Here is a 100,978-nt window from a genome sequence, read left to right as displayed (position 1 = left end):
TCGGACTCCCAGATTTCCAAGGGGTCGGCAAAACTCATCGCGGCATCATTGGATACGACGTCGGCGTGTTCGAAAGAGGTTCCGGCGGTTTGGATCTCTTCGAACATCGCGATGTCGGAGTCGGAAGAGAATTTATCCATCATGGTCATTGTCGTTCTCCCAAAAAACTGCGGCTCCGGCATCAGCACGAAAGAGCCTTCAATTCTTGGTCGTCGCTCATGCGTTCAAGGTTCACCCGCTGTATTCTTTCGGTTGGGCTATGCGTGCGAATTCACACACGCAGACATGACAAAGGCGGGCATCACGCCCGTCTTTATCTTTACGTCTCGTCTTATTCAGTGCCTGCGATCAGTATCCTTGTGCAACCGGCCTTTGCACAGGCACGGCGGCAGCTTCATTCGTGCATATGTCCTTGAACACGACATTGCCATCTTGGGTATATTCTTTCGTCAGGCAGTTGCAGTTGGGCGCAGCAGATGCGACCGCTTGTGTCGCAACGGCTTGTGTCGCGATCGCCGGTGCCGGCGCGCTGGCAACAACGGCCGCGGGAGCTGGCTGCTCGACGACCACCTGCTGCCGCGGAACATAGACCGGTGCCGGAGGCTGCTCGACAACCACTTGCTGTCGCGGGACATAGACAGGCGGGGGCGGAGCGACGACCACCTGCTGCCGCGGAACGTAAACCGGCGGCGGAGGAGTGACGACCACCTGCGGGCGTGGAATATAGACCGGCGTCTGCTGCACGACCGGCGGATAGGGCCGAATATAGGGGCGGCAGACATAGGCTGGGCAATTGCCGTTTGCGTAATGACCGCCATAGCCGCCCATTCCGTAATGGCCGCCATAGCCGCCGCTCCAACCGTGACCGCCCATTCCGATCATGCCCGGACGGCCGCCATAGCCGCCGCCCCAACCGTGACCGCCCATTCCGATCATGCCCGGACGGCCGCCATAGCCGCCGCCCCAACCGTGACCGCCCATTCCGATCATGCCCGGATGGCCGCCATAGCCGCCCCAATGTCCGGCATTCGGCGTGGTGCCATAACCGCCGCCCCAGCCATTTGCTTGAGCATGGTGCGTGTGAGCGAGCAGGCCGCAGGTCAAAGCGCCCGCTACTATCGAGGTCGTGAAAACCTTCTTCGCAATTGTCTTGAACATGTCAGATCTCCGAGGTTTTTCTTGAGAGGCGTTTGATCCGGCCCCCATGTTCATCAGTCGCGAAAACTGGATAAGAGGTTCATCGACAGAAGTTTTTTTATTGATGTAGGAAACCCAAAAGCAAAAACCCCGCCTGAGACAGGCGGGATTTTTCGTTCTGCTTGAGGAGAGAGAAAGCAGAAGAGTGATGAAGCGACGTTATGCGTCGCGCTGGGCTTAGTGGAACTTCCAGCGGATGTGAGCGATCCGTCCGTCCTGGCCCATGACGATGCCCCAAATCATAGAGGCGTCGGCGAAGCGGACGTCATAGATTTCCGTTCCGTTTTGAATGCCGGCAAACGAGACGGACTGCAATCCGCCGAAACCTTGGAGGCGCATGGTCAGCGCCGGAATCATGCCCTGCTGCTGCAAAAGGTTGAGCCGCGTCATCGGCGCAATCTCGGCGAAATCGGTCTTGCCTTGAAGAAGCTGGTCGAGCACGCCCTGCAACGCGGCTTGGCCTTTTGGCTGCATTGCGGCCGGGGCAATCGCGACGGTGGCTGTGGCGCCCGGCACTACGGTCTGCGCGTCGTCTGCAAAAGCCGAACCGGTGAAAGCGGAAGCGGTCAGAGCTGCGAGGGCGCTAAGCGAAAGAAGGGTCTTGCGAAACATTGATGATCTCCGAGAGTTGTTAGGGCAGTCCTGGCGGCCCCGTAACTCTTGGTCGTCGCGGTTCAGAATAAGGTTCAAGTGTTTGAAAGTTTTTTGAGCTTTTAAAAATGGGTGACTGCTTTGTGCGCTAGCGCACATTATGACGACAAGAACCGAGCATCGGCCTTGATCTTTGAGCGGGGCGCGGATGAGGCAATTATGGTTTGGACGAAAGTGACACTTGATAAGTGCGCGGCCGAAACCTTGTCGGGTCTTTTGCGCGGCATCTGCATCCAGGTGCAGATTCGCAAAATTACCTGCCGACCAAATAGTTCGGAGTCTCGGTCAAGGACAGGTTCGGCCGATCATTGTTCTGCTTCACGGCGACCAATTGCGGCGCGTTCGGCGCTTTCGCGAGCAAGGCATCGATCCGGTCTTTCTCGCGTTTGAATTGCGCCAGCATAGGCCCGTCGAATTCGCGGGTGCGCGCCAGTTTCACTTTCATCGGATCGACGAAATGGCCGTTGACGAGCACTTCGTAATGGAGATGCGGGCCGGTCGCGAGGCCGGTCTGGCCGAGATAGCCGATGACCTGGCCTTGCCGTACGCGTACGCCTTCGCCTGTGCCACGGGCGAAGCCCGACATATGATTATAGGTGGTCACATAGCCATTGGCATGCTGGATCTCGATGCGGCGGCCGTAGCCTGAATCCCAGCCCTCGCTGATGATCGTGCCATTGCCGGCGGCGAAGATCGGCGTCCCGATAGGCGCCGCCCAATCGACGCCCGTATGCGGCCGCGTATAGCCGAGAATCGGGTGGAAGCGCATGCCGAAGCCGGATGTGATCTTGCCCGCCACGATCGGCACGCGGACCAGGAATTTGCGCGTCGAACGGCCGTTCTGGTCGTAATAATCGACGATGGAATCGTCCGGCGTCTGATAGCGATAATAATGATAGGTTTCGCCGCGCGCCGTGATCGAGGCATAGAGAAGTTCTGGATGACCGTCGCTTTCGTCGCTTTCATCATAGAAGGCGTCGAAGGAATCGCCGCCCCGGACGGCGCGCTGGAAATCGACGTCATTTGCGAAAATGCGAACGAGATTGTCGATGACGGATTGCGGGATCTCCTGTTTCAGCGCGGTCTCGTAAAGCGAATCGTAAAGACGCATGGCGCCGGAATCGTCGTCATCTTCCTCGTCGGTGCTCGCGGCATCCGTCGGCTTGCGCGGTGCTGTCGGGGCCGTCGCGACACGCAGATACTCGCCCTTGTCGGTAATGGCGATCGTGGCTTCCAGCGTTTCGCCAGCGTAAACGGAGAGGCGCGCGAGCGTTTCCTGCTTATTCGTGCCGTCGAGATCGGCAAATAGCAATTTGAGGCGGCGGCCTTCCGCGACGACGGGATCGCCACGTTTTGCGTTGAAGGCAGCGACGATTTTGGCGATCTGGTCCGCTGGAACTTTCTGCGCCCGCAAGACGTCTTCGAGCGTTTCGCCGTGGTTGACGGTAACGAGGCGCTCCTGCATCTGGGTTGCTTGCTGCGATGTGTCGTCGGCGCGCGGAATGATCGAGACGTTTTCCGGCACCATCCTGACTTCGATCGAAGAAAACGGGCTCGATACGAGTTCGTTCGGATTGGCATAAGCGAGCGCCGGGCCGAGATTGGCGCGGCTCGTGCGCGTCAGCAAAAGTTGCGGCGGCAGGCTCACCGCCTGGTTTTGGCTGCCGGCAGCGAGCGTATTCTTGATGTGTTCGGCGACCTGAGCGCGAACTTCGTCGATCGACAAGGCAACTGCGGGCGAGACATTTTGCGGCATGAAATCGCGCGTCGCCCAGGAGACTTCGGCGTCATCCTGGACTGGCTCTGGCGGCACATCGATCGGATTGCGGGCGTCGGCCAGGAGCTTGAGCGGGTTGAAGGCCGGAACTTCGTCGGCAAATCCGACCGTCGTCAGCGACAATGTTGTTTTGACATGCGTGAAGGAGTGGATCTTGACGACTTCCTTGTCGCCCACCTTGATGGGAACGGGGGCGCGGAAATTCTGCTTGGCGGCGATGATGTCGACGGATTTGACGAGACGATCGGCCTTGCGGGGGTTTGTCCCGACGTCCGCCGTATCACGTCTTGGGGGAGCGGCGGGCGACGGCGCTTCGGCGAAATAGGATTGGTGGTCGAGCGCCGCATAGGCGGCGGCGCCGATCAGGCCAGCGCCAGACAGGCCGGTGAGGATCGTTCCGGCGAGCCAGCGGGTGGAAACGCGTTTGCGGTCGAAGGCTGTATGCCGCCTGCCATCGGCTTCGATGGCGGGTTCAAGTCCAAGATCGATCACGCCGCTGAAACGGTCCGATCGAGCGCTGGCGCTGACCATTTGCATTCGCACCTGCGAGTCCATGGTGATGGCGGTCAATTAACCTTATCCTTACCCTTGGCGGGTTGCCAATGGCCGAGCTTACCGGCCCTGGTTTTTCGTCTTGGAGGCAGAGATTCGCACGCGCATAAGCTGCGGAAACAAGCCGGTGAAGGTGGCTCAAATGGGGCAGGCCGAGCCCAAGGCGGCAATTGGCGCTCAAAAAGCGGATTATTTTCAAACCTCTACGTAACTATACAAAGCCCCGGTGGCGTGCGCGCGCCATGCTTTGGAGTTGACAGTCAAGCCCTGACTCTGTAGGTCCGAGGATGTTCACGCGGCGGCATCGGCCGCTTTTTTCGTTTGTTCTGTTTTCGTGCCGGTAAACGCTCTGCTTGGCGGACGCGGCGGCCGCGATCCAAGCCCAAACGGCGTGAAACACCGGATTTCTAACAAAACCGGGCTGATCAAGTTAAAGCGGTTCAACTGCAAAAAGCCGGCCGCCGCGGATGTCCGCGGAAGAGCCGGATCGAACACACGAGGAAAATGATGTTCGCAGTCATTAAAACCGGCGGTAAGCAATATAGCGTTACTGCCGAAGATACGATTACCGTGATGGCGCTGGCCGGAAATCCTGGCGACGCGATCACGTTCGACAATGTGCTCATGATCGCGGGCGAGGGCGAGCCGACGTTCGGCGCGCCTTTCGTGGCAGGTGCCACCGTCGCCGCCGAAATCGTCGAGCAGAAGCGCGGACCGAAGGTTCTGTCCTTCAAGAAGCGCCGGCGCCAGAATTCGAAGCGCAAGCGCGGTCACCGGCAGGATCTGACCCTGGTCAAGATCACTGGCGTCAAGACCGCCTAAAATATCGGGCCTGTCAAAGGCCCTTTAAGCGCCTTGAAATTTCGCGTATGAGATAAATAGATTCTCCTTTCAACGCCCTTGCTGGCAGCGAAAGGTTTTGGAGCACGGGTTATGGCACATAAGAAAGCTGGCGGTTCCTCCCGCAACGGGCGCGACTCGAAGGGCCGCCGCCTCGGCGTCAAGAAATTCGGCGGCGAGTTCGTCATCGGCGGCAATATTATTGTGCGCCAACGCGGCACGACATGGCATCCCGGCGCCAATGTCGGCCTTGGTGTGGACCATACGCTCTTTGCCCTTACGGCGGGCCAAGTCTTCTTCCAAACCAAAGGCAATGGCCGAGCCTACGTATCGGTCATCCCGGCACCGCAAGCCGCGGCCGCAGAATAACGGTGGAGTTTTAGAAGACCTCCACCGGCTCCCACAGACCCGGTGGACTTGGTTCTTCTCCGCGAAGAGCACATTCAGGACAGCCTGAAAAGTCCGAGAGGCCCGCAAGGGTTTCACAAAGGGGAGGTGGGAACACCGCCCCTTTTTTCGTTTCCGAACTTTGCATAAGTTCAGCCGATCGGAGTCCAGGTCATGTTCCCGGATTTAACCTCTGACGATATATTCCGCATCGAGACCAAGCGTCTGTGGCTGCGTTGGCCGCGTGCGACCGATGCCGCGGCGATCAAAGCCTTCGCGAGCCTTGCCGATGTGGCGCAGATGACCGCCGAAATCCCACATCCCTATCCGGCGGGCGAGGCCGAGCGTTTCGTGTTCCAGGCCCGTGCCGACAATGCCTGCGGCCGCGGCCTCGTGCTCGCGATCACGCAGAAAAGCGCGGGGCGCAATGTGATCGGCCTCGTCGCCGCGCATGGGGATCAGACGCTCAATGTCGAGATCGGCTATGCCATCGCACCGGCATTCTGGGGCAAGGGGATCGCCACCGAAGCGGTGAAAGCGCTGGTCGATACGGTGTTCCGTCTGACCAAGGCGGAGCGCGTCGTCGCCAATTCGCGGGTCATCAATCCGGCCTCGCGACGCGTGCTCGAAAAATGCGGCTTTGCCTATCTCGACACCGGCCTCGACAATTTGCCGGCACGCGGCGGGTTGCATCCGTGCGACCGTTTCGACCTCGACCGGAAAAGCTGGATGAAGCGCTTGGCACCGCGCTTGCTGCCGTCCATGCTGCATCAGGTGCGTGGACGCGACACGCCGCCCTCTGAAGCCGAAACGGCCGCGCAATGAGATTTCTCGATCAAGCCAAGATCTATATTCGTTCAGGTAATGGCGGCGCCGGAAGTGTCTCCTTCCGGCGCGAGAAATATATCGAGTTCGGTGGCCCGGATGGCGGTGATGGCGGCAAGGGCGGCGATGTCATCGCCGTTTGCGTCGACGGGCTCAATACGTTGATCGATTACCGCTACCAGCAGCATTTCAAGGCCAAGACCGGCATGCACGGCATGGGCAAGCAGCGCGCCGGCGGCAAGGGAGCGGACTGCATTCTCAAAGTGCCGGTCGGCACCCAGATTTTCGAGGAAGATGGCGAAGAGCCGATCGCCGATCTGACCCAGGTCGGCCAGGAGGTACGGCTCGCGCGCGGCGGCAATGGCGGCTTCGGCAATGCCTATTTCAAAACCTCGACCAATCAGGCGCCACGCCGCGCCAATCCGGGCCAGGACGGCGAAGAGCGTACGCTTTGGCTGCGCCTGAAACTCATCGCGGATGCGGGCCTCGTCGGCCTGCCCAATGCCGGCAAATCGACCTTTCTCGCAACCGTTTCGGCGGCGCGGCCGAAGATCGCCGATTATCCTTTCACGACTCTGCATCCGCAGCTCGGCGTCGTCGGCATAGACGAGCGCGAATTCGTGCTCGCCGATATTCCGGGCCTCATCGAAGGCGCGCATGAAGGCCATGGGCTCGGCGATCGCTTCCTGGGCCATGTCGAGCGCTGCCGCGTGATCCTGCATCTTGTCGATGCCGGCACAGAGCACGCGGGCAAAGCCTATAAGCTGATCCGCAAGGAGTTGGAGGCCTATGGCGGCGGCCTGACCGAAAAGCCCGAGATCGTGGCGCTTTCGAAGGTCGATACGGTCGATGCGGAGACCTTGAAGCAGCAGATCGCGCGGCTGAAGCGCGCCTGCAAACATACGCCGATCAAGCTCTCTTCCGCGACAAGGCTCAATGTCACCGAGACCTTGCGTGCCTTGATGTCTGTGATCGATGACAGCCATGCGGCCGAAGCCGTCACGGAGCGCGTCGCGGAGTGGCATCCGTGAACGCGCGCGCCGTCAACAAACAGCAGACGGCGAAACCCGCGGCCGTCCCCAAGCTCGATCAATTCCGCCGCATCACGATCAAGGTCGGTTCGTCGCTCCTCGTCGATCACGAGAAGGGTTGTGTGCGGCGCGATTGGCTGGCAGCGCTCGCCGACGATATCGCGAGCCTGCATGGCGAGGGCAGGGATATTCTGATCGTGTCCTCGGGCTCCGTCGCGCTTGGCCGCACCGTGCTCGGCCTGCCGAAAGGCGCCTTGCGGCTGGAGGACAGCCAGGCGGCGGCGGCGGTCGGCCAGATCGCGCTGGCGCGGCTTTGGGCGGAAGTGCTCGGCGACCGCATGGTCACGGCCGGGCAAATCCTCGTCACCTTCGGCGATACGGAAGAGCGCCAGCGTTATCTCAATGCGCGCGAAACCATCGGGCGCCTGCTCGATCTGCGCGCGATCCCCGTCATCAACGAAAACGACACCGTGGCGACCGCCGAGATCCGCTATGGCGATAATGATCGCCTCGCGGCCCGCGTCGCGACCATGGCTTCCGCCGACCTTCTCATCCTTCTGTCGGATGTGGCCGGCCTTTACACGGCGCCGCCCGGCACCGATCCCGAAGCGAAGCTGATCCCCGTCGTGCCGCGCGTGACGGCCGAGATCGAGGCCATGGCCGGAGGTGCGGCTTCGGCCTTCTCGCGCGGCGGCATGCGGACCAAGCTTGAGGCCGCGAAGATCGCGACGACAGGCGGCACGCATATGCTGATCGCCGATGGGCGCGTCGCGCATCCGGTGCAGCGCATAAGAGAAGCCGCGCTCTGCACCTGGTTTCTGACGCCTTCGAACCCGGTCACCGCGCGGAAAAAATGGATCGGGGGCTCGCTCGAGCCGCGCGGCACGGTTCATGTCGATGACGGCGCGGTCAAAGCGATCTTCGGTGGCGCCAGTCTGTTGCCCGCTGGCGTCAAGCGTGTCGAAGGCAATTTCGCGCGCGGCGATTGCGTCGTGATCCGCGACGGGCAGGGCGCCGAGATCGGCCGCGGCCTTGTGGCTTATGATGCGATCGAGGCGGCGCAGATCGCCGGGCGCAATTCGCGCGAGATTGAAAAAGTGCTGGGCATTCCCGGCCGCGCCGAAATCATCCATCGCGACGACATGGTGGTGGGTGGAGAATAGCTGAGACATAAACGGTTTGAAGGCACCATCAGGCGGTAACAACCGATGAGGCGCTGGATCAAAAAGGAGCGGGACATTGGACGCGGAATTTACTCACGGCACGGTGGCCATCGATAATAACGGGGTTTTGACCGACACGCTGCTTTGCGGCGAAGCCAAGGTCAAAGTGACCGTCGTCATTCCGCAGGGTGCGCTTGGCGACTATACGTCTTTCGATCACCAGAAGCTCTGGCAAGCCTATCGCGCCGCGCAAAGCCGCGTCGAAGCGCTCGTCAAAGAAAAATGCTCGGGCCTGCCGACCGAGGCCTGCACGATCACGCTCGAAAAGGCTGATTTGCAGACGCATTAGGATTCAGAAACAGATCCCTCACCCTGAGGTGCGAAGCATCAAGCCATTGTGGCTTGATGCGAGCCTCGAAGGGCGAGGGATCGATGTCGCCTTGCTAACCTCAAACCCTCGTCCTTCGAGACGCCGCATTTCAAGTCGCGCTTGCGCGACTTGAAACATTAGAATGCCCATTTCGGGTAAACCCAAAATGGGTGCGGCTCCTCAGGATGAGGGTTTGGGATCGCCGCCTCAAAAGCGCTCGCCGACCCATTCCTCGCTTTTTGTCCAAAGCGCTTCTGCATGGACGGGATCGAGCGCATAGGCGCGTACGCCCTCGCTCACCACGCTGATCTCCTGATCGTCGGGCATGATTTGGCCGACACGGCAGTTCTCGCAATAGCGGCCGCCGATCTCATCGGCTTGCGCCGTGACGCCGGTCCATATCGATGTGGCGGCGCCCTGCGGCACCGTCTTGAATTGGAACGGCGGCTTGCCATCGGCGGCAAGCTGTTCGTTGATCTTGTTGATCCGCTCGAGCATGGCATCATACGAGCTCTTGTCCATATAGCGCCCGAGTTCGGTCTGGATGCCGCCCGGATGAACGGCGGCGGCCCGGACGCCGCGCGCCTTATGGCGCCTGTCGAAGGCGACGGAAAAGAGGATATTCGCGGTCTTCGAGCGGCCATAAGCGACGAAAGGCTCGTAGGGCTTATGTTCGAAATTCGGATCTTCGAGATCGACGTCGCTGAAGCGATGTCCGGCTGAGGACAGGTTCACGAGCCGCGCGCCGTCGCGCATCAAGGGCGCGAGCCGGTTGACGAACAGGAAGTGGCCGAGATGGTTCGTGCCGAACTGCGTCTCGAAGCCATCGGCTGTATGACCATAGGGCGTCGCCATCACGCCGGCATTGGCGATGATGAGATCGAAGGGTTCGCCCTTCGCGGCAAGACCATCCGCGCAAGCCCGCACGCTTGCGAGCGAGGCGAGATCGAGTTCGACAAGCTCGAATCCGCCGCCGCTCTTCCGCGCCGCCTCGAAGACCTCGGCGGTTGCCCGTTTGCCCTTGGCGAGGTCGCGCGCGGCGCCAACGACATAGGCGCCATGGGCGGCGAGGGCTCGCGCGGTTTCGACGCCGAGGCCCGCCGAAACCCCCGTCACAAGCGCGCGTTTGCCCTTTAAATCGATGCCTTGAAGGACATCTTCGGTTGTCGAGGTTGCGCCGAATGCGTCTGTCACATCACGTCTCCCATAGGCTTGCGTCAGGGCGCGAGCATCCATCCGCGGTCAGCTACTTGCCGGCCGCGCCAGTTTTCAGATAAACGGAGGATAGCTCCGAAAAGTAATATACGGAGGAATCCTCCGTTTACAAGGGGGCGCTATGATTGGCCGAGCCGAAGAGGCGAAAGCTAAAGCGGAAAAAGCGCGGAAGCCCCGCGCCGATGCGCAGCGCAATCGCGACAGCCTTTTGAAAGTCGCCAAAGCCGCCTTCACGCGGGGAGGCGCCGACATCAATCTCGACGATCTCGCCAAGGAGGCGGGAGTCGGCGTGGGGACGCTCTATCGTCATTTCCCGACGCGCGACGCTTTGATCGAGGCCGTCTATCGCGCCGAGGTCAAGGAACTCGCGGATACGGCGGCGCGGCTCTCAGCGGCGCGGCCCCCGCTCGAAGCGCTGCGCGAATGGATGAAGGTTTTCGTCGATTATATCGCGGCGAAACATTTGATCGCGCCGGCGCTCAACTCGATGGTCGGCGGCCCGTCGCAACTCTTCGCGGAATCGGGCGCGCAGATCAAAGCGGCGATCGAGTCTCTTGTCGCGCGCGCGGTTGCGTCCGGCGACATAAGAGCCGACCTCGATCCTTTCGATCTTTTGCGCGCGCTTGTCGGCGTCGCCAATGTCGCCGCGAGCCCCGATTGGGAGGCAAGCGCGAAGCGATTGGTCGATATTCTCGTGGCCGGGTCGCGGCCTGTGATCTAACGAGGCCGTGCCGTTTGCTTCAACTCCGCCAGCAGCGCGGCGCGATCGGCGCCCAGCTCCGGCGCGGGCGCGCGCACCGAGGATTCCGTGCTCGCATAGGGCTCGATCTTGATCGGATTGCCGATCATCTCGACGGTGCCTGTCACCGGGTCTTCGGTCTTCACGATCATATGCCTTGCTTCGACTTGCGGATGTTCGAGCGCATCGGCGATCGTGTTGATCGGGCCGGCAGGCACGCCGGCCTTTTCCAAAAGTGCGATCCAATAGGCGGCAGGTGACGCGATCAGCGCCTTCTCAATTCCACTTTTCAATTCGTCGAAATTGGCGCAGCGAAGCGCATTGGTCGTAAAGCGCGGATCATCCGCAAGGCCGTGCAGGTTCAAGGCCGCCGCCAGCTTGCGAAACAGCGTGTCGTTTCCGGCCGCGATGATCATCGGCTCGTCGGCCGTTTGAAAGATCGCGAAAGGCGAGATGGTGGCATGCCGTCCGCCCAGCTTTTGCGGCACCTCATGCGTCGCGAGAAAACGCATGGCGGGGTTTTCCATGAGCGAGAGCTGGCAGTCGAACATGGAAATATCGATCTTGGTCGCTTCGCCCGTCTTCTCGCGATGGAAGAGCGCGGCATTGATGCCGATCGCGGTATAGAGGCCAGCCGAAAGATCGCCGATCGAAATGCCGATGCGCGCCGGTTCCGCATCCTTGTGGCCGGTGACGGAGATGATGCCGCCCATGCCTTGCACGATAATGTCATAGGCGGGGCGGGGCGCCCACGGGCCCGTATGGCCGAAGCCGGAGGTCGCCGCATAGATCAGATGCGGATGGCGCTTATGGAGCTCGTCCCAGCCAAAGCCGAGCTTCTCCATCGTGCCGGGGCGGAAATTTTCGACGATCACATCGGCGAGCCCCATGAGCTCGTCGAGGATCGCACGGTCTTGCGCATCTTTAAGGTCGAGCGCGATCGATTCCTTGCCGCGATTGACCGCCGCGAAATAAAGCGAGGCACCGTTGCGGAACGGCCCATAGCGGCGGGAATCGTCGCCTTCGGGCGGCTCGACCTTGATGACTCTCGCCCCAAGCTCGGCCAGCAGCAAAGTGCAATAAGGCCCAGCCAGAACCCGCGACAGATCCAGGATCACGACGCCGTTCAGAGGACCCGGCAGGACGGAAGTGCGTGGCTTCTCATGCGGGGCGAGGTCATCGGCCTCGCCTTTCGTCCGGCTTTCCATCCCTTACACCCTTGTTTAATTTATGCGCAGATTTCTACAGATCGCCGCGGTGAAGCGGCAATATATTCGGCCTAGAAAAGGCTGTGACGGGTTGATGCTAAGCATATAGCGCTCCAAATACATACTATGCTTATGGTCCTAAGAGGCTCTCATGGCGGGCACTAAAGGAACTGCACGCTTGTCGTGGCTGGATCGCATCTGGTCCACTGTGAGTGAGCGCGGACGCGAGCTCATCAGGCTTCCCAATCCCCAGACTCCGCCCTTGGAGCGAACATTCCGTCTCGCCGAGGCTTTGGTGTCCGAGCGCGGCGAGGCGTCCGGCGCGGCGCTCGCGCGCGAGCTTCAAAGCTCCTATGCGGCGCTCGACGAAGCCGACCGGCTGGCTTTCCTTTCCTTCGTCGCGGGACATTTCAGCCCCGACGAGACGCGCCTGATGTCGGCGGCCAAGGCCTATCTCGAAAACCCCAATTCGCAATTGGCGATGGAATTGACGGCCGCCGCCGAACCGCCGCGCCAGGAATTGCTGCGCCGGATGAACATGGCGCCGGGCGGCACGGCCACTTTGATCGATATCCGCAAGGACCTGCTCCGCGCGGTCAAGGAACAGCCGGAGCTGAAGCCGCTCGAATCCGATCTGCATCATCTCTTTTCGTCCTGGTTCAATCGCGGCTTTCTCGAATTGCGGCGGATCGATTGGAATACGCCAGCCGTCATCCTCGAAAAGCTGATCACGCATGAAGCCGTGCATGAAATTCAAGGATGGGACGATCTGCGCCGCCGCCTTGGTCCCGGCCGGCGCTGCTTCGGTTTCTTTCATCCGACGCTGCCCGGCGAGCCTTTGATCTTTGTCGAAGTCGCGCTCGTCAAAGGGCTGGCATCCGCAATTGGCCCGCTGCTTGAGCGCAACGAGGCCGAGAAAGGCGCGAACCAGCCGGATACGGCGATCTTCTATTCCATTTCGAATTGCCAGGAGGGTTTGCGCGGCATTTCTTTCGGCAATTTTCTCATCAAGCAGGTCGTCGAGGAATTGAAGGCGGAGTTGCCGAGCCTCAAGCATTTCGCGACCTTGTCGCCGGTGCCTGGTTTCTCGAAATGGCTGATGAAGCAATTCGATCATGACGGGACAGACGCCGCCGCCTTGCTGCATCCGGGCGAGGAGCAGGCCTTGCTCGCCGCCGTGACGGCGACGCAACCGGCGGAGGCGCTGAAAGCCATCGTGCAGCAAGAGGGCTGGTGGAGCGAACCGGCGCTTGCCTCCGTGTTGCAGCCTATCCTGACGCGGCTTTGCGCCGTCTATCTCACGGCCGCGCGCGACGGCAAAGGCCCAACTGACTATGTCGCCCGCTTCCATCTCGGCAATGGCGCCAGATTGGAGCGCGTCAACTGGCTCGGCAACACGGCGCCCAAGGGCATCGCCGAATCCTTCGGGATCATGGTCAATTATCTCTATGATCCGGATCTGATCGAGATCAATCACGAGATTTTCGTCAAGAAAGGCCTGGTGGTGCGGTCGCCCGAAGTCGAGGCGCTGCTGCATCACGTCCCGCACGCGCCCGCGGCGAAATCGGCACCGGCTCATGCGATCGCCAGCATTGTGGCGCGGCGGCAAAAGCCGAAGCCTGCCGCTGATGTGGCGGCGGGGTAGGGTGTGAACATGATGATCTGATCCCTCACCCTGAGGAGGTGCCGGAGGCACCGTCTCGAAGGGCGAGGGATCGGCATCCCGTTGTACCTATTCCAAACCCTCTCCTTCGAGACGCTTGCTACGCAAGCTCCTCAGGATGAGGGTTTGGATTGGGCGTGATCAGATTCCTAAGCTTGCGGCAGCCCCAGGCGATAGACGCCCTTGAACGTATCGGGGTCAGCCGGCACGCCCTTGCGATAGATCACGATCTTGCCTTCGCGGGCGAGTTTGACGGCATTGTCGCGCACCGGCAGGAGATAGCCTTCCCAGGTCACGATATTCTGGCTCGGGACCAGTTTGGTGAAGGTTTTGGCGATCTCTTCCGGATCGACGGTGCCGTCAGGCGCCGCCTTGGTGCAAAGATCCAGGATCACATCGGCCAGTTTCGGCGGCTCACTCATCGCGGCTCCTGCGGCATTATGCTTGGCCCCTTGTCTCTCAGAGCCGATAGATCGCTTTTGGTGCTTATTGTCAAAGCAAGGCCCTTGCCAAAAAATCGGCAGCGTCAGGCTCGCGCTCGCATTAAACCTTCGCTATCTTAGATATTTAGGCTGAATGAGGCGTCCAGGTCGTCGGTAATGGAAAATCTGAAACTTGTCCCGATCCCCGAAGAGGGCGATGTCTTAGCCCTGATGGCGGATTTCGGGCGTCTGGCGCGGCAAACCGCGCAGGTTCTGGCGCTGGCCTCGACCAAAGCGAAGAATCAGGCGCTTCAACTCGCAGCTTGCTCCATCCGGGCGCGGGCCGGCGAGATCCTTGACGCCAATGCGCAGGACATGGCGCAGGCCAAGGCGAATGGCGTCACCGGCGCCTTTCTGGATCGGCTCTATCTCGATGAAAAACGCATCGATGCCATGGCGCAGGGCCTCGCCGAAGTCGCGGCTTTGCCCGATCCCGTCGGCCGGGTGCTTGCCGTTTTCGAACGGCCGAACGGGCTCGTGATCGAACGCGTGGCTGTGCCGCTCGGCGTCATCGGCATTATTTACGAGAGCCGCCCGGCGGTGACGGCGGATGCCGGCGCGCTTTGCCTCAAATCCGGAAATGTCGCGATTTTGCGCGGCGGTTCGGAGAGCACTTTATCCTCCGCCGCGATCCATAGCTGCCTGGTCGAAGGACTGGCCGGTGCCGGTCTGCCGGAGACGAGCATTTTGCGCGTGCCAGTGAAGGACCGCGCCGCGGTCGGCGCCATGCTGGCTGGTCTCGACGGCAATCTCGACGTGATCGTGCCGCGCGGCGGCAAGAGCCTTGTCGCACGCGTACAGGCCGATGCCCGCGTGCCGGTCTTCGCGCATCTCGAAGGGCTCGTGCATATTTTCGTGCACGCCGACGCCGATCTCGCCAAGGCCGAGACCATCGTGCTCAATTCGAAGATGCGGCGCACCGGCGTCTGCGGCGCGGCGGAGACGCTGCTCGTCGATCGCGCCTGCGCCGAGACGCATCTGGCGCCTTTGGTGAAGATGCTCATCGACGCCGGATGCGAAGTGCGCGGCGACGCGGAAACGCTGGAAGCCGATGCACGCGTGGTGCCGGCGACGGAAGCCGATTGGCACACCGAATATCTCGACGCCATCGTCAGCGTCGCCGTCGTCGATGGGGTCAATGGCGCGATCCATCATATCGAGACCTATGGCTCGCATCATACCGATTGCATCATCACCGAAAACCATTGGGCGGCCGAACGCTTTCTGGCCGAGGTCGATTCCGCTATCGTGCTGCACAATGCCTCGACGCAATTCGCCGATGGCGGCGAATTCGGCTTCGGCGCCGAGATCGGCATCGCGACGGGCCGGATGCATGCGCGGGGTCCGATAGGTCTGGAACAATTGACCACATTCAAATATCGGGTGCATGGCACGGGGCAGATCCGTCCGTGACAGCGCTCTCGTGACGAGTGTTGGGCCGGTCCGGCTGCCGCCTCATGCGCCGGGTCAGAAGATCGGCCTCTTCGGCGGCAGTTTCGATCCGCCGCATGAGGGCCACCGTGCGGCAAGCCTCTTGGCCTTGAAGCGCTTGGGGCTCGACCGCGTCTGGTGGCTCGTCTCGCCCGGAAACCCGCTAAAGGACACGCGCCATCTCGCGCCGCTCGAAGAGCGTGTCGCGGCGGCGCGCAAGCTCGCGCATCATCCGAAGATCGCGGTGAGCGATGTCGAGGCCAGGATCGGCACGCGCTACACCTATGATACGATCGCTTATCTCAAACGCCGCGCGCCCACCTGCCATTTCGTCTGGCTGATGGGCGCGGATAATTTCATTGGTTTCCATCATTGGAAACGCTGGCGCGACATCGCCGATCTCGTGCCCCTCGCGATCATCGATAGGCCGGGTTCGACCTTGAAGGCCGCGCATTCGCAAGCCGCGAAAGCATTTGAAGGCTGCCGTTTGGAGGAAAGCGACGCGGCGCTTCTGCCTTTGGCCTCGCCACCGACCTTCGTGTTTTTGCACGGGCCGCGCTCGCCGCTGTCATCGACCGCGTTAAGGGAAGGCGGGAAGTAGCTTCACCAGCCTGACGGGTAGGTCAGATTGGTCAAAAGCGCATTCATCTCTTTCAGCATTTCGCCTTCTTGGACGGGCTTGGAGATAAAGCGCGCTTCGCTCGGCAATTCCGCATAATGGGGATGAAGCCGGCCCGACGTCGTTAACAGGGAAACATGCGGCCAGCGCAGATGCACGATCCGCAGCAGATCGAGCCCGTCGATCTCGCCTGCCAATTGAATATCGGTAAAAAGCAATTGAATTTCGGGATGCGTCTCAATCTGCTTGATTGCCTCAAGCGCATTGGCTGCCTGAAGCACCCGCATGCCTTGGTCTTCCAGCATATCGGTCAGAAAAAAGCGCTGCAGCCCATCGTCTTCGACGATCAAGACAGTCTTTGGGCGCGAGGGAGGCAGTGGGAGAGGTGTTTCCATACAGCCTCAACCGTTTCGTACTAGTTCGGTTCCGAATGGACAGCGAACTCTAACTCGTCGACGCCCAGATCGCCCTGTGGCCGTGGCCGACGCCGAGCTGGCGGCGGCGCCACATGGTCTCGTAAAGATCTTCGATCGCCCGCGTGTAGGCGGCGACATCGAAGAGCGGCGCGGTTAGGCGGGTGCCTCCGAGTCTCGCCTTCAGCTTGGCCAGCCGTTCGGGCTCGTGCGCCAGCACGGAAGCGATGGTCACATAATCTTCCGTATTGGCGGCGATCAGTTCCGAAAGGCCGACCGCGTGCAACAGGCTGCCTGCGACGCGCGACGGAAAGGTGTCACCCGCGCAGGTCACGACCGGCACGCCGGCCCAGAGCGCATCGCTCGCCGTCGTATGCGCGCCATAGGGCGCGGTATCGAGCACGAGATCGGCGAGCTGCAGGCGGCCGAGATGTGCGGTTTGGCCCATGTCGGGCGCGAAGATGAGACGCTCGGCGCCAATGCCGCGCGCGAAGGCCTCGGCGCGCAGATTGCCTTCCGCGTGTTTGGCGTGCAGCAGCCACAAGACGCTGCCAGGCGTCTCTTCAAGCAGACGGCACCAGAGATCGAAGACCGGCGGCGTGATCTTGAAGGCTTGATTGAAACAGCAGAAGACGAAGCCCGTTTCGGGCAGGCCCACTTCAGCGCGCGTCGGCTTATTGCCGATCTCGCCGGTTCGCCCGTGCGGCTGATAGGAATGCGGCATATAGGCGAAGGATTCCGAATAATCCGCGGCGGTGGCGATCGGCGTCACATAGGAGTCTGTGATGATATAGTCGCAAATATCGCCACCGAGCGTGCCGGGATATCCGAGGTAGTTCACTTGAACGGGCGCTGGATGCAGCATCATGACATTCGTGCGCGCACCGGCCGTATAGCCTTTGAGATCGATCAGTATATCGATGCCGGCATCATGGATGGCATGGGCCGTCTCGATATCGCTCAAAGCCGAAACATCGTGAAACGTGTGGAACGTGTCCTCAAGCCTGCGGCGCATTTTCGAGGTATCGTCGCCGCCAAAGGAAAAGGCATGCGGCTCGAAACGCGTCCGATCATGCGCTTCGAACATCTCGATCAGCAGCATGGATGTGGCGTGCGTCTGGAAATCATTCGAAAGATAGGCGATGCGGATCTTGTCGCGGGGCGCGAGATCGAAATCGAAGGCAAGCGCATCGCGCTCGGCCACGCTCGCGGCGTGGCGGTCCTGCATCCAAAGCTCCGAGCAGGTGCGCTGCTCTTTCGAGGTGACGCCGGGCTCGGACAGAAACATGAAAGGCGGCAGCTGACCCGCAATATCCTTGAGCAAGGCGCGCATGCGCGGCGCCGCCTTTGCGAAATCGGCCCATTCGCACATGGCCCGGGCGCGATGCAAAGCTTTCATCATCGCGAAAGCCACGTCGAAGCTTGCACCCGAACGACAGCTTCAGGTGATCTCGCCGGAAAAGGTCGTTCAAGCCCATGATTGGCGCGAAAGCGCACTGAAACCGCCTGGAATGTGAGATGTGGCGCCGTTGCAACAATTAACAGCAATTCTTGCGCCAGCGGTACCGCAGGCCGCCGTAGGCTTCACAATCTTCCCTGCTGGGCTTCGCGCCGTTTGAAATTTTCGCCAATTCACGCTATGTTTCATCCGTACCGGTCCGCATGACCGGCGCGTCAAGAGGATCGACACCCTGTTACCCACGACCTCACGTGAAGCTGCCTTGGTGCCGCTTCAACCGGGCCCTGGTCCGATTGGATCTGATGGCCTTTCCCTCGTGCAGGCGGTGCAAACGAGTCTCGACGATTCCAAAGCCGAAGACATCGTTTCTATCGATCTGCACGGCAAAACCAGCCTCGCCGATACTATGATCATCGCGACAGGCCGTTCCAACGTGCATGTGGCGGCGATCGCCGACCGCGTCATCAAGGCTTTCAAAGCCGAGGCGACGCAGACGCCGCGCGTCGAAGGGTTGCCGCATGGCGACTGGGTTCTGATCGATGGGGGCGATATCATCGTCCACATCTTCCGCCCGGAAGTGCGACAATTCTACAATCTTGAGAAGATGTGGGGCATGGACCGGCCGGGCGAACGCCTCGTCGGTTAAGCATGACCCCGAAAAGTTGCAGACTTTTCGGATCAAGGTCATGCGTTGAAAAGCGATGACCCCGAAAAGTTGCAGACTTTTCGGATCAAGGCCATGCGTAATGATCATGCTCTAAGGCTTTTGGCCTGATGCGTCTTCTGCTTGTAAGTGTCGGACGGCTGAAGGCTGGTCCGGAGCGTGATCTTGCTGCGCGCTATTTGGAGCGTGCCGGAGCCGCTGGCCGGCCGCTCGGCTTCAGCACGATCGATCTGCGCGAAATCGAGGAAAGCCGCGCGCGCCGCCCCGAAGACCGCAAGACCGAGGAAGCCAAGCTTCTGCGCGCGCAAATGCCTGCTTCAACCAAGATGATTCTTTTCGACGAGCGGGGCAGCGCGTCGAGCAGCACCGATTTCGCCGCGCTTCTCGGCACCCTTCGCGATGAAGGCGCACCCGCCATCGGCCTCGTCATCGGCGGTCCGGACGGATTGGCGCCGGAGCTGCGGGCCGAGGCCACGCGCTCTATCGCTTTCGGCGCCATGACCTGGCCGCATCAACTGGTGCGCATCATGGCCGCCGAACAAATCTATCGCGCCATGACCATTCTCGCCGGCCACCCGTATCATCGGGAATAATCTGCCCCTTTCGCTTTCATGCTGCTAATCTGATTCGGCGATTCAGACGGCAGGACGGATGAGCTTTTTCGGCACAGCTTTGAAAAGCGCCCGGCTGGCGGCGCTGCCTTTATGTATCGCCTCGACGCTCGCGGCCGATCCTGTATTGCGCGGCACCGAACTGCCCGGCGGTGTTCCGCCGCCCGACGCGAATGCTCAAGAAGCTCATTCGCAAGGCGCGCCGGCAAAGGATCTGGGCGCGCGCCAGCTCGAACTGCACGGTATCGAAGACACGCTTGGCGCCTCCGAAGAGCAGCGCCGGAAAATCGAAGCCGATATCGAGTCGATGCGCAACGATCGTGCGCGGCTTTCGGCGGCGCTTCTCGATACCACACAAAAGGCCGCGGCCGGCGAGCAGAAGATGAGTGATGCCGAAGCCCGCATCGCGACTCTGGCCGGCAGCGAGGATGCCATTCGGCGGTCGCTCGAAAGCCGGCGTTCCGTGATAGCAGAGGTGCTCGCCTCGCTTCAGCGCATGGGGCGGCGTCCGCCGCCGGCTTTGCTGGTCGCGCCGGAAGATATGCTGCAAGCGATCCGCACCTCGATGCTGCTCGGCGCGGTTTTACCGGAAATGCGGGCCGAGACCGAGGCCTTGGCCTCGGACCTGTCGGATCTCGTGAAATTGCGGGCGTCGATTGCGGCTGAACGCGAGGGCTTGGCGCAGGAAGCGAAATCGCTGAAAGGCGAGCATGAGCGCCTCGCCGCTTTGATCGATGCGCGTCAAAAGGCGCTCTCCACGGCCGAGCAGACGCTTGGCGCCGAGCGCGACCGCGCTCAGGAGCTCGCCAAGCAGGCCGCCAGTCTCAAAGATTTGATCGCAAAAATGGAGAGCGAGGATGCCGCCGCGGCGCGTGCGGCGGAAGCGGCCCGGGCCGCCGATGAGGCGCGCAAAAAAACCGCCGAACTCGAACCCGGGAAACAAAAATTAGAGGGTTCGCCTTTCAAGGACCCGGCGCGCCTTACTCCTGCCATAGCTTTTGCTGATGCAAAAGGAATGCTTCCTCTCCCCGCTGCGGGCAATCCGATTAAGAGTTTCGGTGCGCCGGACGGGTTCGGGGGGACGGAAAAGGGTCTCTTTTTAGGGACTCGCGCCCAAGCTGTCGTTGCTTCCCCTTGCGATGGTTGGATTGCCTATGCCGGTTCCTACCGGACTTATGGACAACTCTTGATCGTCAATGCGGGACAAGGTTATTATATTGTTCTTGCCGGCATGGATCGGATAAACGTGAATGTCGGGCAATTTATCTTGGCTGGAGAGCCTGTTGCGGTGATGGGTGACGGTTCGGCCAAGACGGCCGCCGCTATTGCGATTGGCGCGGCACAACCCATTCTCTATGTCGAGTTTCGGAAAGACGGGACGGCAATTGATCCGGGCCCATGGTGGGCTAAGTCGGATATGCAAAGGGTTCGCGGATGATGCGCAAGGTTTCACTTGTTGTGCTCGGTGCCGTCATGGGCGCGTCGATCGTCATGGTCGGCACGCAGACGAAGGTTTTTTCCGAAGGTTCGGCGCGGGCGGCTGCCTCGGACACGTATCGGAGTCTCAATCTTTTCGGCGATGTGTTCGAAAAAATCCGTTCCGACTATGTCGAGAAGCCGGATGAGCAAAAGCTCGTCGAGGCGGCGATCAACGGCATGCTCTCCTCGCTCGATCCGCATTCGAGCTATATGGACTCGAAAAACTTCCGCGACATGCAGGTGCAGACCCGCGGCGAGTTCGGCGGCCTCGGCATTGAAGTCACGCAGGAAGACGGCCTCATCAAGGTCGTAGCCCCCATCGACGACACCCCGGCCTCGAAGGCTGGCATTCTCTCCGGCGATATCATCAGCGCGATCGACGATGAAAGCGTTCAGGGCCTCACCTTGAACCAGGCTGTCGACAAGATGCGCGGCGCGGTGAACACCTCGGTGAAGCTCAAGATCTTGCGCGGCGACAAGGACAAGAAAGAGCCGCAGGACATCACGCTGACCCGCGCGATCATCCAGATCAAATCGGTGCGCGAGCATCAAGAAGGCGACGATATCGGCTATATCCGCATCACGCAGTTCAACGAGCAGACGTTCGAAGGCGTGCGCAACGCGATCCTGAAGTTCCAGAGCGATATCCCGGCCGACAAGTTCAAGGGCTATATCCTCGATCTGCGTAACAATCCCGGCGGTCTGCTTGACCAGTCGATCGCCGTGTCGAACGCCTTCCTCGATCATGGCGAGATCGTCTCGACGCGCGGTCGCAATGCCGACGAGACGCAGCGCTATAATGCGCGGCCGGGCGATCTTTCGAAGGGCAAGCCGCTCGTCATTCTCATCAATGGCGGTTCGGCCTCGGCCTCGGAAATCGTGGCTGGCGCCCTGCAGGATCATAAGCGCGCGACGATCATCGGCACGCGGAGCTTCGGCAAAGGCTCGGTGCAGACGATCATCCCGCTCGGCCAGAACAATGGCGCGGTGCGGCTGACGACGGCGCGCTATTACACGCCGTCCGGCCGGTCGATCCAGGCGAAGGGCATCGAGCCCGATCAGGTGGTGCTCGAAGATGTGCCGGACGATCTGAAGGGCAAGGACGACACGAAGGGCGAAGCCTCGCTCAAGGGTCACCTCAAGAACGGCGACGAAGAAGAGCATGGCTCGCAGGCCTATGTGCCGCCGGATCCGAAGAACGACAAGCAGCTCATCGCGGCCGAGGATCTGCTGCGCGGCGTGGTCAACAAGGCCTCCAACACGACGCCGACCCCTGCGCCTTCGAGCGAGCCGGTGAAGGTGCCGAACTAAGCTCCGGCGTCATAGGAAATCAAAAGGGCGGTCTCAGCAATGAGGCCGCCCCTTCTGCTTTATGGAGTAGTGTCGCACCTGCCTAAACGGTTGCGCTCGGCTGATTTTCGGCCATGGTTGGGCCTGACGTTCAGTTCCTTTTGCTGTTGCCGGTTCCTTTGCAGATGACACCGTCGATTTCCAAAGCCGCCCATGCCAGCCGACCTTGAGGCATTCATCCGACGCTGGTCTGCCGGAGACGGGGGACAAGAGCGGGCGAATTACGCGCTTTTCCTCGCCGAGCTTTGCGATGTTTTGGGCGTGCCGCGCCCGGATCAGGCCTCCTATGATTCAAGCCTGAATGCTTATGCGTTCGAGCGCGCCGTCACCTTTCGCAAAACAGATGGAACGACCTCGCTCGGCCGGATCGACCTCTATAGGCGCGGCTCCTTCGTGCTTGAAGCCAAGCAAAGCCGGCGGCCGGGCACTACGAAAGCCGAGCAGAGCAATCTTTTCGAAGCCGAGGTTCAAGAGACGACGCCACGTGGCCGGCGCGCTCCGTCCCGCGCCTGGGACGTGCTGATGCTCAATGCCCGGCAACAGGCGGAGGACTACGCCAAGGCTCTTCCAACGTCCGAGGGATGGCCGCCTTTTCTCATCGTTTGCGATGTTGGCCATTGTTTCGAGATTTTCGCGGATTTTTCCGGGCAGGGAAAAAACTACGCGCAATTTCCGGATCGACGCGGCTTTCGCATCTATCTCGAGGAGCTCCGCCAGGACGAGATCCGCGATAGATTGCGCCTGATCTGGCTCGATCCGCATAAGCTTGATCCGACCAAGATCGCGGCCAAGGCCACCCGCGAAGTGGCGGAGCGCCTTGCCAAGGTTTCGAAACATCTCGAAGAGGTGAAGGGCGCGGACGGCAAGAAACTTTACGACCCGGAGACCGTCGCGCTGTTTCTCATGCGCTGTCTCTTCACGATGTTTGCCGAAGATGTCGAGCTTCTGCCAGCGGGCAGCTTCCAAGAGCTATTAGGAAAATGCATCGCCAAGCCAGAGTTGTTCCCGCGTCTTGTCGGACAGCTCTGGGAGGCGATGGACACCGGCGGCTTCTCCTATGCGCTCGAAGCCAATGTGAAGAGGTTCAACGGCTACCTCTTCAAGGATCGCCGTGTTCTGCCGCTTCCGCGCGAGGAAATCGGTGAGCTTTTCGAGGCTGCGAAAGCGAATTGGAAACAGGTCGAGCCGGCCATTTTTGGTACCTTGCTCGAACAGGCCCTGGACCCCGCGGAGCGGCGTAAGCTTGGCGCACATTATACGCCGCGTGCCTATGTTGAACGGCTTGTGACGGCGACCGTGCTCGAACCTCTCAAGGCCGAATGGACGAATGTTCAAGCTGCAGCCGAGGCCAAGCGCAACGAAGGCGACAAGAAGGGTGCCATTGCGCTTGTACAGGCGTTTGACGCGAAGCTTTGCGACCTTCGCATCCTCGACCCCGCCTGCGGCACAGGCAACTTCCTTTACGTATCGCTGGAACTGTTGAAGCGCCTTGAAGGAGAGGTTCTCGAAGCGCTCGCTGGCCTGCAATTTCAGGAGCAGGAGGCTCTACGTTGGCTGCAAGGTCACAATATCGATCCGCACCAGTTTCTGGGGCTTGAGGTTAATCCTCGCGCGGCGGCCATCACCGAATTGGTGCTTTGGATTGGCTATCTGCAATGGCATTTCCGCACGCGGGAAGGCGCGCCGGAAGAACCGATCCTAAGCGATTTCAAGACGATCAAGGTTACCGATGCGGTGCTGGCCTGGAGCTCCAAGGAGCTCGCGCGGGATGAGCACGCCAAGCCTTTGTCGCGCAAGGATGCCGAGGGCAAAGACGTACCCATCTGGCGTTATAAGAATCCGAAACAGCCGGAATGGCCGGAGGCGGATTATATCGTCGGCAATCCGCCGTTCATCGGCGCAAAATATTTGAGGGAGCGTCTTGGTGATGAATATGTTGAAGCGCTTTGGATGGCGCATCGGCAGATGAACGAAAGCGCCGATTTCGTCATGTATTGGTGGGATCATGCAGCCGAAATTCTGACGCGCAAGGGAACGCGTTTGAAGCGATTTGGATTTGTCACGACAAATTCCATTACGCAGGTTTTCCAACGCCGCGTCATGGAAAGACATTTCAAAGCAAAGAAACCAATCTCTTTGCTGATGGCTGTTCCTGACCACCCTTGGACGAAGGCGACACGAGATGCGGCTGCAGTGCGCATAGCAATGACCGTCGTTGCAGCGGGACTGCACCAAGGCATTCTTCTTAAAGTAACGAAGGAATCAGATTTAGATTCCGATTTACCGACCGTAGAGACGCAACAAGTCAATGGGGATATCAATTCGGATTTGACGATCGGTAGCGACTTAACAAGAGCAGTTTCGCTTCAGTCAAATGCGTCGATTTGCTCGACAGGCGTAAAACTACACGGAACGGGTTTTATCATTACCGAAAACGAGGCTAAGTTACTTGGACTTGGAAAAAGAACAAATCTTGCCAATCACATCAAAGCATATCGGAACGGAAAAGATATTATTGCTAGGCCACGACAGGCCATGGTTATCGACCTTCTCGGTCTTCATGCAGAAGAGGTTCGTACGCGATACCCAGAAATCTATCAGCATCTTCTAGCTAATGTGAAACCAGAACGCGACAAAAATAACCGCGAATCTTATCGGCAGAATTGGTGGATTTTTGGAGAGCCACGTAAGGAATTCAGACCTGCACTCAATGGCATTTGTAGATATATAGTTTCTGCAGTGATTGCAAAACATCGATTATTCCAATTTTTGGATAGTTCAATAATTCCTGATGTTCGACTTGTATGTTTTGCGTTGGAAGACAGTTTCTTTCTGGCAGTCCTTTCTTCCAGAATACACCTTCGCTGGGCAGCTGCGACAGGGGCAACATTGGAGGATCGGCCCACTTACATTACCTCGCGTTGTTTTGATCCCTTTCCCTTCCCGGATACACCCGAAAGCCTCAAAATCCGCATTCGTGAAACGGCGGAAGAACTAGACGCGCTACGCAAACAAGTCCAAGCCGAGCATCCAGGTCTTACCCTCACGCAGATCTATAATGTTCTCGAAAAACTGCGCGCTAGTCAGCCGCTGAATGCCGAGGATGAAGAGATCAAAGCCAAAGGCCTCGTGCTCATCCTGCGCGAATTGCATGACAGGATCGATCACCTCGTCGCCGAGGCCTATGGCTGGCCCGCTAATCTTTCCGACGATGAGATTCTGGCAAAGCTCGTCGCCTTGAATGCCGAGCGGGCGGCGGAGGAAAAGCGCGGTCTCATCCGCTGGCTGCGGCCGGAGTATCAAATCCCCCGCGCGGGTCTGCCCGCGCAACAAGCCGCCGCTGAAGAGCAGCTTGAGGCGCCGCTCGTCGCCGCGGCGGAAAAACTTCAAAAACCGTCGTTCCCGGCCAACGATTTGGAGCGCGCGGCGACCGTCTTCGCGGCCCTCATGGAGGCGAACGAGCCGCTTGATGCCCGTGCCATCGCAAGAACCTTCAAGCAAGGCGCCAAGGCCGAGCCCGCGATCACGCGCGTTTTGGCCTCGCTCGCGCGCCTCGGCCATGTGCAGAGCGGCGAAGGCGGGACTTTCGCGCTGCGCCGCTCGATTTAGAATTTGAAAGCAAGAGCCGGAGTGCGAGATCCATTTGCTGTGGCTATCCCTTTGCCCTCACCCTGAGGAGCCGCGAAGCGGCGTCTCGAAGGGCGAGGGCAGCCAGCCAATTGCAATGTAACAACATTGAATGTCCCCTCGTGCTTCGAGACGCCCTAAAGGGCTCCTCAGCATGAGGGGACATTCACCGGAGGCCCTGATGAGCTTCGATATGAAAACGCCGGTGGCGAGCAAGACGGGTTACGGATCGGCAACCGTGCACGATCCGCGCTGGGCGGCGCTTGTTGGTCGCGATACTTCCTTTGACGGCGCCTTTGTCTATGCGGTCGCCACGACCGGCATTTATTGCCGCCCAGGCTGTCCGTCGAAATTGGCGAAGCCTGAAAATGTCAGCTTCTTCGCCACATGCGAGGAAGCGGAAACGGCGGGTTTTCGACCCTGCCAGCGGTGCCGTCCGAACGAGGCATCACCCGCCGCGCGCCATGCGGCCACGATCGCCGGGGCGTGCCGGCTGATCGAAGCTGCCGAAGAGCCGCCAAGCCTCGATGCGCTTGCCGAGGCGATCGGCATGAGTCCTTTTCATTTCCATCGTCTGTTCAAGAAGGCCACCGGGACAACGCCGAAGGCCTATGCCGCGGCGCATCGCATCAAGCGTGCGCGGGATCAACTGATTTCTGGCCGAGGCACGGTGACAGAAGCGATCTATGGTGCGGGCTTCAATTCGGGCAGCCGTTTCTATGAAACATCGAATGAGGTTTTGGGCATGACGCCTTCGGCCTTTCGCGCAGGCGGCGCCGGCGCGACAATCACCTTCGCCATCGGCCAATCGCAGCTCGGCGCTATCCTCGTCGCCTGCAGCGCAAAAGGCGTTTGTGCGATCTTCCTTGGCGACGATCCGGACGTCCTTTTGCGCGAGTTGCAGGATCGCTTTCCCAAAGCCGATCTCGTCGGCGGCGATGCCGGGTTCGACTCTCTGGTCGCCAAAGTGGTCGGCTTCGTCGAGGCGCCCAAACAGGGTCTCGATCTGCCGCTCGATGTGCAGGGCACGGCCTTTCAGCAGCGCGTCTGGCAGGCGCTGCGTGAGATCCCGCTTGGCACGACGGCGAGCTATACCGAAATCGCGCAGCGTATCGGCGCGCCGAAATCGGTGCGGGCCGTGGCAGGCGCTTGCGCCGCGAATAAGATAGCACTGGCAATCCCTTGCCATCGCGTCGTGAAGAACGATGGAGCTCTGTCCGGCTATCGCTGGGGCGTCGAGCGCAAGCGCGCTTTGCTGAAGAAAGAATCCGACGTTTAAGGATTCCCGGACGCTGCCCCATTCAGAACTCCGGCGGCAAAGTCCGCGGCGCGAACACCAGGGTCAGGCGATTAATGCCGCCGGCATATTCGTAACGCATCTCGCTCGCGAGCTTTCGGATGAGGGGAATGCCCTGGCCGCCGGGGACCGCGTCATCGAGCGAAGCCGGCGGCGGCGGCGGCGGAACTTGAGTCGGATCGAACGGCTCGCCATTATCTTCGATGCGGATCGTCACGGCAGGCACGGCATTCATCAGAGTGACCGTGATCCGCTTATCGGGATGGCTTCCGCCATGCGTGATGATATTGACGACGGCTTCTTCGAGACAAAGTTCGAGCGCGAAAATCCGATCGGCAGCGAGCCCAGTTTCATCGCCGATCTCGCGCGTGAAGTTGGTAAGCCGGTCGAGTTCGCCGAGGGCATTCTCCAACACGATCTGGCGCATGCAGGCGGATCTGCCGGCCTCCGCCGCCACGCTAGGCGGCGACGGCCGCGATCGCGGCGGTGCGTTCCGGAAAGATCGGAATCAGCGTCTCCATGCCAGCCGTCTTGAGGACCATAAGCACATTGCCTTCCGGTGCGACGAGCGCGAGCTTGCCGCCTTTGCGCTGGACAGCTTTGGCGCTGGTCAAAAGCACACGGATTCCGAGCGAGGCGAGGAAATCCACTTCCGACAGATCGACGATGACCGCCCGCTTCGCGCCGGCGATGACGCTGAAGGGCATATCGATGGTTTGCGCGCCAGTCGTATCGAGGCGTCCGCGCAAGGCCACGTTCGTGATGCCGCCGTCGAGTTCGTCGACAACCATATCCATGGATTATTCCTTCCTACCCAAGCGCACCGGTCGGCAGGCGCCAGGCGCCATTTTAGCCGCGACGAGTTTATGGCTGCGCGGCGAATGCTCAAGTCAAAACGCCGATAGGCGGGGTGTTTACGGCCGGTGATTGTGGACAGGCTTAAAATATTCGGCAATTCTATTAAATAGTGCGATCTCATGGGTCGCGTCAGGGCCCGACTTTGGCCGAACATCTATTTGCCGAGATTGATAATGACATCGCCGAGATCGAGCGCGTGACGGCGCTGATCGAGACTTTCGGTGAGTGTCATAAATTGCCGGAAGCCATTGTCTTCCATATGAAACTCGCTTTCGACGAGTTATTGACGAATATCATCTCCTATGGATTTGTAGAGGGTACGCGGCACAAGATCATGGTGTCGATTCGGCTTGACGGCGACAGGCTCGAAGCGGAGATCATTGACGACGGGGCCGCTTTCGATCCTCTCTCGGCACCGCCTCCGGATCTCGACCTGCCGGTGGAGGAACGCGACATTGGCGGGCTTGGCATTCACTTCATCCGCAGCGTGATGGACCATGTGGACTATCGCCGGTCGGAGGGACGAAATCACTTCAAGATGGTCAAGAAAGTGCCGGGCGAGCTGGCAAAATAGGGACAAAATCCATGGCACACCGCGTCCTGATCGTCGATGATTCCGGCTTTATGCGCAATATCATCAAGCAGATTCTGGTTGTGGATGACGAGCTTGAGGTCGCGGGCGAAGCGGAAGACGGGCAGGTGGCCGTCGAGAAGGAAAAAGAATTAAAGCCGGAGGTCATCCTGCTCGATATCGAAATGCCGCGCCTCGATGGGCTCGGCGCGCTCAAACGGTTCAAGCTGACCAGCAAGGCCAAGGTCGTGATCCTCTCCTCCGTGGCGCAGCTTGGCTCGCCGGCCGCGCTCGAGGCGCGCCGGCTTGGCGCCTTCGACGTCATCGCCAAACCTTCAGGCGCGATCAGCCTCGATCTGAAAGCCAAGCGCGGGCATGAAATCCTCAAAGTGGTTCGCGCCGCCATCGGATTGCCGCCGCTCGACCTCGCGGCCGTGGCGCATAAAGCGCAGGCGCGTCGGGAAAGCTAATCCTTCACAGGCGGGCTCATGAACAGCGCGGACCAGATACGCCAGCTCGGCACAGGCTTGGCCAAGCTCCTCGACGGGACCGAGAGCGGGCCTTCGCTCCGCGCGTTCGAAAAGGCCGGCGGCGACCTCGATGGCTTGGTGGCGCTGGTCGATCTTTTGCACGCGCGCGAGGCGCAACGCGACGCGCTCATCTGCGAGCGCACCTTTCAGCTCGAACTGGCGCTCGATATTTTGCGCACGCGCGACAAGGTGGCGGCCGAGCAGGCCGAATGGGATTTCGCGACCGATTTGCAACTCGCGGGCCTGCCGCAGGATTTTCCGCCTTTTCCGGACCGCACCGATTTCGATCTTCATGCCGGCATGGTGACGGCCAAGGAAGTCGGCGGCGATCTTTACGATTTCTTTCTGCTCGCGCCGAACCGCCTGGGCTTTGTCGTCGCCGACGCGGCGGGCAAGGGCCTGCCGGCGGCGATCTTCATCACTTTGACGCGCACTCTGTTGCGCGCGGCGGCGCAACGCCTCGATCAGCCGGGCGATTGCCTGACCGCGGCCAATGCCATGCTCTGCATCGACAATCCGACGATCATGTTCACCACGGCCTTTTATGGTGTGCTCGACACGGAGACAGGCGAAGTGCTCTACGCCAACGCGGGTCATAATCCGCCCTATGTTTTGCGCGGCGACGGGCGCGTGGACATGTTGACGGGCTTGGGCGGCATGGCGCTCGGCGTCATGGAGGAGATGCGCTACAAGACGCAACAGATCCGCCTGGCGCCGGGCGAAAGCATCGTCTGCTTTAGCGACGGCGTGACGGAGGCGACCAATGCCGATGGTGCCTTGTTCGGAGAGGAGCGCTTGGTCGCGCTCTTCGATGGCCAGACGAAAACCCATCCGACCGAGTTGCTCGGCACGATCATCGTCGAAGTCGACACCTATATGGCGCTTGCGCCCATGGCCGACGACGTGACGCTTTTGGTCCTGCGCTATAATGGGGTGGCTTGAACCTAAGACAGGTTCAACTGACGCCGCAGCCGTAGGGGATGCGTACCTTCAACCTCGCGGCAGCAGGCCGCGTCGAACAGATCGCGGGCAAAGCCGAAGACTTGCGGCAAAGCGAAAAACTCGGTTTCGGGTATGGTCGCCATCCCGCCGACGGCGTCTATGATCAGCACCGCAATCGTCTCGCCCGTCTCGAAGGCGATGGCGACGCCAGGTTCCTCATCGGTGCCGCCCAATAAGAGCCGCAGATCGATGGGCTCCGCAGGATAGGCCGGTGCCGCGGCATCCATCCGCCAGACCCGCTTGATGGCTTGTGTGCGGATCGAGAGATGCGTGCGCCCGGCACGGCCGAGCAGATAGCGATCGGCGATCATGGCTTCATCGCGACGGGCGAGGCAACGCCGTCGCTTGCCGGGCTAAGTCCGACGAGGCCTCGCGCGTCGAGGACCAGAACCGGGCGCCCGTCGCCCAAGACGGATGCGCCTGCGATCACCGGCACCGCGGCAAGCATCGGATGCAATTCCTTCAGGAACAGGTCCTGGAATCGCAACACCCGATCGACGGCGAGGCCAAACATCCGCGTGCCGGTGGTGACGATCGCAATATGTGTGAGATCTGGCTTTGAAAGATCTGGCTTGGCTTCGACCTCGTCGAACCCAAGCGCCGCCCCAAGCCGATGTACCGGCACCGCCGTGCCACGGTAGATGATGATCTGGCGGCCTTGCACCTCGTCGATCTCGTCGCGCGCGCGTTCCATCAAACTCACGACCTGACGTTCCGGCAAAGCGAAGATCTGCGTGCCGACCTCGACCAGCAAAGCCCGGAGCAAAGCCGCCGAGACTGGCAGCTTCAAAGTGAATCTTGTGCCCGCGCCGAGCGAGGATTCGACATCGATAACGCCGCCGAGCCGCTGGAGAGCCGCCGCCACCACATCCATTCCGACACCGCGGCCCGAAATCTCGGTCACGGCATCGGCGGTTGAAAAGCCCGGCTGGAAGATCAGCGCATTGATCTCGCGATCCGCCATTTGCTCGGCCTGATGCGGCGCGATCATGCCGAGGCTGATCGCTTTCGCCAGGATCCTGCTGCGATCGAGGCCGCGCCCGTCATCCGCGATGACGATATCGACACTATTGCCGCGCTCGGAAGCCGAGATCGAGAGGGTCGCCCGCGCTGACTTAGCCGCCGCGCGGCGCTGCTCCGGGGTTTCGACGCCGTGATCGATGGCGTTGCGGACCATATGCATCAGCGGGTCGATCAAGAGATCGACCATGCTTTTATCGATCCGCACTTCGCGGCCTTCGATCACGACATCGATATTCTTGCCGAGCTTCTGCGCAAGATCGCGCGCCGCGCGGGAGAGACGCCCGAAGAGGCCATCGACCGGAATGACGCGAAGCTGCAAACCGGCGCTCCAGATCCGCCGGTGCGCGGCTTCGAGCGTATGTTCCAGCGCTTTGAGATCGCGCAAATCGCCGTCCATCGCGTCGAGATGTGTGCGCGCGTCCTGGTCATGCTTTGCTACATCCTGACTATTACGGCGTGCATCGCGCAGGGCCGTCGCGATCCGCCCATGTTGGACGAGGTCGGCAAGGCTCGCCAAGGCGGTCCGCATTTCGCCGACTTCAGCCATCAATTCGTCGATGGTCTCGCTCTGCACCCGGATCAGCGGCGCGCGGATCGTGGCGGGACTTGCGGCGACCTGAGGCGACGCGATCGCGGCCTGCGCTTGGCCCTGCTCGATGCCGCGCAGGCAGGACTGCTCGGGATCGAGCGCCGCGAGCTGTGCATTTATCCAATCCGCTGGATGTTCGGAGACGATCAGAAATTCGAAACAATTGGCGCCGTCGCGATAGACCGTGCGGCTGGTGATGGTTTCGACCGCAGATGAAAGCCATGCGATGAAATCGCCCGCGATATCTGGATGCGTTTCGAGATCGAGCAGGATTTGATAGGCGTGACGGCCATCGGCAAGCGCCGTCTCCAGCCTTGCTTCCTGTTCGGCCGACAGAGTCGCGAGCACGTCGGGCCGCAGCCAGCGGCTGGCGGAGGCCTCGGTGAGAGACAGCGACGCCGGCGTGCGGAAGCTTGCTTCCCATTGGCGGCCAATCGCATCGGCGACATTCGGCTCGATATCGGTTGTCGCATCGGCGGTCTGCCGGAGGACTTCGATGGCATCCTGGGCAAGGTCGCGAAACAGGAGCAGCACGGTCGGATCGAGCGGATCGACATTGCGAAACCGTTCTTCGATGAGAACAAGAAGCCGGGCGGCGCGCTCAAGACCGAGGCAGCTCGCGGCCGCGCGCAAGGCCCCGCCGGCATTCACCACGCAGCCGGCATCGGCGGCATCTTCATCGATGCGCGACACCGCCGCGGCGAGCGCATCGAGGCTGGCGGCATAGTCGGGTGTCAGTTGCGCCGCGAGGGCGGCGCCGAGCGAAACCGCGCCGGATGAAACGCCGGTTATGTCCTCGATGATTTGAACCTGCTCGCGAAGTTCGCCGAAATGCAGGATGAGATTTTGTCGGGTTTGGTCGCCAGCGCCTGTTGCCTCTTCGGCAATGGTTTGCAATTGCTCGGCGAGCGCGTCGAATCCCATCATCTCGGCGCCATAGGCAAGTTCGCCCGCCGTCTCGGCGGCTCCGGTGCGCGCGCTTGCCTTGGCGGAGAGTGCGAGCGCCACGGACGGCAGCCGCTGATCCAGAAGCTCGCTATAGATTGCGAGCATTTCCGGATCGTCGCTGAGCGGCATGTCGGCCGGGATCGCGGCTGCGGGTTCACTCGCGGCGGTGCTCTGCGGCCCGCAATGGCCCTCAAGCTCACGCAGAATGTCGGCGGCTGGCCTCGCGTCCTTCTGACTTGCGATCACATCCTCACGCATGCCTTTGAGGCAATCGACGGCGCGCAGCAGCAGCGTAGCAAGCTCGCCATCGAGGAGCGTGCGTCCCTCGCGCACGAGGCTTAGAATATCTTCGCAATGATGGGCGACGGCCTCGACATTGGAAAAGCCCATGGCCAGGAAAGTGCCCTTGAGCGAATGGAAATAGCGAAAGAGCGCGCCAATCTCGTCGCGCGTCCAATTGGCGCCGCGCCGGTCCGATAACAGACGCTCGAGCGCATCGAGATGCTCTTCGGTCTCGGCGGCGAATTCGGCCCATAAGGCATCGAGTTGCGAACTCATGTCGCGCTGGCTCCAAGATCAACGGGCAGCGACCATGCGGCGAGCCGTGCTGCGATCTGCTCGATCGTCAGGATCTCGCAGCCGGGTGCCGCCGCGAAGGCGGCCTGCGGCATGCCGCCGACGATGCAGGTCTCCGGGTCCTGCACGAGAACAGGCACGCCTTTGCGGCGCAACGCGGCGGCGCCCTTCGCGCCGTCTTCGCCCATGCCGGTCAGCACGACGCCGACGGGCGTTGAGGCGACGAGTGCCGCCGATTCAAACAGCGCATCGGCCGAGGGATGAACGCTCGCCTCGACCTTAATCACGCGAAGCTCATAGCCCGGGCGTGCGGGCGCGATCACGCCGTCGCGGGCGCCGGGAACCACCGTGACGCTGTAAGGCGCCAGCGCGTAGCGATGGGCGCCTTCGTGGACTTCGCAACCCGTATCCTGTGTCAGCGCCTGTGCCAGACTGGCTGTAAAGAATTCGGGCATGTGCTGCGCGATGACGATCGGCGGACGGATCGGGCCGAGCGCGGCGAGCAGTTTTGTCAGCGCTTGCGGACCGCCGGTCGAGGCGGCGATGACGATGAGATCGGGATGCCACGAACGTGCGTGATCGGCCGCTGTCGTCCGAGCACTTGCCGGCATGACCGGCCGGCGCTTCGCCCAGGCGCGCAGCTTCGGCGGCAGTTCGGAATCGATATGGGCGAGATCGGTCTTAGCGAAGACCGAGGATTTCGAAACGAAATCGACCGCCCCCAGACGCAGGGCCTGGACCGCAGCCTCGGCGCCAAGCTGCGTATGCGCGCTCACCATGATGATCGCCGGACGCGGGATCACCTCGCTCATGATGCGCGTGCAAGCCTCAAGCCCGTCCATCTCGGGCATTTCGACATCGAGCGTGATCGCATCGGGCTTCAGCTCGCGCGCCAGCGTCAGGGCTTCGACGCCGTTTCGCGCTTCGCCGACAACGCGTATATCGCCCTCGGCTTCGAGGATCTGCCGAAGGGCGATGCGCATGAAGCTCTGGTCGTCCACGACGAGCACGCGAATCGGCGTGACATGACCCATCGGATTGCCCTGTTTCGGATCAGGCGGCATCGCGCCTCCATCCGCCTTCCTCGGCGATCAGGGACGCATCCAAAATCCATACGAGGCTTGTGCCCTGCCGCGCCATGGCATTGATTGCGCCGGCCTCGGGCGGCGGGATCAGAGCATCGTTCGAAATGGTGACGATCCCGGCGACGCGGGCGACCGCGACCAGAAACGGCCCAGTCTGCTGCGATCTGAGTTCGATGAAATGCGTCATCGTTTGCGCCGCGGCAAGGCCGAGCAAAGCTGCGAGGTCGAGCACCGGCAGAACGCGTCCGCCGATCGCCGTCACCTCGATCGCTGCGCTTCCCGCGATGGCAGGCGCCGGAACCACGCGGCAGCCGGCGTGAATATGGGCGACCGACGTCAGCGCGAAAGCGCAATTTTGCCCGGCCAATTCGACCAGCAGATAACGGGTCTCCTCGGAGTTGGCTTGTGCTTCTTGGCTTTGCGTGGCCAAAGACATGGAGGATGCGCTGCCGGACTCCGCATCCGGCAGCAGCTTTTGAAGCAATTGCCGCAGATCGACGAGGCTCTCCGACTCCGCATCAGGCACGAGACCGATCACGGATTTGACGGCGAGCGCGCAAGAGTGCCCATCGGCATCGACGATGACATATGCGCTTCGCGCTCGCGGCTCTGCCGGCGCGCGTCCAAGCAGCGCATCGAGACAGACGACGGGCAAGAGCCTGTCGCGAAAGAAAGCCGCGCCGGCAAAGACCGGCGAAGGGTCCGGCACAGCGGCGACGGGCAGACTCTCGCTGAGTTCGGTCACGAGATCGAGCGGCAAAAATTCATAGGAACTCGCGGTCTCCACGGCGAGCGCCGCGCCGCGGACGCCGAGCATCGTCGTTTGCTGTCGCGCAGCGGGAGGATTAGCGGCCGGGCTTCGGCTGGGCGACTCATGGCTCGCAGCATCGAGGCGCGCCGTATCGAAGCTTGCGAAGCCCATGAGCGCGCTATCGTTTGCACGCAAATGCTGCTCGATGAGGTCGTCGAGATCGATGCGATGTACGGGCTTGTCATGCCAACGATCGGCCGCTGCCGCGATCTGCAAAACGCGTTCGACGTGAAGCGCATAAGTCTCGGCGCCTATCGCAACGAGCACCAATTCGGCTTCAGCGGGCTCAGGCTCATGCAAGCCGAGCATTGTCTTGAGATCGAGGACAGGCACAACCTTGCCGCCGATGGCTATGACGCCCGAAACCTCCGGCGGAAGAAATGGTACATGAGTCATGGCTTGTGTCGGAATGACCTTGACCGCGCGCTCGGCCGGAATGGCCCAGCATCGGCCGCTCTGCCAAAACAAGAGGTCTCTTGCGCCGCCGTCTTTTGCGAAGGTCTCCGCCTCAGGCATCGTCTTTCCTCCGCCGGTAAATGACGGCGCCCGGCGCCCATAGCGCCTCGAAAGCCTCCGTTTCGATCAGCGTATCGGTCGGGCCAAGCAGGAGATAGCCGCCGGGCCGCACGGCGCGGCGCAGCGTTTCCTGGGCGTGCTTGCGGGCACGCGCGCTGAAGTAGATCAGAACATTGCGACAGAACACGGTATCGAAGGGCTCGGCCGGCATCGGATCGTCGATAATATTGAAATGGCTGAACGAGACTGTGGCTTTGAGATCCGGCGAAGCGGAACGCCGCGCGACGCTGTTGGCGCCGATCGCCGGGACCGATGGGAAATGCCGCAGCGTAGGTTCTGATTCATCGCGAAACGAAGACAAGGGTCCCGTGTCGTAAATGCCGGCTTGGGCCTGGGTGAGAGCGAGCCGCGAGATATCCGAGCCGACGATCTCGATCTGCCATGGCGCGACAAGGTTTGCGCCAGTCTCCGTCACAACGGCGTTGCCGCTCGCGACCATGGCATCGAGCGTCAAAGCCGCGATCGAATAGGCTTCCTCGCCCGTCGCGCAGCCGACCGACCAGAAGCGCAGAAGATAGAATTTCGACGCAGCGGCCTCGGCGATCAAAGCGGGCAATTGCGCCGCGAAAAACGCAAGCTGCGAAGGATCGCGCATGACATAGGTCTCATGCACGGTCAGGCTTTCGATCAGCGACAGCCATTCGGGATGACTCGCCGGCAAGGTGTCGAGCTTGGCGGCCCAGGCCTCAAGTTCGCCGATGTCGATTGCGGCGAGGAGCCGCAAAAGCTTTTCGGCGGCCGGCTGCGAAACCTCAATGCCAGCGCGCATCTCGACGCCGGTCAAAAGCCGCAGCACCAGTTGGGCGCGAAGGTCCCGCGGCTCTGCGACAGGCTGAGACGGTTCGGTGGAGGGACCGCGCGCCAAGGCTTGCTGATGCGCGATCATCGCATCCTGTAGAAGCGCAAGCGTGTTTTCGATCGGATGCGCCATCGGCCTCTGTCTGAGTTCTAAGATCCGAACCCCATGACCTTATCCCTCACCCTGAGGAGCGCGCCAAAAGGCGCGCGTCTCGAAGGGCGAGGGATCGGTGTTACCTTGCTCGCCTTCAAACCCTCGTCCTTCAAACTCTCGTCCTTCGAGACGCGTTCCTGTCGGAACGCTCCTCAGGATGAGGGTTTGGAGGTGTTTGCGGCATTCTTTAAGTCCAAATTTCCTTGAATTTATCGAACTCGCCGCGAGAGTGCTCCGCAAGCTTGCTCAAGTCCAGCATGGTCGCGGTAATTTCCTCCGCCGCGGTCGCGTTCGATTGGCCGATCCGCGTCAGCTCGTCGAGGCTCGCATTGATCTGGGTGATGGCCGCCTGCTGTTCGGCCATGGCGGTGGCGATCGAGCCGACGAGCTTGTCGCTCTGGCGCACTGTCTCGGATATGCGCCGCATCTTGTCGCTGACCTCGCCCGCCATGGCGACGCCCTCGCCGGCCTGAGCGGTCGAGCGGCTGACGAGTTCGGCGATCTCTTGCGCGAGGGAGGCGGAATTTTCGGCGAGCTTGCGCACTTCCTCGGCGACGACGGCAAATCCCTTGCCGTGCTCGCCCGCGCGGGCAGCCTCGATGGCGGCGTTCAGTGAAAGCATATTCGTTTGGCTTGCGATGCGGGAAATCGCGTCGGCGATATAGCGCACCTTGCTGCTGCTTTCGGCGATCGCATTGACGACATTCACCATGTCGGACATGCGCGACATACCGTCCGTCACCAGAGTCGCGGCGGCGGCGGCGTGCTCGCTGGCAAGATGCGTATTCCTGGCGACGTCGGAAATGGCAAGCGTGCTTTGGCTGACGGCGCTCGAGGTCTTCTTGAGCGAGTTGAGCTGAAGGTTCGAGCCATCCGACACTTGGCTCACGGCGCTGCTCGCCTGACCCGCGGCGAGCGCGATCCGGCCGACATCCTCGGTCACGCGCTCGGTCAGCGCGTCGGAGGCTAACGCCTGTTTCTGAAAGGTGCGGATCACCTTGGCGATATCGCCGATCTCGTCGCCGCGCTCGACCGGAACCACGCCGGTCGTGTGGCCGCTCGCGAGGGCCTGCAAGGCTTTCGTAATGTCGGTCAGCGGATGCGTGATGAATCGCGTGACAAAGAGAATGGATAGGACGGCGCCGGCGATAGCGCCGGCAATGGCGATGATGGCCAAGAACCAGAGCCGCGTTTGATAGAACGCGGTGAGCTCCTGGTTCAGACGCGTGATGCGGGCATTGTTGGCCGCGACAAGCGCGTCGATCTCCTCGTTCAGTTTGGCGCGGTTGATGCGATTGGCATCATTGTCGCCGTAGGCGCGGGCTTCCGGCAGCGAAGCCTGACGCGAAAGACGAACGAGCTCGGTGCGGAACTTGATGAACTGGTCGATCGCCGCGTTGGCGCGGTCCATGGCGGCCCTGTCTTCAGGCTCGTCCATCGCCGTCCATTCTTTCATCAAGCGACCGATACGCTCCAGATTTTGCAAGACGAGGGGAGCGAATTTCTCCGATTCGGCCGGGGTCGCCGCCATGTAAATGCCGCGTGAGTCCATCACGGCGGCATAGATCAGCCCGTTGATCTTTTCGCCGATGACGGCGCGGGCAGAGGCGCGCTCGATCTCGTGAACTTTCTGGTTATAGGTGCGCATCGCATCGACGCCGAGGGCGCCGATAAACACCGTGATCAGCGCCAAGGCGGCCACGACGAGATAGATTTTAGGCGCCATTTTCCAGCGGTTAAAGCTCATCCCCGGTCTCCCTCGCGCAATTTTATCATAAAGGCCGGCGACCGGGGCCGCCAGACGGCACGCCGGGGCACGCACATTATCCTTAAGACCTATAGGGACGGGCTGGCTTACCCTGTGGCGGCGGCAAGCGCTTCTTCGGGCGCGGCGGCCTCGACACTCATCAGGGCACCATAGCGGCGGAGCATCCACACGGCCAGTTCGAACTGGCTGGTGATGGTGTAGAGGGTCTGCTGGTCGCGCGCCGAAAGCATCTTATCCGCTGCGATGACCCGGCGCCGGAGCTGGTCCACGAGGCTGTCGCGGTCGGCGGTGAGCTGCCGCAAGATGGCGAGGTCGTCGGCATCGCCGGATTTCACAGCCTCGTCGGCTGCCAGCAGAAGCGCTGCGAGCCCTTCCGACAGATTGGTGCTGAGCGACTGCATCGCCGGCGATTCGAAGGGCGTCGAAAGGGCGGCTCCAAGGTCGTGCAGCGACTCGTGGATCGATTGCAGCAGGTTGTTGCGGGCTTGACGGTTGGCGATGAGTTCGAGCACGTCGCGGCTGGCGCCCGTGTCAGCCAAATCATGGAGAAAGCGGCTTATGGTCTCGTCCAATGTCGTCGCCACCGAAAGCACCGTGCCGCGCTCCGGGAAGGCCTCGCCGCCATCCAGATGATCCGCCACGCCAAGGTGCAGAGGCAGAAAACCGAAAACACGCTCCTGCTCGCGATCGACGAGCGCGAGCGCGGTTTCCGGTTCGCTCAGCGCCTGGTCGTAGAGATAGCGCGGCTTCGACACGGATTCTTCGGCCGAAGGCGGTGCCAGCCATCGCAGCAGCGGGAGCAAGGGCTTGTCGAATATGCCCTGCACCGCGACCGCCGCGATCTGGCAGGCCAAATAGACCAGCGCCACCTGCTTGCTTGGATCATTGGTGATGAAGCGAATGGCGTGGGCCAGCAGCGGCACGCCGAACGCGCGTTCGACGATGAACAAAGGCAAGAGGGCCGCTATGCCGAGGACCTTGACGATGACTTGCAGGATCGCGAGCTGGCGCGACGCACCGGTCATGGAGGAGGCCACCATATAGGTGCTGATTCCCGATCCGACGCTCGCGCCGAAGACCGTCATCATGCATTGCTCGAGGCTCAGCAAATGCGCCGAGGCCATGGCAATGACGATCACCGTGACGGTGGCCGAGGATTGCGCCAGAACCGCCAGCCCGCAGCCAACCAGAAAGGCCGAAACGCTCCACTGAGCGGCGAGCATCAAGGATTCGCGAACCCAGTCGATATCGCGCAGCTCATGAGCACCGTTGCGCATCAGCTCGAGGCCCAGAAACAACAGGCTGATCGCGAAAATCGCGGCGACGATCGGACGCCAGCGCGGCGAGCGATCGAGATTCAAATAATAGCAAAAGCCGGCTATTGCCGTGATCGCCAGAACGAAGAGGTGAATGTCGATCGCGACCAGCAGGACGAGCGCCGCGGTGCCGACATTGGCCCAGACCAGAATCGGTGCGGCCTGGGGCAGGGTGATGAGGTCCGCCTTTGCCAGGCTCATCAAGATGACGGTGATGGCATTGGTGCTCTGGGTCAAAGCCCCGGCTGCCATGCCGATCAATGCGCTCAAAAGATAGCTATCGGTCGAGCGCGAGACCCATTGGCGCAGGCTCCGCCCAGCCAATTGGCTGAGATTGGCGGCGATCGACTTGATTCCGATGAAAAAGAGCCCGAGCCCGGCAAGGATCGAGGCGAACACGTCGGCGTGCATGATCATGAGCCGGAGTATCGCTCAGGACATGACAGTATCACGACGACTGAATGACGCCTGCGGCGGCCACCACAGGAAAACACATCCGATGTCGCGTTTTTGATCAGGTGGTTAAGGTCGCCAAGGCCGCGTCGCGCGAGGGGTGGATGTCGAGGATGCGGGCAAAGCCGCTGATCTCGAAGACTTCCGAGATTTGCGGGTTCAGCGAGCACAAGGCCAGCTTTCCGCCGGCTGTCTTCATCTTCTTGGCGGCGAGCAGCACGATGCGCAGACCGGCGCTGCTGATATATTGAAGGTCGCCGAAATCGAGCAGCAGACAGCGTTGGCCGCCGTCGATCTTCGCCAGCACATCCTTTTCGAAGGCCGGCCCCGTGGCGCTGTCAATACGCCCCTGGGGCCGCATCTCGAACACCTCATCCGCCATCGTTTTCAAGCTCGATCATTTGAGTTTCAAGAACCATAGTCCGGTCGCATGATCGCGGCAAGGCTGCGCCCATGCGGCACAGATTATAGACTCGATCCGTTCACAATTTGGATCGAGTCAATTTAAAATCGTCGTGATCTAGAGCGCCGCTTCGAGAGGCGTTCCGCCCGCGAGCGGCGACAGCGGCTCATCCATTTCGAGCGGTTTCTCCGGATGCATCAGGAAAGCCGCGGCCATGCCGATCAGCATCAGAAGAATCGTCATGATGAAAGGCAGATACCAATTGCCGGTCATGTCGATCATGACGCCGCCGGCGAGCGGCGAAACGATCAGGGCGAAAGCCGAGCCGGAATTCATCAGGCCCGCGGCCGTTCCGGAAAATTTCGGCGCTATATCCATCGGGATCGACCACATGGGCCCGATCACGAGTTCGGCGAAGAAAAATCCGCATGCGAGGCAAATCGCGACGATCGTGATGTCATGCACGAAGATGATCGGCAGCAAGGAAAGCAGCGCGCCGAAAAAGCCCACGAGGACGATGCTCAGCCGGGCGAGTCGCACATTGCCGGTCGCATGCAGGATGCGATCCGACAGAAGGCCGCCAACCGTGTCGCCGATCGCGCCCAGGATGAAAACGCCGGATGCGAAGAAGGCCGATTTCATGAGATCGAGTTGATAGTTCTCCTTAAAAAAGGAAGGCAGCCAATTGAGGTAGAGCCAAAGACACCAAGCGTAGCAGAAATAAGTGAGTGTGACCGGCCACATGCGCCGGATCAAAGCGCCCCAAGGCGCCTGCGGTCTTGGCCCTTCACGCGGGGTGGGCAAAATCTTCAATTCCTCTTCCGTGATGTCAGGGTGCTTTTTGGGCTCGTTGCGGTAATAGACGACCCAGATGAGACCCCAGATCAAACTCGCGAAGCCGAGCAGAATGAACGACCCCCGCCACGAATAATAAGTGACGAGCGCCGCGACGAGCGGCGGCGTGACGGCATTGCCGATCCGTGAAAAGGCATGCGTGAGGCCTTGGGCAAAACCGCGTTTTCCAAACGGAGTCCAATGCTGCATGGCGCATGTCGCCGAGGGAAAGGTCGCACCTTCGCCGAAGCCGAGAAGAATGCGGGCGAGAAACAAGGTGATGATGCCGGTGACGAAGCCGGTGAGAATCGTCGCGATCGCCCAGATCATCCCGCACCAGAAGAGCGTCTTGCGCGGACCGAAATTATCGCCGATCCAGCCGCCGCCGACTTGGAACAAAAGATAGGGATAGCCGAATGCGGAGAAGATGACGCCCATTTGGGTATGAGAAAGGCCAAGGTCGCTCTTAATGGCGCTCGCCGCCGTCCCGATATTGACGCGGTCGATATAGGTAATGAAATACATGACGCAAAGAAGGGCTAGAACCCCGTGCGTGGGTTTGAGTTTCCAGCCCATATTTTCCTCCGTCGGCTATTGGCTTTAAACTATTCTTGGCCTGAGCTGCCTTCATTCTAATGAGCTTTATCGTATCAGTTCAAGGGCGGCGGGGAGAGGAGCCATCCGGAGGATGTGCGCGGCGAGGTCAAATGCGTCTGGCTTTGGAATCTGGACAATCTTGCGCCGATGCGTTTCAGATTGCCAAAGCATCAAGAGCGAGATCAAGAAAGCTGGAACATGAGATCTGGCGGCAAGAGACGGCGGAATGGTTGATCAATCGCAATCCCGGCTGGCGCGGCGCCTGAAGGCGGAAGTCGATGGTGACGTCCTCTTCGATGCCTTCAGCCGTGGCCGCTATGCGACGGATGCCTCGCATTATCAGATGATGCCGTTGGGTGCTATTGTGCCGCGCAGCATGGATGATGCGGCGCGGGCGCTTGCCATTGCCCGCGACGAGGGCGTACCCGTCACGCCGCGCGGCGGGGGCACGTCGCAATGCGGCCAGACGATCAATCACGGTTTGGTGATCGACGGTTCGAAACATCTGCGCAAGATCAAGTCGCTCGATCTCCAAAACAAAACCTGCGTCGTCGAGCCGGGCATCGTTCTCGACGACCTTAACCGGGCCTTGAAGCGGCATGGTCTCTGGTTTCCCGTCGATATTTCGACGGCATCGCGCGCGACGATCGGCGGAATGGCCGGCAATAATTCCTGCGGCGGACGCTCGTTGCGCTATGGGACCATGCGCGACAATGTCATCGCGATCGACGCGATCCTGCCCGACGGCATGCCGATGCATTTCGGCGAAGTGGCGGCCGGTCTTGGCGAGCTCGACGGCCGGCCGGGCAAATCCTTGGCCGACCACCTGCTCAGCATCGGCAGACGCGAATCCGCCGAAGTCGCGGCGCGCTTTCCGAACGTGCAAAGACGCGTCGGCGGCTATAATCTCGATGCGCTCGATCCCGGCCGCAACCGTATCAATCTCTCCCATATTCTCGTCGGCTCGGAAGGCACGCTCGCATACACGACGGCGGTCGAATTGAAATTATGGCCGGTGCTCGGCAAACGTGCCGTGGGCGTCTGCCATTTCGGCACGTTCTACGCGGCGATGGAGACGGCGCAGCATCTCGTGAAGCTGAAGCCCATCGCCGTCGAGCTCGTCGATTCGACCATGATCGAACTCGCAAGCGCGATTGCGATGTTCAAGCCGACGCTGGAAGCTATTTTGCGCGGCGAGCCGGAAGCGCTGCTCCTCGTCGAGTTCGGCGAGGAGGAAGCGGAAAACAAAAGCCGCATGCGCCAGCTTTCCGAGCTCATGGGCGATCTCGGCTTTGGGTTCGATCGCGAGCGCAAACATTGGGGCGGTGTGGTCGAAGTCTATGATCCGGCTCTGCAGACGGCGATCACCGATCTGCGCACGTCGGGCCTCAACATCATGATGTCGATGAAGGATCAGCGCAAGCCCATCTCCTTCGTCGAAGATTGCGCCGTGCCTTTGCCGCAGCTCGCGGATTATACCGAAAATCTCACCCGCATTTTCGAGAAGCACGGAACGCGCGGCACTTGGTATGCGCATGCTTCGGAAGGCTGTCTGCATGTGCGTCCGGTACTCAACCTCCGGCTTGAAAAGGACGTGAAGGCCATGCGCGCCATCGCCGAAGAGGCCTTCGCTCTGGTGCGCGCCTATAAGGGCTCGCATTCGGGCGAGCACGGCGACGGATTGCTGCGCAGCGAATTTCACGAACCGATGTTCGGCACAAAGCTCGTGCGTGCCTTCGAGGAGGTAAAGGACACGTTCGATCCGAACGGGCTTTTCAATCCGGGCAAGATCGTGCATTCGACCAAATTCGACGATCGCAGTCTGTTCCGCTACGCGCCGGATTATCATGTCGATGATTTCGTACCTCAGCTCGATTGGTCGGATTATCCAGGCGCAATCGGCGGACTGCAAGGCGCGGTCGAGATGTGCAATAATAATGGCGCCTGCCGGAAGCTCGAAGGCGGCGCCATGTGCCCTTCCTATCGCGTCACGCGTGACGAACAGCATGTGACGCGCGGGCGCGCCAATAGTCTGCGGCTGGCGCTGTCTGGCCAGATCGGTACGGAGGCTTTCTCGTCGGACGAGATGGCCGAGACGATGAAGCTTTGCGTCTCGTGCAAATCCTGCAAGCGCGAATGTCCGACCGGCGTCGACATGGCGAAAATGAAGATCGAAGTCTTGGCCGCGCGGGCCAAGAAAAAGGGTTATTCGTTGCGCGACCGGCTTGTCGCCTTCATGCCGCATTATGCGCGCTACGCGGCATGGATCGCGCCTTTGCTCAATCTGCGCAATGCACTGCCGCCGATGGCCTGGGCTCTCGAAAAGATCGTGGGCTTCAGCAAAAGCCGGTCCTTGCCGGAATGGAAAGCGAGGCGCTTTGCGCCGAAGGCCTCTGCCTTCGGGCCGAGCGAAGGCAGGGAAGTCGTGCTCTGGGCCGATACGTTCAACGCGAGTTTCGAGCCTGAAAATCTGGACGCTGCGCTCGCCGTGCTGACAGGCGCCGGCTATCGCGTGCATCTCGCGCAGGCAGAGGATGGCAAGCGCCCGCTCTGCTGCGGGCGGACCTTTCTCTCCGTCGGCAATGTGGATGCTGCGCGCGCCGAAATGGCACGCACGCTGAAAGCGCTCAAGCCTTTTCTCGACCGGGGCGTGCCGCTCGTCGGATTGGAACCGAGCTGCCTCTTTACCTTTCGCGACGAACTCGCCGCTGTGCTGCCCGGCGATGAAGCCAAGCGGGCCGCGGCGCATGCGATGCTCTTCGAGGAATTCGTTCTGCGCGAAGCCAGGGCCGGGCGCTTTACCGCTCGGCTTGCGCCGGTCGCTGCAAAAGTGCTTTTGCATGGCCATTGTCACCAGAAGGCGTTTGGTACCATGGGCGCCGTCGAAGGCGCATTGCGCCTCATCCCCGATCTCGATCTCGACTTGATCGAATCGAGCTGTTGCGGCATGGCAGGCGCTTTCGGCTATCAGGCCGAGACCATCGAGGTATCAAAAGCCATGGCGGAACTCTCGCTTCTGCCTGCGGTACGCAAGGCGCCGGATGCCATTGTGATTGCCGACGGGACATCTTGCCGGCATCAGATCAAGGACGGCACGGAACGCGAGGCAATTCACGTCGCGCGGCTTTTGGCGTCGAGCATGGCGGCGGCTGAAGCCGCATAGTTAAGGACGGAAAGATCAATATGAGTTTGACCTTGGATATGGCGCGCGGCATCGCCGACGCGGTGCTTGCCAAAAGCAAAGAGCTTCAATTGAAGCCGATCGCGGTCGCGGTGTTCGACGAGCGCGGCTGTTTGCGCGCCTTCGCGGCGCAAGATGGCACAAGCCTGTTGCGGGCCGAAATTGCGCAGGGCAAGGCCTATGGCGCCTTGGCACTCGGCATGGGCTCGCGCGCGATTTTCAAACGCGCGCAAGAGCAGGCTTTTTTCATCGATGCCGTCAATACATTGGCGCAAGGCAAGATCATTCCCGTGCCCGGCGGCGTGCTGATGCGCGATGGCGCCGGGACTTTGCTCGGCGCTGTCGGAGTCAGCGGCGACACATCGGATAATGACGAGACTTGCGTCTTGGCCGGCATCGCGGCTGTTGGCCTTGTTGCGGATGCTGGCTGAGACACGCGCATGACGAAGCAAAGTCCCAATGCGGCGCTGGTCGGCCAACAGGGCAGCCGCGAGGTTTTGGCAACGCCTTGCCTCGTGCTCGATCTGCCCGCTGCCCGGCGCAATATCGAAAAGGCGCAAAGCTTCTGCCGCGAGAAAGGCATGAAGCTGCGTCCGCATGCGAAATCGCATAAATGCGCGACACTCGGCGCTTTGCAGGTCGAGGCGGGTGCCAACGGCCTCTGCGTGGCGACCGTCGGCGAGGCCGAGGCCCTGGCGGCAAAAGGCTTGCGTGATCTTTTGATCACGTCGGACTTCACGCAGGAGAATAAGATCGCGCGGGCGATCAGACTTGCTGTCGATGGCTGCAAGATCACGATTGTGGCCGACGACCCGGACATGGTCGACCGGATCGCGGCAGCCGCGAAACAGGCAGGCGTCGTGCTCGATTGCTTGCTCGATGTCGATCTCGGGCGGCATCGCAACGGAATCATCTCGGTGCCGCAGGCACTCGCCGTCGCCGGACGCATCGCGGCGCATCCAAGCCTGAGGCTTGCCGGCATGCAGGCCTATGCCTCGCATATTTCGCATGTCGAGACCTATGCCGACAGACTCAAGGCTTCGCAGGATTGCGCTGCTATCATCAAGGACATTATGGCCGCGCTGGCTTCAGCTGGGCACAGAATCGAGCATGTGACCGGCGGCTCGACCGGCACTTTGTTCATGGACCCCAGCCTTCATTGCTACACGGAACTGCAATGCGGCAGCTATGTCTTCAACGATGTCGAATATTCAAACATCGAATTGGAGCAGGACACCAAGGCGACACCTTTCGAGCCATCGCTCTTCGTGAAAGTGTCCGTTATCGGCCGCAATTATCCGGGGCGCGTTGCTTGCGACGGCGGCAATAAGCATTTCTCTGCCAAGGGCACGCTGCCCGCGTTCCGGCAAGCGCCCGTCGCGGGCGCCGTCTATAAGCCGGACAGCGACGAGCATGGCATTATCGAATTGCCGGATGGCGCGGAGCAGCCCGCACTCGGCGCGTCATTCGAGCTGATCGTGCCGCATTGCGATCCGACGGTTAACCTTTACGATCATTTTCATGTCGTCGAAGGCGATAGATTGGTCGATATTTGGCCGATCGAAGCGCGGGGCGCTTTTTGAGCTGGCGGTCCTATGAGTTTGGCATAAGCTCTTAAAAGCCACAGCCGACAAAGGAGAGAGCCATGTGCGAATTCTGCGAATCACAGAATGTCTCTCACACCTTTTCCCGTCGCGGGCTTGTTAAAGCCCTCGGGGCTGGGGCAGTGGGATTTGCTGTAGCAGGTCCCGCGTTTGCCAAGCCGACCAAGGCGCCGCCCAAACCGCAAAATGTCGTGTCGCCAGACGAGGCGCTGGATCTCCTGAAGGCGGGCAATGCGCGCTATGTTGCCGGTATCGCCAAGCGCCACGATTTCAAACACGAGCGGGAACCGCTGACGCTTGGGCAAAACCCATACGCTGCGATTCTGAGCTGCGCCGATTCGCGGATCGCACCCGAATATGCATTCGATACCGCGCGCGGCGATCTCTTCGTCTGCCGCGTCGCCGGCAATTTCGCGACTGATGAGAATGTTGCAAGTTTCGAATACGCGGTGGCTATTCTGAACACCCCGCTCATCATGGTGTTGGGGCACGACGCCTGTGGCGCCGTCGATGCGACAATCAAATCGCTGAAAGACAATGAAATCTTGCCCGGCCATTTGCCGTCGCTTGTCGCGGCGATCGCGCCTGCCGTCAAAGCGAGTGAAGGCAAGGCGGGCGATCCGCTTGCCAATGCGATCCGTGAGAACGTGATCCTCACCGTGCAAAAGCTAAAGAGCGCGACACCCATCATCAGCGCCGCGGTGGAGAAAGGCAAAATCCGCATCGTCGGCGCGACCTATAGACTCGCAGACGGACATGTCGAGCTTGTTGCCTGACGGAGTACCATTCAGTTCGACGCCGGCATGCCGTGATAATAGATCGCCAGAGCGTGCGCTTCCTCCGGCGTCAATTGATGCGCGATGGTGCGCATGCGCTCGAAAACATCATTATGGCGTTTCTGGCTGTTGAAATTGCCGATCTGCTTTTCGATGTAGGGAGCAGACTGCCCCAATAGAAGCGGCGCGTCTTCAGGACCGCTGCGGCTCGGCCCATGACAGGAATCGCATGACGGAATCCCGCGCCTCGGATCGCCTTCGCGCGCCAGGAGATCGATCTTGAGCATGACGGCCGAATCGGCCGCCCGCAGAGCCTCCGGCTTCTGCGCCGTATAATAGGCGGCGACATCTGCCATTTGCTCTTGTGTGAGCGGCTGCGCGATCGGCCCCATCGTGTCCGACTTGCGATCGCCCGATTGAAAATCGGCAAGCTCCTTGAAGATCGCGGCTTGCGATTGGCCTGCGAGGTTTGGGAATTGCTCCGGATCGGTCGATTTTCCGTCCTCGCCATGGCAGGCGCCGCAAGTGTCCTTGGCGAGTTCTGCGCCTTTTGCCGCGCTCGCATGCGACAAGAGACGATTCGTCTCCACCGTCCAGACGACATTGGAGACCGGCGGGCTCGCTTTCGCGGCGCCGGGATCGGCCGGGATTTTCTCGGAGCCCGGCAGACCGAGCGCGCGGCAGATGGCGGTGAAGGGATCGAAACTGCTTTCGCCGCGCGACGGGAAAATCACGAAGCCGATGACAAGGCCGACGAGGACAAAACCGGCGACGAAAACGCTGGCCCAGATGCGCCAGGAGCGATCGCTTGCGGGATGATCGCTGCCGATTGGACCGGGTGTGAGAGGCGAGGTTTCGGGCATCTGATCTCAGTTCCCAAGATCGACGCGATGGACGAGCGCAGGATAGTCCTTGATGAAGAAGAACTGCGCAATCGGATAGCCATAGGCCATGAGCATCAAGAACAGCACCAGCCCGTTGCACAAAGCAAATCCGTTGAGCGCGCTTGGCACGCGATGCGGCGGATAGACGGCGACCGCGTAGTACATCCGGCGGTCGGCCAGGGCGCCTCGATAGAGCGTCAGGAGGTTCCACACGAACAAAAGTCCGGAGGTCAGCAGAATATAACCGCCGATCATCGAGACGATGGTCCAATGCTGCCAATAGGCGATCATCGGATTGGTATAGTCGAAGGTCGCGACGCGGCGCGGCTGGCCTTCGAGACCGAGGATGTGCCAGGGAAATGTCGTCACGATCATTCCGATGGCCCACATCCAAAGTTGGAGGCGGATCGGTTTGAGAGCCAAAGCCTCGCGCCCGAGGAGTTTCGGCCAGAATTCATAGGCGATGGCGAAATACATGATCACCACCGTCCCGCCGTAGATCAGATGAAAATGCGCCGTGACCCAGGACGTATTGTGGATCATGGCGTTCATGCCGTAGGACATGTTGATGATACCGCCGAAACCGCCGAAACCGAGCAGAACGAAGCTCAAGCCGGTCGCGAGCACCATCGGCCGGTCCCAAGGAAGCGCGCCGATCCAGCCGAAAAGACCCTTGCCGCCGCGCAGCCGTCCGGCGATTTCCATCGATGCGCCGATGGTGAAGATCGTCAGCAAGGTCGGCACGGTGACGAGCACCGTCAGCATCATCTGCAGAAATTTGAAGCCGGTGCCGTGCTCTGGATCCATGAACAGATGGTGCATGCCGACGGGCAACGAATACAGCACCAACAGCAAGAAGCTGAGACGTCCCATCATATCGCTATAGAGCCGCCCGCCGGCGGCGCGCGGCGCGATCGTGTAGAAGGTGATATAGGCGGGCAGCAGCCAGAAGTAGACGATCGGGTGCAAGGTCCAGGCAAATAATGTGCGGGCGAGGCCGACATCGATGGTCTGCGTCCAGCCGAGCGAAGCCGGAATGACCTGAAACAGAAGTTCGACCGCGACGCCGGCCGTGGTCCACAGCCATAGAAAGGCGTTCGCGACATTGCCGTACATGGCGAGGGGAACCGGCTTGCCGGGATTATCCTTCTTCCAACCCGCCATCGCCCAGATCATCAGACCGACCCATACCCATGAGCCGACCACGACGAGCACGAGGCCGAGATAATAAAAGATGCTGCCGCTCAGCGGCGGATAGAAAGTGTAGAGGACGGTGGCTTTGCCGGCGAAGACGGCCGGCAGCGCCATGAGCACGCCGACAATGACGAGCCAGAAACCGGCCCATGCGAGGCGCATGCTGGGCAGCGGCCGCTCGAGCGTGGTGACGGAGACGAAATAGCCGAAGCCCATGATGAAGAGCGTGGGCATCACATAGCCCATGATCGTGCCATGCGCGGTGACCGACGCGAAATAGGCCTCGGGCGATGTGAAGGCAGGTTCAAGCCCGCTTCGCACCGTCATCTGCCAGGCACCAAGAACGATGGCGAGCACGAATGCCGCGAAGGCTATTCCGAAGTGGGCGAGGATGAGCCTATCAGCGCGATATGTCACATCGAGCCCTTCCATCACTGTCGTTTTGCCATTGGGCTTGCGGGATGACGCGGACGACGGCCCACATCTCGCTATGGCCGAGGCCGCAATATTCGTGGCACGGCATCAGGTGATCGCCCGCCGTCTTAAAGACGGTGCGGACCTCCGCCACATAGCCCGGCACGACCATCGTATTCGCATTCGTGCCGGCGATCAGAAAGCCATGGATGACATCCGGGCTGGTGATGCGGATTGTCACCGGCTTGCCTTGAGGCACGGGAATGCAGCGCGGCACGAAGGCGAATTGCGTCGCGACGATGCGCACCGTCGCCGAGCCGTCGGGATCGACGCTGGTGCCGAGATTGCTTTCGGCGAATTCCTTGCTCTGGCTCACCGTCGCGGGGTCGATCACCTCGACATGGCTCGGCGGATGCAACGTCATGACGAAGCTCGTGACACCGATGACGGCGAAGATGATCGTCACCGCGCCGACGACCGCCATGGCCCAGCGAAATTCGGTCTTCTGGAGATCCTGCTCGTTCGTAACGGGAGCCATTAGCTGATCGGTCCCCGCGCCAGGAAGATGAAGACATAGACGGCGAGCCAGGCCAGCACCAGGAGGCTCATGGCTGCTCCCGCTAAGGCGAGCGCACCTTGCGGAACGGTCTTGAGGACCTCTTGCAGCGCGGCATCGGTAATGGGGTCGGAGGCATCTTCGGCCGGGGGCGAACCGGAAAATCGATCAAAATCCGACATGAATGCCCCTAAATCGAAATTCATTTGCGAATTTATGCGCGGCGCACTCGAAAAATCGCGTCAGCCGTCGCGTGGCGGATATAGCCTAGTCTGTCTTGTCCGAATTTCTGTGACAACCCCGATTTACCCGCCATCGGCGGTGCCTGGGGTGGCCGAATCACCTGCGAAGATGGGATCGTTTCGAAAGTGCTTGATGAAATGGCTTTTTGATATTGCCTCTGTGCCCAGCAAAAAGACGGTAGAGGCATACGCACTGATGGACGAACGATCACAATGTGATGCGGATGCGTTCACAAGTGTTAACAAATTTGAAATATAGCGTAGACTCTGTGACGGCTCATCCAAACGGGGGTTAGGATGCCGGACATTACGGAATGCAAGATCAGGGAAGCTTGGAGCAGGTTTCGTCCCACGGGTAAGGTCTTCGATTACACAGAAAAAAGACCGATGCGGGTGCGAATGTCCCTACAGGGCACGTCTCAATCCAGCGATTCCGAAAAAGAACGCGCACCAAGTGTGCTCGTGGAATTGTTTCTTGAAAGTGGCGGCTTAAGCGGCTTGCCGGTCTTCAGAATCATCGGCGTAGTGCCGAATAAGAACTTGAAGATCATTCTCGAAACGATCTTCGACTCCGGCTATAAGGCGCCGGGTCAGCTGTCCGTTCAACTGTGAGACTGAGAGGCGGCGGCCAAGGCCGGCCGCCTCATTGGTACCAGGGCAGAAGGCCGAAGGGCAAAGGCATTGCACTGCGATAGAGCGGGTCCGGCACCGCTCCGTGACCGCATTTGCGCTCGACGAACTCGTAGGCGTCCGTACCGTCATCGAGCCTATACTTGCCTGGTCCGAACCAAAGCTGGCCGGCAACGACGCCCCATGTGTCTATTCTGATGATATGGTTCGTGCTCCAAATATAGGGCGCTGTCTTCGCGAACCAGCCGCAAGGCGATTCGACCAATAGAGGCGGGCGCTCCTGAGCGGCGGCGGCTGGCATCGATGCGGCCAAGAGGGCGGCGGCGATCACGATCGCTTTTCTCATCCTTAGCCTCGCAACGAAAAGCCTGACAAATATTATCATAAATCCAAATCCCGATAGCTCAAAACAACTCGTCTCTTGGCAATTGTCATCTCGTCAGGCAGGCGACTGCCACAAACGATCGTCGGGCTTGATGGGATAGGTGCTATGCCAGTGAGTGAGCTTTTCGCGATAAAGCCTGCGGTATTCGTCGTCCGTCAGCAGCTCGGTCTTTTCGAGATCCAAATCCAAAGCGACATCGTGATAGATATCGAGATTGCTCAAGTCCGGAGCCGGCAATGCGCCGGCCTCGAAGTCCGTCCACATTTGCATGTAGAGTTTCTCGAGGTGAGAAACGAGGAGGGGCGTATCGAAGAGCAAGCATGTATCGCGCTCCGAAACGAGCTTCTTTCTAATCGCCGCACATTTAGCGCGATCGCGCCCGAGTTCGACGGCGCGCGCGACATAATCATCGGGGCTCGCGCAGACCAACTCGCCAATGCCCGCGGCATGGACGACACTCGCGCATACGCGCGAAGCGAAGCTGCGGCCGGGTAAGGTCACGATGGGCACGCCCATCCAAAGAGCGTCCGCCGCCGTGGTATGAGCGCCATAAGGCAGATTATCGAGGAAAAGATCGGCCAAGGGATAACGCGCCAAATGGTGCGGGTTGGCCATCTTTTCCGCGAAGATGAGCCGATTGGATTCTATCCCCTGGCTGACCGCGAGGCGCCGCAAGCGCTCATTTGTATCGCTCGTTCCAGCCAGAAGCCACAATACGCTTCCCGGAACCTGACTGAGGATATTCATCCATCGCCGAAATGTCAGCGACGTCAGTTTCTGCATGCCATTCAGACAGCAATAGACGAAAGCGTCATCAGGAAGCCCCGCGTCCTGACGTGACGGGCGATGCTCCGCGACCACTCTCTTGCGGTCGTTCGGCTGATAGCAGGGCAATCGAACGACCTTTTCCGAATAATAAAGTTCCTGGTCCGGCGGGATGACATAGGGATCGGCGACGATATAGTGGTGATACGGACTGCCCATAGACCCAGGATAGCCAAACCAATTCACCGCGACCGGCGCGGGCCGCATGCAAAAGACCCGGGTTCGCGCAGACTTGGTATAGCCATTCAAATCGATGAGAATATCTATCTCGTCATCGGCGATTTTCTGTGCCGCCTGCTCATCGGTCAGATCGTTGATGTCGAGCCAATGATCGGCGGCAGTCTTGATTCTCTGCTGGGTCGAATCGACGCGCTTGATACCGCAATAATAGACGAATATCTCGAAGCGCGCCCGGTCATGAACCTCCACGACGTCGGTCATGGCGAAGCCAACCGCATGTTCACGCATGTCGGAAGAGACATAGCCGATCCGCAGCCTTTCGTGTCGACGCTTCGCGGTATCGGCCGGCGAGAGGCTCGACCTGGGCGAGGGACAAAGGCCGATCGATTGCTTGTTGTATAGATAGGCCTTCGCCAACAAGAACATCGGATCGTCGGTCAGGTTGGCCAATGACAATGGCGATATTGCCGCGATCAATCGCTCTTTCTTGACGTTTTCCCATCCGGAAACGACCGGCCATTTGCATCCGCGTTGCCGCAAGGCGATCCAATGCTGAATGATCTCTTCCTGATCCAAACTAATCTCGAGAGATTGTTTCAGCGCATCCTCTGCCGCTTCATCGTTGAAGTTGTTTTCGAGGACGCGCCCAATCTGATGCAGCGCGACCAGCTTGTGCATGACGGCCGTGCCGTTGATCATAGGCAGGTCGTTTACAAGCTTCAGCCACTGACTGACGGCATCTCCGGCGAGGCCGATATCTTCGAGCACGCGTCCTAGATTAATGTATGGAGGATAGAAGTCGGGTTTCAGCCTGATGCATTCACGAAAGGCATTGATCGCGCCTGTGCGGTCGCCAGCGTCGTTCAGAGCGGTCCCATAATTGAAGTAGACGATATGAATGAGTTCATTTTCGCCATTATAGGCAATCCAAGTTTTATAGAGATCGCAGGCAAGCTTTCCCTGATACATCGCCTTCAGCGTCGCGCATATCGAGAAAAGTTCACCGGCCGGCATCTGTCGCGACATTATCAGTCTGACAGAACGATTGAATAATTCCGGGGCAGCTTCCAATTGGCACTTCCCTGTTTCGACTCAAATTTTTTGAAGAGGAGGCTGGGATAAGGCTCGACGGCTGTCAACGCTGAACTCAGGGCTGGGGAGACGACGGTCCTCAATTTCTGGAGATGTCTTGCCGGCGTGGATGCAGGCCGAAGCCATTCTTGAAAAATCGTCGAAAAAGACACTCCGATGACGTGCGCAAGCTAGGCTCACGCAAGCCAGTTGGTATCAACTTGGGGGGCGGAGGAGAATTCGCATCTGACCCTCTTTGTCAGCGCCCTGGCCTTCGGGATTGAACGGGCGGGATTTCGTGCCTCCCGTGAGCATTCACTAAAGGCAGCCTCCCGTCTGCCATTCTGCGCAGCCGGTCCGAGAGAGACACCGAGACAGAGCCACTTTGCATGTCATCTAACATCGCTTCTCTTTCCCCGGCCCAGATTGCCCGTCTGACCTCGACTGCAATCCAGCAGCTTTCCACCACCGACATCGAGTCGTTCAGTACGACGCAGGTGGCGGCGCTCACTGCGACTGAACTCAATGAAATGAGCCCGGAGGATCTGCAAGCCTTCTCGCCGACGCAGATCTCAGCCCTGCCCGGCGCAACATTGCGCGGACTGAACCTGTCGCAGTTCGAAATACTCGCTGCCGGCGAAACAGGCGCTCTTACGACAGGACAGATCAGCTTTCTCACGGCGACACAGCTCAACGACCTGACCGCGACGGAGCTTCAGGGCTTAGGAACCTCCCAGTTGAATGCGCTGACGCCTGCCCAGATCGGCAGCCTGTCAACGACGGCGCTCGCCAATCTGACCAATACGCAGCTTGGCGCTTTAACGGCGACCCAAGTGCAGGGTCTGTCTGCGACGCAGCTTAACTCGATGTCGATATGGCAGATCATGGTGCTCCCGACGGGAGATTTGTCAGCCGCGCAGGTGGCAAAATTAAACGCCACGGAAATCGACAATTTGGGGGCGACGCAGCTTGCGTCACTGACGACGACGCAGGTTCGCGGTCTGACCGCGACACAGTTCACCAATATGACGGCGACGGAGATCCAGGCGCTTGATATTACCAGCCTGACGGCGGCACAGATCGCCGGTCTCAGCGCCACAGCATTGGACAATCTTTCCCCGGATCAGCTCGCGGCTCTGACATCGACGGAAATAGGTGTCTTGAGCACGACGTCGCTCAACAGCCTGCCGGCGACCGAACTCCAGGCCTTGACGCAAACCCAAGCCAATGGCCTGACCGCGGCGCAGATTGCCGGCATGACCTTAACGACGCTTGGCAATCTCACCACCGACCAGCTCGCGGCGCTCACTGCGACGCAGATGCATGGCCTGACGGCGACGCAGCTCACCGGCATGACTCCGGCCGAGATCCAGGCACTCAATATTACCGGCCTGACGGGGGCCCAGATCTCCGGTCTCAGCACCACAGCCTTCGGCAATCTGTCTTCGGATCAGCTTGCGGCCCTAACGGCGCCCGAAGTCGCTGCCTTGAGCACGACATCGCTCAATAGTCTGTCGGCGGCCGCACTCCAGGCCTTCACGCAGACTCAAACCAATGGCCTGACGGCGGCGCAAATCGCTGCCATGACGGTAACGACCCTCGGCAATCTCACGACTGACCAACTCGCCGCGCTCACTGCGACGCAGATGCATGGCCTGACGGCGACGCAGCTCACCAATATGACGCCAACGGAGATTCAGGCGCTCAATATTACCAGCCTGATGCCAGCCCAGATCGCCAGTCTCAGCACCACGGCCTTGGGCAATCTGTCCTCGGATCAGTTTGCGGCCCTGACAGCGACCGAAATCGGGGCGCTCAGCACGACCTCTATCAACAGCTTGTCGGCGACCGAGCTCCAGGCTTTTACGCAAACGCAAGCCAATGGTCTGACCTTCGCGCAGATTGCCGGCATGACCTCGACGACGCTGGGCAATCTCACCACTGACCAGCTTGCCGCGCTCACCACGACGCAGGCACGAGGCCTGACGGCGACGCAGCTCTCCAATATGACTCCGGCCGAGATCCAGGCCGTCAACGTCACAAACCTGTGGTTCGGCCAGTTCGTCAATCTCAGCGCCACGGCATTGGACAATCTGTCCTCGGATCAGCTTGCGGCCCTAACGGCGACTGAAATCGGCGCGCTCAGCACGACCGCGCTCAACAGCCTCCCGGCGACCGAACTCCAGGCCTTGACGCAAACGCAAGCCAATGGCCTGACCGCGGCGCAGATTGCCGGCATGAGCTTAACGACGCTTGGCAATCTCACCACCGGCCAGCTCGCAGCGCTCACCGCGACGCAGATACATGGCCTGACGGCGACGCAGCTCACCAATATGACTCCGGCCGAGATCCAAGCGCTCAATGTTACCGGCCTGACGGCGGCCCAGATCGCCGGTCTCAGCAGCACGGCCTTCAGCAATCTGTCCTCGGATCAGCTCGGCGCTCTGACCGCGACTGAGGTCGGGGCGCTCAGCACGACTTCGCTCAACAGCCTGTCGGCGACCGAGCTCCAGGCGTTGACGCAAACGCAAGCCATTGGCCTGACGGCGGCGCAGATTGCCGGCATGACAGCAACGACGCTTGGCAATCTCACCACCGGTCAGCTCGCCGCGCTCACCGCGACGCAAATGCGTGGCCTGACGGCGACGCAGCTCACCAATATGACGCCAATGGAGATCCAGGCGCTTAATATTACGGGCCTGACGGCAGCCCAGATCACGGGTCTCAGCAGCACAGCCTTCGGCAATCTGTCCACGGATCAGCTCGCCGCTCTGACCGCGACTGAAGTCGGGGCGCTCAGCACGACCTCTATCAATAGCCTGTCGGCGACCGAGATCCAGGCTTTGACGCAAACGCAGGCCAATGGCCTGACGGCGCCGCAAATCGCTGCCATGACGGTGACGACGCTCGGCAATCTCGCCACTAACCAGCTCGCCGCTCTGACGGCGACGCAGGTGCATGGTCTGACGGCGACGCAGCTCACCAATATGACTCCGGCCGAAATTCAGGCCGTCAACGTCACAAACCTGTCGCTCGGCCAGATCGTCGGTCTCAGCAGCACGGCGTTGGACAATCTGTCCTCGGATCAGCTCGCCGCTCTGACGTCGACCAATATTGGGGCGCTCAACACGACCGCCCTTAACAGCCTGTCGGCAATTGAACTCCAGGCTTTAACGCAGACCCAGGCCAATGGCCTGACAGCGGCGCAAATCGCCGCCATGACGGTGACGACGCTTGGCAATCTCACCACTGGCCAGCTTGCTGCGCTCACCGCGACGCAAATGCATGGCCTGACGGCGACGCAGCTCACCAACATGACGCCGACGGAGATCCAGGCGCTCAATGTCACCAATTTAACGGCCGCCCAGATCACGGGTCTCAGCACCACGGCCTTCGGCAATCTTTCCTCGGGCCAGCTCGCCGCTCTGACGGCGACCGAAATCGGGGCGCTCAGCACGACTTCGCTCAACGGCCTGTCCGCGGACGAGATCCAGGCCTTTACGCAGACTCAAACCAATGGCCTGACGGCGGCTCAAATCGCCGCGATGACGGTGACGACCTTCGCCAATCTCACCACCACGCAGCTTGCGTCTCTGACAGCGACGGAAGTCCATGGTCTGACGGCGACGCAGCTTACCAATATGACGGCAACCCAGATTCAGTCGCTGAATGTCACAAATTTAACGGCCGTTCAGATCGCCGGTCTCAGCACTACGGCCTTCGGCAATCTCTCTTCGGATCAGTTCGCGGCTCTGACCGCAACCGAAGTCGGCGCCTTGAGTACGGCCCAGGTCAGTGGCTTGAGCGCGGATCAGGTCGCAAGTCTGACAACGACGCAGGTGCACGGCCTGACAGCTCTCCAGATCAAGTCGCTCAATACTGCGCAACTCGAGGCTCTGAGTACGACTCAGATCGCGGCACTGATGACGACGCAGGCGAATGCTTTCGTCGATACGCAGGTCGCGGCTCTGAGCGTGACCCAACTCGGCAGCCTTCAGGCGACCCAGATCGCAGCTCTCTCCGCTACGGGCATCAGCGGCCTGTCCAGCGCCGATATTGCCGCTTTGAACACGGCGCAGATCGCGGCTCTGACCGCGACGCAAACACATGCGTTTACCGCCAATCAGCTCGCGGCACTGTCGGTGACACAGGCCGCGGCACTGTCCACCGGCGGACTCAACGGTCTGATCGACACGCAGATCGCAGCTCTGACGACTCAGCAGCTTGGAGCCCTTGCTGCGACGCAGATTACCGCGCTGTCCACCAGCGGCATCAGCGGCCTATCAAGCGTCGATATCGCCGCTTTGAACATGGCGCAGATCGTGGCTCTTACGCCTGCGCAAGTGAGGGCGCTCGCCGATACTCAGGTCGCCGCGCTGAACGCGACTCAGCTTGCCGGTTTGACCGCAACGCAAATCGGGTCCCTTTCCACGAGTGGAATCAGCGGCCTCTCCGATGCCGATATAGCTGCTTTGACCACGACGCAGATCGCAGCTCTGATCGCGACGCAAACAAAAGCGCTTAACCAGGACCAGCTCGCGGCTTTGACCACGACACAGATCGCGGGCTTGTCGACCACCGGAATCAGCGGTCTGCTCGATACGCAGGTCGCGGCATTGACGATCGCGCAGCTTGGAGCTTTGGGCGCAACGCAGATCGCGGCCTTTTCCGTCACCGGCATCGGCGGTCTGTCCAATTCCGAGATCGCGGCTTTGAACGCAACGCAGATTGGTGCGCTGACCACGACGCAGGTGAAAGCCTTCGTCGATACGCAGGTTGAAGCGCTGACAACAACGGGTCTCAACGCGCTTCAGGCAACGCAAATCGCTGCCCTCTCCGCCACCGGAATCAGCGGTCTGACCAATACCGAAATCGCCGCTTTGAACACGACACAGATCGCCGCTCTGGCAGCAACGCAAACGGATGACCTCAGTGAAAGCCAGCTGGCGGCTCTGACCACGTCACAGATTGCAGTCTTATCGGCCACCGGCATCGGCGGACTGACCGCAGGGCAGGTCGGAGCCTTGACGACGGCGCAGCTCGCGGCCTTGGCCGCGACACAAATAGCAGCTCTGTCCACGAACGGCATCAGCGGTCTATCCAATAGCGATATCGCGGCTCTGAACACGGTACAGATCGCCGCTTTGACCACGACGCAGATGAACGCCTTTGCCGACACGCAGGTAGCGGCGCTGAATGCAACTCAGCTTGGAGCGCTGGGCGCGACGCAGATCGCCGCCCTCTCGGCTACGGGGATCAGCGGTCTGTCCAGCACCGATATCGCGGCTCTGACCACGGCACAACTCGCAGCTCTGACCGCCGCGCAGATGGGAGCCTTGACGGCTTCTCAAGTCACGGCCTTGACCGCCGACCAGTTGAGCAATCTCCGATCGACACAATTGTCAGGGCTCTCAACGAGCGCAATCTCGGGGATGACGGCGACCGAACTTGCCGCCCTCACCACGACACAGGTGCGCGGCCTGACGGCAACGCAACTTGGCGCGCTGACCATTACGCAGATCGGCACCCTCTCTGCGACGCAAATCGCGGCAATGACCACCGCCGAGATCGGCGGTCTGACCAGCACGCAGACTTCCGTATTGACACCGGCCCAACTCAACGCTTTCCAGGCGACCCAGATCGCAGCCCTCTCAACTACGGCGCTCAGCGGTCTATCCAGTAGCGAAATCGCCGGGCTGAGCACGACGCAAATCACGGCCTTGACCGCTGCGCAGATGGGCGCATTGACGGGGACCCAGGTCACAGCGCTGACTGCCGATCAGTTGAGCAATCTCCGGTCGACGCAGTTGTCGGGGCTTTCCACCAGCGCAATCTCCAGCATGACGGCGACCGAACTGTCGGCTTTGACGACGACTCAGGTCCGCGGATTGACGTCAACGCAAGTCGCGGCAATGACCGTCACGCAGGTCAATACCCTCTCTACGACGCAGATCGCGGCGATGACGGCCAGCGAGATCGCCGGTCTGTCGGCGACACAGGCAGCGGCATTGACGTCAACCCAATTCAACGCTTTGACGAATGCGCAGATCGCGGCCTTTTCCACGTCCGGGATCAGCGGTCTGACCCAGACCCAAATCGCCAGTTTGAACACGACCCAGCTCGCCGCACTGACAGCCGCGCAAATCGGCGCTTTATCGCTCACCCAAATCGATGTGCTGAACACAACGGAAATCGCGGCGCTCAACACGACGCAGATTCAAGGCCTGACATCCGCTCAGCTCGGTGAGTTGAACCAGACGCAGATCGCATCGCTCACAACCAGCGCGGTGAAAGCTTTGACCACCGCGGCGATCGCCGGATTGACCGCGACGCAAATCAGTGAATTGAACGCCACCCAGCTCGCGAGCATTACGGCGACCCAGATCGGGGCATTGTCCGCGACCGCGATCTCCGGCTTGAACAGCACCGAGCTCGCGGCCCTGAGCACGACCCAGTTCGCCAGCATGTCGACGACCGGCGTGGCGGCTTTGTCGGCGACGCAAATCGCGAGTTTGACGACGGCGCAAGCGGCGCTTCTATCGGCGACGGAGCTCAGCGGACTGACGGCGACCCAGGTCGACGCGCTGACGGTGACGCAGTTGGCAGCTCTGTCGGCGACGCAAGTGGCCGCTCTGTCATCAGCCGGGATCAGCGGCCTGGCAGACACGCAAATTGAAGCGCTGACGGCGACCCAGTTCGCGGCTCTCACGGCGACGCAAATGGCGGCGCTGTCCACGACGGCGATCGGCGGATTGACGACCGACCGGCTTGCTGCACTCAGCAGCACTCAGCTGCAGAGCTTGACTTCTACCGAGATCAGCGCGCTGAACATAACCCAGTTTGGAAGCCTGACGACGACGCAATTGGCGGCTCTGACCGCGACAGAGATCAGCGGCTTGACCTCCGCCGACACCGCGATCTTGAACAGCACGCAGCTCGGAGCCTTGAGCGCGACGCAGATCAATGCGCTGTCCACCAGCGGCATCAGCGGCCTGAGCGCGGCCCAAATCGAAATGCTGAGCGCGACGCAGCTCGCGGCCCTGACCGCGCCGCAAATGGCGGCGCTCTCGACGACGGCGATCGCGGGGATGACCACAAGCGATATAGCAGACCTGACGACGACGCAGTTCGCCAGTCTGTCGGCAAGCGGCGTCGCGGCGCTGACCGCCACGCAGTTTTCTGCTTTGACGTCGGCGCAGATGGCGTTGTTGTCCACCACCGAGGTGAGCGGTCTGACCGGCACGCAAGTCTCGGCACTGACGTCAACGCAGTTCGCGGCCCTGACTGCGACGCAGATAGGGTCTCTGTCGACCACCGGGGTCGGAGGCCTGACGGACACGCAGATCGCCGGCATGACCAGCACGCAATTTTCTGGTTTGCGTGCAACGCAGATCGCAGCGCTGACGGCCGACCAGACCGGTGCCATGACAACGACGGAGATCTCTGAGTTAAGCTCCAATCAGATCGGCGGGCTGTTGCGGCTTCAGCTCAGAGCCTTGTCGGCCGCACAAATCCAAGCTTTGACGCCGACGCAGATCTCGGAGCTTGCCACGACTCAGATCATGAATATGACGACGACGGATCTGGAATCACTTTCCGCGACCCAATTCAATACGCTCACCGCGACGCAGGTCAGCGGTCTGACGACTCAGCAGCTCAACAACCTGCCAGCATCGGTATTGTCCGCATTCAACGGCGTGCAGATGAGCGGCTTTACGACGACGCAAATCGCCGCCTTGTCGGCGACGGCGATCAGCGCTCTGACGACGACGGAGATCGAGGCGTTGAATGGAAATCAGATCGGCGCTTTCACGCCGGATCAGATCGCCGGCATGACATCCGACCAGATGGCAGCCTTGCGGACCGCCGTATCATGACCGGAACAAATTGAGCGTGCCGCTTGCAGAGGGTTGCTGCGATCTTTTTCTCAAGCGCAATTCGAAACGATCTTCATCAGCGGTTTGGACGGTAATTCCTCTGCCTGCAAAGAACGGAAATAATCGATGACAAGCGCCAAGCCGTCTCGAAGCCTGGTGGTCGGCTGCCATCCCAAGATGCTATTGGCCCGGCCCAGATCGGGTTGCCTCTGACGGGGATCGTCCTGCGGCAATGGACGCGAGACGAGCCTCGACGACGATCCCGTCAGCTCAATGATTGTTTCCGCGAGCTGACGGATCGTAAACTCGCCCGGATTGCCGAGGTTGATCGGCCCGGTAATGTCATCGGGCGTTTCCATGAGCCTGATCAGCCCATCCACCAAGTCGTCGACATAGCAAAATGAGCGCGTTTGGTTTCCATCCCCATAGATGGTGATGTCATCGTTTCCAAGGGCTTGCATCACAAAATTGGAGACGACGCGTCCATCGTTCGGATGCATGCGGGGGCCGTATGTATTGAAAATGCGGGCCACCTTGATATTCAGGTTATGCTGCCGGCGGTAATCGAAGAAGAGAGTTTCGGCGCAACGCTTACCCTCATCATAGCATGAGCGTGGACCGATCGGGTTGATATTGCCCCAGTAGCTCTCAGGCTGAGGGTGAACCGTCGGGTCGCCATAGACTTCCGATGTCGATGCCTGCAGGATTTTGGCCTTCACGCGCTTCGCCAAGCCGAGCATGTTGATCGCGCCGTGAACGCTCGTCTTCGTCGTTTGAACCGGATCAAATTGATAATGAACCGGCGAGGCCGGACAGGCGAGATTATAAATCTGGTCGACTTCGACATAGAGCGGAAAACAGACGTCGTGCCGCATCAGTTCAAAGCGCGGATTGGCCAGCAGGTGCTGAACATTCTTTCGCGTTCCGGTGTAGAAATTATCGACGCACAGAACTTCATTTCCGCGAGCCAGAAGCTGTTCGCAGAGGTGCGATCCGATAAAGCCCGCACCTCCCGTAACCAATGTACGGCCTTTATGCACGGTGCCCCCGTTCGTTTCCGCCTGCACAATCAGACGCTGGAATTCTTTGCCCCAGCCTAGTCAACGCAAACGGCCATAAACGCATTTCTAGCTGATTCGGGGTGGACAAGCTAAATCTGTTCTCAACCTCGAACCCCATGGGCTCGAAATTCCACCGCTTATTTTCAAGCCTTGTCCGCCGCTCGCGCTCGCGCCGTTCCCGATGGTGGCGGGCAAGATGCTCTGCCAGCCCGCGCATTGATCACGGCTTAGCTGCCCCGCGAATGAACCTATCGCTCGCCGACATTTGATTTTGCGGTTCGGTCCCGATCCAATAAAAATTTTCAGCTGGGGAGCACGTCGACTTTTTGACTCAAGAGAGGTCCCCATGGCTGGATGTTTGAGTGAAGACGAACGAGCCGGGCTGTTCCCGTCCGAACTCGTCGCACACCGCACACCCATTCCGACGCAGATCGTTTCCAGCGACGAATATTATCCCGCGCCTCAGAATGATAAACAGCGCGATGTGGAAAAGCGCCTTCTCGCGATGGCCGACGAGCTTGGCCAGCGGCAAGGTATGGACAGACGGCGCTTCTTTCAAACGGCCGCAGGTATGGCGGCAGCCTTCGTCGTCATGAACGAAGTCTATGGCTCCGTCTTCGATGCGACGCCCGCGGAAGCTGCTACACCAGATATGGCACAGGCCCGCGCCGATGCGCTGAAAGACCAGCTTATTCTGGACATGCATACGCATTTCTTGCGCGATGATACGCGGCTCACGTCTTTCGTCGACATGCGAAACGCTGTCGGGAAGGGCGGCTGGAACAAGGAGCTGGCGGGCAAGGAGCAGACGATCGACGACTTGAAGTTTGCAAATTACATCAAAGAAATTTTTCTCGATAGCGACACGAAGATCGCGCTGATTTCGAGCGCACCCTCAGATATCGCGCAGGATTGGTTTCTGACCAACGAACAGATGGCCGCCGCCCGGGACAAGATCAACAACAAGGCCGCGGGCGGGGTCGCGACCGAAGTGGGGACAAAGCGGCTGTTGTCGCATGCGATCTTCACACCGGGTCAGCCGGGATGGCTCGACAATATAGACGCCGCGCTCGCGTTAAAGCCTGACTCGATGAAGGGCTACACCATCGGCGATAACACGCATAAGGCGACAAGCCGGTATCCTTGGCGCATGGATGATGAAAAGCTCGCCTATAAGAGCTACGAGAAGTTCGTAAAGGCAGGCATCAAGAACGTTTGTGTGCATAAGGGGTTGTTTTCTCCCTTGGTCGAGAAAGCCTATCCTAACTTGCGTGGATATGCGGATGTCAGCGATGTCGGACAAGCTGCGAAGGACTGGCCGGACCTAAACTTCATTATTTATCACTCGGGCTATCGCTATGTTGGCAATACCAATGTCGATCCGGCTTTGGCTTTTGCTGAATTCGAACGCACGGGGCGGATCGGCTGGATCAGCGATTTCGCGGAAATTCCTGCGCAATATGGCGTCAGCAATGTGTATGGCGATCTTGGTCAGGTCATTGCCATGACACTCATCGGTGAACCTCATTTAGCCGCTGCTGCTCTGGGCATCCTGCTCAAGGGGCTTGGACCGGAGCGCGTCTGCTGGGGTACGGACGCGCTTTGGACCGGATCGCCGCAATGGCAAATTGAAGGACTGCGTCGTCTCGAAATTCCCGAAGACATGCAAAAGCGATATGGCTTCACGCCGCTCGGTGACGCAAATGGACCGGTGAAGACAGCCATCTTCAGCGGCAATAATGCCAAGCTCTATAATATAGACTTGAAAAAGGCGGACCTCGATTTGAGAGGTGATCGGTTTGCTCTGATCAAGAGCGATTACGAAAGAGAGGGCCCCGATCGGAGCAACTTGCGATACGGCTATATTAATAGGTCATTGGCGTGAGCGGGCGGCACCCGTCAGCCGCTCCGGCGGAAGAAGGTCGGCGACAGTCGATCGTTGTTGCTTTGAGCCAGGCGGGTTCGCGCGTCGTTATCGATAGTCTTCCAGCGATTGCCTGAATTGCGGTGGGTTTGCTATCTGCTTCGCGAGGTCGTGACATTAAAGCTGAGCGCAATCACGCGATCTCGCATCGCGGGGTTCGTTGCGTCCGCAAGCCATTTTCGGCCAATTCGAGAAGCCTTGCGATCTTTGCATTCGTATCCCTGCGCGCGCCGAATCCAGGTCAGCCGTTCCCTGGCCTTGAAGGGACTATAATGAGCTTCGTCCTCACAGAACGCTAGGATCTGTAACTCGGGCGAAGCCGTGGCGGATCGCTCGTGCAAAGCGTGCTGATCGCGCAGCCTTAAGAAATGACATCGTTCGGGTCGACGCCCTGTACGCATTCATTTTGGCCGATGCCCATCTCGCGCCGGACACGCCGGGTTTCGAGACGGTATCCCCGGTAAAGGTCATGATCTTTGACTTTATCGGCCCAATCCCCAAAGACGCAGATGAAGCAATCTCTCGCGGGGAACCAGCCAAAAATGCGGAAGTCAGGCGTTTTGAGCTCCCAGACCGCATGCTTCTCGGCTTTTATGTATCGGTATTGCCGAGAATAATCCAAGCGCTGCCCGCTTACAAAAAGATAGAACAAATTGTCGAGCTGCTCGACGGGGGTCGTATCCGCCAGAAGCGGAGAGGCTTCGTTTAATTGTATTCGGTCATTCAACCAGCGGATAAAATCCGGGGTGCCGTAAAGGAGACGTGCAGGCTGCTCGCGTGGGCCGAGCAGCACGTCAATAGGAACGATCAGCTCTCGTTCGACCAGATCTGAAAGCTGCATCGTCAAGCTAAGTTAGTCAAATTTCCACTCCCGAATAATTGTATTCATGGAGGCCTGTTGCAGCCCAGCCATGCGGATCAATCCCCAAAGCATGATGGCTTCAAACCGAATTACGACCGTCCGGGATCATTTCATGGTTTTGGACAAAACCCGTCCAATGCGCCTGCAAGAGCAAGCCTTGCAAGTGAACGTGAGGCCTATTTGCGCTGTTGAGTCGCAGTATAGCAAGACGGTGATGTGGCATTCCTCGAATCACACGTATTGGGACTGGTCGCGCCAGCCGGCACCGCTCCCGTGGTGGCACCTTCCGGCGCCGTCTTCGCGTGGGCTCCAAGGGAAACTGGGGGCTTGTTGTTCGTGTATCGCCCCTTCTCCTGCTGGATCGTCACTTCGTCGGAGAGCACCATTCTCGTATCTGCCTGGGGGCCGTCCGGCCGGTTCTGAGCCCACGCGGTCGCCACGAGGCTTGAAAAAAGTGCCAGCATAAAAAGCCGCTTCATTCCTGCTTCACCCGAAGTCATCTCAAACATAAATTCGCTGAGAAGGCCGAGGCCCACCTATGCGACTTGTCAAGATCTAACACGAATACCTGACAATCATTTGGCTCTTCGGCTTGAAATTCACAAGTCGATAGGAGCCGCAATAAAAAAGTCTGATTTGATGAGAGATGAAGACAACTTATCTTGAGTTCCTACAAGGTTACCGGTCTGTGTAATAAAACCGTCAAGAGGCTGAGCTACGCGATACCCTAGATTTTTCAGATTGGCGGGGGATAACTGTGGATAGAATTTATCGGGTCATGATCGTCGGTTTGGGGTTGGGCTTCTCCGCCTCTCCTGTCTTGGCGTCGTCGCTGACCTATACGCCGACCAATCCGACATTCGGCGGAAATCCTCTGAACGGCACGTTTTTGCTTTCGACCGCGCAGGCGCAAGGTGCCGGAGCCAACTCCGGTCAAAACTCGCCTAACCTTTCCGGGCTCGAGTCAGCGCTCAGCGGCATCGGCAGCGGCTCGGTGGTTGTCTGCTGCACATCGACGCCCACGAATCCCTAATCTTCCAAAGCCATCTTGCGATCGATGAATTAAGTCCGCGCGCCGATGACGCACGTGGAAACGGGGTAGTAATGCGTAAAAATCTTCTCATGATCGCAACGGCAGCAGCGGCCGTTTTTTCGCTGGCAGGCTGCGCGGGATCGGTGAGCGATCCTTTGACCCAACCCGCCACGCTTGTCCCCGATACAAAGTCCGGCGTCGTATTGGAAAGCCTTCCGCCGCCTGCCAAGAAATTGGACGTCGCCGTCTATAATTTTCCAGATTTGACAGGCCAGAACAAGCCCAATGACAATTTCGCCGAATTTTCCCGTGCGACGACGCAAGGCGCCGCGGCCATCTTGATCGACGTCCTGACCAAGGCCGGCGACGGACGCTGGTTCAATGTCGTCGAGCGCAACGACCTGCAATCGCTTCTGCAAGAGCGGCAGGTCATACAGAATACGCGGACGGCGATCGAAGGGGACAAGGCGCAAAGCCTGCCGGCGCTGCGCTTCGCGGGGATTGTGCTTGAAGGCGGCATTATCGGCTATGATGCCAATGAGACGACGGGGGGGCTCGGCGCGAACTATCTCGGTGTCGGTGGCAGCTCGCAATATAGACAGGACATCGTAACCGTTGCGCTTCGCGCCGTTAGCGTTCAGACCGGTAGGATCTTGGCCTCCGTGACGACGACGAAGACCGTCTATTCGATCCAGCTTCAGGGAAGCGCCTTCAAATTCGCGGCAGTCGACCAAATTCTCCAGGCGGAAGGTGGCTTGACGAAGAATTCGCCGATGACCCTGGCAGTTCGAGAAGGCGTTCAGCTTGCCGTCTATGCCCTGATATTCGAAGGCGTCAAAGCCAATTTGTGGCAGTTCAAGGATCCGATCGCAGGCTCAGCCTTCATGGATCAGCTTAATGCTCAGCGAAAGGCTGCCAATTTCATATTGACGCCGCCGCCACCTTCTCCGGTCGTACAGCAAAGCGCGCCGCTGCCTGAAAAGCCCGTGGTGACCGCGAAGGATTAAGAGCTGGATGGCTCCTCGCGTCATCCAAAAGCGGAAGCCCTGAAACCAGATCGCGCCAAGCGCATGTCTTATTGCTTTTGACCTTTGCGCCAGGATGCGCGAGTCAAGCCCGCGCGCGTAGTCGAACGGACCTAATCCGATCCATCGTAGACACAAAAAAGCGGCGGGCTACAAAGCCCGCCGCCAGTTTCAAGCTTACCTCTGAGCCGTGATCGCAACATTGTGCGAGCCGAACTGCTGCGTGACCGCCGTGTTCGAAACGCCGTTGTTGGAGCTCTGCGCCGTAAAAGCGAAATTGTACACGCCAACCTGCTGCGTGACCTGATTATTCGCACCGATCATGGCCTGAAGACCGGTCGACTGCGCGGCGATGGCCTGGTTCTGGCTGCCGACCTGTGCGATCAACGAATTGTTGGCTGAACCGATGGCGCCAGCATTGAGCGGATTGGCGACGGTCTGCCCGGTCAGGGCAAAGTTATTCTTGCCGGCCTGCACTGTCGCAGCGCCGTTGGTCACGCCGCCGTCAGAATTGTTATTCTGCGTGGTGATGGCGGTGTTCTTTGCGCCGAGCTGCACCGTCGCCTGAGTGTTGGCGCCATTCGTCTGCGTCGCCGTGGCGGTGTTTTCAGAACCGAACTGGGCGATCAGCGAAGCATTGACAGAACTGTTTGCGTTACCATCGAAGACCGTACCGCCTTGCGTAGTCATCGCGGTGTTCTTCGTGCCGACCTGAAGCGTGGCGGCCTCGTTGTTGACGCCGTTCAGACCGGGTCCGGCTGAGGCGGTCTGCACCGTCGCAAACTGATTGCCATTGCCGATCTGGAACGTAGCGGACTGATTGGACCCCCCGTTGCTATTGCCGCCAAAGCCGTTGTCAAGATCCGCCGTCGTTTGGCTCGTTGCGCCGCTGTTGTTCTTGCCGAACTGGCCGGTGAACGAGGTATTGACGCTCGCGGGTGACGCCGCATTGGTGTTGGACTGTTCCGTAGCGGCAAGATTCTTCGCGCCGCCCTGAAGCGTCGCCTGAGTGTTCTTGCCGCCGGTCTGCTGTACGAGCCCCTGATTCTGAAAGCCGAACTGCGTGACGAGCGAGTTGTTCGTGGTAGCGGTCGCATTCACGCTGTTGATCGGGGCCGCATCCTGAACCGTGATCGCCTGGTTGCCAGTACCGAATTGAAGCGTGGCGCCCGCGTTGCTGTTGGAGCCCCCGGTGCTGGCCTGCTTGGTCGTGGCGGAGTTTTTCACGCCAACTTGCAAGGTCGTTTGCGCATTGCTGCCGCCGGTCTGGCTGGCCACGCTGCTGTTTTGCGTACCGATCTGGATGGTGCCCGAGTCATTGGTTGTGCTCGAAGCGCCCTTTTGAACCGTGGCGGTGGTGTTCTTCGTGCCGACCTGAAGCGTGCCTTGGTTGTTGTTGCCACCGGTCTGCCCGACGAACCCATGATTGCGCGTGCCGGCCTGCGTGATGAACGATTCATTGACGGGCGCGGTTTGTGCGAAAGCATATGATGAGCTCGCGAGAACGAGCGCCAAAGCTGTCATCGTTTTCATGAAAAGATGTCCTTGCTTTATCCAACGCGGGGCAAGCGGGGATCGCCGCCCTCGAATTCGTTAAAACATTCTTAAGCGGCATGGCGCAAGGATTTCTTAAATTATCTGCAACTTTGAATCAGGTTCAGTTAGCGCGAGTCATGATCGATATGAGATGCGCAAATCTGAAATCATTTTCGCATGCGATACGTTGCCGCTTCACGCATGATGGCGCGCATTTACATCGAAACGTCGCTGCGAATTCATATGCCGGTCAACAACAATTGCTACCGTATTCGATGCTCATGTCAGATGGCTGCGTGTAGACAAAGCCGACACGGCCGGCGTTGTTCTATCCATGATCGCTTTAGAAAGAGCGGCCTTCGCTGAGTTCGCCGCTTAAGTATAAGGGTCCTGGAGAAACCGATCTCTCAGGGCTCTTTCGATTCGATCCGGAGCGAACCCAATCTGACTTCGTCGTCCGCATCGTCTACGAGAGCTCTCACACGGATCAGGCCGAGCGTGCGAATATGCAGGGGTGCGAAAATCAAACTCGTTCCTGCAACTATATAAAGCGGCGCGGCCTGCTCTTTTTCAAAACCCGCTACGAGATCAACCTGAGCATCCTTGCTCGGAGGTTCTATCGGCTCTTCGAAAATCGGACGATCTTCTCCCGGCGCATAGCATCTGACGACAATTGACGAAAAGGGCTGCGCTGCCGGAGAAAAAATATGGATTTGGATGCAAAATCGCGGCAGAACAAAAGGAAATTCCGGTGGAACAAAAATGACCCCGTTATAGCATCCGATGAAGCTGAGTTTTCCACCGGGCTCGTTGCGTATGTCGTCGCAAAATATCGAATGTCCAAACCGGTTCATTCACAAACCTTGAACTCGAAATAATACTCAATCGACCTGTTTTGCGGCATCTTGCGATCGTGCGCCGGCACCGGACATGACGATGAACATTGGTTTATTCCATTCGATGGTCGTCGTTTCCATGTTGAAATTCTGTCCAGGTTCCTGCACGGGCTTATGCAGCTCGAAATTGATTTCGCGTCCCAAGGCCCAGGATAATTCAGCGACGGATCGAAGGGTAAGCGGCGCATCGCCTGACAATTGCCGGTTGACCGCAGACCTATGCCAGTCGAGCCGGTTGGCGACACCTTGCGAATTTATCTTGGAGGCGTCTCGCTCTTCTTTGACAGCTTTTAAAAGCTCATTCCGGACGCGGGCAACGAACCGGCCAACCGTCCTCGACCGGGAGCCTATGTCAACGCGATACGGCGCCATTGGCGGTACTCCTACAAATCAACGAGCTATGTCTGCTACCGTTACGCGGTGCTTGCCTTGCGAATGTAACCTGCCGCGATTCCGCGTCAGCTTATTACCGCTGCGCAACCGCGGTTACGAGCAAGCACTTTCGATCGGCGGGCTTCAGACTAAGCCTTCCAGCTCTTCTCTTTCGCGTTAGTGTGACAGAGCTATTACACGAGCCGAAGCATTCCGGCATGCCGCGATGACATTAATGGGAAATGGAGGAAATCCGATGGATCGCGCGACAATTTGTTCAGGCGCGGCCACGGCCATAGAGCAAAGGTACAGCGGTCGCGCGCGGCGATGAACGGTTGCAATCCGGGTGGTATTTAAGTCAACAGAGTCGTCAATGCGAACGGTTCGATTGCGTGACGACCGCGACATTGCCGTGGCCTTGCTGCGAAAGAGCCGAAAGATTTCCAGCTCCGATCTGCGCAACCATGGCGCTATTATTGGTGCCGACCTGGCTCAGTTGCGAGACGTTCTGCTTCGTGGCGGCCATCGCAGAGGGTGCTACGAAACCAGCGTTCACTGGTGCGGCCAGCATAGTCGCGGCTGACGGCGCGGCGGGAAGAGCCAGCGCGCGCGAGCTATTCACCTGCGCGACAAAAGCTTCCTCCGCCTCGACCGCGGTAAACTGGAATGAAGCGGCGGCGGCGATAAAGAATAGAGCTTTTGACGGTTTCATTACGGAATTCTCAGATGAAGCTGATCGAGCTTCGCTCAAACGGCCTAACAATAAGTTTAAAGATAAAACGTCGGGCCGGAATGAGGCTTGCGGAGCGGATTTTCTTTCGTGCGTCATATTTGAAAAAAGCTTGCGCGACGGGACGCAACTTGAATTCGATGCGCCGCCGCGGTCACCGCTTTGCATAGGACTGTCGTCTTTTCTGCATAAAATACATGGACGGCGCGCAGGATCGAAGATGTGATGTCGTGTTTTAATGCAAAGCGCATAAACGGCTTGAATGAGGTTCTTAAATCTATATGAATTAGGGCTTGAGCAGGTGTTTGCATTTGCCTGCTTTGGTTCCGTTCAAAGCACTCGCGTTTCGTATCATGCTCAAGAGTCATGTGCCCAAACACCGGATTCTATCTGCGATTTGCGCGCCGGCGTTATTGTTATGCGCGGACGGACACGCCGCGTTTTCGTTGCCAGCCGCCCATCCGTCGGCGCTCGAATGTCAGATACGCGTATCTGCGATGCCAAACGGTTTGCGTCTCGAAGCTGTCGCCAATGCGCGTGCGTCCGTTACCGGAAGATATAGGCTGTCGGTGGCAAAAGACAGCGCCTCTGGCTCTAGTCAAAATCTGCAAAGCGGCGATTTTAAACTGGATGTCGGACAACAGCGGATTCTGTCGACGCTCCTATTGGACAGCTCGGCAATCGGACATTATCGAGCAACACTCTCACTCGAATGGGAACAAGGGCACGAGTCATGCAGTTCTCCTTGAAAAAGACGCCGTCTCGAAACGCGGCTTTCAATTGCCGTTTGATCTTGGCCGTGATGGGCTTTTGTCTGCCGGCGGCAGCTGAAGCCGCCTCGACGGACTCGGCCTATATCCAGCAGGCCGCGGCCGGATCGGCGTTAAAAGCGATGTCCACTCAAATCGTGCCGACGCCCGGTTTCGTCACCAATGCGCGACCCAATGCGGTGACGGCACCCGTACCCGCTCCAGAGATGGTCGCTCCGAGATCTAATGGAGCCAATTTCGCGCAGACGGTGACTGTCGGAAACTTTAGTAGCGTCATTCAAATTCAGGCCGGACGAAGCGACGCTTCCGTCGTGTCCTCTGTTGGCAATCGGGACAATGTCGGCGTGGTTCAAAGCGGCAACAATCTCGCTTCCAATGTCGCGCTTCTCGGGTCTGGCCTCAATGTGGCCGTGCTGCAGCCGCCAAACTCACCTCCCGTCAATGTGTTGGTCGCGCGTCTTCCGAACGGAAGCATATTGATTAAAAAATAAGGCAAAGCCGGGCGCGGAGTCTTTCGACGGAAAGCGAATATATTTCGCCTGGCCAATGAGCGTGCTGATCAATAAAACTTTTGAACGATGCAAGAGCCACATAGGCTAAGCTCGGGATTGAGCCGTGTCGCCTTTCCACGTGCGACTCGGCGTTGTCCTTCGCTAACATGGGTCGTCGCGCTGGCGAGCGCCCTTTGTGTGTCCGCGCCGCCGATCGAAACGAGCAAGGCGAGCTCCCAATTCCGTCTAGCGTCCAATCGGTTCCAATTGCGGCCCGCGATGCCAGGTAGATCGATCGTGTCGTTCTTTAGAAGATGTGCGCCAGGGGGAGCCCAATCCTCGGGCGAATGTCCGGTGACGGCATAAACATAGGCCCAGGTCTCCTTTGGAAGATAACCGCGCCCGTTGAGCCAGTCATGAACGCGTCGCGCCCCGGCGTTGTAAGCCGCGGCTGCCAGGCCGAGATTGCCGAACTGATTTTTCAGATCGCGAAGCAGCTCCGCGGATTTTGGCAGGGCTTCGATCGGGTCGAAGGGATCTTTAAGGCCATAATCTCTGGCGGTCGCGGGCATGAATTGCGCGATGCCTTGAGCTCCGGCGAGACTGATCGCCGTGGTATTGAACCCGCTTTCCTGGCTGATCAGACGCGTAAAATAGTCCGTGGGCAGTTCGTTTGCCGCAGCCGCCTGTTCCGCGAGCTGCTTCAGCTCCGGCACCGAGGGAGTGGCTATATGCGGTTGATCATCGGTTAAATGGACGGATTTCGGACTGGCGCTGATGGCCGCTTCGCCCGAGGGCCTTGCGATAGCCATTTGCCTTCCGTCGGGTAGCGCTTGAAGCTCCGGCGGTTGTGCTCTTGCGCATATCGGCAGAAGAGCAAGCAATGCTGCGAACCATAACGACTTCAACAAACGACGCTCGGAATGAGACATGGCACCGGGTAATCAAAAAGCCTTGGCAGGCAATCGACATGACCGATCCAAAGATATGGGACCGACACCAATCTGATCTTTGCATCCTATTTTCATTGCAATCATATGACGCCGACCGGCTTGAGACGGCCGGTCGGCGCTTGCCGCTTGAGATCACGCGCATGCCCGAGCGCGATGCGCGATCACGCTGCTATTACTCCGTGTAGGACTGGAGATTTGGCGCGGCCGCGAAGTCGAATATTTCGAACAAATCGTCGAGCGCCGGCATATTCGTCGGCACGTAGGGATTTGCCTTCTTCGCGGTTGGGTTGGGAAGATTGTCGCGGCTGCGGTCGGTGAGCGGCTGGAGGCCCCAATTGCGCTCGATGAACTTCAGCAGCGAGACATGATCCGCATAGTTGTGATTGACCGTGCCGCCGGTTGAGTAAGGCGACAAGGCAATCAGCGGAATGCGGGGACCATCGCCGAAGAAATCGAGCGGCTGGATGAAGCCCGAGTCGTAATAGCCGCCGGCCTCGTCCCAAGTAATGAAGACGGCGGTCTCGGCCTTGAGATGCGGATTGGCCTCAAGAGCATCGAGAAGGTTTTGCACATAGGCTTCGAACAGATCGATTTTCGAGCTCTGCGGATGTCCGTCGAGAAGGCCGTCGGGCTTGCCGATGGAAACCGCGGGAAGCGTGTTGTTTTGGATATCGGCAACCAGGTCCTGCGTGTCCTTGATATGGGCCGCGCGCTGCGTGGCATTGCCCATGATCGAGGTTGAGTATTGGAACGGATTGCAGATCTGGCAGTAGGCGACGCCGATGGCATGCGCCGGATCGTTGACCGCCGCCGCCGAAAGATTGGTCGGATTGCTCGGGTTGGCCGCGACTTCATCGTTTGCCAAAGCGACGGCATCATTATAGGCGCCGCCGAAATAGGCCCACGAAATGTTCTTTTCGGTGAGGGAATCACCGATCGTACGCACCGGCGAGGGTGGAATCGATCCGTTGGCTGCCGGGTTTGGCACAACCGTCCCGTTCGGCAGATAGCCGGGGTTCGTATTGTCCAGCATATAGTAATGGCCTTCCTTGCAGTTCGGCTCTGCCGGATAGGGCAATTTTTCGAGATATTTGACGATCGGGAGCACGCCCGGTTGCGTCACGTCGGCGCAAGCGCTGAAGTTGTTGTCGGCTGTATATTGATTGACGGTGCCTGGCTTTGGATTCGGATTGGCGATGAGATTCGACGGAGGCGTCGTGGCGTTTCCGCTGCCGTCGCTCCAGAAGCCCGCATCGCCGGTGCCGAACATGAAGTGGTTGGCGCCCGTGCCGCCCAGAAACGACTGATGGAAATTGTCGCTGATGGCGAAACGGTCGGCAAGCGACTTCAACAAAGACGCTTCCTCTTCCTCGGCGTTGAGGAAACCCATTTCATTGCCTTGGCTTTGGTTGCTGGCCGAATAGGTCGCCATCACGAAGGGAAAAAGATCGTTGAGACAGCCGGTCGGGTTGTCCGACGTGGCATTGGCGAGGCTGCAGTCTTGTTGCTGGGCCGCCTGATAGAACCGGTGCGTCATGTCGCCGGTATAATCGTCGTCATTGAGGTTGGACCCGAGCAGAACGAAAGGTCCCGGCGGCAGCTTGCCGGCGCCCGGCACGCGCGTGTCGAGCGCACCATGCGGCAGTCCGCTCGCGCCGGTCGTCAGGAGCGCGAGATCGCCGGGCTCGATATCCTTTTCGACGCTCGCAATCGTGGTGCTCGTGAACGGAGCGCCCGTTGTGCTTTGAGCCGTCGGCGTGCCGTTCGTGTTCGGCTGAGGCATCAGGTTCGTTGTGGTATTGTACAACGTTTTGGCTTTGTTCGGCGCACCGAAATACCAAGCCGGCTGCGCCGCGACCGAATATTGTTGCGCGAGAGAGAAATTGCGGCCGGGCGAACCGTCCGCCTTGACGATGCCCTTGGACAGATAGTTCGAAATCGTCTGGCCTTTTCCCTTCGGCTTGTAGACGCCGAACGTATGATCGAGACCGCGATTCTCGCCGATCAATATGATGACATGCTTGATCGGGCTCTTGGTCTTGAAGGCGTCGGCGGCGTCCTTCGAGGAGCCTCCGCCATTTTTGGAACCCGCGGCGCCTTTGATGTCGCCGACGACAGAATTAATCTCGCTTTGGACAGCGCTTTGAATCGTGGACTCGATGCCGGCGGTATCGCCGGCCGTCGAAAACAAGGACAGAGACAATGCAAGCGTCGATGTGCTGAGCGCCGTCGTCAGCTTGCATTTCTTTAATAACGAATTACCGGTGTTCATGGAGGCCCCCCCAAACGTTGCTGAACCAGAGCTCCATAGATCGCAAACGTGACGGGGATTCATCGTTGGTATTTCATGTCGGCTAAAAAGATATGACATTCGAAGCTGACACTTTGAAATCAACGGAAGAGCGCTTTACGCTTCCGAATGTTGTTGTTGTGATATCAAAGATACAAACAAAATCGGGATAAGCGCGCGCACGTCATATCGTGCACGATGCAAATCGGAACGGTGTTATGATACGCGAGCACGCATGCGAAAGCATGTTTCAACTTATCGTGTGGACAACGTAACTCTCTACGGCGCAACTTAACTTGCCGGAGTCCAATCAGGTTGTCCGGCCCTCGAACATGAATCCGACCGGCAGCGCGAAGCTGAGTTTGCTATCGGATGACTTGTTCGGTTGCCGCCAAGAGGGCGCGTACGGATAATGCGTGGTTCCGGTTGCACCAACGTATCTGTCATCCCGAAGACGCGGCGGTGCGAGGAAATAGCCGCGACGGCTTTACTTTGATCGAAACGCTCACCGATCTGGAAACTGCGTTCGTGACCACCTTATCGCGAAGCCATCGCAGGGCGCCGCCGCTATACCTGACGACTCTTCACCTTTGTGATCCGGAGGAGTGACTTCCCGGAAAGCGAACCGAATCTGAGGAAGGCTATGGCGTCAGGTATCGCTTTGGCGCGTTCCGCTTTAACGGGCCGTTGCCGGTGCCGTCTTCGCCTGGAACTGGTCGATCTGATAACCGTCCGTCAACGTATTCAGGAAGGCGATCACATCGGCAATTTCCGCATTATTCAGCGCGGGTTCGTTGCCCTGCTTGCGATCAAACGGTGCATCGGCCACATCGACATTACGCTTATATTCCGGCGGCAGGTCGTCATAGGCATCGATCTCACCGTTCGGCAGCTTCGGATACCACTTGGCAGCATTTGTTTCACGTTCGACGTAGAAATGCATGACGTCATCGAGCGAATGAAAGACGCCATTGTGGAAGAACACTTTGCGGATCGCTGCATTGCGCAATGTAGGAGTCTTGAACAAGCCGCAATAAGGGGCCGCGTCGGTATAGTCTTTGCGCATTGGGCCGCAGAGTCCAAGATCGTAATAATGCGGGTCACGATTGGCCGGGATATCGCGATTGCGGGGTGCGCCAAAGGCCTCGAATTGATAGTCGGTAAAGGCCGGCCGGAACAGGCCATCGCGTGACGGCTTGTCGATATGACAAGATGAGCAATTGCCTTTCTTCGGATCCTCGAACAGCTTGAGACCACGCGCCTCTGCGTCGCTGAGCACGGCTTTGCCCGCCAAAAACGCGTCATATTTGCTGTCATAGGGATGGAAGCTTGGGTCTTCGGACTGGAAGCGCACCAAAGCGAACAGGGCCTCGTCCACCGCGAGACTAGGCTGGTCGAAAATGTTGGCACCGAACAGCTTTCTAATGTCTTCCGCATAGGGCGCGCGCTTCACACGCTCGAGAAAGTCCCCGGCGCTGTGATTATCCATTTCATTAGGATCGAGCAGCGGTCCCAATGCCTGCTCTTGCAGAGTGTTGGCCCGGCCGTCCCAGTCGAGCCCGCCTTGCGGAACGTTGGCCTCGGCATCGGCGAGTGCCGCGTTATTGGTATCGGCCTTGGCGACCGAAGCGACCTTGATATCGCCCGCCGGTACCGCCACCGCAGCTGGCGCGTCCTCTGACGCGGGCGGGTCGATATCGGCAAATTCGGTACCCGGCCCGATCGAGAAATTCGGGGTATGCTCCAAATAGCGCAGCGACGGGACGGCGCGAAGGCCCGCACGTTTCATATCCGGTCCGCCGAGCTGCACCGCGAGATCATTCGGCGGCCCGTAGGCATGTTCCGGACTATGGCATGACGCGCAGGCGAGTTGCCCTGACCTCGATAATGACGGGTCGAAAAACATTTTGCGTCCCAGTTGCGCGACCGCCGAGAGCTCAACCGGAGTATTGGAGCCGCGACTTATGGTTTGGCTCGCCGGAGGAACGGGATCTGCCGCGGCGAAAGGCATCGCCAGCACGACGGATAGCAAGACCGGCAGTCGCGCGAACCATGTGCGGGAAAAGGCCGGCATGAGGTCTGAGGAACGCTTCATCGGAGAACTCGGTACGGGGGTCGAGGAACGGACAAAGTTTAAGAAATTGGGACGGATGGATTATCTCCATCCGTCCCGGATATCTCGCTCATGGTCGTTTAGCTATCAGAGCGTACCGAGGTTGGGATTGAGGACCAGCTTCGGATTCGGCTTCTGATTGAAGTCGAACATGTTGGTGATTGGATTGGCGAGCGCGTCGAACGAACCCTGACCGATCCTCTGGCCGCTAAGCCAATTGTCTTCGATGAAGCGCAGAATCGACGACTGGTCCGTCAAAGTATGATCGACGAAGTTCGGCTTCGCGAAGGGCGAGATGACCAGCAGGGGCTGACGCGGACCGTAACCGCAGCGGCCCTGGACTGGCTGACCGTTGATGCCCGGCAGCGGCGTGGAAAGCGCGCCAGGAGTTCCCGCGATCGGGGTGCATTGTCCGGCCGCGTTGAAAGCGTCCTGCACGCTGGTCGAGGGATTGATGACATTGTTCGCATGGTCGTACCAACCATCCGAGTCATCATATGCGATGATCACTGCCGTGCTGCTCCATTCGGGGCTGTTCTGCAGGAAGTTGATCACGTTGACCACGAAAGTCTGCTCGTCGATCGGATCCGAATTGCTGGGGTGAGCGTCCTGGATCGCCGCGGCCTTGAGGAAGCTGACCGACGGGAAATTGCCCGCCTGAACCGCCGCGATGAAGTCGTTGAAGTCATACTGATGATTGGCTCCGCCATCGCTCGTTTTACCGATCGCGGCGACCGAGCTCGGACGCGTGTGGTTGAGGTTGCGCGTCGAAGCATAATATTGGAACGGCTGATGGTGCGGGCTATAATCGGTCACATTGGAACCGACGGTAACCGACGACGTGCTCCGTTTGCAGCCGGTCGTGCCATTGGCGTTTATTGCGGTGAGATTGAAGCCGCCTTCGAACCAGCCCCAGGTGATGTTCTTGGCGTTCAGAAGATCACCGACGTTCTTGCCGGTCATCTCGGTCGTAGCCGCCGTGGTCGAGGAGCAGACATCTCCAAACGGGTCGCTATCGCCGTACATCGTAAAGCCGCCCTGGCCGTCGGCGACAATGTTGTTGATGTTGTTGCTGGGATTGGAGCCGTTGCTCGCAGGGTGACCAACTGCGCCATTGGTCTGTCCCGAGATCAGATTGACAGCGCCGGGCGTGGACGGACCGAATGTCGAGCTGTAGGAATTGTCGCTCATCGCAAAATGCTGCGCATAATTCCACAGCGCGGTGACCGTGTTGCCATCGTAATAACCCATCACGAGGCCCTTGGTGTTGAAGACGCCGGTGCCGCCGGTGCCGGCCGCGCCGGTGTTCTTCGGAAACAGGTCCATAGCGCCGTTATCAAAGGCCGCTTGCTCTGGTCCGTAAGCGTGATTTTGGCTCGACGTGTGGGCCTGCGAGCGATCCAGGCGGAAGGGATTGATCGCGTTTGTGCCGTTGCCTGCGTTCGCGGCGTTCGGATTGGCGGTCAGCAGGGCCGAGGTCAGCCCGTTGACGCTCGGCGTATTCGGCAATGCCGTGAAGGCAGGTTCGCCGGCCGGATTTGCTGCCTGCGGGTAGGTGCCGAAATAATGGTCGAACGATTCATTTTCGCCGAAAATGATGACGACGTGTTTGATCGGAGTTGCTGTTGACAGTGCGTCCTGCGGGTTCGCTGCCAGGGTCGGGCTGCTGCCGTTAGCGGCGAGCAGCATCGACAAAAAAAAGGCGGACGCCGCCTTGGAAGTATGTCGTTGCATGGAACTCTCTTTATGATGCTAAGAAATGAACGTCGCTGCCTGAAAGTGGAAGCGGCCTTGGATAGGCGGGCGCCTTGTAGGGTTAGGTGGTGACATGCGGATGACTAAGCGTACTTCTCATCAGCCTGCGGCCCGTTAATTATTGAGTGTAATTCGCTGCTCCGACGCTGACGATCCGACCTTAAAATCTGATCGGCAGGCTGCGCGGGCTAAAATGATCCCAGTGTTTCGTCGCGATAGGAGGAGGAGCGCCGTTGTTAAGAGGGCTTTCTGATCCGATTGCAAAAATCTCTCGAAGCCGTCGCGATGGATGTGCCGTCGCATCTACCAAATCAAATTTTTCGTGAACTCGAGTCGTCAATGACGCGGCCTATTATCATCGGCTTGTCACGTTGAAATATAATTTTAGGCGGGGACTACTTCGATGAGCGTGAACTTTAATCGTCGATCCGCGTGCGAAACAGGTTTTCACAACTGATGATGATCCATAGCGCACGCAAAGCAGGGAGCCTATGCTTGGTGCAATCACGAAGAACCATCGGCCTTGCGATAATCCGACGCGAGCTTCGCGAGATGGGCGACCCAGGCGATGGGTGGCAGTCCCTGGCAGATGGCAGTGCCTGCGAGCGCGATATACGCCGGAAGTGAATAGGACGGCGCGGAACCGGCTAGCCATGCGCACCTTAATAAAAATGGGAGCGGGTGAAGGGATCCTGCGGCAGGCTCCAAAATCGAGGTTTTAAGGCTTAGCCGCCACGCAAATCATCGGAGCCAACTCTGGATCGCGTTAAGAGTATCATTGTGCCGCTCGGCATCAGTGTCTGGAATGGGCCGAAGAACGAACCCGCTTTGCGGGAGAGTGGCCAGGCGCTTTAAGGCATGAACAAGACCCAGCGGCGATGGGTCTTAATCTTAGCGGGCACAGGTTAAGCGGGTGGCTCACTGGCCTCAATCCCGCCGGCGGCAAAGGCCAATCGCGCTAAAGCCGGAAGTGACTTCGAGCCTGTCTTCATCATGATCGTAGCGCGATGGTTCTCGACCGTGCGCTGGCTGATGCCAAGGTCCGCTGCTATATTTTTGTTGGGGTGGCCAGCAAGAATCAGATCCATGATCTGATGTTGCCGCAGAGTAAGACCGGCGATGCGAGTCCTGGCTTCCTCGCGCCAGGTCGACAGTTTGCTCGTATCCCTCGCGTGTTCGAGGGCATTCTCGACGCAGGCGAGGAGCTCGTCGCGCCCGATCGGCTTTTCGATGAAGTCCAAAGCACCTGCCTTCATGGCTTGAACAGCCATCGGCACATCACTATTGCCGGTGATCATGATGGCGGGCAACCGATGTCCCGCATCATGTAGCCGCTGCAACAATTCAAGCCCACCCATTCCGGGCAGGTAGGCATCGACCAAGAGGCACGCTTCGCGGTCTGGACGATAGACTTCGAGGAAAGCTTCGCAAGATGCATAATCCTCGACCACCCGTCCGTCTGCCTCGAGCAAGCTGCGAATCCCCTCACGTAGGTGGTTGTCATCATCAACGACAAAGATGACGGCCGCCTCTGGACTCTGGGCAGCTTTGAAACCGCGCCGCAGATGAGATTTCGATACGGGTTGCAAAATCGGAAGGAGACGCTGGATGGCCTGCGTCACTTGCATCGACTTCACCGGCTTGTTGAGTTGTACACAGTCTTGGCTGGCGATACGTCGCAAAGCGCTCGTCGATATATCACCCGTGAGGATGATAACCGGTATTTGGCGATTAAGTTTTTCTCTTATTTTCGCAGCGACTTCGAGCCCATCCATTCCGTTCGGCAGATTATAGTCTGTGAGGATCAAGTCAGGTTGTATTGCCCGCTGAGTCAGCAGCTCCAGCGCCGCGAGGCCGTCGGACGCTATTACCGGGCGATGGCCCTCTTCGGTCAGGATTACATCGAGGAGTTCGCGCACTTCGCGATCGTCCTCGACCACCAGGATCACGCCCGTATGTCTTGTGCTCTCGGCGATCCCGCCATCTCCCCGGTGCTGGTCAAATTCAAGCTGCGGAGCTGTCCCTTTCGCTGGGAGCGCTACGTCGATGGCAAAGACCGAGCCCTTGCCGAGATGCGAACGGACGCGGATACGATGGTCGAGTAACTCCGACAGCCGTTGCACGATGGCAAGACCAAGGCCGAGGCCATGGCTCGGTTGCCGTGCGGCATTGTCGAGTTGATGGTATTCCTCGAAGATCGTTTGAAGCTCCGCCTCCGGGATACCAATTCCTGTGTCCCAGATCTCGATGCGTAGCGTCCCTTCGCGTCGACGGCAACCGAGCAATACTTTGCCGTGCTTGGTGTATTTCAAGGCATTCGAGATGAGGTTGCGGATCATCTGCTCAAGCAGACGTGGATCGCTGTAAACCAAAAGGCCGCAGGGTACGACGTGCAGGGCAAGCTTCTGTGCTTGCGCTTGATAGCTAAATTCATCCCTTAACCGATCAAGCAGATCATTGATGGGAAAGCTGACCATTTCGACGTGGACCGTGCCGGCCTCAATCTGATTGATGTCGAGCAGCGTGTTCAACATGCCGGACATTGCGGCGGCGGTCTCATCAAGCCGTATGACGAGCTCTAGGGCCTCCTCCTTCCTATTCTCTCTGATCCTTTTTTCCAGAATGCCTCGCATCAGGCTGAGTGCTTGCAGCGGTTGGCGGAGGTCATGGCTGGCGGTCGCGAGGAAGCGCGATTTAGCGACAGTGGCCTGCTCTGCTTGCCGCTTGGCCGCCTCCAGCGCATCCGCGGTGTGCCGCCGCTCTGTGATATCGGCAAAAGTGATCACGACGCCTTCGACCCCATTGTCTTGGGTCCGGTAAGGCAAGATTCGGCGGATATACCAGGCGCCGCCTTGTGCTTCGATCTCCCGCTCGATCGGTGCCAGGCTCTTCAGCACCGTTCTGGCATCGCTCAAAAGCGTGCCGTCGGCCGCCAGCGAGTTGAGGTCGGCAAGGGGACGCCCGACGTCGCTCGGAATAACGTTGAAGAGTGATTTGGTGGCCGGCGTATAGAAGCGGATATCAAGATTGGTGTCGAGGAAGAGCGTCGCAACATCGGTGCTATACAGGACATTTTGCAGATCGTTGGAGGTCGTACGCTGCCGCTCCAAGGTTTCTTGGAGTTGGCCGTTAAGGGCAGTTAGCTCCTCGTTGAGCGACTGCAACTCTTCCTTGGAGGTGAGCAGCTCCTCGTTTGTCGATTGATATTCCTCGTTGACGGATAACGCTTCTTCGTTGATTGCCTTCTGCTCCTCGCTCGAAATCTCAAGATTGCGGATAGCCCCCTGAAGCTCAATCCTCGTGGCTTCCAGTTCCTGCTCGAGCGTAGCGATTCGCGGCATATCCTCTGGAGGAGAGGGGCCGCCTCGACTGCGATCTTGCTTCGGCTCATCGATGAAGCAAATCAGCAAAAGCTCCTCGTCACCGCTTAGAACCGGCTGCACGGCGATGCTGAACGAACGCAGATCTCCATCATGATCCGCCTTGCCGCCGGAAGAGACAACGCGCGCCTTTTTCTGATTAGCCTGTTGGATGGCCGAGCGGAGCTTGGTGCGCAGGCCGTTACTCGTCATGGCCAGTAAATCATATGTAGGAGTACCAGGCGGCAAGCGCAGATAACGGTCTGTCGGTCCCAAGAAATAAAGACACTCATGCTTGCTGTTGATCAGGACGGCTGCCGGAGCATAGGTCTCCAGGACCAGCTGCCGGCAAAGGTCGGCGAGAACGGCCTGACGCGTAGGCGCCGGGCCTTGCCCCGGACGCGTCGGCATTCGAGTGCCGTCGCCGGGGCTCATTATGAAACCCAATTCGCCCGGGCGCAGGCGGCCAATATGGCGATAGAGCCGCTCGGGCCTTGAAATCACCTCGAAGCGGCCATCGGACTCGCCGACGGTCTCCGAGGTACCAAGAAGGAGAATACCACCCTCGCGCAGCGCAAAATGGAACAGCGAAATCACCTTCGCCTGCGCATCGGGGTGCAGATAAATGAGAAGGTTTCGGCATGAAACCAGATCGAGGCGTGAGAACGGCGGATCAGCCAGCACATCTTGCACCGTGAAGACAACCGCTGCGCGGAGTTCGGGCAGAACCCTGTAACTATGCTCCTCCTTTGAGAAGAAACGGGCAAGCCGCGCCTGCGAGACATTTGTTTCGATGGTTTCCGGATAAAGACCCTCTCGCGCAATGGCGACGGCATCCGGATCGACATCGGAGGCGAATAGCTGCAGTTTGATGTTGCGCTTCGCCGCCGAGATCTCTTCGCGAAAAAGCATGGCCAGGGAGTAAGTCTCCTCGCCGGTGCTGCACCCGGCAACCCAGATGCGGAGCGGGCGATCATCCGTCTGGCCGCGAACGAGGTCCGGAATGATTTTCTCCGCCAAGTGATCGAACACTTTCGGATCACGAAAGAAGCCCGTGACATTGATGAGCAGGTCTTTGGCCAGAAGCTCGAGTTCGCTCGCATCGCTCCGCAGTCTATCGAGATAATGAGCCGTGTCTCCGGCCTCGATCCCAACCATCCCCATGCGCCGCTCAATCCGGCGCCGTAGCGTGCCCTGCTTGTAAAACGTGAAATCGTGAGCCGTTTTCGTGCGAAGAAGATTGATGATCTCGGCCAGCCAATCTTGTGTTTCCTCCGACGACATGGAATTGTCATGGCCGTGAGCGACCGCTGTTCTCCAGTTATATTCGATGAGTGCCTTGGGAATCTTCTCAATCGCAAGCACAAGGTCCACCATGCCTGTCATGATGGCGCTGCGCGGCATGCCGTCATAAGCGGCCTCGCCGGGGTCTTGCGCGATGACGAGGCCGCCTTTCTCCTTCACAGACTTCAGTCCAAGGCTGCCGTCGCCTCCCGTGCCCGACAGGATCACGCTGATGGCGCGCGTACCGCACTCTTCCGCCAATGAGTGCAGCAAAAAGTCGAAAGGCAGGCGCGCGCCATGAGGCGCTTGAGGCTGCGAAAGGTGAAGTGCGCCGTTACCGACAGAAAGATAGGTTCCAGGCGGGATGACGTAGAGATGATCGGGCTCGATCAGCATCCCATCCATTGCTTGCAAAACGGTCACTCGCGTGTGACCGGCGAGCAGGTCCACCATCATGCTTTCATGGGTCGGATCGAGATGCTGGACAAGTATAAAGGCCATGCCGGTGTCAATCGGCAGCGCCTCCACGAGTTTCCGGCATGCCTCGAGGCCACCTGCTGAGGCACCTATTCCGACGATCGGAAAGATCTTCAAGTCATGCGCCGACAGCGGCGGACGGACCGGTTTCGGTTTAGCAGCCTTGGTCTGACGCGGAAGACTGACTCGCATTTTACACTTCTTCTTAATGACCATTTCCTAAACATGGGAGGCTCAGCTCAATATATCACGTCTGTTCCTCGCCGGAGATGCGGAATTGTAATTTAAGCGTCAGGTAGAGCGAGCATCGGTCAGCCGCAGCGTTCACGGTCTTAAGTAGTTTCCGATCCTGTCTTCGCCGATCATTGGTTGAGTATAGTCCCTCGCAGACGGGTTTTCGACCGTTTGACCCCGTTTAAGTGGCCGGTAAAGGTTGCTTCGTCTTTGGGTTGTACAACCCCGTTAAAGTTTGGCTGAATGATGCGACTGAAAGTGACGTGAACGATGAAGGGACTCCGTGTCCTCATCGCTGAGGATGACGCGCTGATCGGCATGTTGCTTGCCGAGACGCTCGAAGAAATGGGTCACGAGGTTTGCGCGATCGAGGCAACCGAGGCTGATACCGTGACCGCTGCGGTTCGATACCGACCGGACCTGATGATCCTCGACGTGCGGCTCGCCAATGGAAATGGCATCTCAGCTGTCGAGGAAATACTCCACACCGGATTCGTTCCGCACTTCTTCATCAGTGGCGATCGATCCGAAGTCTTGGCGCGCCGGCCAGGCGCAGTAGTGATCCAGAAGCCTTTTCGTGAACCCGACCTTGCATGGGCCATTCAACGCGCGCTTGACGCTGCGGTCGCGTCCTGAGGACTCGTTCACGACCGCGATGCAAACATGTCCGGCTTCTTTCATTTGAAAGTGACGAAAACCTCACTGCGATCATCCGGGGGCACACATGGGAAAGCTTCGTCATGTGTCAGAGCTGCTCAGCTCTGAACCGGCTCTCTCGGACACCGCCCAGGCACCGCCGGATCGCCTACCTTTTGCCATTTTGCCCGTCGCCCATCACTGAGTTGGCGGACTTGCCGAATTGCTCGGGAAGCAGCCAAGCATGCCGCCCGCGTTAAGCCGGTCTTGGCATAGCTGATTTCGGCGCTTTGGATCTAAGTAGATTCCGAGTCTCCATACCTGTCGGCCAGGGACTTATATGGCTAAACAGCTGACCCACTGTGAGTAGGTCTGAAACTGGGCTCGCAAGCGGCATTCACGCAACGAATAGCGCCGGGTCTGATGATGTCTGAGGGGCGGCACGATAAGCGAGGAGCCGCGTCGATGAATCCCATTACCTTATTTCTGACTATAGTCACTATTGCCATTGGTGTCGGATTGGGCGCGATGGGGCATGTTTATTGGGGCGCTGCCTTCGTCGCGGCTGCGATCATCATCTCTTCCGCGCTTAAGATGGCGAACACATGGGAAAAATTCGTCATTCTGCGCGCCGGTAAATTGCTTGGCGTCAAGGGGCCGGGGCTTTTCCTTATCCTGCCCGTCGTCGACAATGTCGTTGCCGTCATCGACCAACGCATCCAGACGACCGCTTTTAGCGCGGAACAGGCGCTGACCAGAGATACTGTGCCCGTGAATGTGGATGCGATCATTTTCTGGTTTGTCCATGACGCACAAAAGGCTGCTTTGAACATCACGAACTACCGGGAAGCCATCGATCGAGTCGCCCAGACCTCGCTGCGCGAAATGATAGGCTCTTCGATGCTGTCGGCGCTTCTATCGGAACGCACAGCTGCCGACGAAATATTACGGGGCGAAATCGGCGGCAAGATCGCCGATTGGGGAATCTCCGTAAAGTCCGTTGAGATCCGCGATGTCGCGATCCCGGTCGCGCTGCAGGACGCCATGTCCCGGCAGGCCCAGGCCGAACGGGAAAAGCAGGCGCGTGTGATCTTAGGCTCTGCTGAAGCGGTGATCGCAGCAAGTTTTGTTGAGGCGGCGATGACCTATGCCGAGCATCCGATGGGTCTGCAATTGCGGGCCATGAACATCATCTACGAGACGACTAAGGAACGCGGCGCCACGATCCTGATGCCGACGTCCATGGTCGATAGCATGAACCCCGCGGTCGCCCTTGCATTGGCAGGAAAGGAGACTGCGCCGCAAAAGGCGAATGGCTCCATACCGCTGAGCAAAACTTCCGTAATGTGAATTTTTTAAAAGGTGCGGCCAGTCTCAACCCTTCCACTTTCGGCCTCACCGAAACGCCGACGGATCGCCTTGTCCAGGCAGACAGCTGATGGCGGCGATCATAAGCTCGATAAGGATATCAGCTCCTCTTCGAGAAAGGGTCTTTCGCGCCGCGCTTGATGACAGCGCTAGAGACAAAAGGAGCATGCGATGTTAGGTAATGCATCAGTGATGAAAGGTTACGCTATCGCTGCGACCGATGGCCGGATTGGAACCGTCAGCGACTTTTTGTTCGACGACACCAATTGGCAGATCCGTTGGCTGATCGTCGACACTGGCGATTGGCTGTCGGGTCGCAAAGTCCTTCTGACCCCCATGATGTTGGGGCAGCTCGATCCGAAAGGACACGCATTCACGGTCGAATTGACCATGCAACAGGTCAAGGATAGCCCGGATGTCGATACAGATCGGCCGGTGTCGCGTCAGATCGAAACCAATATCTACGATTACTACGGTTGGAGTCCCTATTGGGGCAATGGGTCTTTCACCGACAGTTACGGATATGTGGGCGCGACCTGGACGGAAGCTCCAAAACAAGGGATTGCGCCGACCGATAAAAATATGGCCGATGCTCGGAAAAGCGCAGATGATCCGCATCTGCGCAGCATCGAAGCCGTTACCGGCTACCACATTCATGCCAATGACGGCGAGATCGGTCACGTCGATGACTTTATTCTCGAGGATGCCGATTGGAGCGTCCATTACCTCGTCGTCGATACGAAGAACTGGTGGCCAGGAAAGAAGGTGCTCATCTCGCCGAAATCGGTCCGAAATATCGATTGGCTCGCTAAAGTGGTGAACGTCGATGCGGATCGTCAGAGGGTCAAGGACAGCCCGGCATATGATGCATCGACGACGGTCGACGAGGCCTATGATGATGCATTCCTGACGTATTACGGGCTCAAGCTTGTCGCTGCGTGATCAGTTCAAGTGGCATGTCGTCCAATCGACTTTTCGATGCATCGGATTTCCGCGAAGCGCGGGACCCCTCGTGGGTCTGATGCTCTAATAAATTGGAGCGTGTCAATTTAGGCGAAGATAAAGGAGTTTCGATCATGGCAGCCAAAGCCGACAGGGTCACGTCTGCCAAGTCGAAGCCCAAACCGACGGACGATCTAAAATCCCTACCGCTGGCCGAGATGGAGAAAAAGCTAGGGTCTTCACCAGAAGGCCTCACGCAGGCAGAGGCGCAGAAGCGGCTGATCCAATATGGGCCGAACGAGATTGAAGAAAAAAAAGCCAATCCGTTTCTGAAATTTCTTAGCTATTTTTGGGGTCCGATCCCCTGGATGATCGAAGTCGCGGTCGTGCTCTCCGGCGTCGTGCGCCACTGGCCAGACTTCTTTATCATCTTGCTGCTGCTTGTTGCGAACGCCGTGATCGGATTCTGGGAAGAACGTCAGGCTGGCAATGCGATCGCGGCGCTCAAAGCCAAGCTGGCGATCACGGCCCGTGTGAAACGCGATGGAAAGTGGGTCACGCCCGCGGCGCGTGAGTTGGTGCCCGGCGACGCCATCCGATTGCGCCTGGGCGACATCGTGCCGGCAGATGCGCGTTTGCTGGACGGCGACGAGGTGTCCGTGGACCAGTCGGCGTTGACTGGTGAGTCGCTGCCCAAAACATGCAAATCCGGCGATGCCATATTCTCCGGTTCGATCATGCGTCGCGGCGAGATCGGTGCGCTGGTCTATGCCACGGGCGCGAACACCTATTTCGGCAAAACAGCGGAACTGGTGGAGACCGCAGTTACCGTCAGCCATTTCCAGAAAGCCGTGCTGAAGATCGGCAACTATCTGATCATGTTGGCGGTGACGATGGTAGCGGTGATCATCGCTGTTGGACTTTATCGCGGTAACCCGATTCTCACGACTTTGCAGTTCGCCCTTGTCCTCACCGTCGCGGCGATCCCGGTGGCAATGCCCACGGTTCTATCGGTGACAATGGCGGTCGGCGCACGGCTGCTCGCGAAGAAACAAGCTATCGTGAGTAAGCTTGTCGCCATCGAGGAACTGGCCGGCGTGGACGTGCTCTGTGCCGACAAGACCGGCACCCTCACGCAGAACAAGCTGACGCTGGGCGATCCGTTCTGTCTCGACAAGGTCACCTCCGACGAGCTCATTCTTGCTGGCGCCCTGGCCTCGCGAGCGGACGACGACGACACCATCGATCTCGCCGTCATCGGTGGCCTGAAGGACAAGCAGGCGCTGAAGCCCTTTCAAGTCACGCATTTTGTGCCGTTCGATCCAGTGCATAAGCGCACCGAGGCGACCGTCAAGGCCGCTGATGGAAGCATATTCAAGGTGACGAAGGGAGCGCCTCAAGTCATTCAGGCTCTATCGGCCAATGCCGCGACTGTGAAAGAGGCTGTCGACAAGGCCGTCAATGACTTCGCGGCCCGCGGCTTTCGTGCGCTTGGTGTGGCCCAGGCAGATGGAGACGGGAAATGGCAATTGCTCGGCGTGCTGCCGATGTTCGACCCACCGCGTGAGGACGCCAAAACCACCATCGCGACTGCGGCTGAGATGGGCGTGAAGATCAAGATGGTGACGGGCGATGCCCTTGCAATTGCACGGGAGATGGCAAAAACGTTGGGGATGGGAACGAATATTCTCGATGGTGCGACCCTCGGCGACTCCACGACTGAGGAGACCGCGGCGATGACCAAATCCATCGAGCAGGCGGACGGTTTCGCCCAGGTGTTCCCGGAGCACAAATTCCACATCGTCGATGTGTTGCAAAAGCATGGCCACATCGTGGGCATGACCGGTGATGGCGTCAATGACGCCCCCGCGCTGAAGAAGGCCGACTGCGGCTTCGCTGTTTCCGGCGCGACGGACGCTGCGCGTGCAGCTGCCTCCATCGTGCTAGTGGCGCCGGGGCTATCGGTGATTATCGACGCCATCAAGGAAAGCCGGAAGATCTTTCAGCGGATGAACAGTTACGCGATGTATCGCATCGCCGAGACGCTGCGCGTGCTCTTGTTCATGACGGCCGCGATTCTGATCTTCAATTTTTATCCGTTGACGGCGATCATGATCGTGATGCTGGCGCTGCTCAACGACGGAGCGATTCTGTCCATCGCTTATGACAATGTCATCTATAGGGACAAGCCCGAAGCCTGGAACATGCGCACGGTACTGGGGATCGCCACCGTGCTCGGCCTCGTTGGCCCTATTGCCGCGTTCGGGCTGTTTTATCTCGGCGACCGCGTCTTTCACATCGACCGGCCGCAGATACAGACCATGATGTATCTGATGCTCTCGGTGGCTGGACATCTGACCATCTTCCAGACCCGCACACCCGGCCCGTGGTGGTCCATACGTCCGGCGCGGATCTTATGGATGGCCGTACTCGGCACGCAGGCGGCAGCGACGCTGATCTGCGTCCTTGGATTCCTTGTGACCCCGCTTTGGTGGGGTTGGGCGGCGCTGGTTTGGTTTTATGCTTTGGGTTGGTTCCTCATAACCGATCCGGTGAAACTGCTCGCGTATCGAATCCTGGATCCGCTCAAAAGCGTCTCTTTAAAGCCGCATGCCCAGCATGCTTGGAACAAGTCCCAACATCCGCGCATGCCCGCAGGCTCGCCGGAAGGCGGACAGTTTCAATCGGCTGAGACGGCGGCCCGGACAGGCCGCGGCTGGGTCTCCGGTCATTGGCGCCTCGCGGCGGCCGCCGGCACACTGATCGTCTTGGCTGCCGGCAGCGGCGGTGGCTGGCTCTATTGGTCGTCACATCGGACCAGCGCCTTTCGCTGGCCGCAGGTCTGGATCCTCCACGACGAGAAGCCGAAAGCAGTCCCGGTTCAACTCGGCCTCCGTGATAACGATCAGATGGAGACCAAAAGCGGCATGAAACCCAGCGACGAACCGATCGATAGCGAAAAGACGGTCAAGTAGAAACAAGCCGGCGACCCCGGCCCCAATCATGCGGTCAGCATCGGCGAGGGGATAGAAATGAAAATCAGTGCAAAAGACTTCCGTGTAAAGGAAGGCGACGAGGTCAATCTCGATAAGTGGCCGACCAAGGTCGATCCCGTTTACAAGTCGAAGGACCAATACGAGAAAATTCTGAAGGACCACGTCGAGCAACTGAGTTCGCAACAGCAGCTCCTCTACGCCTCCAACCGCCACGCAATCCTTTTGATCTTCCAGGCCATGGATGCGGCGGGTAAGGACGGTGCCATCAGGCATGTGATGTCCGGGGTTAATCCGCAGGGCTGCCAGGTGTTCAGTTTCAAACATCCAAGCGCCGCCGAATTGGAGCATGATTTTCTCTGGCGTACGACACGCGATCTGCCGGCGCGCGGGAAGATCGGAATCTTCAACCGATCTTATTATGAAGAGGTCTTGATTATTCGCGTGCATCCGGAGCTTCTCAGCAGCGAAGGCCTTGTGGATCCGCCAAAAGATGACAAGCAGATCTGGCACGACAGGTACCGTTCGATCGTCGATTTAGAGAAACACCTTCACGCCAACGGAACCCGCATCGTGAAATTCTTTCTTCATCTCTCCAAGGAAGAACAGCGGAACCGCTTTCTGGCGCGGATCGACGAACCGGAAAAGAACTGGAAATTTAGTCTCGCGGACATCGCAGAACGGAAATTCTGGAAGCACTACATGAAGGCCTATGAGGAATGCCTCGGCGCAACAAGCACGAAGGATTCGCCCTGGTATGTCGTTCCCGCCGACGACAAAGAGAACGCTCGGCTCATCGTGTCCCAGATTGTCCTCGATATGCTCGAAGGTCTTGAGATGAGCTATCCAAAGACGACCGATGCGCGCCATCAGGAATTGCTGCAAATCCGCAAACAGCTCACAGACTAAGTTTCAATTCGCTGGAATGCGCCTGAGCCGCCTTCAATTTTTCAGAAGACGTTCAGAAGACGCTGGAGAAGAACACACCATAGCAATATTGCTTGATGCTTATTGTCTGTGGGCAAAGCCTGCGCAGGCCCGGCTATTCCGCATTTACCAGCTTAAGTCGCGATTGCGGCTTGCTGATGAGCTTTTGATAAGCTGCGACGTAGCCGCGAGCCATGTGCTTTTCCGTAAACCTTGATTCGTAGGAGCGCCGGACAGCCATTCGGTCGATCGATTTGATCCGGTGAACGGCTTCGACTGCCATGTCGATTGAATCGACGATAAGTCCGCTGATGCCGTCCTCGATGATTTCGGGTACCGAACCGTTTCGCCAGGCGATAACCGGCGTTCCAGCCGACATGGCCTCGATCATGACCAGCCCGAAAGGCTCGATCCAATCGATGGGAAAGAGGAGCGCGCGTGCATTCCCGAGGAAGGCACATTTTTGACTATCATCGATCTCGCCGACGAATTCGATCAGAGGATGATCCAGCATCGGTTGGATGACCTCTTTGAAATAACCGAGATCGGCCTTATCGACCTTTGCCGCGATCTTCAGCTTGACGCCGGCTCTTTTAGCAATCTCGATTGCGCGATCGGGACCTTTCTCCGGTGAGATCCGCCCGAGAAAGGCGAGGTAATCGCCACCGGCAGCACTGAAGGGACACGCCTCCGCCGGCAGGCCGTTATAGACAGTTGCAAGCCAGTTGAGTCCCAACGGCATCGGCTCCCGCTGCACATCCGAGATCGAAATGAGCGGCATATGCGGATAGGCTTTGTAGGCAGGCCAGAAGTCAGGCAAATCGAGGCGGCCATGCAAGGTCGTCACGAATTTGTGGCTCAAATCCTGGAAGAGAGGATATTGCAGAAGATCGATATGGCAGTGAATAATATCGAACCGCTCGGCTTGACGCCTGACCTTGTCGAGCATCACGAGATTGCTGGCGGTATGATCGCCTATGCCTTGCAGACGCAGGCCTTTGTCGCAACCTGTGACGAGCTTCGCGGCGGTCTCCGAGCCGCCCGCCGCAAAGAGGGTGACCTCATGCCCTTGCCTGACGAGTTCTTCCGTGAGCCAAGAGACGACGCGTTCCGTACCACCGTAAAGTTTGGGCGGTACTGTCTCCGCGAGCGGAGCGATCTGAGCAATTCGCATGATTTCCTTGCGTCATAGCAACACTGATTTTTGTTTAGCGAAGAATCCATGGCAACCGCGCACCGCGCCGAGAGGAAAACGGACAAAACGGAGCATTGTCTAGCTAGCAATATTGAAGGGCAGTCATGTTACCGCCGACGGCGATAGCCCCAATATCCGCCACCTCCGATGATTAGAATGAGTACGACAGCGAGCAGTAGGGTATCCATGGTTTTCTCCCAAAGATGATCTTGTTAAAGTGGGAGCGAATGATCTGCTTACGACCCTCGGAATCTACGCAGTCAAGAAAAGTCTATAGTGATTTCTGTGATGCATCTTTTAATAAGCTGAGCAATTAACCGCTTGGGGCGCTCAGGAGATCGTGGTCAGGCGGCGGAGGACGCGCTCAACAGCTTGTTGACCTTTGATTTCTGTGTCGCTTTAAACACAATCCGAACTGTCTTGCCGACACTGAGTTGTTGCCCCTCACCGGAGATTAGAAGTGTCATCGGCGCCCCGGATTCCAATGTCACCTCAACAAGGGAATGCGCCTGCTCTATCTTAATCTTCAAGCGGCGCTTGCGCCATTGTATGCGAAAGCCAAGGCCCACCCAACCGGCCGGCAATTGGGGTTCGAGGCGAATGTTATCGCCTTCCAGCGCCACCCCTGCGAAGCCGAACACAGCCGTCATCCAGAGTCCGCCAAGAGCCGCGATATGCACACCACCAGCAATCGCGACATGTGTATCGGCAAGGTCGATAGCGGCAGACTGCCGGAAATAATTCAGCGCCTTCTCAGCATAGCCAAGCCGGGCAGCGACGAGTCCATGCATGGCTCGGCTCAGCGAACTGCCATGACTGCAGCGAGGCTCGTAATAACTGAAGTTATTCGCGCCGGTCTTGCCAATAAATTCCTCGGGCAGCAGCCCCAAGAGCGCAACGACGTCAGCCTGTTTGATCACCTGAGACTGTGCTATCCGCTCGCGCCCAAGCACAACATCCATTGGTACCGACCGCCCCGCATATGTCGCGAGGTTAATGTCTTCAAGATCGAAAAAGCCCGTGAACTGCTCGAACATTCCCGTCTTCGCATTAACACCTGTCGCCATCGTATCTGCGACGTTCGACCATTGTTGCAGCTCATCGTCGTCAAGCTTGAGATCGCCCGAAATTCGGACCCAGTGCTCGGGCCAGCGTTCGCGCAGAAGGGCTGCTGCCTCAAGAGCACGCCGGATATTCCAGCGTGCCATCACGTTTGTGAATGCATTGTCGTCGATATGTTCATGATACTCGTCGGGTCCAATAACGCCGCGAATATGATGGCGACCGTCCGCCTCCAACTTGGCGCGGCTCGACCAGAACCGCGCGGTCTCGAAAAGAATTTGAGCGCCCGCCTCGCATAGAAACACGTCATCGCTTGTCGCCAACCAATATTGCCACACGGCGTAGGCGACATCCGCGCTGATGTGCTGTTCCTGCTTGCCGCAAAGAATGTTGACGATCTTGCGATCGGGACCGATCGCTTCCTCCGGCGTCTCCTCGACACCGGAGTCGGTAGATTCCCAAGCGTAGAGGGCACCACGCCAGCCCATGCCGGCCGCCTTCGCCCGCGCACCGGCTAGGGTGCGGAAGCGATACATGAGCAAGGCGCGCGCCGCCTCGGGCCAAGTGAAGCAATAAAACGGGAGGAGGAAGATCTCTGTATCCCAGAACACATGCCCGCGATAATCGTCGCCGGTGAGTGCCCGGGCCCCAATTGACACATGCTCATCGTCCGGATTGGCTGCACTGTTCATGTGATAGATGGCAAACCTCAATGCACTTTGCGCGGCTGGATCGCCGTCGACTTCGACATCGCTGCATTGCCAACGATGCGCCCAGGCTGCCTCGTGCGCTGACATTACGCCTCGCCAACCTTTGTTGCTGGCGACGCCGCGCTCATGCACGGCATCGACTCCAGGATCCAAACCGGCGCTGTCGCTTCGCGTTACAGCGACCAATCGTTCGAACAAGGCTACCTGCCCGGGACGAGAGGTCCAGCTCCAAGACCATTTGAATTGGCCAAGCGCTGTCGCGGCAAGTTCGCGGCCATCGAGCTGCAGCCAACATGCCGCGGCCATGGCGAGACCCTTGTTCGAATGGCTGGTACGCCAAACGCCGAGATCCTGTTCCAGCCGCTGGGAAACCAGTCCGAGGCTGAGGCCTTCGAATGAGGCCTCAAGCGTGATCTCCGCCTCTCCATCCTCGACTTCGAGCTTGATCAGCTGCAGGCCCAGCGCGCGCGCGCTCAGTGATGCGAGGCGAAGCGTACGCAAGTTGAGGCTTACTGAGGGCGCTTTGAAATGGCATTCCGTCAGGAGCACCCCACGCTTCATATCGAGAGTCATGCGATGCAAGGACGGATGACCGGCATGATGCGTCAAAGGTTGCCCGCGCAAGAGGATATCGACCTGCAGCCAGTCGGCCGCGGGGACGAGCCCAGGTATCGGCTGCTCCGGGCCAGGTGAATCAAAAAGCCCGGCAACATAGGTTCGCGGCGGTATAACCCAGCGCGCGCACCGTGTGATCTCTCGCGTGCCTCTTACACCGAGGAAGCCGTTGCTGATGGCGAAACGAGATTCACTGCTGCTCTCGCGGAGCGGATCATAATTTTTCTCGTCAAGAACCCAGGCGGTATCGGCGGTCGGCTTCAGTACTTTTTCCATCGTTCACGTCCTGATCAAGGCGGCCAGAGCGGGTTCCGATTGGATGAAACCTACAATCGATAAGAACTCGCTCAAGATCGAAGCACTGGGCCATTTTCAGGCACAAAGCCGGGGCGCACTTTTGCTGAAAATGCTCTAAGGGAGAGCCGCCCATCAGCCAGAGCATCAATGTCGATTTCGTCGAGAGTGGTCACCACCAAGGCTGCTCCTGCCGCCCGCAGTGGAACAGTGTCGCCGAGCCGTGCGACACCAAGAGCCGCCATGCCGCCCGCGCATGCCGCCTCAATGCCGGCGGTTGCGTCTTCGGCCACGAAGCAATGTTCCGGGGGCACCCGGAGCTCGGCGGCGGCAAGCAAGAAAATTTCGGGGTTGGGCTTGCCCTGCCGCAAATCGTGGCCGCAAACGTTCCCGCTGAAGACATCATGTAAGGTTTGGCCTGAATCCAGGCGGATCGCTTGCAGCATGCTGTTGGCGTTTTTCGAGGATGATGCGACAGCCATAGGCCAACCCAGCGCTTGCATCGCCTGAACCAAGCGGAGTGCGTCGGGGAAGGCGGCGACATGTCCGGCATGAATAAGCATCTCTAGCCGCTTTTGCTTGCGCTCGGCATAGGCGCCAGCCTGGCGCTCGGCGTCCGGCACATCGAGCGCCTCAAGGGCTGCCCGGGCACCGTCGAGACGTGGTTTGCCGGCCACATGGGCTTGGTACATAGCGGTGGTGAAGCGGTCCTGCTGATTGCTGGGCAATGCTTCCCGCCAAGCTCGCTCATGAGGGGACGCGAGCAGAACTCCATCGACGTCGAGAATCGCAGCGCGCAGCGTCCCTCGCTTTGAGTGGAGTTCCATCGATGAGTGGTTGAACTCCATATGTGCACCCTGTCAATGCTGCTGAAGCCGCTCGATGCCACAGGCGATATGATGTGCCGGCTCTCATGTGGTCCATCTGTTCTCCCAGCGTCAGCCTCGGAAATTACTCATCCCCTTTATTCAAAGCCATTAACGGAACCGCTCCGTCGACGACAATTGAGATTGCCGCGCGATGTTTAGGTCCGCGTGTGTCAGCCCACCGGGGGCGTTGAAGACGACGACATGACTATTACTCGTTCGGGCGGAAAGGTGATCGGCTCCGCTGGCGTTGGAACCCGTCGAAAACTTCCTAACGGCTCACCTCAGCGGAGCCATACGTTACCGACTCCGACTGGCAAAAGTGTGGGCGCTGGAGACCCAGAAAAATCTGCGCTGAGGGTTCGCCAAAGCGCACCCCATGCTTTCTCTATCGACTTTTGAGCCGACTAAGTAGTTTCCGATGCTGCCTCGTTGGATCGCCGCTGGGTATTGTCGCGTTAGCGCACATATGTCGTGGCCACCCAATGGATCGGGGTCTTCGATGGAAGCACGGTCAAACGGGGTACTGGTGCGCACTACTGAGAGCGGTCGCGCCGCGCTCGCCGAAGGCCTTGCCATTCAGAACTCGGTCTATCCGGACGTCGCCGATAGGACACCCCCTTATCGTCAGTGATTACATCGTCTCATGCTTGGATCTACCAGGCGACATGTAGCTGATCCCCAATCTACCGAGACACCAGGAGTTACGAAAAATGTCCGTACTCACTTCAACGCGCAAGTCTCGAAACCGAAACGGTGGCGATAGCGCCCCCGCCCAACGGGGACTGCTGAGTGCCGAAGAGTTACGCAAAACGAATGCCTATTGGCGGGCCGCCAACTATCTGTCTGTCGGGCAGATTTATCTCTACGACAATCCGCTTTTGCGCGAGCCGCTGAAGCTCGCCCATGTGAAGCCACTGGTGGTCGGGCACTGGGGCACGACGCCAGGCCAGAATTTCATCTACGTGCATTTGAATCGAGTCATCAAGAAATACGATCTTGATATGTTCTATATAGCCGGTCCGGGTCATGGCGGTCCGGCAATCGTGGGCAACGTCTATTTGGAAGGCAGCTGGAGCGACATCTATCCGGATGTCAGCCAGGACGAAGCCGGACTGAAAAAGCTGTTCAAGCAGTTCTCGTTTCCGGGTGGCATTTCCAGCCATGTCGCGCCCACGACGCCGGGGTCGATTCATGAAGGGGGTGAACTCGGGTATTCGCTCAGCCATGCGTTCGGAGCAGCGTTCGACAATCCTGGGCTCATCGTCGCCTGCGTCATCGGCGACGGCGAAGCGGAAACGGGCCCCTTGGCGACCGCGTGGCAGTCTAACAAGTTACTCGATCCGCTGACCGACGGAGCCGTGCTGCCGATCCTGCACCTCAATGGCTACAAAATCAGTAACCCGACTGTCCTCGCCCGCATCGAGCACGAGGAATTGGAGCAGTTTCTCCGAGGCTGCGGCTGGACGCCCTACTTTGTGGAAGGGGACGAGCCGGACAAAATGCATGAACTCATGGCTACCGTTCTGGAAAAGGCCATCGAAGACATAAGGCAGATTCAAAAGAACGCGCGGACTATAAACGCCGCCGCCCGACCGCGTTGGCCGATGATCGTCCTCAAATCACCCAAAGGCTGGACCGGACCGAAAGTTGTCGATGGCCTTAAAATCGAGGGCACGTTCCGCGCCCATCAAGTGCCGCTTTTGGTCGACGCCGCGCATCCAGACCATGTCGCGCTGCTCGAGGGCTGGATGAAAAGCTATAAGCCGGAAGAACTGTTTGACGAAGCGGGCCAGTTGATGCCGGAATTGGCCGAACTCGCGCCCAAGGGCGACCGGCGAATGGGCTCCAATCCGCACGCTAACGGCGGCATTCTGCTGCGCGATCTGCGCATGCCGGACTTCCACCTTCACGCCGTGAACGTGCCTTCACCAGGCTCCGTTGCCGCTCAAGATACGGTCGTTCTGGGGAAATTCCTGCGTGACGTGGTAAGCCTCAATCAGGATCAGCGTAATTTTCGTATCTTTGGCCCGGATGAGACACTTTCGAATCTTTTGGGTGCGGTGTTTGAAGCCACCAACCGTCAGTGGGACGCCAAGCAAGTCGATAATGACGAATTTCTTGCGCCGGACGGGCGCGTGCTTGACTCAATGCTCAGCGAGCATCAGTGCGAAGGATGGCTCGAAGGATATCTGCTGACTGGACGGCATGGGTTGTTCAACAGCTATGAGGCCTTCATTCGTATCATAGACTCGATGTTCAGCCAGCACGCTAAATGGTTGAAGGTCACGTTGGAGCTGCCCTGGCGCCGGAAGATCGCATCACTGAATTATCTGCTTGCCTCGCATGTTTGGCAGCAGGATCACAACGGCTTCACGCATCAAGACCCGGGTTTCCTTGATCACGTGATCAACAAGAAGGCCGATATCGTCCGCGTTTACCTGCCGCCAGATGCCAATTGTCTTCTCTCGGTCTTTGATCATTGCCTGCGCACCCGGCATTACGTCAATGTGGTGGTGGCCGGCAAACACGCCCTGCCGCAATGGTTGACCATGGATGCCGCCGTTGTCCATTGCACGGAGGGCATTGGCATCTGGCAATGGGCAAGCAACGACCAAGATGCCGAGCCGGACGTGGTGATGGCCTGCTGCGGAGACACGCCCACGCTCGAGATTCTGGCGGCTGTTTCCATTCTCCGCCAGCATCTGCCCAATCTGAAAATCCGGGTGATCAATGTCGTCGATCTGATGCGGCTGCAATCGGCAAGCGAGCACCCGCACGGCCTAACTGAAACCGATTACGATGCGCTTTTCACCAAAGATAAGCATATCGTCTTTGGCTTCCACGGCTATCCCTCGCTCGTCCACCGGCTGACCTATCGCCGAACCAACCGCAATCTTCACGTCAGGGGTTACAAGGAAGAGGGCACGATCACGACGGCCTTTGACATGAGGGTCCAGAACGACCTTGACCGGTTTCATCTCGTGCAAGACGTGATCGATCGGCTGCCGCATTTGGGCGCTCAAGGGGCCTATTTAAAGCAGATGGTTCGGGACAAGCTCATCGAGCATAAGCAATACATCGATAAGCACGGCGAAGACATGCCGGAAATCCGGGACTGGAAGTGGGGAAATCCCCAATGAATGCGCATGAGCTTGCAGAAACCGCGCGGGCGCTCGTCGCCGACGATAAGGGCCTGCTGGCGATGGATGAAAGCACGTCAACCTGCGACAAGCGATTTGCCAAATTGGGGATTCCTCAGACCGTGGAAGCCCGACGAGCCTATCGGGAATTGATTGGGACGACGCCAGGCCTTGCCGAAAGCATCAGCGGCGCGATCCTCTATGAAGAAACAATCCGCCAGCAGAAAAAAGACGGTACTCCTTTTATTAAAATCCTCACCGACGCGGGCATCATACCCGGCATCAAGGTTGATATGGGCGCAAAGGACATGGCGCACTGATCGCCGTTGGCTTCGAGCGGATTCTCAAAGGCTCTCCAACCGCCGCAGCCGGCGCGCTTGCCGCGCAAGGGGAAATCGAGAGTCGCGATGCCGTTGGCCTTGGCCTGTGTTTGGATTCCTGGGGACGGGGGTAGCTTTCTACGCCGCACAGCTCGTCAGGAGATCAAATTAGAACACAGTCACCACCTGGGCTGACGTACTAATGCGCTAGCGCAGGCATCGGCAGCTCATTTTGACGGGATGCCGGCGGTTGTCTAGTCGGCTACGAAAGTGCCGAGTGCCAGCAAGATCATCATGGCGAACGAGTTGGCGTTCGCGTTCAGCACGCCCTCTCGTCACCGATAGTAGTCACGGTGTCAATGAATCTGGCTCTCTATCCGGCTCGGCCCATCTCACGGCATCTCGTAAGATAGGCCGCTATTGCAGCAGCAGGCGTATCAGCCTAACCGGCAGTTACGGGTTGCTTTTGCTTGCCCGAAGCCGTCTTCGACTGATCGTCTTTTTTCTCGGCGCCGACAAAATCGAGGACCACGCGGCCTGCGACCTTGCGGTGCTCAAGCCGGTCGAAAATCGTGTTGATCGCCGACAGCGGCTGCAACTCGATATCGGCCTTGACCTTGCCCTCGGCGGCGAAGGACAGCGCCTCCGCCATATCCTCGCGGTTCCCGACGAAGGAACCGCGTATAGTGATGCAGTTTGCCACGACGTCGAACAGGGGAACGGGAAAATCCCCTGGCGGCAGCCCAACCAGGACGCAGGTGCCACGCTTGCGCGTCATCCCGACGCCCTGTTTGAAGGCGTTGAGCGACGGTGCAGTAATCAATACCCCATGCGCGCCGCCGTCGGTGCCTTTTATGACGGCTTCTTCAGGAGCGCCGTGCTTGGCATTCACCACGAGATCGGCGCCAAGCTTTTTGGCTAACGCAAGCTTGCCGTCATCGATGTCGACTGCGCAAACTTGCAGGCCCATGACCTTGGCAT

78 protein-coding genes (1 of these 78 running past the window's edge) are annotated in these 100,978 nt (G+C 59.1%); 38 read left to right on the top strand and 40 right to left on the bottom strand.

Annotated features, from left to right (window positions below; all coding sequences use genetic code 11):
• Positions 1 to 348: 348 nt before the first annotated feature.
• The 3 genes from A3OQ_RS24960 to A3OQ_RS0120900 form a co-directional block, all read right to left on the bottom strand.
• Positions 349 to 1,158, bottom strand: coding sequence for a hypothetical protein (locus tag A3OQ_RS24960; RefSeq protein ID WP_020177406.1), 810 nt, complete (start codon positions 1,156 to 1,158; stop codon positions 349 to 351).
• Positions 1,159 to 1,374: 216 nt separating this feature from the next.
• The gene (locus A3OQ_RS0120905) at positions 1,375 to 1,809 is read right to left on the bottom strand and encodes a hypothetical protein (RefSeq protein WP_020177405.1); all 435 of its coding nucleotides are present in this window, start codon (positions 1,807 to 1,809) and stop codon (positions 1,375 to 1,377) included.
• A gap of 292 nt (positions 1,810 to 2,101) precedes the next feature.
• A complete protein-coding gene (locus A3OQ_RS0120900; RefSeq protein WP_425280311.1) occupies positions 2,102 to 4,162 on the bottom strand; it encodes a peptidoglycan DD-metalloendopeptidase family protein in 2,061 nt (686 codons plus the stop codon).
• A gap of 522 nt (positions 4,163 to 4,684) precedes the next feature.
• Here A3OQ_RS0120900 and rplU point away from each other — a divergent pair.
• The 6 genes from rplU to A3OQ_RS0120865 all read left to right on the top strand — a co-directional run bounded on the left by rplU (position 4,685) and on the right by A3OQ_RS0120865 (position 8,772).
• Positions 4,685 to 4,999: a 50S ribosomal protein L21 gene (gene rplU, locus A3OQ_RS0120890; protein WP_020177402.1), complete on the top strand. Its 315-nt coding sequence runs from the start codon at positions 4,685 to 4,687 to the stop codon at positions 4,997 to 4,999.
• 111 nt (positions 5,000 to 5,110) lie between these two features.
• Positions 5,111 to 5,386, top strand: coding sequence for a 50S ribosomal protein L27 (gene rpmA / locus A3OQ_RS0120885; RefSeq protein WP_020177401.1), 276 nt, complete (start codon positions 5,111 to 5,113; stop codon positions 5,384 to 5,386).
• 192 nt (positions 5,387 to 5,578) lie between these two features.
• Positions 5,579 to 6,229, top strand: a complete 651-nt coding sequence (locus A3OQ_RS0120880) for a GNAT family N-acetyltransferase (RefSeq protein ID WP_020177400.1) — start codon at positions 5,579 to 5,581, stop codon at positions 6,227 to 6,229.
• Positions 6,226 to 7,260: a GTPase ObgE gene (gene obgE / locus A3OQ_RS0120875; protein ID WP_020177399.1), complete on the top strand. Its 1,035-nt coding sequence runs from the start codon at positions 6,226 to 6,228 to the stop codon at positions 7,258 to 7,260. The genes A3OQ_RS0120880 and obgE overlap by 4 nt, the downstream gene beginning before the upstream one ends.
• On the top strand, positions 7,257 to 8,423 hold the full coding sequence (proB, locus tag A3OQ_RS0120870; RefSeq protein ID WP_020177398.1) for a glutamate 5-kinase: 1,167 nt from the start codon (positions 7,257 to 7,259) through the stop codon (positions 8,421 to 8,423). Before obgE ends, proB begins: the two co-directional genes overlap by 4 nt.
• 76 nt (positions 8,424 to 8,499) lie before the next feature.
• The gene (locus A3OQ_RS0120865; RefSeq protein ID WP_020177397.1) at positions 8,500 to 8,772 is read left to right on the top strand and encodes a hypothetical protein; all 273 of its coding nucleotides are present in this window, start codon (positions 8,500 to 8,502) and stop codon (positions 8,770 to 8,772) included.
• Between the two features lie 228 nt (positions 8,773 to 9,000).
• Here A3OQ_RS0120865 and A3OQ_RS0120860 read toward each other — a convergent pair whose 3' ends face one another.
• Complete coding sequence (locus tag A3OQ_RS0120860) at positions 9,001 to 9,987, bottom strand: SDR family NAD(P)-dependent oxidoreductase (RefSeq protein WP_026596084.1); 987 nt, start codon at positions 9,985 to 9,987, stop codon at positions 9,001 to 9,003.
• Between the two features lie 142 nt (positions 9,988 to 10,129).
• On the opposite strand from A3OQ_RS0120860, the gene A3OQ_RS0120855 reads away from it, so the two are divergent.
• The gene (locus tag A3OQ_RS0120855; RefSeq protein WP_020177395.1) at positions 10,130 to 10,729 is read left to right on the top strand and encodes a TetR/AcrR family transcriptional regulator; all 600 of its coding nucleotides are present in this window, start codon (positions 10,130 to 10,132) and stop codon (positions 10,727 to 10,729) included.
• Here A3OQ_RS0120855 and A3OQ_RS0120850 read toward each other — a convergent pair.
• A complete protein-coding gene (locus tag A3OQ_RS0120850; RefSeq protein WP_020177394.1) occupies positions 10,726 to 11,955 on the bottom strand; it encodes a CaiB/BaiF CoA transferase family protein in 1,230 nt (409 codons plus the stop codon). The two genes, A3OQ_RS0120855 and A3OQ_RS0120850, sit on opposite strands and share 4 nt — an antisense overlap.
• 178 nt (positions 11,956 to 12,133) lie before the next feature.
• Here A3OQ_RS0120850 and A3OQ_RS23265 point away from each other — a divergent pair, with 178 nt between their 5' ends.
• Positions 12,134 to 13,600, top strand: coding sequence for a malonyl-CoA decarboxylase (locus A3OQ_RS23265; RefSeq protein ID WP_244427223.1), 1,467 nt, complete (start codon positions 12,134 to 12,136; stop codon positions 13,598 to 13,600).
• Between the two features lie 167 nt (positions 13,601 to 13,767).
• On the opposite strand, the gene A3OQ_RS0120840 is transcribed toward A3OQ_RS23265, so the two are convergent.
• Positions 13,768 to 14,040 (bottom strand): DUF3253 domain-containing protein, encoded by a 273-nt coding sequence (locus A3OQ_RS0120840; protein ID WP_020177392.1) that lies wholly within the window; start codon positions 14,038 to 14,040, stop codon positions 13,768 to 13,770.
• Between the two features lie 177 nt (positions 14,041 to 14,217).
• Between A3OQ_RS0120840 and A3OQ_RS0120835 the strand changes: the two genes are divergently transcribed.
• Positions 14,218 to 15,513 carry a glutamate-5-semialdehyde dehydrogenase gene (locus A3OQ_RS0120835; RefSeq protein ID WP_020177391.1) on the top strand — a complete coding sequence of 432 codons (1,296 nt, stop codon included), beginning with the start codon at positions 14,218 to 14,220 and terminating at the stop codon, positions 15,511 to 15,513.
• Positions 15,488 to 16,132: a nicotinate-nucleotide adenylyltransferase gene (locus A3OQ_RS0120830; protein WP_020177390.1), complete on the top strand. Its 645-nt coding sequence runs from the start codon at positions 15,488 to 15,490 to the stop codon at positions 16,130 to 16,132. Before A3OQ_RS0120835 ends, A3OQ_RS0120830 begins: the two co-directional genes overlap by 26 nt.
• Positions 16,133 to 16,134: 2 nt before the next feature.
• Here A3OQ_RS0120830 and A3OQ_RS23260 read toward each other — a convergent pair whose 3' ends face one another.
• Positions 16,135 to 16,500 carry a response regulator gene (locus tag A3OQ_RS23260; protein ID WP_020177389.1) on the bottom strand — a complete coding sequence of 122 codons (366 nt, stop codon included), beginning with the start codon at positions 16,498 to 16,500 and terminating at the stop codon, positions 16,135 to 16,137.
• Between the two features lie 94 nt (positions 16,501 to 16,594).
• On the bottom strand, positions 16,595 to 17,962 hold the full coding sequence (locus A3OQ_RS23255; protein ID WP_152428695.1) for an O-linked N-acetylglucosamine transferase, SPINDLY family protein: 1,368 nt from the start codon (positions 17,960 to 17,962) through the stop codon (positions 16,595 to 16,597).
• Positions 17,963 to 18,284: 322 nt separating this feature from the next.
• Here A3OQ_RS23255 and rsfS point away from each other — a divergent pair, with 322 nt between their 5' ends.
• From rsfS to ada, 6 genes are all read left to right on the top strand, one after another.
• Positions 18,285 to 18,668, top strand: coding sequence for a ribosome silencing factor (gene rsfS, locus A3OQ_RS0120815; protein WP_020177386.1), 384 nt, complete (start codon positions 18,285 to 18,287; stop codon positions 18,666 to 18,668).
• Between the two features lie 128 nt (positions 18,669 to 18,796).
• Positions 18,797 to 19,279, top strand: coding sequence for a 23S rRNA (pseudouridine(1915)-N(3))-methyltransferase RlmH (gene rlmH / locus A3OQ_RS0120810; RefSeq protein WP_020177385.1), 483 nt, complete (start codon positions 18,797 to 18,799; stop codon positions 19,277 to 19,279).
• A gap of 58 nt (positions 19,280 to 19,337) precedes the next feature.
• On the top strand, positions 19,338 to 20,735 hold the full coding sequence (locus tag A3OQ_RS0120805) for a murein hydrolase activator EnvC family protein (protein ID WP_020177384.1): 1,398 nt from the start codon (positions 19,338 to 19,340) through the stop codon (positions 20,733 to 20,735).
• Positions 20,732 to 22,087 (top strand): S41 family peptidase, encoded by a 1,356-nt coding sequence (locus A3OQ_RS0120800; RefSeq protein WP_020177383.1) that lies wholly within the window; start codon positions 20,732 to 20,734, stop codon positions 22,085 to 22,087. Before A3OQ_RS0120805 ends, A3OQ_RS0120800 begins: the two co-directional genes overlap by 4 nt.
• A 192-nt stretch (positions 22,088 to 22,279) precedes the next feature.
• Positions 22,280 to 25,735, top strand: a complete 3,456-nt coding sequence (locus A3OQ_RS0120795) for a DNA methyltransferase (protein WP_020177382.1) — start codon at positions 22,280 to 22,282, stop codon at positions 25,733 to 25,735.
• A 199-nt stretch (positions 25,736 to 25,934) separates the two neighbouring features.
• Entirely contained in the window at positions 25,935 to 27,032 is a 1,098-nt protein-coding gene (ada, locus tag A3OQ_RS0120790; protein WP_020177381.1) for a bifunctional DNA-binding transcriptional regulator/O6-methylguanine-DNA methyltransferase Ada, read from the top strand.
• A gap of 22 nt (positions 27,033 to 27,054) precedes the next feature.
• Here the strand turns inward: ada and A3OQ_RS0120785 are convergent, their stop codons facing one another.
• Positions 27,055 to 27,477, bottom strand: a complete 423-nt coding sequence (locus A3OQ_RS0120785; RefSeq protein WP_040581625.1) for an ATP-binding protein — start codon at positions 27,475 to 27,477, stop codon at positions 27,055 to 27,057.
• A gap of 31 nt (positions 27,478 to 27,508) precedes the next feature.
• A complete protein-coding gene (locus tag A3OQ_RS0120780; RefSeq protein ID WP_020177379.1) occupies positions 27,509 to 27,847 on the bottom strand; it encodes an STAS domain-containing protein in 339 nt (112 codons plus the stop codon).
• A gap of 203 nt (positions 27,848 to 28,050) precedes the next feature.
• Between A3OQ_RS0120780 and A3OQ_RS0120775 the strand changes: the two genes are divergently transcribed.
• The 3 genes from A3OQ_RS0120775 to A3OQ_RS23250 are packed head-to-tail and all read left to right on the top strand — an operon-like array spanning position 28,051 to position 29,951.
• Positions 28,051 to 28,482 (top strand): ATP-binding protein, encoded by a 432-nt coding sequence (locus tag A3OQ_RS0120775; protein ID WP_026596079.1) that lies wholly within the window; start codon positions 28,051 to 28,053, stop codon positions 28,480 to 28,482.
• 11 nt (positions 28,483 to 28,493) lie between these two features.
• Entirely contained in the window at positions 28,494 to 28,949 is a 456-nt protein-coding gene (locus tag A3OQ_RS0120770) for a response regulator (RefSeq protein ID WP_020177376.1), read from the top strand.
• Between the two features lie 18 nt (positions 28,950 to 28,967).
• Positions 28,968 to 29,951, top strand: a complete 984-nt coding sequence (locus tag A3OQ_RS23250) for a PP2C family protein-serine/threonine phosphatase (protein ID WP_020177375.1) — start codon at positions 28,968 to 28,970, stop codon at positions 29,949 to 29,951.
• Positions 29,952 to 29,953: 2 nt separating this feature from the next.
• On the opposite strand, the gene A3OQ_RS0120760 is transcribed toward A3OQ_RS23250, so the two are convergent.
• The 9 genes from A3OQ_RS0120760 to A3OQ_RS0120720 form a co-directional block, all read right to left on the bottom strand.
• Positions 29,954 to 30,322 carry a hypothetical protein gene (locus A3OQ_RS0120760; RefSeq protein WP_020177374.1) on the bottom strand — a complete coding sequence of 123 codons (369 nt, stop codon included), beginning with the start codon at positions 30,320 to 30,322 and terminating at the stop codon, positions 29,954 to 29,956.
• Positions 30,319 to 33,129 (bottom strand): chemotaxis protein CheA, encoded by a 2,811-nt coding sequence (locus A3OQ_RS23245; protein WP_020177373.1) that lies wholly within the window; start codon positions 33,127 to 33,129, stop codon positions 30,319 to 30,321. The genes A3OQ_RS0120760 and A3OQ_RS23245 overlap by 4 nt, the downstream gene beginning before the upstream one ends.
• A complete protein-coding gene (cheB, locus tag A3OQ_RS23240; protein ID WP_020177372.1) occupies positions 33,126 to 34,211 on the bottom strand; it encodes a chemotaxis-specific protein-glutamate methyltransferase CheB in 1,086 nt (361 codons plus the stop codon). The genes A3OQ_RS23245 and cheB overlap by 4 nt, the downstream gene beginning before the upstream one ends.
• The gene (locus A3OQ_RS0120745) at positions 34,201 to 35,559 is read right to left on the bottom strand and encodes a chemotaxis protein CheW (protein ID WP_020177371.1); all 1,359 of its coding nucleotides are present in this window, start codon (positions 35,557 to 35,559) and stop codon (positions 34,201 to 34,203) included. The genes cheB and A3OQ_RS0120745 overlap by 11 nt, the downstream gene beginning before the upstream one ends.
• Complete coding sequence (locus A3OQ_RS0120740) at positions 35,552 to 36,550, bottom strand: CheR family methyltransferase (RefSeq protein WP_020177370.1); 999 nt, start codon at positions 36,548 to 36,550, stop codon at positions 35,552 to 35,554. The genes A3OQ_RS0120745 and A3OQ_RS0120740 overlap by 8 nt, the downstream gene beginning before the upstream one ends.
• Before the next feature lie 208 nt (positions 36,551 to 36,758).
• The gene (locus tag A3OQ_RS0120735; RefSeq protein WP_020177369.1) at positions 36,759 to 38,318 is read right to left on the bottom strand and encodes a methyl-accepting chemotaxis protein; all 1,560 of its coding nucleotides are present in this window, start codon (positions 38,316 to 38,318) and stop codon (positions 36,759 to 36,761) included.
• Positions 38,319 to 38,425: 107 nt separating this feature from the next.
• Positions 38,426 to 40,066 carry a Na/Pi cotransporter family protein gene (locus A3OQ_RS0120730; RefSeq protein ID WP_161607359.1) on the bottom strand — a complete coding sequence of 547 codons (1,641 nt, stop codon included), beginning with the start codon at positions 40,064 to 40,066 and terminating at the stop codon, positions 38,426 to 38,428.
• Between the two features lie 103 nt (positions 40,067 to 40,169).
• Positions 40,170 to 40,490, bottom strand: a complete 321-nt coding sequence (locus tag A3OQ_RS0120725; RefSeq protein WP_020177367.1) for an STAS domain-containing protein — start codon at positions 40,488 to 40,490, stop codon at positions 40,170 to 40,172.
• Positions 40,491 to 40,628: 138 nt separating this feature from the next.
• Entirely contained in the window at positions 40,629 to 41,921 is a 1,293-nt protein-coding gene (locus tag A3OQ_RS0120720; RefSeq protein ID WP_026596076.1) for an MFS transporter, read from the bottom strand.
• A 247-nt stretch (positions 41,922 to 42,168) separates the two neighbouring features.
• On the opposite strand from A3OQ_RS0120720, the gene A3OQ_RS0120710 reads away from it, so the two are divergent.
• The 4 genes from A3OQ_RS0120710 to A3OQ_RS0120695 all read left to right on the top strand — a co-directional run bounded on the left by A3OQ_RS0120710 (position 42,169) and on the right by A3OQ_RS0120695 (position 47,503).
• Positions 42,169 to 45,105: an FAD-binding and (Fe-S)-binding domain-containing protein gene (locus A3OQ_RS0120710; protein WP_020177364.1), complete on the top strand. Its 2,937-nt coding sequence runs from the start codon at positions 42,169 to 42,171 to the stop codon at positions 45,103 to 45,105.
• A 20-nt stretch (positions 45,106 to 45,125) separates the two neighbouring features.
• Positions 45,126 to 45,554 (top strand): GlcG/HbpS family heme-binding protein, encoded by a 429-nt coding sequence (locus A3OQ_RS0120705; protein WP_020177363.1) that lies wholly within the window; start codon positions 45,126 to 45,128, stop codon positions 45,552 to 45,554.
• A 9-nt stretch (positions 45,555 to 45,563) separates the two neighbouring features.
• Complete coding sequence (locus A3OQ_RS0120700; RefSeq protein ID WP_020177362.1) at positions 45,564 to 46,706, top strand: DSD1 family PLP-dependent enzyme; 1,143 nt, start codon at positions 45,564 to 45,566, stop codon at positions 46,704 to 46,706.
• Positions 46,707 to 46,768: 62 nt separating this feature from the next.
• Positions 46,769 to 47,503, top strand: a complete 735-nt coding sequence (locus tag A3OQ_RS0120695) for a carbonic anhydrase (RefSeq protein WP_026596075.1) — start codon at positions 46,769 to 46,771, stop codon at positions 47,501 to 47,503.
• A gap of 11 nt (positions 47,504 to 47,514) precedes the next feature.
• Here A3OQ_RS0120695 and A3OQ_RS0120690 read toward each other — a convergent pair whose 3' ends face one another.
• The 4 genes from A3OQ_RS0120690 to A3OQ_RS0120675 are packed head-to-tail and all read right to left on the bottom strand — an operon-like array spanning position 47,515 to position 50,733.
• Complete coding sequence (locus A3OQ_RS0120690; protein WP_020177360.1) at positions 47,515 to 48,366, bottom strand: c-type cytochrome; 852 nt, start codon at positions 48,364 to 48,366, stop codon at positions 47,515 to 47,517.
• Positions 48,367 to 48,372: 6 nt separating this feature from the next.
• On the bottom strand, positions 48,373 to 50,013 hold the full coding sequence (locus A3OQ_RS0120685) for a cbb3-type cytochrome c oxidase subunit I (protein WP_020177359.1): 1,641 nt from the start codon (positions 50,011 to 50,013) through the stop codon (positions 48,373 to 48,375).
• On the bottom strand, positions 49,982 to 50,533 hold the full coding sequence (locus A3OQ_RS0120680) for a cupredoxin domain-containing protein (protein ID WP_020177358.1): 552 nt from the start codon (positions 50,531 to 50,533) through the stop codon (positions 49,982 to 49,984). The genes A3OQ_RS0120685 and A3OQ_RS0120680 overlap by 32 nt, the downstream gene beginning before the upstream one ends.
• Entirely contained in the window at positions 50,533 to 50,733 is a 201-nt protein-coding gene (locus A3OQ_RS0120675) for a hypothetical protein (protein ID WP_026596072.1), read from the bottom strand. Before A3OQ_RS0120675 ends, A3OQ_RS0120680 begins: the two co-directional genes overlap by 1 nt.
• Before the next feature lie 357 nt (positions 50,734 to 51,090).
• On the opposite strand from A3OQ_RS0120675, the gene A3OQ_RS24575 reads away from it, so the two are divergent.
• Positions 51,091 to 51,405, top strand: a complete 315-nt coding sequence (locus tag A3OQ_RS24575) for a hypothetical protein (RefSeq protein WP_152428552.1) — start codon at positions 51,091 to 51,093, stop codon at positions 51,403 to 51,405.
• Positions 51,406 to 51,436: 31 nt separating this feature from the next.
• Here the strand turns inward: A3OQ_RS24575 and A3OQ_RS0120665 are convergent, their stop codons facing one another.
• Entirely contained in the window at positions 51,437 to 51,769 is a 333-nt protein-coding gene (locus tag A3OQ_RS0120665; RefSeq protein ID WP_020177355.1) for a hypothetical protein, read from the bottom strand.
• 93 nt (positions 51,770 to 51,862) lie between these two features.
• A complete protein-coding gene (locus tag A3OQ_RS0120660) occupies positions 51,863 to 53,839 on the bottom strand; it encodes an O-linked N-acetylglucosamine transferase, SPINDLY family protein (RefSeq protein ID WP_200860015.1) in 1,977 nt (658 codons plus the stop codon).
• A 434-nt stretch (positions 53,840 to 54,273) separates the two neighbouring features.
• On the opposite strand from A3OQ_RS0120660, the gene A3OQ_RS23235 reads away from it, so the two are divergent.
• Complete coding sequence (locus A3OQ_RS23235) at positions 54,274 to 61,761, top strand: hypothetical protein (RefSeq protein WP_020177353.1); 7,488 nt, start codon at positions 54,274 to 54,276, stop codon at positions 61,759 to 61,761.
• A 50-nt stretch (positions 61,762 to 61,811) separates the two neighbouring features.
• Here A3OQ_RS23235 and A3OQ_RS0120650 read toward each other — a convergent pair whose 3' ends face one another.
• Positions 61,812 to 62,801: a UDP-glucuronic acid decarboxylase family protein gene (locus tag A3OQ_RS0120650; protein WP_051116147.1), complete on the bottom strand. Its 990-nt coding sequence runs from the start codon at positions 62,799 to 62,801 to the stop codon at positions 61,812 to 61,814.
• 367 nt (positions 62,802 to 63,168) lie between these two features.
• Here A3OQ_RS0120650 and A3OQ_RS0120645 point away from each other — a divergent pair, with 367 nt between their 5' ends.
• Positions 63,169 to 64,707, top strand: a complete 1,539-nt coding sequence (locus A3OQ_RS0120645; protein ID WP_020177351.1) for an amidohydrolase family protein — start codon at positions 63,169 to 63,171, stop codon at positions 64,705 to 64,707.
• Between the two features lie 400 nt (positions 64,708 to 65,107).
• Here the strand turns inward: A3OQ_RS0120645 and A3OQ_RS0120640 are convergent, their stop codons facing one another.
• Positions 65,108 to 65,587 carry a hypothetical protein gene (locus A3OQ_RS0120640; RefSeq protein ID WP_020177350.1) on the bottom strand — a complete coding sequence of 160 codons (480 nt, stop codon included), beginning with the start codon at positions 65,585 to 65,587 and terminating at the stop codon, positions 65,108 to 65,110.
• A gap of 778 nt (positions 65,588 to 66,365) precedes the next feature.
• Between A3OQ_RS0120640 and A3OQ_RS0120625 the strand changes: the two genes are divergently transcribed.
• Together A3OQ_RS0120625 and A3OQ_RS0120620 are read left to right on the top strand one after the other, a co-directional pair.
• Positions 66,366 to 66,641, top strand: a complete 276-nt coding sequence (locus tag A3OQ_RS0120625) for a curli assembly protein CsgF (protein ID WP_244427217.1) — start codon at positions 66,366 to 66,368, stop codon at positions 66,639 to 66,641.
• Between the two features lie 71 nt (positions 66,642 to 66,712).
• Positions 66,713 to 67,648: a CsgG/HfaB family protein gene (locus tag A3OQ_RS0120620; protein WP_020177347.1), complete on the top strand. Its 936-nt coding sequence runs from the start codon at positions 66,713 to 66,715 to the stop codon at positions 67,646 to 67,648.
• 195 nt (positions 67,649 to 67,843) lie between these two features.
• Here A3OQ_RS0120620 and A3OQ_RS0120615 read toward each other — a convergent pair whose 3' ends face one another.
• The 3 genes from A3OQ_RS0120615 to A3OQ_RS24200 form a co-directional block, all read right to left on the bottom strand.
• Entirely contained in the window at positions 67,844 to 69,181 is a 1,338-nt protein-coding gene (locus tag A3OQ_RS0120615) for a beta strand repeat-containing protein (RefSeq protein ID WP_425280297.1), read from the bottom strand.
• A gap of 902 nt (positions 69,182 to 70,083) precedes the next feature.
• A complete protein-coding gene (locus A3OQ_RS24755; protein WP_161607358.1) occupies positions 70,084 to 70,242 on the bottom strand; it encodes a hypothetical protein in 159 nt (52 codons plus the stop codon).
• Positions 70,243 to 70,840: 598 nt separating this feature from the next.
• Positions 70,841 to 71,368 (bottom strand): curlin repeat-containing protein, encoded by a 528-nt coding sequence (locus A3OQ_RS24200; protein ID WP_083931636.1) that lies wholly within the window; start codon positions 71,366 to 71,368, stop codon positions 70,841 to 70,843.
• Between the two features lie 185 nt (positions 71,369 to 71,553).
• Here A3OQ_RS24200 and csgH point away from each other — a divergent pair, with 185 nt between their 5' ends.
• Positions 71,554 to 71,949, top strand: coding sequence for a curli-like amyloid fiber formation chaperone CsgH (gene csgH / locus A3OQ_RS25390; protein ID WP_425280310.1), 396 nt, complete (start codon positions 71,554 to 71,556; stop codon positions 71,947 to 71,949).
• The gene (locus A3OQ_RS23840) at positions 71,934 to 72,461 is read left to right on the top strand and encodes a hypothetical protein (protein WP_020177342.1); all 528 of its coding nucleotides are present in this window, start codon (positions 71,934 to 71,936) and stop codon (positions 72,459 to 72,461) included. The genes csgH and A3OQ_RS23840 overlap by 16 nt, the downstream gene beginning before the upstream one ends.
• 68 nt (positions 72,462 to 72,529) lie before the next feature.
• Here the strand turns inward: A3OQ_RS23840 and A3OQ_RS23835 are convergent, their stop codons facing one another.
• From A3OQ_RS23835 to A3OQ_RS0120570, 5 genes are all read right to left on the bottom strand, one after another.
• Complete coding sequence (locus tag A3OQ_RS23835) at positions 72,530 to 73,273, bottom strand: transglycosylase SLT domain-containing protein (protein WP_020177341.1); 744 nt, start codon at positions 73,271 to 73,273, stop codon at positions 72,530 to 72,532.
• A gap of 313 nt (positions 73,274 to 73,586) precedes the next feature.
• Entirely contained in the window at positions 73,587 to 75,686 is a 2,100-nt protein-coding gene (locus A3OQ_RS0120585; protein ID WP_020177340.1) for an alkaline phosphatase family protein, read from the bottom strand.
• Between the two features lie 694 nt (positions 75,687 to 76,380).
• Complete coding sequence (locus A3OQ_RS23215; protein WP_152428551.1) at positions 76,381 to 77,799, bottom strand: cytochrome-c peroxidase; 1,419 nt, start codon at positions 77,797 to 77,799, stop codon at positions 76,381 to 76,383.
• Between the two features lie 105 nt (positions 77,800 to 77,904).
• Entirely contained in the window at positions 77,905 to 79,551 is a 1,647-nt protein-coding gene (locus tag A3OQ_RS0120575; protein ID WP_020177338.1) for a phospholipase C, read from the bottom strand.
• Between the two features lie 926 nt (positions 79,552 to 80,477).
• Positions 80,478 to 84,884 carry a chemotaxis protein CheB gene (locus A3OQ_RS0120570; RefSeq protein WP_020177337.1) on the bottom strand — a complete coding sequence of 1,469 codons (4,407 nt, stop codon included), beginning with the start codon at positions 84,882 to 84,884 and terminating at the stop codon, positions 80,478 to 80,480.
• Positions 84,885 to 85,196: 312 nt separating this feature from the next.
• Here A3OQ_RS0120570 and A3OQ_RS0120565 point away from each other — a divergent pair, with 312 nt between their 5' ends.
• The 5 genes from A3OQ_RS0120565 (at position 85,197) to A3OQ_RS0120545 (ending at position 91,774) form a co-directional block, all read left to right on the top strand.
• The gene (locus A3OQ_RS0120565) at positions 85,197 to 85,562 is read left to right on the top strand and encodes a response regulator (protein WP_020177336.1); all 366 of its coding nucleotides are present in this window, start codon (positions 85,197 to 85,199) and stop codon (positions 85,560 to 85,562) included.
• Positions 85,563 to 86,027: 465 nt separating this feature from the next.
• A complete protein-coding gene (locus A3OQ_RS0120560) occupies positions 86,028 to 86,912 on the top strand; it encodes a slipin family protein (protein ID WP_026596070.1) in 885 nt (294 codons plus the stop codon).
• Positions 86,913 to 87,122: 210 nt separating this feature from the next.
• The gene (locus A3OQ_RS0120555; RefSeq protein ID WP_020177333.1) at positions 87,123 to 87,872 is read left to right on the top strand and encodes a PRC-barrel domain containing protein; all 750 of its coding nucleotides are present in this window, start codon (positions 87,123 to 87,125) and stop codon (positions 87,870 to 87,872) included.
• 134 nt (positions 87,873 to 88,006) lie between these two features.
• On the top strand, positions 88,007 to 90,847 hold the full coding sequence (locus A3OQ_RS0120550) for a plasma-membrane proton-efflux P-type ATPase (protein ID WP_051116146.1): 2,841 nt from the start codon (positions 88,007 to 88,009) through the stop codon (positions 90,845 to 90,847).
• A gap of 57 nt (positions 90,848 to 90,904) precedes the next feature.
• Complete coding sequence (locus A3OQ_RS0120545; RefSeq protein ID WP_020177331.1) at positions 90,905 to 91,774, top strand: ADP-polyphosphate phosphotransferase; 870 nt, start codon at positions 90,905 to 90,907, stop codon at positions 91,772 to 91,774.
• Between the two features lie 133 nt (positions 91,775 to 91,907).
• Here A3OQ_RS0120545 and A3OQ_RS0120540 read toward each other — a convergent pair whose 3' ends face one another.
• The 4 genes from A3OQ_RS0120540 to A3OQ_RS0120530 all read right to left on the bottom strand — a co-directional run bounded on the left by A3OQ_RS0120540 (position 91,908) and on the right by A3OQ_RS0120530 (position 96,516).
• On the bottom strand, positions 91,908 to 92,966 hold the full coding sequence (locus A3OQ_RS0120540; RefSeq protein WP_020177330.1) for a glycosyltransferase family 4 protein: 1,059 nt from the start codon (positions 92,964 to 92,966) through the stop codon (positions 91,908 to 91,910).
• 128 nt (positions 92,967 to 93,094) lie between these two features.
• Complete coding sequence (locus A3OQ_RS25385; RefSeq protein WP_152428692.1) at positions 93,095 to 93,175, bottom strand: DUF3309 family protein; 81 nt, start codon at positions 93,173 to 93,175, stop codon at positions 93,095 to 93,097.
• Positions 93,176 to 93,331: 156 nt separating this feature from the next.
• Positions 93,332 to 95,650 carry a glycoside hydrolase family 65 protein gene (locus A3OQ_RS0120535; RefSeq protein ID WP_020177329.1) on the bottom strand — a complete coding sequence of 773 codons (2,319 nt, stop codon included), beginning with the start codon at positions 95,648 to 95,650 and terminating at the stop codon, positions 93,332 to 93,334.
• Between the two features lie 71 nt (positions 95,651 to 95,721).
• Positions 95,722 to 96,516, bottom strand: coding sequence for an HAD family hydrolase (locus A3OQ_RS0120530; RefSeq protein ID WP_020177328.1), 795 nt, complete (start codon positions 96,514 to 96,516; stop codon positions 95,722 to 95,724).
• A 520-nt stretch (positions 96,517 to 97,036) separates the two neighbouring features.
• On the opposite strand from A3OQ_RS0120530, the gene A3OQ_RS25245 reads away from it, so the two are divergent.
• The 3 genes from A3OQ_RS25245 (at position 97,037) to A3OQ_RS0120520 (ending at position 99,997) form a co-directional block, all read left to right on the top strand.
• Positions 97,037 to 97,168 carry a hypothetical protein gene (locus A3OQ_RS25245; protein WP_280109804.1) on the top strand — a complete coding sequence of 44 codons (132 nt, stop codon included), beginning with the start codon at positions 97,037 to 97,039 and terminating at the stop codon, positions 97,166 to 97,168.
• 79 nt (positions 97,169 to 97,247) lie between these two features.
• Positions 97,248 to 99,677 (top strand): phosphoketolase family protein, encoded by a 2,430-nt coding sequence (locus A3OQ_RS0120525; RefSeq protein ID WP_020177327.1) that lies wholly within the window; start codon positions 97,248 to 97,250, stop codon positions 99,675 to 99,677.
• Positions 99,674 to 99,997 carry a class I fructose-bisphosphate aldolase gene (locus tag A3OQ_RS0120520; protein ID WP_020177326.1) on the top strand — a complete coding sequence of 108 codons (324 nt, stop codon included), beginning with the start codon at positions 99,674 to 99,676 and terminating at the stop codon, positions 99,995 to 99,997. The genes A3OQ_RS0120525 and A3OQ_RS0120520 overlap by 4 nt, the downstream gene beginning before the upstream one ends.
• Before the next feature lie 442 nt (positions 99,998 to 100,439).
• Here the strand turns inward: A3OQ_RS0120520 and adhP are convergent, their stop codons facing one another.
• On the bottom strand, positions 100,440 to 100,978 hold the 3' end of the coding sequence (adhP, locus tag A3OQ_RS0120515) for an alcohol dehydrogenase AdhP (RefSeq protein WP_020177325.1). 559 nt of this gene lie beyond the right edge of the window; 539 of the gene's 1,098 nt are visible here — the last part of the coding sequence; the start codon falls outside the window, past its right edge; it ends in the stop codon at positions 100,440 to 100,442.

This window comes from Methyloferula stellata AR4, from assembly GCF_000385335.1.
Lineage (GTDB): Bacteria > Pseudomonadota > Alphaproteobacteria > Rhizobiales > Beijerinckiaceae > Methyloferula > Methyloferula stellata.
This window is presented reverse-complemented; position numbering and strand designations above follow the sequence as displayed.

Excerpts from the sequence above, each read along its gene's own strand:
- A3OQ_RS0120800 (WP_020177383.1), top strand. The coding sequence starts at position 20,732 with ATGATGCGCAAGGTTTCACTTGTTGTGCTCGGTGCCGTCATGGGCGCG.
- A3OQ_RS0120525 (WP_020177327.1), top strand. The coding sequence starts at position 97,248 with ATGTCCGTACTCACTTCAACGCGCAAGTCTCGAAACCGAAACGGTGGC.
- A3OQ_RS25385 (WP_152428692.1), bottom strand. The coding sequence starts at position 93,175 with ATGGATACCCTACTGCTCGCTGTCGTACTCATTCTAATCATCGGAGGT.
- A3OQ_RS25245 (WP_280109804.1), top strand. The coding sequence starts at position 97,037 with ATGGAAGCACGGTCAAACGGGGTACTGGTGCGCACTACTGAGAGCGGT.
- A3OQ_RS0120620 (WP_020177347.1), top strand. The coding sequence starts at position 66,713 with ATGCGTAAAAATCTTCTCATGATCGCAACGGCAGCAGCGGCCGTTTTT.
- A3OQ_RS23255 (WP_152428695.1), bottom strand. The coding sequence starts at position 17,962 with ATGAAAGCTTTGCATCGCGCCCGGGCCATGTGCGAATGGGCCGATTTC.
- A3OQ_RS0120570 (WP_020177337.1), bottom strand. The coding sequence starts at position 84,884 with ATGCGAGTCAGTCTTCCGCGTCAGACCAAGGCTGCTAAACCGAAACCG.
- A3OQ_RS0120585 (WP_020177340.1), bottom strand. The coding sequence starts at position 75,686 with ATGAACACCGGTAATTCGTTATTAAAGAAATGCAAGCTGACGACGGCG.
- A3OQ_RS0120520 (WP_020177326.1), top strand. The coding sequence starts at position 99,674 with ATGAATGCGCATGAGCTTGCAGAAACCGCGCGGGCGCTCGTCGCCGAC.
- A3OQ_RS0120880 (WP_020177400.1), top strand. The coding sequence starts at position 5,579 with ATGTTCCCGGATTTAACCTCTGACGATATATTCCGCATCGAGACCAAG.
- A3OQ_RS0120710 (WP_020177364.1), top strand. The coding sequence starts at position 42,169 with ATGGTTGATCAATCGCAATCCCGGCTGGCGCGGCGCCTGAAGGCGGAA.
- A3OQ_RS24575 (WP_152428552.1), top strand. The coding sequence starts at position 51,091 with ATGCCGGACATTACGGAATGCAAGATCAGGGAAGCTTGGAGCAGGTTT.
- A3OQ_RS0120690 (WP_020177360.1), bottom strand. The coding sequence starts at position 48,366 with ATGCCCGAAACCTCGCCTCTCACACCCGGTCCAATCGGCAGCGATCAT.
- A3OQ_RS23840 (WP_020177342.1), top strand. The coding sequence starts at position 71,934 with ATGCAGTTCTCCTTGAAAAAGACGCCGTCTCGAAACGCGGCTTTCAAT.
- A3OQ_RS23245 (WP_020177373.1), bottom strand. The coding sequence starts at position 33,129 with ATGAGTTCGCAACTCGATGCCTTATGGGCCGAATTCGCCGCCGAGACC.
- A3OQ_RS0120725 (WP_020177367.1), bottom strand. The coding sequence starts at position 40,490 with ATGGCGGATGAGGTGTTCGAGATGCGGCCCCAGGGGCGTATTGACAGC.
- A3OQ_RS23835 (WP_020177341.1), bottom strand. The coding sequence starts at position 73,273 with ATGGCTATCGCAAGGCCCTCGGGCGAAGCGGCCATCAGCGCCAGTCCG.
- cheB (WP_020177372.1), bottom strand. The coding sequence starts at position 34,211 with ATGCCGCCTGATCCGAAACAGGGCAATCCGATGGGTCATGTCACGCCG.
- A3OQ_RS0120550 (WP_051116146.1), top strand. The coding sequence starts at position 88,007 with ATGGCAGCCAAAGCCGACAGGGTCACGTCTGCCAAGTCGAAGCCCAAA.
- A3OQ_RS0120660 (WP_200860015.1), bottom strand. The coding sequence starts at position 53,839 with ATGTCGCGACAGATGCCGGCCGGTGAACTTTTCTCGATATGCGCGACG.
- A3OQ_RS0120545 (WP_020177331.1), top strand. The coding sequence starts at position 90,905 with ATGAAAATCAGTGCAAAAGACTTCCGTGTAAAGGAAGGCGACGAGGTC.
- A3OQ_RS0120705 (WP_020177363.1), top strand. The coding sequence starts at position 45,126 with ATGAGTTTGACCTTGGATATGGCGCGCGGCATCGCCGACGCGGTGCTT.
- A3OQ_RS0120680 (WP_020177358.1), bottom strand. The coding sequence starts at position 50,533 with ATGGCTCCCGTTACGAACGAGCAGGATCTCCAGAAGACCGAATTTCGC.
- A3OQ_RS0120805 (WP_020177384.1), top strand. The coding sequence starts at position 19,338 with ATGAGCTTTTTCGGCACAGCTTTGAAAAGCGCCCGGCTGGCGGCGCTG.
- A3OQ_RS0120565 (WP_020177336.1), top strand. The coding sequence starts at position 85,197 with ATGAAGGGACTCCGTGTCCTCATCGCTGAGGATGACGCGCTGATCGGC.
- A3OQ_RS0120560 (WP_026596070.1), top strand. The coding sequence starts at position 86,028 with ATGAATCCCATTACCTTATTTCTGACTATAGTCACTATTGCCATTGGT.
- A3OQ_RS0120530 (WP_020177328.1), bottom strand. The coding sequence starts at position 96,516 with ATGGAGTTCAACCACTCATCGATGGAACTCCACTCAAAGCGAGGGACG.
- A3OQ_RS23235 (WP_020177353.1), top strand. The coding sequence starts at position 54,274 with ATGTCATCTAACATCGCTTCTCTTTCCCCGGCCCAGATTGCCCGTCTG.
- A3OQ_RS0120575 (WP_020177338.1), bottom strand. The coding sequence starts at position 79,551 with ATGCAACGACATACTTCCAAGGCGGCGTCCGCCTTTTTTTTGTCGATG.
- A3OQ_RS0120735 (WP_020177369.1), bottom strand. The coding sequence starts at position 38,318 with ATGAGCTTTAACCGCTGGAAAATGGCGCCTAAAATCTATCTCGTCGTG.
- A3OQ_RS0120780 (WP_020177379.1), bottom strand. The coding sequence starts at position 27,847 with ATGGATATGGTTGTCGACGAACTCGACGGCGGCATCACGAACGTGGCC.
- A3OQ_RS0120555 (WP_020177333.1), top strand. The coding sequence starts at position 87,123 with ATGAAAGGTTACGCTATCGCTGCGACCGATGGCCGGATTGGAACCGTC.
- A3OQ_RS0120840 (WP_020177392.1), bottom strand. The coding sequence starts at position 14,040 with ATGAGTGAGCCGCCGAAACTGGCCGATGTGATCCTGGATCTTTGCACC.
- rpmA (WP_020177401.1), top strand. The coding sequence starts at position 5,111 with ATGGCACATAAGAAAGCTGGCGGTTCCTCCCGCAACGGGCGCGACTCG.
- A3OQ_RS0120785 (WP_040581625.1), bottom strand. The coding sequence starts at position 27,477 with ATGCGCCAGATCGTGTTGGAGAATGCCCTCGGCGAACTCGACCGGCTT.
- rplU (WP_020177402.1), top strand. The coding sequence starts at position 4,685 with ATGTTCGCAGTCATTAAAACCGGCGGTAAGCAATATAGCGTTACTGCC.
- A3OQ_RS0120745 (WP_020177371.1), bottom strand. The coding sequence starts at position 35,559 with ATGCCTGAGGCGGAGACCTTCGCAAAAGACGGCGGCGCAAGAGACCTC.
- A3OQ_RS0120695 (WP_026596075.1), top strand. The coding sequence starts at position 46,769 with ATGTGCGAATTCTGCGAATCACAGAATGTCTCTCACACCTTTTCCCGT.
- A3OQ_RS0120640 (WP_020177350.1), bottom strand. The coding sequence starts at position 65,587 with ATGCAGCTTTCAGATCTGGTCGAACGAGAGCTGATCGTTCCTATTGAC.
- A3OQ_RS0120830 (WP_020177390.1), top strand. The coding sequence starts at position 15,488 with ATGGCACGGGGCAGATCCGTCCGTGACAGCGCTCTCGTGACGAGTGTT.
- A3OQ_RS24960 (WP_020177406.1), bottom strand. The coding sequence starts at position 1,158 with ATGTTCAAGACAATTGCGAAGAAGGTTTTCACGACCTCGATAGTAGCG.
- A3OQ_RS0120700 (WP_020177362.1), top strand. The coding sequence starts at position 45,564 with ATGACGAAGCAAAGTCCCAATGCGGCGCTGGTCGGCCAACAGGGCAGC.
- A3OQ_RS0120850 (WP_020177394.1), bottom strand. The coding sequence starts at position 11,955 with ATGGAAAGCCGGACGAAAGGCGAGGCCGATGACCTCGCCCCGCATGAG.
- A3OQ_RS0120770 (WP_020177376.1), top strand. The coding sequence starts at position 28,494 with ATGGCACACCGCGTCCTGATCGTCGATGATTCCGGCTTTATGCGCAAT.
- A3OQ_RS0120740 (WP_020177370.1), bottom strand. The coding sequence starts at position 36,550 with ATGGCGCATCCGATCGAAAACACGCTTGCGCTTCTACAGGATGCGATG.
- A3OQ_RS0120720 (WP_026596076.1), bottom strand. The coding sequence starts at position 41,921 with ATGGGCTGGAAACTCAAACCCACGCACGGGGTTCTAGCCCTTCTTTGC.
- rlmH (WP_020177385.1), top strand. The coding sequence starts at position 18,797 with ATGCGTCTTCTGCTTGTAAGTGTCGGACGGCTGAAGGCTGGTCCGGAG.
- A3OQ_RS0120760 (WP_020177374.1), bottom strand. The coding sequence starts at position 30,322 with ATGATCGCCGATCGCTATCTGCTCGGCCGTGCCGGGCGCACGCATCTC.
- A3OQ_RS0120675 (WP_026596072.1), bottom strand. The coding sequence starts at position 50,733 with ATGTCGGATTTTGATCGATTTTCCGGTTCGCCCCCGGCCGAAGATGCC.
- A3OQ_RS0120730 (WP_161607359.1), bottom strand. The coding sequence starts at position 40,066 with ATGCACGCCGACGTGTTCGCCTCGATCCTTGCCGGGCTCGGGCTCTTT.
- csgH (WP_425280310.1), top strand. The coding sequence starts at position 71,554 with ATGCTCAAGAGTCATGTGCCCAAACACCGGATTCTATCTGCGATTTGC.
- ada (WP_020177381.1), top strand. The coding sequence starts at position 25,935 with ATGAGCTTCGATATGAAAACGCCGGTGGCGAGCAAGACGGGTTACGGA.
- obgE (WP_020177399.1), top strand. The coding sequence starts at position 6,226 with ATGAGATTTCTCGATCAAGCCAAGATCTATATTCGTTCAGGTAATGGC.
- A3OQ_RS0120540 (WP_020177330.1), bottom strand. The coding sequence starts at position 92,966 with ATGCGAATTGCTCAGATCGCTCCGCTCGCGGAGACAGTACCGCCCAAA.
- A3OQ_RS0120535 (WP_020177329.1), bottom strand. The coding sequence starts at position 95,650 with ATGGAAAAAGTACTGAAGCCGACCGCCGATACCGCCTGGGTTCTTGAC.
- A3OQ_RS0120795 (WP_020177382.1), top strand. The coding sequence starts at position 22,280 with ATGCCAGCCGACCTTGAGGCATTCATCCGACGCTGGTCTGCCGGAGAC.
- A3OQ_RS0120645 (WP_020177351.1), top strand. The coding sequence starts at position 63,169 with ATGGCTGGATGTTTGAGTGAAGACGAACGAGCCGGGCTGTTCCCGTCC.
- A3OQ_RS23215 (WP_152428551.1), bottom strand. The coding sequence starts at position 77,799 with ATGAAGCGTTCCTCAGACCTCATGCCGGCCTTTTCCCGCACATGGTTC.
- A3OQ_RS23250 (WP_020177375.1), top strand. The coding sequence starts at position 28,968 with ATGAACAGCGCGGACCAGATACGCCAGCTCGGCACAGGCTTGGCCAAG.
- A3OQ_RS0120900 (WP_425280311.1), bottom strand. The coding sequence starts at position 4,162 with ATGCAAATGGTCAGCGCCAGCGCTCGATCGGACCGTTTCAGCGGCGTG.
- A3OQ_RS0120835 (WP_020177391.1), top strand. The coding sequence starts at position 14,218 with ATGGAAAATCTGAAACTTGTCCCGATCCCCGAAGAGGGCGATGTCTTA.
- A3OQ_RS0120685 (WP_020177359.1), bottom strand. The coding sequence starts at position 50,013 with ATGGAAGGGCTCGATGTGACATATCGCGCTGATAGGCTCATCCTCGCC.
- A3OQ_RS0120665 (WP_020177355.1), bottom strand. The coding sequence starts at position 51,769 with ATGAGAAAAGCGATCGTGATCGCCGCCGCCCTCTTGGCCGCATCGATG.
- A3OQ_RS0120905 (WP_020177405.1), bottom strand. The coding sequence starts at position 1,809 with ATGTTTCGCAAGACCCTTCTTTCGCTTAGCGCCCTCGCAGCTCTGACC.
- A3OQ_RS24200 (WP_083931636.1), bottom strand. The coding sequence starts at position 71,368 with ATGCAAAGCGGTGACCGCGGCGGCGCATCGAATTCAAGTTGCGTCCCG.
- A3OQ_RS0120855 (WP_020177395.1), top strand. The coding sequence starts at position 10,130 with ATGATTGGCCGAGCCGAAGAGGCGAAAGCTAAAGCGGAAAAAGCGCGG.